Source organism: Streptomyces sp. NPDC008139 (genome assembly GCF_042957025.1).
In the GTDB taxonomy this organism is placed as follows: domain Bacteria; phylum Actinomycetota; class Actinomycetes; order Streptomycetales; family Streptomycetaceae; genus Actinacidiphila.
The window spans coordinates 131131-240847 of the sequence record NZ_JBIBHM010000008.1; the positions used below are offsets into that span (position 1 = coordinate 131131).

Annotated in this window: 108 protein-coding genes, 1 tRNA gene and 2 pseudogenes; 25 read left to right on the forward strand and 86 right to left on the reverse strand. The window is 71.0% G+C overall.

The annotated features are described in order from the left end of the window. Positions 1-167 precede the first annotated feature (167 nt). Both ACFZBB_RS18440 and ACFZBB_RS18445 read right to left on the reverse strand, forming a co-directional pair. The gene (locus ACFZBB_RS18440; protein ID WP_391123505.1) at positions 168-968 is read right to left on the reverse strand and encodes a hypothetical protein; all 801 of its coding nucleotides are present in this window, start codon (positions 966-968) and stop codon (positions 168-170) included. After that, the gene (locus tag ACFZBB_RS18445; protein WP_391123508.1) at positions 965-1639 is read right to left on the reverse strand and encodes a hypothetical protein; all 675 of its coding nucleotides are present in this window, start codon (positions 1637-1639) and stop codon (positions 965-967) included. The genes ACFZBB_RS18440 and ACFZBB_RS18445 overlap by 4 nt, the downstream gene beginning before the upstream one ends. A gap of 367 nt (positions 1640-2006) precedes the next feature. Here ACFZBB_RS18445 and ACFZBB_RS18450 point away from each other — a divergent pair, with 367 nt between their 5' ends. Further along, complete coding sequence (locus ACFZBB_RS18450; protein ID WP_391123511.1) at positions 2007-2735, forward strand: methyltransferase domain-containing protein; 729 nt, start codon at positions 2007-2009, stop codon at positions 2733-2735. 10 nt (positions 2736-2745) lie between these two features. Here the strand turns inward: ACFZBB_RS18450 and ACFZBB_RS18455 are convergent, their stop codons facing one another. The 4 genes from ACFZBB_RS18455 to ACFZBB_RS18470 all read right to left on the reverse strand — a co-directional run bounded on the left by ACFZBB_RS18455 (position 2746) and on the right by ACFZBB_RS18470 (position 5983). Continuing rightward, on the reverse strand, positions 2746-3387 hold the full coding sequence (locus ACFZBB_RS18455; RefSeq protein ID WP_391123514.1) for a methyltransferase domain-containing protein: 642 nt from the start codon (positions 3385-3387) through the stop codon (positions 2746-2748). 33 nt (positions 3388-3420) lie between these two features. Continuing rightward, positions 3421-3693, reverse strand: a complete 273-nt coding sequence (locus ACFZBB_RS18460; protein WP_355336820.1) for a hypothetical protein — start codon at positions 3691-3693, stop codon at positions 3421-3423. 161 nt (positions 3694-3854) lie between these two features. Further along, positions 3855-4547, reverse strand: coding sequence for a response regulator transcription factor (locus tag ACFZBB_RS18465; protein ID WP_188281968.1), 693 nt, complete (start codon positions 4545-4547; stop codon positions 3855-3857). Next, positions 4544-5983, reverse strand: coding sequence for a PspC domain-containing protein (locus tag ACFZBB_RS18470; RefSeq protein ID WP_391123518.1), 1440 nt, complete (start codon positions 5981-5983; stop codon positions 4544-4546). The genes ACFZBB_RS18465 and ACFZBB_RS18470 overlap by 4 nt, the downstream gene beginning before the upstream one ends. A gap of 134 nt (positions 5984-6117) precedes the next feature. Here ACFZBB_RS18470 and ACFZBB_RS18475 point away from each other — a divergent pair, with 134 nt between their 5' ends. Together ACFZBB_RS18475 and ACFZBB_RS18480 are read left to right on the forward strand one after the other, a co-directional pair. Continuing rightward, a complete protein-coding gene (locus ACFZBB_RS18475) occupies positions 6118-7572 on the forward strand; it encodes a PspC domain-containing protein (protein WP_391123521.1) in 1455 nt (484 codons plus the stop codon). Continuing rightward, complete coding sequence (locus ACFZBB_RS18480; RefSeq protein ID WP_391123524.1) at positions 7569-7787, forward strand: hypothetical protein; 219 nt, start codon at positions 7569-7571, stop codon at positions 7785-7787. The genes ACFZBB_RS18475 and ACFZBB_RS18480 overlap by 4 nt, the downstream gene beginning before the upstream one ends. 49 nt (positions 7788-7836) lie before the next feature. Here ACFZBB_RS18480 and ACFZBB_RS18485 read toward each other — a convergent pair. Then, a pseudogene (locus ACFZBB_RS18485) lies at positions 7837-8319 on the reverse strand (DoxX family protein); the annotation flags it as partial. 202 nt (positions 8320-8521) lie between these two features. Here ACFZBB_RS18485 and ACFZBB_RS18490 point away from each other — a divergent pair. Then, the gene (locus tag ACFZBB_RS18490) at positions 8522-8881 is read left to right on the forward strand and encodes a hypothetical protein (RefSeq protein ID WP_391123527.1); all 360 of its coding nucleotides are present in this window, start codon (positions 8522-8524) and stop codon (positions 8879-8881) included. A gap of 7 nt (positions 8882-8888) precedes the next feature. Here ACFZBB_RS18490 and guaA read toward each other — a convergent pair whose 3' ends face one another. Continuing rightward, positions 8889-10493: a glutamine-hydrolyzing GMP synthase gene (gene guaA / locus ACFZBB_RS18495; protein WP_391123530.1), complete on the reverse strand. Its 1605-nt coding sequence runs from the start codon at positions 10491-10493 to the stop codon at positions 8889-8891. Between the two features lie 293 nt (positions 10494-10786). Here guaA and ACFZBB_RS18500 point away from each other — a divergent pair, with 293 nt between their 5' ends. Then, a complete protein-coding gene (locus ACFZBB_RS18500; protein ID WP_391123533.1) occupies positions 10787-11146 on the forward strand; it encodes a chorismate mutase in 360 nt (119 codons plus the stop codon). A 478-nt stretch (positions 11147-11624) separates the two neighbouring features. Here ACFZBB_RS18500 and ACFZBB_RS18505 read toward each other — a convergent pair whose 3' ends face one another. From ACFZBB_RS18505 to ACFZBB_RS18535, 7 genes are all read right to left on the reverse strand, one after another. Next, positions 11625-13415 (reverse strand): GMC family oxidoreductase N-terminal domain-containing protein, encoded by a 1791-nt coding sequence (locus ACFZBB_RS18505; protein ID WP_391123536.1) that lies wholly within the window; start codon positions 13413-13415, stop codon positions 11625-11627. A gap of 139 nt (positions 13416-13554) precedes the next feature. After that, the gene (locus tag ACFZBB_RS18510) at positions 13555-15195 is read right to left on the reverse strand and encodes a succinic semialdehyde dehydrogenase (RefSeq protein WP_391123539.1); all 1641 of its coding nucleotides are present in this window, start codon (positions 15193-15195) and stop codon (positions 13555-13557) included. 186 nt (positions 15196-15381) lie between these two features. After that, complete coding sequence (locus tag ACFZBB_RS18515) at positions 15382-16968, reverse strand: protein kinase (RefSeq protein WP_391123542.1); 1587 nt, start codon at positions 16966-16968, stop codon at positions 15382-15384. A 531-nt stretch (positions 16969-17499) separates the two neighbouring features. Beyond that, complete coding sequence (locus ACFZBB_RS18520) at positions 17500-19503, reverse strand: protein tyrosine kinase (RefSeq protein ID WP_391123545.1); 2004 nt, start codon at positions 19501-19503, stop codon at positions 17500-17502. Between the two features lie 147 nt (positions 19504-19650). Then, on the reverse strand, positions 19651-21534 hold the full coding sequence (locus tag ACFZBB_RS18525) for a protein kinase (protein ID WP_391123547.1): 1884 nt from the start codon (positions 21532-21534) through the stop codon (positions 19651-19653). A gap of 72 nt (positions 21535-21606) precedes the next feature. After that, positions 21607-23385, reverse strand: a complete 1779-nt coding sequence (locus ACFZBB_RS18530) for a protein kinase (protein ID WP_391123549.1) — start codon at positions 23383-23385, stop codon at positions 21607-21609. Between the two features lie 60 nt (positions 23386-23445). Next, complete coding sequence (locus ACFZBB_RS18535; RefSeq protein WP_188281981.1) at positions 23446-25152, reverse strand: glycerol-3-phosphate dehydrogenase/oxidase; 1707 nt, start codon at positions 25150-25152, stop codon at positions 23446-23448. Between the two features lie 345 nt (positions 25153-25497). Between ACFZBB_RS18535 and ACFZBB_RS18540 the strand changes: the two genes are divergently transcribed. Together ACFZBB_RS18540 and ACFZBB_RS18545 are read left to right on the forward strand one after the other, a co-directional pair. Beyond that, positions 25498-26778, forward strand: coding sequence for a nucleotide sugar dehydrogenase (locus ACFZBB_RS18540; RefSeq protein WP_355336803.1), 1281 nt, complete (start codon positions 25498-25500; stop codon positions 26776-26778). Positions 26779-26911: 133 nt separating this feature from the next. Further along, on the forward strand, positions 26912-27577 hold the full coding sequence (locus ACFZBB_RS18545) for a hypothetical protein (protein ID WP_391123551.1): 666 nt from the start codon (positions 26912-26914) through the stop codon (positions 27575-27577). A gap of 113 nt (positions 27578-27690) precedes the next feature. Here the strand turns inward: ACFZBB_RS18545 and ACFZBB_RS18550 are convergent, their stop codons facing one another. From ACFZBB_RS18550 to ACFZBB_RS18565, 4 genes are all read right to left on the reverse strand, one after another. Further along, positions 27691-28812: a GuaB3 family IMP dehydrogenase-related protein gene (locus tag ACFZBB_RS18550; protein WP_355336800.1), complete on the reverse strand. Its 1122-nt coding sequence runs from the start codon at positions 28810-28812 to the stop codon at positions 27691-27693. A gap of 371 nt (positions 28813-29183) precedes the next feature. Beyond that, positions 29184-30686, reverse strand: a complete 1503-nt coding sequence (gene guaB / locus ACFZBB_RS18555) for an IMP dehydrogenase (protein WP_391123553.1) — start codon at positions 30684-30686, stop codon at positions 29184-29186. 177 nt (positions 30687-30863) lie between these two features. Beyond that, positions 30864-31484, reverse strand: a complete 621-nt coding sequence (locus tag ACFZBB_RS18560) for an RNA polymerase sigma factor ShbA (RefSeq protein ID WP_391123555.1) — start codon at positions 31482-31484, stop codon at positions 30864-30866. Positions 31485-31709: 225 nt separating this feature from the next. Continuing rightward, positions 31710-32321 carry a response regulator transcription factor gene (locus ACFZBB_RS18565; protein WP_003948568.1) on the reverse strand — a complete coding sequence of 204 codons (612 nt, stop codon included), beginning with the start codon at positions 32319-32321 and terminating at the stop codon, positions 31710-31712. 469 nt (positions 32322-32790) lie between these two features. On the opposite strand from ACFZBB_RS18565, the pseudogene ACFZBB_RS18570 reads away from it, so the two are divergent. After that, positions 32791-33099 (forward strand): annotated as a pseudogene (locus ACFZBB_RS18570) (WhiB family transcriptional regulator); the annotation flags it as partial. Next, positions 33073-33258, forward strand: a complete 186-nt coding sequence (locus tag ACFZBB_RS18575) for a pentapeptide repeat-containing protein (protein WP_391123955.1) — start codon at positions 33073-33075, stop codon at positions 33256-33258. The pseudogene ACFZBB_RS18570 and the gene ACFZBB_RS18575, both read left to right, overlap by 27 nt. 151 nt (positions 33259-33409) lie before the next feature. Here ACFZBB_RS18575 and ACFZBB_RS18580 read toward each other — a convergent pair whose 3' ends face one another. Continuing rightward, positions 33410-34315: a LysR substrate-binding domain-containing protein gene (locus tag ACFZBB_RS18580; RefSeq protein ID WP_391050441.1), complete on the reverse strand. Its 906-nt coding sequence runs from the start codon at positions 34313-34315 to the stop codon at positions 33410-33412. A gap of 84 nt (positions 34316-34399) precedes the next feature. Between ACFZBB_RS18580 and ACFZBB_RS18585 the strand changes: the two genes are divergently transcribed. From ACFZBB_RS18585 to ACFZBB_RS18605, 5 genes are all read left to right on the forward strand, one after another. Next, complete coding sequence (locus ACFZBB_RS18585; protein ID WP_391123557.1) at positions 34400-35560, forward strand: aminotransferase class V-fold PLP-dependent enzyme; 1161 nt, start codon at positions 34400-34402, stop codon at positions 35558-35560. A 74-nt stretch (positions 35561-35634) separates the two neighbouring features. After that, positions 35635-36423 (forward strand): GNAT family N-acetyltransferase, encoded by a 789-nt coding sequence (locus ACFZBB_RS18590; protein WP_391123559.1) that lies wholly within the window; start codon positions 35635-35637, stop codon positions 36421-36423. A 19-nt stretch (positions 36424-36442) separates the two neighbouring features. Beyond that, positions 36443-37108, forward strand: coding sequence for an MOSC domain-containing protein (locus ACFZBB_RS18595; RefSeq protein ID WP_391123561.1), 666 nt, complete (start codon positions 36443-36445; stop codon positions 37106-37108). A 10-nt stretch (positions 37109-37118) separates the two neighbouring features. Continuing rightward, complete coding sequence (locus ACFZBB_RS18600; RefSeq protein ID WP_391123563.1) at positions 37119-37790, forward strand: MOSC domain-containing protein; 672 nt, start codon at positions 37119-37121, stop codon at positions 37788-37790. A 34-nt stretch (positions 37791-37824) separates the two neighbouring features. Further along, positions 37825-38601, forward strand: a complete 777-nt coding sequence (locus ACFZBB_RS18605) for an SDR family NAD(P)-dependent oxidoreductase (protein ID WP_391123565.1) — start codon at positions 37825-37827, stop codon at positions 38599-38601. 670 nt (positions 38602-39271) lie between these two features. On the opposite strand, the gene groL is transcribed toward ACFZBB_RS18605, so the two are convergent. Together groL and groES are read right to left on the reverse strand one after the other, a co-directional pair. Beyond that, positions 39272-40897, reverse strand: coding sequence for a chaperonin GroEL (groL, locus tag ACFZBB_RS18610; RefSeq protein WP_391123567.1), 1626 nt, complete (start codon positions 40895-40897; stop codon positions 39272-39274). A 136-nt stretch (positions 40898-41033) separates the two neighbouring features. After that, positions 41034-41342, reverse strand: a complete 309-nt coding sequence (groES, locus tag ACFZBB_RS18615; RefSeq protein WP_093740451.1) for a co-chaperone GroES — start codon at positions 41340-41342, stop codon at positions 41034-41036. A gap of 383 nt (positions 41343-41725) precedes the next feature. Between groES and ACFZBB_RS18620 the strand changes: the two genes are divergently transcribed. Continuing rightward, the gene (locus tag ACFZBB_RS18620) at positions 41726-42967 is read left to right on the forward strand and encodes a methyltransferase domain-containing protein (protein ID WP_391123569.1); all 1242 of its coding nucleotides are present in this window, start codon (positions 41726-41728) and stop codon (positions 42965-42967) included. Here ACFZBB_RS18620 and ACFZBB_RS18625 read toward each other — a convergent pair. Genes ACFZBB_RS18625 through tsaB form a run of 5 tightly spaced genes read right to left on the reverse strand, consistent with a single transcriptional unit; the run spans position 42958 to position 46555 of the window. Beyond that, positions 42958-43890: a polysaccharide deacetylase family protein gene (locus ACFZBB_RS18625; protein ID WP_391123571.1), complete on the reverse strand. Its 933-nt coding sequence runs from the start codon at positions 43888-43890 to the stop codon at positions 42958-42960. The two genes, ACFZBB_RS18620 and ACFZBB_RS18625, sit on opposite strands and share 10 nt — an antisense overlap. A gap of 19 nt (positions 43891-43909) precedes the next feature. Further along, positions 43910-44182: a hypothetical protein gene (locus tag ACFZBB_RS18630; RefSeq protein ID WP_391123573.1), complete on the reverse strand. Its 273-nt coding sequence runs from the start codon at positions 44180-44182 to the stop codon at positions 43910-43912. Beyond that, complete coding sequence (gene tsaD, locus ACFZBB_RS18635) at positions 44179-45312, reverse strand: tRNA (adenosine(37)-N6)-threonylcarbamoyltransferase complex transferase subunit TsaD (protein ID WP_391123575.1); 1134 nt, start codon at positions 45310-45312, stop codon at positions 44179-44181. The genes ACFZBB_RS18630 and tsaD overlap by 4 nt, the downstream gene beginning before the upstream one ends. Positions 45313-45317: 5 nt before the next feature. Beyond that, positions 45318-45845, reverse strand: a complete 528-nt coding sequence (gene rimI / locus ACFZBB_RS18640) for a ribosomal protein S18-alanine N-acetyltransferase (protein WP_391123957.1) — start codon at positions 45843-45845, stop codon at positions 45318-45320. A gap of 44 nt (positions 45846-45889) precedes the next feature. Next, positions 45890-46555 (reverse strand): tRNA (adenosine(37)-N6)-threonylcarbamoyltransferase complex dimerization subunit type 1 TsaB, encoded by a 666-nt coding sequence (gene tsaB, locus ACFZBB_RS18645; protein WP_391123578.1) that lies wholly within the window; start codon positions 46553-46555, stop codon positions 45890-45892. A gap of 101 nt (positions 46556-46656) precedes the next feature. Here tsaB and ACFZBB_RS18650 point away from each other — a divergent pair, with 101 nt between their 5' ends. Next, the gene (locus ACFZBB_RS18650; RefSeq protein ID WP_391123580.1) at positions 46657-47208 is read left to right on the forward strand and encodes a hypothetical protein; all 552 of its coding nucleotides are present in this window, start codon (positions 46657-46659) and stop codon (positions 47206-47208) included. Positions 47209-47233: 25 nt separating this feature from the next. Here ACFZBB_RS18650 and ACFZBB_RS18655 read toward each other — a convergent pair whose 3' ends face one another. The 4 genes from ACFZBB_RS18655 to alr form a co-directional block, all read right to left on the reverse strand. Further along, on the reverse strand, positions 47234-47416 hold the full coding sequence (locus ACFZBB_RS18655; RefSeq protein ID WP_391123582.1) for a hypothetical protein: 183 nt from the start codon (positions 47414-47416) through the stop codon (positions 47234-47236). A gap of 150 nt (positions 47417-47566) precedes the next feature. Next, complete coding sequence (gene tsaE, locus ACFZBB_RS18660; protein WP_391123584.1) at positions 47567-48163, reverse strand: tRNA (adenosine(37)-N6)-threonylcarbamoyltransferase complex ATPase subunit type 1 TsaE; 597 nt, start codon at positions 48161-48163, stop codon at positions 47567-47569. Between the two features lie 11 nt (positions 48164-48174). Then, the gene (locus ACFZBB_RS18665) at positions 48175-49398 is read right to left on the reverse strand and encodes an alpha/beta fold hydrolase (RefSeq protein ID WP_391123587.1); all 1224 of its coding nucleotides are present in this window, start codon (positions 49396-49398) and stop codon (positions 48175-48177) included. A 342-nt stretch (positions 49399-49740) separates the two neighbouring features. Beyond that, entirely contained in the window at positions 49741-50898 is a 1158-nt protein-coding gene (gene alr / locus ACFZBB_RS18670; RefSeq protein ID WP_391123589.1) for an alanine racemase, read from the reverse strand. A 424-nt stretch (positions 50899-51322) separates the two neighbouring features. On the opposite strand from alr, the gene ACFZBB_RS18675 reads away from it, so the two are divergent. After that, on the forward strand, positions 51323-51625 hold the full coding sequence (locus tag ACFZBB_RS18675) for a VOC family protein (protein WP_391123591.1): 303 nt from the start codon (positions 51323-51325) through the stop codon (positions 51623-51625). Between the two features lie 12 nt (positions 51626-51637). On the opposite strand, the gene ACFZBB_RS18680 is transcribed toward ACFZBB_RS18675, so the two are convergent. From ACFZBB_RS18680 to ACFZBB_RS18690, 3 genes are all read right to left on the reverse strand, one after another. Continuing rightward, positions 51638-53251 carry a M48 family metalloprotease gene (locus ACFZBB_RS18680; RefSeq protein ID WP_391123593.1) on the reverse strand — a complete coding sequence of 538 codons (1614 nt, stop codon included), beginning with the start codon at positions 53249-53251 and terminating at the stop codon, positions 51638-51640. Positions 53252-53735: 484 nt separating this feature from the next. Continuing rightward, a complete protein-coding gene (locus ACFZBB_RS18685) occupies positions 53736-55175 on the reverse strand; it encodes an NAD(P)H-hydrate dehydratase (protein WP_391123595.1) in 1440 nt (479 codons plus the stop codon). Positions 55176-55313: 138 nt separating this feature from the next. Next, a complete protein-coding gene (locus ACFZBB_RS18690) occupies positions 55314-55682 on the reverse strand; it encodes a holo-ACP synthase (RefSeq protein ID WP_391123597.1) in 369 nt (122 codons plus the stop codon). Between the two features lie 153 nt (positions 55683-55835). Here ACFZBB_RS18690 and coaA point away from each other — a divergent pair, with 153 nt between their 5' ends. Beyond that, positions 55836-56813, forward strand: coding sequence for a type I pantothenate kinase (gene coaA / locus ACFZBB_RS18695; RefSeq protein ID WP_391123959.1), 978 nt, complete (start codon positions 55836-55838; stop codon positions 56811-56813). A gap of 80 nt (positions 56814-56893) precedes the next feature. Continuing rightward, positions 56894-57826 carry a DUF389 domain-containing protein gene (locus ACFZBB_RS18700; protein WP_391123599.1) on the forward strand — a complete coding sequence of 311 codons (933 nt, stop codon included), beginning with the start codon at positions 56894-56896 and terminating at the stop codon, positions 57824-57826. A gap of 32 nt (positions 57827-57858) precedes the next feature. On the opposite strand, the gene glmM is transcribed toward ACFZBB_RS18700, so the two are convergent. The 4 genes from glmM to ACFZBB_RS18720 all read right to left on the reverse strand — a co-directional run bounded on the left by glmM (position 57859) and on the right by ACFZBB_RS18720 (position 62400). Next, positions 57859-59217: a phosphoglucosamine mutase gene (glmM, locus tag ACFZBB_RS18705; protein ID WP_391123601.1), complete on the reverse strand. Its 1359-nt coding sequence runs from the start codon at positions 59215-59217 to the stop codon at positions 57859-57861. A 250-nt stretch (positions 59218-59467) separates the two neighbouring features. Beyond that, complete coding sequence (gene rpsI / locus ACFZBB_RS18710) at positions 59468-59983, reverse strand: 30S ribosomal protein S9 (protein ID WP_188283331.1); 516 nt, start codon at positions 59981-59983, stop codon at positions 59468-59470. Between the two features lie 39 nt (positions 59984-60022). Next, complete coding sequence (gene rplM, locus ACFZBB_RS18715) at positions 60023-60466, reverse strand: 50S ribosomal protein L13 (protein ID WP_355340175.1); 444 nt, start codon at positions 60464-60466, stop codon at positions 60023-60025. Positions 60467-60777: 311 nt separating this feature from the next. Beyond that, entirely contained in the window at positions 60778-62400 is a 1623-nt protein-coding gene (locus ACFZBB_RS18720) for an ATP-binding cassette domain-containing protein (protein WP_391123603.1), read from the reverse strand. Positions 62401-62548: 148 nt separating this feature from the next. On the opposite strand from ACFZBB_RS18720, the gene ACFZBB_RS18725 reads away from it, so the two are divergent. Beyond that, positions 62549-64096, forward strand: a complete 1548-nt coding sequence (locus ACFZBB_RS18725) for a hypothetical protein (RefSeq protein ID WP_391123605.1) — start codon at positions 62549-62551, stop codon at positions 64094-64096. On the opposite strand, the gene truA is transcribed toward ACFZBB_RS18725, so the two are convergent. The 34 genes from truA to ACFZBB_RS18895 form a co-directional block, all read right to left on the reverse strand. Further along, positions 64086-64958: a tRNA pseudouridine(38-40) synthase TruA gene (truA, locus tag ACFZBB_RS18730; protein ID WP_391123607.1), complete on the reverse strand. Its 873-nt coding sequence runs from the start codon at positions 64956-64958 to the stop codon at positions 64086-64088. The genes ACFZBB_RS18725 and truA overlap by 11 nt on opposite strands. A gap of 139 nt (positions 64959-65097) precedes the next feature. After that, the gene (gene rplQ / locus ACFZBB_RS18735) at positions 65098-65649 is read right to left on the reverse strand and encodes a 50S ribosomal protein L17 (protein WP_391123609.1); all 552 of its coding nucleotides are present in this window, start codon (positions 65647-65649) and stop codon (positions 65098-65100) included. 176 nt (positions 65650-65825) lie between these two features. Further along, the gene (locus ACFZBB_RS18740; protein ID WP_033177813.1) at positions 65826-66848 is read right to left on the reverse strand and encodes a DNA-directed RNA polymerase subunit alpha; all 1023 of its coding nucleotides are present in this window, start codon (positions 66846-66848) and stop codon (positions 65826-65828) included. Between the two features lie 127 nt (positions 66849-66975). After that, positions 66976-67602 (reverse strand): 30S ribosomal protein S4, encoded by a 627-nt coding sequence (gene rpsD / locus ACFZBB_RS18745; protein WP_355340190.1) that lies wholly within the window; start codon positions 67600-67602, stop codon positions 66976-66978. Between the two features lie 26 nt (positions 67603-67628). Then, the gene (gene rpsK, locus ACFZBB_RS18750) at positions 67629-68033 is read right to left on the reverse strand and encodes a 30S ribosomal protein S11 (RefSeq protein WP_006376016.1); all 405 of its coding nucleotides are present in this window, start codon (positions 68031-68033) and stop codon (positions 67629-67631) included. Between the two features lie 68 nt (positions 68034-68101). Beyond that, complete coding sequence (gene rpsM, locus ACFZBB_RS18755) at positions 68102-68482, reverse strand: 30S ribosomal protein S13 (protein ID WP_188284659.1); 381 nt, start codon at positions 68480-68482, stop codon at positions 68102-68104. 198 nt (positions 68483-68680) lie between these two features. Beyond that, entirely contained in the window at positions 68681-68794 is a 114-nt protein-coding gene (gene rpmJ, locus ACFZBB_RS18760; protein WP_003956441.1) for a 50S ribosomal protein L36, read from the reverse strand. 37 nt (positions 68795-68831) lie between these two features. Continuing rightward, a complete protein-coding gene (gene infA / locus ACFZBB_RS18765) occupies positions 68832-69053 on the reverse strand; it encodes a translation initiation factor IF-1 (protein ID WP_003956442.1) in 222 nt (73 codons plus the stop codon). Positions 69054-69349: 296 nt separating this feature from the next. Then, complete coding sequence (gene map / locus ACFZBB_RS18770; RefSeq protein WP_355340194.1) at positions 69350-70186, reverse strand: type I methionyl aminopeptidase; 837 nt, start codon at positions 70184-70186, stop codon at positions 69350-69352. Positions 70187-70319: 133 nt separating this feature from the next. Next, entirely contained in the window at positions 70320-70979 is a 660-nt protein-coding gene (locus ACFZBB_RS18775; protein WP_355340197.1) for an adenylate kinase, read from the reverse strand. Continuing rightward, positions 70979-72295, reverse strand: a complete 1317-nt coding sequence (gene secY / locus ACFZBB_RS18780) for a preprotein translocase subunit SecY (RefSeq protein WP_093713225.1) — start codon at positions 72293-72295, stop codon at positions 70979-70981. The genes ACFZBB_RS18775 and secY overlap by 1 nt, the downstream gene beginning before the upstream one ends. A gap of 257 nt (positions 72296-72552) precedes the next feature. Continuing rightward, positions 72553-73008, reverse strand: coding sequence for a 50S ribosomal protein L15 (gene rplO, locus ACFZBB_RS18785; RefSeq protein WP_355340200.1), 456 nt, complete (start codon positions 73006-73008; stop codon positions 72553-72555). A 2-nt stretch (positions 73009-73010) separates the two neighbouring features. After that, positions 73011-73193 (reverse strand): 50S ribosomal protein L30, encoded by a 183-nt coding sequence (rpmD, locus tag ACFZBB_RS18790; RefSeq protein ID WP_030890715.1) that lies wholly within the window; start codon positions 73191-73193, stop codon positions 73011-73013. After that, a complete protein-coding gene (rpsE, locus tag ACFZBB_RS18795) occupies positions 73193-73798 on the reverse strand; it encodes a 30S ribosomal protein S5 (RefSeq protein WP_093713222.1) in 606 nt (201 codons plus the stop codon). Before rpsE ends, rpmD begins: the two co-directional genes overlap by 1 nt. A 42-nt stretch (positions 73799-73840) precedes the next feature. Continuing rightward, positions 73841-74224 (reverse strand): 50S ribosomal protein L18, encoded by a 384-nt coding sequence (gene rplR / locus ACFZBB_RS18800; protein ID WP_188284655.1) that lies wholly within the window; start codon positions 74222-74224, stop codon positions 73841-73843. Between the two features lie 2 nt (positions 74225-74226). Further along, positions 74227-74766 (reverse strand): 50S ribosomal protein L6, encoded by a 540-nt coding sequence (gene rplF / locus ACFZBB_RS18805; RefSeq protein ID WP_188284654.1) that lies wholly within the window; start codon positions 74764-74766, stop codon positions 74227-74229. A gap of 21 nt (positions 74767-74787) precedes the next feature. Further along, on the reverse strand, positions 74788-75186 hold the full coding sequence (rpsH, locus tag ACFZBB_RS18810) for a 30S ribosomal protein S8 (RefSeq protein ID WP_355340206.1): 399 nt from the start codon (positions 75184-75186) through the stop codon (positions 74788-74790). A gap of 230 nt (positions 75187-75416) precedes the next feature. Further along, complete coding sequence (locus ACFZBB_RS18815; RefSeq protein ID WP_030890724.1) at positions 75417-75602, reverse strand: type Z 30S ribosomal protein S14; 186 nt, start codon at positions 75600-75602, stop codon at positions 75417-75419. A 3-nt stretch (positions 75603-75605) separates the two neighbouring features. Next, positions 75606-76175 carry a 50S ribosomal protein L5 gene (gene rplE, locus ACFZBB_RS18820; protein ID WP_188284652.1) on the reverse strand — a complete coding sequence of 190 codons (570 nt, stop codon included), beginning with the start codon at positions 76173-76175 and terminating at the stop codon, positions 75606-75608. Beyond that, a complete protein-coding gene (gene rplX / locus ACFZBB_RS18825; RefSeq protein WP_188284651.1) occupies positions 76175-76498 on the reverse strand; it encodes a 50S ribosomal protein L24 in 324 nt (107 codons plus the stop codon). Before rplX ends, rplE begins: the two co-directional genes overlap by 1 nt. A gap of 3 nt (positions 76499-76501) precedes the next feature. Next, positions 76502-76870, reverse strand: a complete 369-nt coding sequence (gene rplN, locus ACFZBB_RS18830; protein WP_031524788.1) for a 50S ribosomal protein L14 — start codon at positions 76868-76870, stop codon at positions 76502-76504. 103 nt (positions 76871-76973) lie between these two features. After that, complete coding sequence (gene rpsQ / locus ACFZBB_RS18835; protein WP_188284650.1) at positions 76974-77261, reverse strand: 30S ribosomal protein S17; 288 nt, start codon at positions 77259-77261, stop codon at positions 76974-76976. Then, positions 77261-77494: a 50S ribosomal protein L29 gene (gene rpmC / locus ACFZBB_RS18840; RefSeq protein ID WP_093713214.1), complete on the reverse strand. Its 234-nt coding sequence runs from the start codon at positions 77492-77494 to the stop codon at positions 77261-77263. Before rpmC ends, rpsQ begins: the two co-directional genes overlap by 1 nt. Beyond that, positions 77494-77913 (reverse strand): 50S ribosomal protein L16, encoded by a 420-nt coding sequence (rplP, locus tag ACFZBB_RS18845; protein ID WP_188284648.1) that lies wholly within the window; start codon positions 77911-77913, stop codon positions 77494-77496. Before rplP ends, rpmC begins: the two co-directional genes overlap by 1 nt. A 5-nt stretch (positions 77914-77918) precedes the next feature. Continuing rightward, positions 77919-78773: a 30S ribosomal protein S3 gene (gene rpsC, locus ACFZBB_RS18850; protein ID WP_355340213.1), complete on the reverse strand. Its 855-nt coding sequence runs from the start codon at positions 78771-78773 to the stop codon at positions 77919-77921. Next, complete coding sequence (gene rplV, locus ACFZBB_RS18855; RefSeq protein ID WP_188284646.1) at positions 78773-79120, reverse strand: 50S ribosomal protein L22; 348 nt, start codon at positions 79118-79120, stop codon at positions 78773-78775. The genes rpsC and rplV overlap by 1 nt, the downstream gene beginning before the upstream one ends. Before the next feature lie 45 nt (positions 79121-79165). Further along, the gene (rpsS, locus tag ACFZBB_RS18860; RefSeq protein WP_033177798.1) at positions 79166-79447 is read right to left on the reverse strand and encodes a 30S ribosomal protein S19; all 282 of its coding nucleotides are present in this window, start codon (positions 79445-79447) and stop codon (positions 79166-79168) included. 12 nt (positions 79448-79459) lie between these two features. Next, positions 79460-80296, reverse strand: a complete 837-nt coding sequence (rplB, locus tag ACFZBB_RS18865; RefSeq protein ID WP_073492405.1) for a 50S ribosomal protein L2 — start codon at positions 80294-80296, stop codon at positions 79460-79462. A gap of 48 nt (positions 80297-80344) precedes the next feature. After that, positions 80345-80686, reverse strand: coding sequence for a 50S ribosomal protein L23 (gene rplW, locus ACFZBB_RS18870; protein WP_188284643.1), 342 nt, complete (start codon positions 80684-80686; stop codon positions 80345-80347). After that, positions 80686-81363 (reverse strand): 50S ribosomal protein L4, encoded by a 678-nt coding sequence (gene rplD / locus ACFZBB_RS18875; RefSeq protein WP_391123612.1) that lies wholly within the window; start codon positions 81361-81363, stop codon positions 80686-80688. The genes rplW and rplD overlap by 1 nt, the downstream gene beginning before the upstream one ends. 5 nt (positions 81364-81368) lie before the next feature. Next, the gene (rplC, locus tag ACFZBB_RS18880; protein WP_188284641.1) at positions 81369-82013 is read right to left on the reverse strand and encodes a 50S ribosomal protein L3; all 645 of its coding nucleotides are present in this window, start codon (positions 82011-82013) and stop codon (positions 81369-81371) included. Between the two features lie 14 nt (positions 82014-82027). Further along, positions 82028-82336: a 30S ribosomal protein S10 gene (gene rpsJ, locus ACFZBB_RS18885; protein ID WP_014144312.1), complete on the reverse strand. Its 309-nt coding sequence runs from the start codon at positions 82334-82336 to the stop codon at positions 82028-82030. Between the two features lie 407 nt (positions 82337-82743). Continuing rightward, positions 82744-83868: a hypothetical protein gene (locus tag ACFZBB_RS18890; protein ID WP_391123614.1), complete on the reverse strand. Its 1125-nt coding sequence runs from the start codon at positions 83866-83868 to the stop codon at positions 82744-82746. A gap of 146 nt (positions 83869-84014) precedes the next feature. Next, positions 84015-84233 (reverse strand): hypothetical protein, encoded by a 219-nt coding sequence (locus ACFZBB_RS18895; RefSeq protein ID WP_391123616.1) that lies wholly within the window; start codon positions 84231-84233, stop codon positions 84015-84017. 203 nt (positions 84234-84436) lie between these two features. Here ACFZBB_RS18895 and ACFZBB_RS18900 point away from each other — a divergent pair, with 203 nt between their 5' ends. From ACFZBB_RS18900 to ACFZBB_RS18910, 3 genes are all read left to right on the forward strand, one after another. Continuing rightward, positions 84437-85141 carry an ATP-binding cassette domain-containing protein gene (locus tag ACFZBB_RS18900; protein ID WP_391123618.1) on the forward strand — a complete coding sequence of 235 codons (705 nt, stop codon included), beginning with the start codon at positions 84437-84439 and terminating at the stop codon, positions 85139-85141. Continuing rightward, on the forward strand, positions 85138-86916 hold the full coding sequence (locus ACFZBB_RS18905; RefSeq protein WP_391123620.1) for a hypothetical protein: 1779 nt from the start codon (positions 85138-85140) through the stop codon (positions 86914-86916). Before ACFZBB_RS18900 ends, ACFZBB_RS18905 begins: the two co-directional genes overlap by 4 nt. Before the next feature lie 409 nt (positions 86917-87325). Continuing rightward, entirely contained in the window at positions 87326-89200 is a 1875-nt protein-coding gene (locus ACFZBB_RS18910) for a PIG-L family deacetylase (protein ID WP_391123623.1), read from the forward strand. Between the two features lie 92 nt (positions 89201-89292). Here ACFZBB_RS18910 and tuf read toward each other — a convergent pair whose 3' ends face one another. The 14 genes from tuf to ACFZBB_RS18980 all read right to left on the reverse strand — a co-directional run bounded on the left by tuf (position 89293) and on the right by ACFZBB_RS18980 (position 106835). Beyond that, positions 89293-90486 carry an elongation factor Tu gene (gene tuf, locus ACFZBB_RS18915; protein ID WP_355340236.1) on the reverse strand — a complete coding sequence of 398 codons (1194 nt, stop codon included), beginning with the start codon at positions 90484-90486 and terminating at the stop codon, positions 89293-89295. A 185-nt stretch (positions 90487-90671) separates the two neighbouring features. Then, positions 90672-92801 (reverse strand): elongation factor G, encoded by a 2130-nt coding sequence (gene fusA, locus ACFZBB_RS18920; protein ID WP_355340239.1) that lies wholly within the window; start codon positions 92799-92801, stop codon positions 90672-90674. A 38-nt stretch (positions 92802-92839) separates the two neighbouring features. Next, positions 92840-93310: a 30S ribosomal protein S7 gene (gene rpsG / locus ACFZBB_RS18925; RefSeq protein WP_093713199.1), complete on the reverse strand. Its 471-nt coding sequence runs from the start codon at positions 93308-93310 to the stop codon at positions 92840-92842. A gap of 2 nt (positions 93311-93312) precedes the next feature. Further along, positions 93313-93684, reverse strand: a complete 372-nt coding sequence (gene rpsL / locus ACFZBB_RS18930; protein ID WP_014144289.1) for a 30S ribosomal protein S12 — start codon at positions 93682-93684, stop codon at positions 93313-93315. Between the two features lie 250 nt (positions 93685-93934). After that, positions 93935-94429, reverse strand: coding sequence for a DUF1707 domain-containing protein (locus ACFZBB_RS18935; RefSeq protein WP_391123625.1), 495 nt, complete (start codon positions 94427-94429; stop codon positions 93935-93937). Between the two features lie 45 nt (positions 94430-94474). Further along, a complete protein-coding gene (locus ACFZBB_RS18940) occupies positions 94475-98374 on the reverse strand; it encodes a DNA-directed RNA polymerase subunit beta' (RefSeq protein WP_391123627.1) in 3900 nt (1299 codons plus the stop codon). A 125-nt stretch (positions 98375-98499) separates the two neighbouring features. Beyond that, the gene (gene rpoB / locus ACFZBB_RS18945) at positions 98500-101985 is read right to left on the reverse strand and encodes a DNA-directed RNA polymerase subunit beta (RefSeq protein ID WP_355340250.1); all 3486 of its coding nucleotides are present in this window, start codon (positions 101983-101985) and stop codon (positions 98500-98502) included. Positions 101986-102569: 584 nt separating this feature from the next. Continuing rightward, on the reverse strand, positions 102570-102953 hold the full coding sequence (rplL, locus tag ACFZBB_RS18950) for a 50S ribosomal protein L7/L12 (protein WP_391123630.1): 384 nt from the start codon (positions 102951-102953) through the stop codon (positions 102570-102572). A gap of 84 nt (positions 102954-103037) precedes the next feature. Continuing rightward, positions 103038-103604, reverse strand: a complete 567-nt coding sequence (rplJ, locus tag ACFZBB_RS18955) for a 50S ribosomal protein L10 (protein ID WP_355340256.1) — start codon at positions 103602-103604, stop codon at positions 103038-103040. Positions 103605-103957: 353 nt separating this feature from the next. After that, complete coding sequence (gene rplA, locus ACFZBB_RS18960) at positions 103958-104683, reverse strand: 50S ribosomal protein L1 (RefSeq protein WP_355340259.1); 726 nt, start codon at positions 104681-104683, stop codon at positions 103958-103960. Positions 104684-104784: 101 nt separating this feature from the next. Next, on the reverse strand, positions 104785-105219 hold the full coding sequence (rplK, locus tag ACFZBB_RS18965) for a 50S ribosomal protein L11 (protein ID WP_355340262.1): 435 nt from the start codon (positions 105217-105219) through the stop codon (positions 104785-104787). A 160-nt stretch (positions 105220-105379) separates the two neighbouring features. Beyond that, entirely contained in the window at positions 105380-106303 is a 924-nt protein-coding gene (gene nusG / locus ACFZBB_RS18970; RefSeq protein ID WP_391123632.1) for a transcription termination/antitermination protein NusG, read from the reverse strand. Between the two features lie 74 nt (positions 106304-106377). Next, positions 106378-106656, reverse strand: a complete 279-nt coding sequence (gene secE / locus ACFZBB_RS18975) for a preprotein translocase subunit SecE (RefSeq protein WP_355340710.1) — start codon at positions 106654-106656, stop codon at positions 106378-106380. Positions 106657-106762: 106 nt separating this feature from the next. Beyond that, positions 106763-106835 (reverse strand) — tRNA-Trp (locus tag ACFZBB_RS18980). Between the two features lie 322 nt (positions 106836-107157). Between ACFZBB_RS18980 and ACFZBB_RS18985 the strand changes: the two genes are divergently transcribed. After that, positions 107158-108396, forward strand: coding sequence for a pyridoxal phosphate-dependent aminotransferase (locus tag ACFZBB_RS18985; protein ID WP_355340268.1), 1239 nt, complete (start codon positions 107158-107160; stop codon positions 108394-108396). Between the two features lie 100 nt (positions 108397-108496). After that, positions 108497-109600: an adenosine deaminase gene (locus ACFZBB_RS18990; RefSeq protein ID WP_391123634.1), complete on the forward strand. Its 1104-nt coding sequence runs from the start codon at positions 108497-108499 to the stop codon at positions 109598-109600. The last annotated feature ends 117 nt before the right edge of the window (positions 109601-109717 follow it).

Genomic DNA, 109717 nt, shown 5'->3' on the forward strand with positions numbered 1-109717 from the left:
GCACCGCGACAGCCGCGGACATCCTGCGCCGAGCACCGCGACAGCCGCGGACATCCTGCGCCGAGCACCGCGACAGCCGCGGACATCCTGCGCCGAGCACCGCGACAGCCGCGGACATCCTGCGCCGAGCGCGCGCCCGCGGCCGTACGCCTCCACCGGTCGCCGGGTCAGTACCGCCCGGCGACGAGCAGCAGCAGCGCGCCGAGGACGGCCAGCCCGGCCGCCGAGGCGAGCGACGCCAGCCAGGCCCGCGTCCACCGCGGCGCCCGTACGGACCCGTCTCCCGAGGTGCCGGTGCCGGGGCCGCCTCCCGGCTCCGCCCACAGGTAGCCGAAGAAACCGGCCCCCGTCACCCCGCACGCCAGCAGCCACGCGGGGCCGCTCGCGCGCCGGTGCCGGGTCACCGCCAGCGTCCGTACGACCACCAGGAGACCGGCGAGCAGCGCCGCCACCCGCAGCCACGCCCACGGGGTGAGCAGGACGTACGCGGTCGGCACCAGCAGCGTCAGGCCCCCGGCGCCGTAGGAACTGTCGAAGCTCCGTACGGCGAGGCCGTCCGCCGCGGGTCCCGCCTGCCGCCTGATGTCCGCGGTGAACTCGCCGACGACACCGTTCCGGCCGCCGGGGAAGGGGTTGGCGGGCCGGTAGGTGTACTGCCGTTCGGTCAGCGGCCCGGCACTCCAGCGGACGGTGATCCCGTCGGAGCCCTGGTCGTCGACCCGTACCGAGTGGGTCCGCCCGGCCTCGATGTCCCGCGCCAGGGCGCCGGTCGACCCGCCGCCCGGCACGATCCGCAGCAGCACGGTGGCGAACGACAGCACCAGCACGGCGAGCAGCACCCAGCGGGCGGACCCCCAGAGCCGGTCGAGCCGGGCGGCGGGCCCGGAGCCGTGGCCGCCGGAGCCCGGCCCCCCGGGCTCCCCTCCCTCCGGTGCGGCGGGGAGCGTGGCCTGCGGACCGGTGGTCACTCGACGCTCACCGTGACGGACCAGTAGTACTCCTGGTACACGAGGTCGTAGCCGCCGGTGAAGGCTTCGGGGACCTTGGTGCCCACGCGCCCCCTGGTGGCCATGCCGCTGAGGTCCTTGGGCAGATTCTTCATCTTCTCCCCGAGGTTCTTCCCGTCGACATAGCCGTCCTGGCCTCCGAGCGCGTCAACGTCGGCCCCGAAGTCGGCGTCCGAGACCGCCCTGGCCAGATTCTTGATGATCTGGAGACTGCGGCCGTTGAACGCCAACTGCTTGGTGAGCAGGCTGTTCGCGTCGAAGGGCGCATTGGCGCCCTTGCCGCCGAGCCACAGTTGCAGCAGGTCGGTCCAGGTCAGTTGCGGCGAGTTGCCGCCCATCTGGTTGCAGGCGGCCATGGTGCCGGAGGTCACGGACGCGCCGACCTTGCAGGGGTTGGTGTTCCCGGCGAGGGCGAAAACGTAGTCGCGCAGTTCCTTGGCCAGCGCCGCGTGGACGTTCTTCTCGTTCTTGTCGTCCTTCCAGGTGTTCTGCTGGAGCGCGGCGAGCGCGTTCTGGCAGGCCCGGTCGCAGCCGCCGCTTCCACTGCTGTTGCTGTTGCCGTTGCCGCCGCTGTGGGACGGCCGGTTCCCCGGGTCGCGGTCCGGGTGGTAGACCGAGCCCTTGCCGGGCACGCCGTTCCGTATGGGCCGTCGTCAAGGGCGGCACTCCGGGAATGGGTCCCGCCGTCGGCGGTACGGCGGCGCTCTCGCGCACCGCACCCGCCGCGTGCGGCCTCAACCGCCCCTCGCGCACGCCGAACAGCCCCGCTCCACCCCGAGCCATTTCCCCCACCCCACGCTCATCGATACCTACAGCCGCGTATCGAATCACCGGTCGCCGGGTGGTGACTACGAACCCCCGTGTTCGTAAGGATCGGCGCGGAACGGTGAGGCCGGCCGAATAGCGGAGCGCGCCGGAAAGGCATACGTGCCGGGGGCACGTTCCCGGCGGCCGGAATAACCGGTTGGCGACGGACGGCCGGGCCCCAATACTGTGCCGGTGTTCACCGACGACGACGATGCCGTGCTCTACGACCTGCTCAATCGGTGGGACCCCGAGCGGTCACCCGGCGACCGGTTCTACACCGACCTGGTCATGGCCGCCGACTCCGTTCTCGACGTGGGCTGCGGCACCGGCATGACGCTGCATCACGCGCGAGCGCTGGGCCACCGCGGCCGTCTGGTCGGCCTGGACCCGCACGCCCCGTCCCTGCGCCGGGCCCGGCGCCGTACCGACATCGAGTGGCTCGACGGCCGCGCCGCCGACGCCCCGCCCGGCGCCGGTTTCGACCTGGCGATCATGACCGGGCACGCCTTCCAGTGCCTGCTCACCGACGACGACATCCGCGACTCGCTCGCCGCCGTCCGCGCCGCCCTGCGCCCCGGCGGCCGTTTCGTCTTCGAGACCCGCCACCCCCAGGCCCGCGCCTGGCAGTCCTGGACCCCCGGTCACCCCGTCACGACCACCCACCCCGCCGCCGGTCCGCTCCGTATCTGGCACACCGTCGACTCCGTCACCCCCGACCTCGTCACCTTCACCACCACCACCGCCGCCCCGGACGGCACCCCCCTCCACACCGACCGCTCCACCCTCCGCTTCCTCTCCGAACCCGTCCTCGACACCTTCCTCACCGCCGCGGGCTTCCGCACCGAGTCCCGCTACGGCGACTGGCCCCGCACCCCGATCACCCCGGCCAGCCGCGAGATCATCACCATCGCCCTGGCCTGACCTCCGCCCGTCAGACGGGCCTGGCCGCCAACAGGTAGCCCTGGGGCTGGCGTTCGTCCGGGGCCGGGGCTCGGGTCGTGGTGGCGGTGACGGTGAGGCCGGCGGATTCGGCGAGGGCGGTGATGCGGGCCGGAGGATGCCAGTAGACGTCGAGGGAGATGGGGTGGCCGTAGCCGTGGGAGAGGTGGTGGCGGGTGTCGCCGATCTTGTAGGCCAGGGCGAGCGGGGCGCCGGGGGCCAGGACGCGGTGGAATTCGGCGAAGACGCGCGGCAGCAGGCGCGGGGGCAGGTGGATGATCGAGTACCAGGCGACGATGCCGCCGAGGGAGCCGTCCGGGAGGTCCAGGTCGGTCATCGAGCCGACGTCGAAGCGCAGTCGGGGCAGATCGCGGCGGGCCACGGCGACCATCTCGGGCGAGAGGTCGACGCCGAAGACGTCGAGCCCCAGCTCCGCCAGATACCCGGTGATCCGTCCGGGGCCGCACCCGATGTCCGCCACCGGCCGTCCCCGCCGGGCCAGTTCGGCGAACGCCCCCAGCGTCGCGCGGTCCAGGACGCCGGCCGCCAGCGCGTCCCGCAACAGGTCGGCGTAGCTGTCGGCGACGGTGTCGTAGGCCGCGCGGATGTCCGTCAGGTCGGTGGATTCCGTCATGCGGGCGACCGTATCGCCGCCCTCTGACACCGCTCATCCGACGCTGCCGTCCGTCAGCGACCTGCGATCACCGCCCGGCGGACCGCCGCGGCGACGGCGGGCGCGGCGTTCCAGGGAGGTCAGGACGGCGGCCAGGAAGGCCAGCGGGATCACCAGGCCGAAGAGCGTCCACCAGGCGGCGGTACGGTCGTCGGCCCGGCCCTGGTAAGGGGTGTCGGACGCGCTGGCGACGAAGGCGACGACGTCCAGCACCCCGGCCAGGAGCAGCAGCGCCCACACGAGGACCAGGCACGCCAGCCACAGCACACGTCCAGGCGTGACACGTCGCTCGCGTGCGGGCTCGCGGCCAGGCTCGGGTGCGGGCTCGCGGCCAGTCTCTCGTGCGGGCTCGCGGCCAGTCTCTCGTGCGGGCTCGCGGCCAGGCTCGGGTACGGGCTCTCGTGCGGGCTCCGGCATGCGCGCCCGGCTCAGACCAGGCGCCGTGCCGTCGCCCACCGCGTGAGCTCATGGCGGTTGGAGAGCTGGAGCTTGCGCAGGACGGCCGAGACATGGGACTCGACGGTCTTGACCGAGATGAAGAGCTGCTTGGCGATCTCCTTGTACGCGTAGCCGCGCGCGATCAGGCGCAGGACCTCGCGCTCGCGCTGGGTGAGCCGGTCCAGGTCCTCGTCGACCGGCGGGGCGTCGGTGGACGCGAAGGCGTCCAGGACGAAACCGGCCAGCCGCGGGGAGAAGACGGCGTCTCCGTCGCGCACCCGGAAGATCGAGTTGATCAGGTCGGGCCCGGTGATGGTCTTGGTGACATAGCCGCGCGCGCCGCCCCGGATGACACCGATGACGTCGTCGGCCGCGTCGGAGACCGAAAGGGCCAGGAAACGCACCGGGTTGTCGGGGTCGGCGGCCAACGGGGCGCAGCGGCGCAGGACTTCGACACCGCCGCCGCCGGGCAGATGCACGTCGAGGAGGACGACCTCGGGCCGGGTCGCGGTGACGACACTGACCGCCTGGTCGACGTCGGCGGCCTCGCCGACGACCTCGACACCGGTCTCCTCGGTGGCGCCGATCTCCGCCTGGACCCCGGTACGGAACATCCGGTGGTCGTCGACGAGCACCACCCGTACCCGCCGCTCCCCTGCCAAAGGCGCACTCGGTGTGCTCATGCCGCCACCCTCTCCATCTCCAGTTCGACTTCCGTACCGCCGCCGGGTGCGGCCCGCAGCCGGGCCTCGCCGCCGTTGCGCTGCATCCGGCCGATGATCGACTCGCGGACGCCCATGCGGTCGTCCGGCACCTGGTCGAGGTCGAATCCGGGGCCGTGGTCGCGCACGGAGACGAACACCTTGACGCCCTCCACCTCCGCGTAGACCTGAACGGGTCCGCTGCCACCGTACTTGGCCGCGTTCACCATCGCCTCCCGCGCGGCCTGCATCTGCGCCGCCAGCTTCTCGTCCAGCGGGCAGTCGCCGACGCAGACGACCTCGACCGGGACGCCGTGCGCGTCCTCGACCTCGGCGGCGGCGGCGCGTACGCCCTCGGCGACCGTCGTCGGCTCGTCGTCGCGCCCGGTGCCCTCGGGGCGGTAGAGCCAGGCGCGCAGCTCGCGTTCCTGGGCGCGGGCCAGCCGGTTGACCTCGCGGGGTTCGTCGGCGTGCCGCTGGATGAGGGTCAGGGTGTGCAGGACCGAGTCGTGGACGTGGGCGGCGACCTCGGCGCGCTCCTGGGCGCGGATACGCATCAGGCGCTCCGCCGACAGGTCCTGTGTCATACGGACCAGGTACGGGCCCGCGATCAGCGCGACGCCGACGAGGACGGCGAGCGCGGCCTGGAGGATACCGCCGAGGTGGCTGCCGGAGCCGCGCACCACGATGAAGCCGGTGACGCCCGCGACGACCAGGGCGACACCGGCCGCCGCGCGGGCCAGCGGCCAGAACCGCTTGCCGTGGCTCATCTCGACCCAGCGGGCCTTGCGGGCGTTGTCGGCCTGCCGCCAGACCAGCGCGACACCGAGGCCGATGACCAGCAGCGGCCACACGGCGCGGTTGGCGGCGCCGAGGTTGAGGTTGTCGATGAGGATGCCCGCGCCGACGGCCAGCGCGATCAGGGCCATGATCTGGCCCTTGTCGGGCCGCTTGCCCGCCAGCCACGAGCGGGCGTCGCGCGGCTCCTTGGCCATGGCGACACCGCCGACGCCGAGCGGTACGAAGAACCAGAAGACGGCGTAGAGGAGCACGCCGATGCCGTTGAAGCAGGCGAGCAGCACGAACAGGCCGCGTACCCACAGCACGGGCAGGCCGAAATGCCCGGCCAGGCCGCGCGCGACGCCGCCGACCATCCGCCCCTCGGAGCTGCGGTAGAGCTTGCGCACCCCGGAGTCCCCCGGCTCGTGCGAGGACAGGGGCGAGGAGAGGAAGGACGCCCCGCTGGGACCGCCGGGACCGCGCGGAGCACCGGGACCGCCGAGGCCGGGACCACCGGGACCGCCCAGGCCGGGACCGCCGAAGCCGGGACCGCCCGGCACGCCGGGTCCGCCGGACCCGCCCGGCATACGGGACGCTCCGGGCATGCCGGACGCTCCGGCCGGGCTGCTCGCTGACATACCCCGATCGTCACACGTCCGGGCCGCCCGGGGCATCAGGGTTGTCCCCCCAGGGGTAGGGCAGGGTACGGATCAGGGACGTACCAGGGTCGGGGCCGATGCCGGCCGCCCCCGCGAACCGTCACCATGGTCGTATGACGGACCAGCCACCCGAAGAGCCGAGCGACGAGCCGCGCGACCGGCCGAGTGCACCGCGCACCAGCGACGCCGGCGGTAGCGGCGGCGATGGCGGCCCGGAGGGCGGCAGCGCCGCTCCCAAGCGGCGGCTGACCCGTGGCCGCGACCACAAAGTCCTCGCGGGCGTGTGCGACGGGGCGGGTCGCTACTTCGACGTCGACCCGGTGATCTTCCGCGTGGTGCTGGCCGTCCTCTCCCTCACCGGCGGTATAGGTCTGATCATCTACGGCATGGGCTGGCTGGTCATCCCGCTGGAGGGCGAGCGGCAGAGCGAGGCGCAGCGGCTGCTGTCCGGCCGGATCGAGGGCGCGCCGCTGACCGCCGTGCTGATGGCGCTGGTCGGCTGCGGGCTGTACGCCTCGATGCTGGACAACGGCGACGACCAGGCGTTCTCGCTGATCCTGCTGGCCGCGACGACCGGCGCCGTCTACTACTGGGCCCAGGTGCGGCGCCGACAGACCGCGGGCGAGGCCGCCTCCCCGTCGGGCGCGGCGAGCGCGGTGGTGGACGCGCCGCCCGCCGTACAGGCGCCACCGGAGCCCGGCGGCTCCGCGTCCTGGTGGCGCGGCCCGCTGACCAAGGAGCCGTCGTATCTGTGGGGCCCGGACGACGGCCCCTACGGCGACGAGGACAAGGTCGCCTGGCGGGAGCGCAAGCGCGCGACCCGCAAGAAGGAGAGCTCGTGGGTCTTCGGCCTGACCGTCTTCGTGCTGGTGGTGGCGGCGGGCGCGATCGGCACCGGGGTCTCGGCGCCGTACCAGTCCCCCGCCGCGAGCGTCGAGATCGGCCTGATCGCGGTGCTCGGCGTCTTCGGGCTGGCCTTCGTCGTCGCGTCGTTCGCCGGGCGGGCGCGCGGCGGCACCGTCTTCTTCACCCTGCTGACCCTCGCCGGGCTGATCGGCACCGCGTCGCTGCCGCACGACAACGCCGGGTGGCGCGACACCTGGAGGCCGATGACCGCCGCCGCCGTCCAGCCGACGTACGAACGCGGCAGCGGACAGGGCGTCCTCGACCTGACCGACCTGACGCTCGACGGCCGGACGGTCAACACACGGGTCGACCTGCGCGTCGGCGAAGTGCTGATCAGACTGCCCAAGGACGCCACCGTGAACCTGACTTACCACGTCGCCGTCGGCGCCATCCGCCTGCCGGAGAAGGACCACGGCGGGCTGAACGTCAACAGCGAAGGGGCCGTGCCGGTCGTCTTCGCCCCGCCCGCGGGCACCATGAACACCGGCACGGTCAACGTCCATGTGCGGATCGGCGCCGGCGACCTGCGGATCGAGCCCGCCACGGCCGTGACGGGTACGGGGACGGCGCCGCTCGCGCCGACCACGCCCGCCCTACCCGGCGCGCGCCACCTGCCCGTACCCGGCGTGCCCGGCCCGTCAGCAGGACAGGTGAACCGATGAGAAGGCACCGCTTCGAACCCGCCGTCCTGGTCATGGGCCTGGTGCTGCTCTGGCTGACGGCGTGCTTCATCCTCGACGCCTGCCAGGTCTGGGACCTGCGGCCCGAGTACTCCGTCCCGCTCGTCGTCAGCGGTCTGGCCCTGACGGTGGCCACCGCGGTCGTCACACAGGTCGTGAGGGCGGTACGGGGGCGCCGGAAGCGCCGCCGCGCGTAGCGGAGCCCGAGCCGTCGGCGGCGTAGGCACCGGGACCTGACACCGCGTCGCCGCCGCCCTTGCCGCGCCGCCGCGCGAGCAGCGCGTCCAGGGACAGACAGGGCGTGCCCGCGAGCACCAGCGGCAGCCAGGCCATCAGGTACGCGAGGTCGTTGCCGTAGTAGTACGGCGTCGAGGACCAGCTCACCGTCAGCCACAGGCTGAGCGAGACCAGCGCGCCGCCGAGGGCGGCGACCCGGCCGAGGAGCCCGAACAGCGTGCCGAGCCCGGCCGCTGTCTCACCGAGCGCGATGGCGTACCCGAAGCCGTGCGGCGCCTTCAGCGCGAGGTCGATCATCGCCGGGATCGCCGCGGTGTCGTGGGCGCCGTGCAGGATCTGCACCAGCGAGCCGTTCGCGGAGTCGGTGAAGAAGGTGTCGCTGGTCAGCTTGTCGAGCCCGGCGTAGATGAACGTGACGCCGAGGAAGATCCGCAGCGGCAGCAGTGCGTAGCGACGGGCGGTGTCCCGCCAGACGTCGAGCCGTTCGAGCATCGTGTTCCGCCAATCCCGCCGCCCGTGCGTTCCCTGATGAGAACGATTCTGCCGGTACGGCGCCCTCGGGGGGACATACGTACGCCCGGCGGCTGTCACTCAAGGCGGCGGGCGGAAAGCGCGGGAGCCGCAGAAAGACCCGCACGTCTCTGGCAGTACGCGGCCCCGCCCCCGATACTCAGGCATCGCACGGACCCGACGGGTGGAGGTATCCGAGTTGCCGTACGACCTCACGATCTACCTGGCCCACCGCGACGACTACGCGGACTTCCTCACCGCGACCGACGAGGAGGCGTCCGTCGTCTGGCACCGCAGGCAGGGCGACTACACCGACAAGGCCGACCTCCTGGAGCGTACGGAGGCCGCGTACGGCAGGACCCAGGCCGCCCTCAATGTGCTGGACATCGAGGGCGGCGGCCCGCTCACCGAGGCGAAGGCCCTGGTCGGCCGCATCCGGTCCTTCTACGACATGGACGAGATCCCGGACAGCGCGTGGGAGGAGTACAAGGCGGCCAGGAGCCGCTACGTCACCGCGGCCCGCGAGAGCCTGGCGGCGCACTGAACGCGCGTCACTCCCACTCGATGGTGCCCGGCGGCTTGCTCGTCACGTCGAGCACCACGCGGTTGACGTCGGCCACCTCGTTGGTGATCCGGGTGGAGATCTTCGCCAGCACCTCGTACGGCAGCCGCGACCAGTCCGCGGTCATGGCGTCCTCGGAGGAGACCGGGCGCAGCACGATCGGGTGGCCGTAGGTGCGGCCGTCGCCCTGGACGCCGACGGAGCGTACGTCGGCGAGCAGCACCACCGGGCACTGCCAGATGTCGCGGTCGAGCCCGGCCGCGGTCAGCTCCTCGCGGGCGATGGCGTCGGCCTCGCGCAGCAGGTCGAGCCGGTCGCGGGTGACCTCGCCGACGATCCGGATGCCGAGCCCGGGGCCGGGGAACGGCTGCCGCTGCACGATCTCCTCGGGCAGGCCCAGCTCCTGGCCGACCATCCGCACCTCGTCCTTGAACAGCTTGCGCAGCGGCTCGACGAGCGTGAACTGGAGGTCTTCCGGCAGGCCGCCGACATTGTGGTGCGACTTGATGTTCGCGGTGCCGGTGCCGCCGCCGGACTCGACCACGTCCGGGTAGAGGGTGCCCTGGACCAGGAACTCCACCGGCTCGTCGCCGGGCGCCTCGGCGACGATCTCCGCCTGCGCCTGCTCGAAGACCCGGATGAACTCCCGGCCGATGATCTTCCGCTTCTGCTCCGGGTCGCTGACCCCGGCGAGCGCGTCCAGGAAGCGGTCGGTGGCGTCCACGACCTTGAGCTGTACGCCGGTCGCGGCCACGAAGTCCTTCTCGACCTGCTCGGTCTCGCCCTTGCGCATCAGACCGTGGTCGACGTACACGCAGGTGAGCCGGTCACCGATGGCCTTCTGGACCAGGGCGGCGGCGACCGCGGAGTCCACGCCGCCGGACAGCCCGCAGATGGCCCGGCTCCTGCCGACCTGCTCGCGGATCAGCGCGATCTGCTCGTCCACGACGTTGACGGTCGTCCACGTCGGCGCGAGGCCCGCGCCGCGGTAGAGGAAGTGCTCCAGGATCTGCTGGCCGTGCGTGGAGTGCAGCACCTCGGGGTGGTACTGGACGCCGTACAGCCGCTTCTCGTCGTTCTCGAACGCGGCGACCGGCACCACGTCGGTGGACGCCGTCACCGCGAAGCCCTCGGGCGCGGCCGAGCAGGCGTCGCCGTGCGACATCCACACCGACTGCTCGGCGGGGGTGCCCTCGAAGAGGGTGGAGCCGGGCTTGGAGACGGCCAGCGCGGTGCGGCCGTACTCCCGCGCCCCGGTGTTGTCGACGGTCCCGCCGAGCGCCGTCGCCATGAGCTGGAATCCGTAGCACATGCCGAAGACGGGGACGCCCGCCGCGAAGATCGCCGGGTCCAGGGTGGGGGCGCCCGGCTCGTAGACCGAGGACGGGCCGCCGGACAGGATGATCGCGCTCGGCCGCTTCGCCAGCATCTCGCTCACCGGCGTCGTGGAGGGCACGATCTCGCTGTACACCCGGGCCTCACGGACCCGGCGCGCGATCAGTTGCGCGTACTGCGCACCGAAGTCCACGACCAGGACCAGGTCCGGTGTATCCGGTGTGCCCGACGAGGGGGCGGGGGCGACTGGCGTTACCACGGTGTGCCTTCCGGCGGTTCCAACGGGGATAGGACCCGATTCTACCGGGACGGCGGACTCCCTCCTTCCCCCGCTTGCCACCCGGGAGGCGAGGGGGGCACACTGACGCCATGCACACGCGCAGCGTCACGTTTACCTATGGCACCGGCTGGTCCGGCTGCCATGGTCGCGTCGCGTGAGCTGACAAGCGACTTCCCAGGCGCCCCGGGCCAGACGGCCCGGGGCGCCTGTCGTTTCGCTCCCCCGGGACCCGAGGTCCGCGGCGCCGCCCGCCCCTCCCGAGGAGAGCAGACATGACGACCCCGACCCCGACACCTACCTCCGTCCCGGCCCCCATTCCGGCCCCGGCCGCGACCGCGGGCACCGAGAGCGTCCCGGACGCCCCGGACACCCACGGCGTCCCGGAGTCCGCGGACGCGGTCATCGCGCGCAAGCGGCAGCGGATCGACGATCTCGACACCCGGATCATCGGCCTGGTCAGGGAACGGATGACCGAGTCGGCCGACATCCAGCGCGCCCGCATGACGTCCGGCGGTCGCCGGGTGAGCCTGAACCGCGAGATGGAGGTGCTGACGCACTACAGCGCGGAGTTGGGGAGGCCGGGCACGTCACTGGCGATGACGCTGCTGGAACTGTGCCGCGGCAAGGTGTGAGCGGCGCGGCCGGAACGGCCCCGAGGCGTGACGTTTCGCCCTTTCGAGCGGCATCACCCGTACGGCACGTGACCGGCCCGCGATGGCTTCGTTGGAGGTGGTGTCCGTGCCATCCAGGGGCGGTAACCCAACACCACGCGTGGAACTGGACACCGCCTAGACGCAGCTAGGCGGGGTGTAACCGATGCGATGAGGCGACCGCAGGTGTGCGGTCGCCGTGGGACCTCGTGTCGGTGCTATGTGACCGGACGGCAGGGGACAGCAGCCCGGTCACGACTCAAAGAGGCGGTCGGCTCCGGGGACGCTTGGATCCGGCCGCTCTGCGAGAACCCACATTACTCATGTACGGCTCCCGGCACGGACTTGCCGTCCACGATCGGGTGACACAGCGCGTGCCCGTGCGCACGGGTACGCGTCGGCGCGCGCGGACGCGTCAGTGAGCTCACCCAGCTCAGCCAGCTCTGTCAGTTCAGCCGCGTCACTCCGCCGCGGACCTGGGCGGCACCGCGGGGACCGGCAGCATCGGAAGCCGCAGCGCGCCGAAGGCCCCCTCCGGCACCACCGGGGCGGCGGGCCGTACCGCGGCGATCCTGCGGTAGCCCTCGCCCTGGGCCGGACGCGGGTCCGCCTCGCCCTTGTTGGGCCACAACGACATCGCGCGCTCCGCCTGCGCGGTGATCGTCAGCGACGGATTGACACCGAGATTCGCCGAGACGGCCGAACCGTCGACCACATGGATGCCCGGGTGCCCGTAGAGCCGGTGGTACGGGTCGATGACGCCGTGGTCCGCGTCCTCGCCGATCGGGCAGCCGCCCAGGAAGTGCGCGGTCATGGGGCGCTCGGTGGCCTCGCCGACATTGCTGCCCGCGAAGCCGTTGATCTCCTCCGCTATCAACTGCGCGGCCCGCGCGCCCTCCGGGATGTGCGTCGGGTTGGGAGCGCCGTGACCCTGACGGGCCGTCAGCAGCCCTTTGCCCAGGCCCTTGGTCTTGCGGTAAGTCGTCAGCGAATTGTCGCTGGTCTGCATGACCAGGCCGATGATCGTCCGCTCCGACCAGTGGAAGTTGGACAGCGAGCGGAGGCCGACCGCCGGGTGGCGCAGGTAGTTGACGGCGAATTCGGCCCAGCGCGGCAGCTTCCCGCCGTACGGCGCCGCCATGATCGACAGATTCCCCATCGCGTTGGAGCCCTTGCCGTAGCGGACCGGCTCGATGTGGGTGTGGTCGTTGGGGTGCACGGACGAGGTGATCGCGACGCCCTTGGTGAAGTCCAGCGCGCGGTCCGGGTGCCGCTTGCGGTAGCGGCGGGTGGAGGTCTGCGCGCCCACCAGCGCCTCGGAGTTGGTACGGGTCAGCTCGCCGAGCTTCGCCGAGATGCCGGGCAGCCGGCCGCCGTCCCGCATCGCGTGCAGCAGCGTCTGCGTCCCGTACGTGCCCGCCGCGACCACGACCTGACGGGCCCTCAGCACCGCCCGCTCGCCCTTCTTGCGCTGGTCGGTGGGGACGGCGGTGACGCGGTAGCCGCCCTCGGGGTCCTCGGTGAGGTCGGTGACGGTGGTCATCGGGTGGATGACGGCGCCCGCGCGCTCGGCGAGGTGCAGATAGTTCTCCGTGAGGGTGTTCTTCGCGCCGTGCCGGCAGCCGGTCATGCACTCGCCGCACTCGGTGCAGGCCCGCCGCGCGGGGCCGGTTCCGCCGAAGTACGGGTCGGGCACCTCGCCGCCGGGCGCCGCCTTCGACGCGCCGCCCGCGTCCTGTCCGTCGCCGAAGAACACCCCGACCGGCGCGAGGTGGAAGCTGTCGCCGACGCCCATCCGCTCGGCCGCCGCCTTCAGGTGCTCGTCCGAGGGGGTGAGCGTGGGGTTGGTCCGCACCCCGAGCATCCGCTGGGCCTGGTCGTAGTACGGCGCCAACTCCTGCTGCCAGTCGGTGATCGCGCCCCACTGCCGGTCCTCGAAGAACGCCTTCGGGGGCACGTACAGGGTGTTGGCGTAGTTCAGCGAGCCGCCGCCGACGCCCGCGCCCGCCAGCACCAGGACGTTGCCGAGGACGTGGATGCGCTGGATGCCGTAGAGGCCGAGCGCGGGTGCCCACAGGTAGTTGCGGACGTCCCAGGAGTTCTTCGGCAGTTCGTCGCGGGCGAAGCGGCGGCCGGCCTCCAGCACGCCGACCCGGTAGCCCTTCTCGGTCAGCCGCAGCGCGGAGACGGAGCCGCCGAAGCCGGAGCCGATGACGACGACGTCGTAGTCGTAGCCGTCTTCCTGTGACACGTGATCCTCCGTGCGTCGGTGCGGGACTCGTCTGGTCTGGTCTGGTCTGGCCGGGTCAGTGGGCGTGGGCGTGGGCGGGGTGCGGGCAGCGGGCGAGGTGCGGGCAGCGGGCGAGGTGCGGGCAGCGGGCGGGCGGGGGTCAGCGCATCCGCAGGGCCTTCATCGCCTTCAGCGAGACGGTGAGGAACTTCGCGTACGTCTCGTCGGTCATGCCGAGCGAGGGCGCCATCGGCAGGAGGCGCTGGGTGGCGACGGTCTGGGCCTCGGTGTGCTTGAGGATGCCCTCGGAGCCGTGCCTGCGGCCGAGCCCGGAGTCCTTCATGCCGCCCATCGGCGCCCGGACACTGCCGTACGCGGCGGCGTACGCCTCGTTGATGTTGACCGTGCCGGAGCGCAGCCGGGCCGCGATCCGGGCGCCGCGCCGGGTGTCCTTGGTCCACACACTGGCGTTGAGGCCGTAGTCGGTGTCGTTGGCGCGCTCGATCGCCTCCTCCTCGTCGCGGAAGCGGTAGACGGACACGACGGGGCCGAAGGTCTCCTGCGCGCAGACGGCCATCGGGGCCTCGACGCCGTCCAGGATCGTCGGCTCGTAGACGTACGGGCCGATGTCGGGGCGGGCCCGGCCGCCGGCCACCACCGTGGCGCCCTTCTCGCGGGCCTCCTCGACGTGCCGGACGACGGTCTCCAACTGCCGTTCCCCGGCCAGCGATCCCATGCCCGCGCCGTACGCGAGGACCGTGCCGAGCTTGATCGCCTTCGTGCGCGCGGCGAACTTCTCCAGGAACGCGTCGGCGACCGACTCGTCCACCAGCAACCGCTCGACGGAGACGCAGAGTTGACCGGCGGAGGCGAAGCAGGCGCGGACGGCGCCGTCGGCGGCCTTGTCGAGGTCGGCGTCGCGCAGCACCAACAGGGGGTTCTTGCCGCCGAGTTCGAGGGAGGCGCCGATCAGCCGGGCGGCGGCGCGCTGGGCGACGTCGCGGCCGGTGCGCGTCGATCCGGTGAAGGACACGTAGTCGGCGTGCTCGACCAGGGTCGGGCCGACGACCGGGCCCTCGCCGATCACGATCTGCCACACGTCGGCGGGCAGCCCCGCCTCGACCAACTGCTCGCGCGCCCACAGCGCGGTCAGCGCGGTCTCGGTGTCCGGCTTCATCACCAGAGCGTTGCCCGCCACGAGTCCGGGCAGCGCGTCGCCGACGGACAGCTCCAGCGGGTAGTTCCAGGGGGCGATCTGGCCGACGACACCGCGCGGCTGCCTCACCTCCACGGCCTTGGTCAGCGTCGGGATGGCGCCGGTGTGCCGCCTGGGCTTCAGATACGAGGGGGCCTTGCGGCCGTAGTGCCGGGCCGCCATCGCGACCACCTGCACCTCTTCGTGCGCGTGCATGCGCGCCTTGCCGGTCTCCACCTGGATCAGGTCGAGCACCTCGGCCTGCCGGGCGAGCACCAGGTCGTGGAAGCGGAGCAGGACCGCGGCGCGCTGCCGTACGGGGGTGGCGGCCCACGCCTTCTGCGCCGCGCGGGCGCGCGCGAACGCCTCCGCGACCTCCTCGGGCGTGGTCTCCGGCAGGTCGGCGAGCTTGTCGCCGGTCAGTGGGGTGTGGCTGGCGGTACGGCCGCTGCCGATGACGTCGCGGGTGAGGCGGGCGACCAGATCGGGGGTGACGACGTCCTTCGGGCCGCGCGCCGTGGTGGGCGCGACGGGGTTTCCGTCGGTGGGGCCGTCGGTGGGGCGGCCGTCTGCGGGGGGCGTGCTGCGCTCCAGCGAATCCGTCATGCCGGTGAGATTACGACCGTCCGGCACCGATTGGATACCCGTGAGTAAGTATTTTCCTCGTGATCCGTGCAACTAAGCCAGCAATCGGTGGCGTCGTACGGATCTTCGCAGGTCACGAGGGTTGCCCGGAGGGGCAGTGGCGACGGGTGCCGGGTGCCTGCGGGGTGCGTACGTGTCGGTGGAACATCAGTGCGGACGGAAGGCGGCGCGCGCCGCGTCGAAGGTGTCCCGCGCCCGCTCGACCTGCTCGATCGGCGCCGACAGCCACATGTCGTACATCCGGCCGCCCTCCGTCCAGCACAGGTCGAACGTCCGGCGCGCGCCGTTGCCGTCGGCGAAACCGTCGTACGTGAACTGCCACAGCGCGGCGGGCCGCCCGCGCTGCGTGGTCTCGGTGATCACGCCGTCCCGGTACCCCGGATAGACGCTGCCCGCCTTGGGACCAGCCAGATCCTGGTCCCGCAGCACCGCGTACGCGCCGCGCGGGTCGGGCGACTGCTCGCGCTCGCCGAAGCGGAAGGCGCGGTCGGGCGACCAGTAGTACACCCGCAGGACGCCGCTGCTGTCGCGCTGCGCGTCGCGTACGTATCCGGCGGGCAGCGCCAGCGAGAAGCCGGTCGGATCGGTGACGCGCTCGTACCCGGCCGGGAGGGCCGGGGTCGTCGGCGGGGGTGTCGTCGGGCTCGGCGTCGTGGGCGGCGGGGTCGTGCCCGTCACCGGCGCCGTGCTCGGCGGGGGCGACGCGGCGCGGGCGCCGCCGTCGTGCCGGACGACCAGCACCGCGGCCAGCGCGCCGCCCCCGACCGCGAGGGCCGCCACGCTCACGGCGGCGGCGAGGACACGGCGCCTGCGGCCCTTCGGGCGGGGGGTCGCCCGGCGCTCGGGCTCCGCGTCACGCGGGGGTTCGGCCGCCGGGACCACCGGTGCGTGCTGGGCGGGCGGCGGCTCACCGGTCTCCGCGTACGCCGTCAGCAGCGTCTGCGCCTGCGCCGCGCCCATCCGGCGGCCCGGGTCCCGGTCGAGCAGCGCCGTGACCACCGGCAGCAGCGGCTCCGCCGCCTCGGGCGTCCTGATCGTGTCGATCGCGACCGCGTGCACGATCTCGCCTATCGACTCGCGATGGAACGGGGACTCGCCGTCCACCGCCGCGCACAGCAGCGCGCCGAGCGACCACAGGTCGGACTCCGGGCCCGCAGAACGGCCCGACATCCGCTCGGGCGAGGTGTACTCCGGCGACCCCACGAAGGACCCGGTCTCGCTGATCGTCGCGCTGCCCGCGACCCGGGCGATTCCGAAGTCCGTCAGCACGACGCGTCCGGTGCCGCGCTCGATCAGTACGTTCGCCGGTTTCACGTCACGGTGCTGGACCTCGCTCGCGTGCGCCGCCCGCAGCGCGCCCGCCACGGCCGCGCCGATGCGCGCCGCCTCCCGCGGCCCCAGGGGGCCGTCCTGCGCCAGCACGTCCGCCAGCGAACGGCCGACCACCAGCTCCATCACGATCCACGGACGGCCGTCCTGCTCCAGCACGTCGTACACGACGATCACATGCGGGTGCCTGATCCTGGCCACGCTGCGCGCTTCGCGCAGTGCGCGGTCCTGGCCGCCCTCGGGCAGGTGCAGCTCCTTGACGGCCACCGGTCGGTGCAGCAGCTCGTCCTCCGCCCGCCACACCGTCCCCATCCCCCCGCGGCCGAGCCGCCCCGTGATGCGGTACCTCCCCGCCACCACATCCCGAGGCTCCGCCTCCGCCGTCCACCCCCCGTCGCTCCCCATACCCCCCAGGCTATCCACCCTCCCCACCCCGGCCCACCCTCCAGGGCTCCCGCCCCGAACGGCTCCTCCACGCAGGGCGTGTGCTTTCAGGGGCTCCTCCCCAGTGCGCCCCCCTTTGCGCAGGGCCTGTTCTTCAGGGGCGCGGGGAGCTGCGCGGCCCGCCCCCACCGGGCCTGTGGCCCGAAAACAACCGAACTGCCCTACCGGGACCGGCGACGACCCGCGGGAGCGTCGTGGCTTGTCGCGCCCACGCGGCGGCAGCCGCACATCGAATGCAGCCCCGCTCCCCTCACGGGGCCCACCTCTTCCGCCCGAGGACGGTGAGCCGATCCTTTCAGGGGCGCGGGGAACTGCGCGACCAGCCAACTGGCAGTGGCGCGGGCGAAGAACCGGCCCCAGCGGGGCAGACGCTGCTGTTTCGCGGCCACCGGCCGATGGGGGCGGACCCAGCTGCGCAAGGTGAACAGGCAGGGGCGCAGGCCCTTGGTGAAGGGGGCGCAGGGGCGGCGAGCCCCTGGCGTGGGGCGGGCGTCAGCTCGCCGCGTAGGTTTCGACGGCTTTGTCGAAGGCGCGCTGGACGTCGGCGCGGCGAGCGTCGGGCCCGCTGACGACGACGACGTGGTAGGAGCCGTCGATGACGACGGCGAGATTGAGGGCGTAGATCTGCGTGTCGTTGGCGTCGCGATAGCTGTACTCGCCCTCGGCGGCACTGTGCCCGCGCAGGTCGAGCGTGTGGAGACCGGACGCGGCGGACCAGGAGGAGCCGCGGAAGGCGGCCAGTTCGGGCTCTTCGAGCTGGTAGGCGAGCGGATCGCTGCCGTGGTCGGAGACCTTGTCACGGCCGGGCACGACGGTGAGCTGGAGGTCGCTGCCGGAGTAACGGACCTGCCCCTGACCGTTCTTGCCGGAGCGCTGCCACCCGGTGTGGACGGCGACGGTGAACCCGGCGGAGTCGGTCCGCATGACGAAGTCGCTGCCGAGGTCGGGCGGCGGCACCGCCGTACTCGGCGGCGGGGCCGGCTTCGTGGTGGCCGGCTTCGTCGTCGGCGCCGCGGTCGTGCGAGTGGGCGTGGGCGTCGGCTTCTTGCCGCCGCTGTGCCCGCCCGGCACCTCGGCCGGGACCGTACGGTCGCCGCCCTTGGCCCCGTTGTCCGAGGTGTCGCCGTTGCCGGGCATGACGAGCACCGCGTACGCGACGACGGCCGCGAGCACCACCAGGACCGCGATCAGCAGCCGCACGCCCAGCTTGCGCGGCGCCTCGTCGCCGCCGCGCGGGGGCCTGCGGTAGACGACCTCCTGCTCCTGGTGGATCTGCTCCTGCCGCATCTCGCTGCGCCGCGCCTGCTCGCGCTTGGTCTTGGTGACCCGAGCCTGCTTGCCGCGGGCGTGCCTGCGGTGCTGGATCCCGGCGATGTCGGCCTCGGCGGCGGCCTTGCGGCGGCGCCGCCGTACCAACTCGCCCTTGCGGCGCACGATCGGCAATTTGGCCGGATCCGTCGGCACCTGGACCATGTCGAGGCCGAGATCGGGCTCGGGCGCGGAGCGGATCAGCGACCGCAGCCAGCCGCCCAACTCCTCGGCCTCCGGCCGCTCCTCGGGGTCGGGGCGGAGCAGCGACTCGACGATCGGCCGCAGCGCCCCGCACTCCTCGGCGAAGGCGGGCGGCTCGGCGCACACCATCTGCACCAGTTCGGCGGCGCTCTCCTCGGGGAACGGCGGATGGCCCTGCACGGTACGGAAGAGCAGCGAGCCGAGCGCCCACAGGTCGGCGGCCGGGCCGACCGGCGGCGACAGCCGCCAGTTCTCGTGCACCTCGTGCGCCTGCTCCGGCGCCCAGCGCTCGGTGACGGCGCCGATGACGGTGATCCGGTTCTGCCGGGCCCGCTCCTGTTCGAGGGCGGACTCGGGGCCGTGCCACGACTGGTCCTCACCCGCGCCCGACAGGCCGCCGCCCGCGAGGACCTGGATGTGCTGCGGCACGGGGTCGTAGCCGCACAGCGCCTCCTGGGCGGCGCCCGCGGCGAGCCCGGCGAGCATCGCCCGGCCGTCGTCGCAGACCAGCACGGTGCTCGCGGTCACATTGCGGTGCGTCCAGCCGTACGCGTGCACGGCGCGCAGCGCGGTGAGCACGTCGGAGGCGACCTCGGCGGCGCGGTAGGCGTCCAGCGGCCGGTCGGCGAGTAACGCGGCGAGCGGCCGGGCGGACACCAGTTCGCTCGCGATCCAGAGACTGCCGCCCTCGATGAAGATGTCGAAGACCTGGACCAGGCGGGGGTGGTCGGGTATCGCCGCCGCCGCGCGGGCGGCCTCAAGGGCGCGCCGGGCGCTGTCGCTCAGCGCGTCCTGGTCGCCGTATCCCCGGTCGTCGCCCGGGTCCTCGGCCGTGACGACCTCGGGCAGCAACACCTGCCGGACCAGGACCTCCTGGCCGCTGTAGGTGTCAAAGGCGCGCGTCTCGACCAGTTCGAACTCGTCGGCGGGCGGCCGGGGCAGCCGGTACCGGTCGGCGAGCACGCGGCCCGCGTATTCGTCCACGACGCCCCCTCTCCGGCCCTTCCCGACCCGCTGCCATCCGTGCGGGAACCCTCGCCCGCACCCCACCTTGTACCCGAAGCGGTCCGATCCGAACGGAATCCGGCTGCGGACAGTCCACGCCTACTCACAATACGTGCTGCGCAAGGCTCATTTGGCCGGTTTGAAGGTAGCGAAGAAGGTCGTGAGGGCCTTGGTGCTGGCATCGCTGGTCCACGCGTCGGCCGGAGTCGTGAACATGATGGCGTACCCGTGCTTCGGGTCCGTCACCATGCCGCGATTCAGGACGTGTACCTGCTTACCCTTCACGTCCCGCTTGTACTCCCAGTCGGCCGCGTCGTACGAGCGGTACTGCGTCTGGGCCACCTTGAGTTCCTGGTAGCCGGGCATGGCGTTCCGGCCCGACTTGGCGCTCTTCGCCGCGTTCTGCCAGTCCTTGAGCGCGCTCGGCCCCGGCGAATGCGTCCAGTCCACGAGCAACTCGCTGCCGTCCGAGCCCCGGAACTTCGAGCCGCTGCCGTACCCGTTGTCCCCCACGCGCTTCCAGCCGTTGGGCAGGGCTATCGAGAATCCCTCGGAGTCGTCGTAGCGGTGGAAGCCCGCCGGTACGGCGTCCGAGCCGCCGCCGGCCGGCGGGGACGAGGCGGGGGTGGTCGGCGCGGAGGCCGAACTGTCCGGCGACGACGGCGACTTGCTGTCGTCCGTGCCGCCCTTGCTGTCGTCGTCGTTCTTCGCGCCGGTCGACGCGGACGCGGAGGCCCCGCCCTTCGGCTTCGACGCCGATCCGTTCCCGCCGTCGCCGCCACCGGAGTTGGCGAGTGCTATGCCGATCACCGTGCCCAGCAGGACGATCACGATCGCCGCGGCCACGATGACCATCGTGCGGCGCGGTACGACGTCCGTGAGCGACGCGCGCGGCGGGACGGGCGGCGGGACGGGGGCGCCCGGCTCAGGGGCGGCGGCCGATGTCGCGGGCTTCGCGGGCATCTTGGCGGCGGCGGCCTTGCGGACCGAGCGCAGCGCGTCGCGCACCCGGGCCTGGTCGGCGGCGGATTCGCGGGCGGCGATGGGGGTCCCCCCGCCGGAAACAGCGGGAGCGTCGGTCGGGGTGGGCTGGGGGTCCACGTTCAGCACGACGGTACGGGCGTCGGAGGTGGGCGGCGCGACCGGGCGTTCGGGGGCGTGCGCGACGGTGGACAGCAGGGCGTACGCGGCGTCGTGGTCCAGGCGTTGGGCCGGGTCCTTGACCAGCAGGCCCTTGATCGCCTCGGCGAGCGGCCCGGCGTTGGTCATCGGCCCGACCGGCTCGGTCATCACGGCGGTCAGGGTGGCGATGGCCGACCCCTTGTCGTAGGGCGGGCGACCCTCGACCGAGGCGTAGAGCAGCGCGCCGAGCGACCACAGGTCGGCGGGCGGGCCCGGCTTCTGGCCGCGCGCGCGTTCCGGCGAGATGTACGAGGGGGCGCCGACGAGCATGCCGGTGGAGGTGACGGAGGGGTCGCCGTCGATCTGGGCGATGCCGAAGTCGCTGAGGACCACGCGCCCGGCGCCGCGGCCCGCGGGATCCGAACCGCGGTCGGCGAGCAGGACGTTGGAGGGTTTCACGTCGCGGTGCAGGATGCCGGCGTTGTGGGCGGCCTTGAGGACGTCGAGTATGACGAGGCCGACCTCGGCGGCACGCTTGGGCGTGAGCGGGCCGTCCTCACGGATCGCGTCGGACAGCGAGCGGCCCTCGACCAGCTCCATGACGATCCACGGCCGGTCGTCCTCCTTGACCACGTCGAAGACGGTGATCGCGCCGGTGTTGCGGATCCGCGCGGTGGCCTTGGCCTCGCGCAGGGTCCTGGTGACCAGGCGCTGTTTCTCGTCCTCGTCGACGTTGCCGGGGAAACGCAGCTCTTTGACCGCGACGGTACGGCCCAGCGTCTCGTCGACGGCGCGCCACACCGTGCCCATGCCGCCTTTGCCGAGGACTTCGCCGAGGCGGTACCGGTCGGCGAGCACGCGTCCGTCGGTACTTTCGACCTCGCTCATGGCATCCCTCTGGAGTGCTGGACGTGTAAACACCCATCATCCCCGAACGGGGGACGCGGAAGCGAACCCGGCTTATGGGTTCGATAGCCGGAAACCGGCCACAGCGTTCGTGAACACCGGTCGGTAGGTGTCCCATTCGGCGTCCGGAGCCGACAGGTAGACCGCGTACTCACGACCACCCGGCTTGCCGAATCCGAGGTCGATCGCGTGGAACTTGCGGACCGAGCCCTGGAAGGTGAACTCCCACAGCGCGGCGGGCATCCCCAACTGCATGGTGCGGATCATCCGTTCACGGTGGTACTCGTCGACCTGCTCCTGGGTCTGCGGCTCCAGAGTCAGCCAGTGCTCGTACGGGTCGTCGCTGCCGAAGTCCAGCGAGCTGATCTTCAGGCCGATCTTGCCGGTCGGGTCTATGAAGTCGACCTCGTCGCCGTCGTTCTTGACCTGCCGCGTCCAGCCGTCGGGCACCGGCACCGCGTAACCGTGGTCGGCCTCGGTGACCAGGTGGTAGCCGTCGGGGACCGGCGGGGGCGGCGCCGTGGTGCTCGGCGTCGGACCGGCCGAGGACGCGGTGCTGGTGGGCGGTGTGCTGACCGGAGTGGTGGGGCCGGGGCCCGCGTCCGTACCTGAGCCGCCGTGGTGGATGACGGCGAAGGCGGCGCCCGCGGCCACGAGGGCGAGGACGGCGACGCCCGCGATCCACGCTCCGGTACGGCGGCGCGGCCGTTCGGGGCGGTGCGCGCCGGAGTGCGGGCCGGTGTCGGGGCCCGAACCGCCCGCGCCCGTACCGAAACCGGCGGCCGTTCCCGTACCGGTTCCCGTGGAGTAGGGCGGCGGGGGCCCGAAGGAGTCGGCGTAGGGAGGGGGGTGCGCCCCGCCGGGGGGCGGGGCGCCGGGTACCTGGGTCACGGTGGCGGTCCGGCCGTCGCCCGTGGGGTAGGTGAACCGGTCGGTGTCGACCTGCCCGGTGTCGGGTTCGGCCAGCGGAATCCGCAGCAGCCGCTCGGTCTCGGCCGCGGACAGCCGCTCGGCCGGTTCCTTGGCGAGCAGCCCGGAGATCACCTGGGTCAGCGCGCCCGCGTTGGCGGCCGGCAGCACCGGCTCCTCGGCGATGGCGTACGCGGTCTCGATCGCGGTCGGCCGCCGGAAGGGCGACTCGCCCTGGACGGCCTGGTAGAGGGTGGCGCCCAGCGCCCACAGGTCGGCCTCGGGTCCCGGCAGTGCGCCCCTGATCCGCTCGGGCGACAGGAAGTCGATGGAGCCGATGAGTTCGCCGGTCCGGGTGAGGGTGGAGGTGCCGGACGCCTGGGCGATGCCGAAGTCGGTGAGGACCACGCGCCCGCTGCCGTAGCCCTGTTCGGCGGAACCGCCCTCGACGGGCGCGCCGCCCTCGACGCCGAGCAGGACGTTGCCCGGCTTGACGTCGCGGTGCAGCACTCCTGCGCGGTGCGCGGCCCGCAGCGCGGCGACCATGCCGCGGCCGATCCTGGCGACTTCGGCGACCGGCAGCGGTCCGTGCTTCTTGAGCTGTTCGCCGAGCGTGACCGACGGGACGTACTCCATGACGATGGACGGCAGTCCCTCGTCGTCCACGACGTCGTGCACGACCACCACGTTGGGGTGGCTGATCCGGGCGGCGGCGCGCGCCTCGCGGCGGGTGCGTTCGAAGAGGGTGGCCAACTCGTCGTCGTGCATGTGCGGCTGGGGCGGGTGCAGCTTCTTCACCGCGACCTGCCGGCCGAGGAGTTCGTCCTCGGCCCGCCACACGGTGCCCATGCCGCCCCGGCCGATGCGTTCGAGCAGCCGGTACCGGCCCGCGACCAACCGCCCCTCGTCGGCCTGTCCCGTCATCTCGCGCCCTTCCGCCCGCTCCCCCGACGCGCGCCGCGTCTCCCCCGAGACGCACCGTGCCTAGAGGGGAACGATATCGGGCGCGCCGAGCCTGGCCGCATCCGCGGTCAGATCATCGGGCTGGAGCTGCGATTCGCGCTCGGCCTCCACGCGCTTCTCGTAGTACGCCACTTCCTTGTCGATCTGGTCCTTGTCCCAGCCCAGGACGGGTGCCATCAACTCGGCGGCCTCGCGGGCGCTGCGGGTGCCGCGGTCGAAGGTCTCGATCGAGATCCGGGTCCTGCGGGCCAGCACGTCGTCCAGGTGGCGGGCGCTCTCGTACATCGCCGCGTAGACGATCTCGGCCCGCAGATAGTCATCGGCCGAGGTCAGCGGGGCGCCCAGCGACGGGTCCTCGGCGATCAGCGCGAGCACCTCCTCGGCGAGCGAGCCGTACCGGTTGAGCAGGTGCTCCACCCGGGCGACGTGCAGTCCGGTGCGGGCGGCGGTGCGGGCGCGGGCGTTCCACAGCGCGTGGTAGCCCTCGGCGCCGACCAGCGGCACATCCTCCGTGCAGCACTCGGCCACCCGGTGGTCCAGGCCGTGCACGGCCTCGTCGACCGCGTCCTTGGCCATCACGCGGTACGTCGTGTACTTGCCGCCCGCGACCACCACGAGTCCCGGCACCGGGTGCGCCACGGTGTGCTCGCGCGAGAGCTTGCTGGTGGCGTCCGACTCCCCGGCCAGCAGCGGGCGCAGGCCCGCGTAGACGCCCTGGACGTCGTCCCTGGTCAGCGGGGTGGACAGCACCGAGTTGACGTGTTCGAGCAGGTAGTCGATGTCGGCGCTGGACGCCGCCGGGTGGGCCTTGTCCAGGTCCCAGTCGGTGTCGGTGGTGCCGATGATCCAGTGCCTGCCCCAGGGGATGACGAAGAGCACGCTCTTCTCGGTCCGCAGGATGAGCCCGGTGGTGGAGTGGATCCGGTCCTTGGGGACCACCAGGTGGATGCCCTTGGACGCGCGGACGTGGAACTGTCCGCGCTCGCCGATCAGCGCCTGCGTGTCGTCGGTCCACACCCCGGTGGCGTTGACGATCTGCTTGGCGCGGATCTCGTACTCGCCGCCCTGCTCGCCGTCCTGGACCCGCGCGCCGACGACGCGCTCGCCCTCGCGGAGGAAGCCGATCACCCGCGCCTGGTTGGCGACCTGCGCACCGTAGGAGGCGGCGGTACGCACCAGGGTGGTGACGAAGCGCGCGTCGTCGACCTGCGCGTCGTAGTACTGGAGCGCCCCGACCAGCGCGTCCTTGCGCAGCGCGGGCGCGACCTGGAGGGCGTGCTTACGGGTGAGGTGGCGGTGCACCGGCAGGCCGCGGCCGTGCGCGGAGGAGACCGACATGGTGTCGTACAGCGCGACGCCGGAGCCCGCGTAGAGCCGCTCCCACGCCTTGTGCTGCAAGGGGTAGAGGAACGGGACCGGCCGCACCAGGTGCGGGGCGAGGCGTTCCAGCAGCAGGCCGCGCTCCTTGAGGGCCTCGCGGACCAGCGCGAAGTCCAGCATCTCCAGGTAGCGCAGGCCGCCGTGGATCAGCTTGCTCGACCGGCTCGACGTGCCGGACGCCCAGTCGCGGGCCTCGACCAGACCGGTGGACAGGCCACGGGTGACGGCGTCCAGCGCTGTTCCCGCGCCGACCACCCCGCCGCCCACGACCAGCAGGTCCAGCTCGTGCTCGGCCATCCGGGCCAGTGCCCCGGCCCGCTCGGCGGGGCCCAGTGTTGACGTACGCATCCGTGTGCCTCCCATGGTGGCGGCGCTCTCGCGTGCCGCCGCGGTGGATAGCCCTCCACTCGATAGTGACCGCCACCGCCGCGAGCGGCCACCCTTGACCCGCCGTCGAGGGGGTGCCGGGGCGCGCCCGCGGTGCGGCGAGGCGGTGAACGCCCTGCGGGCAGGGCGTCCGGGCCGTCCCTCTCCTACCCAGCGATCCCGTGCCTCTTCTGCCCGTAACCCGGATGACTGCACGGCGCGCCGTGCAGTCATATCAGTCATTTGTCTGGTTAGCCTGATTTAAAGCCATCCGTGGAGCCATCCGTGGAGTCCCCGTGGTGGTCGCAAGGGAGAGGACTGAACCGCATGCCCGCAGACCTCGCAGTGCTCGGACTCGGCCGCACCGGACTTCCCCTCGCCCAGGCGGCGACCGCCGCGGGCGTCGGCGTCATCGGCTACGAACCCGACCCGGCCGCCGCGGCCGACATCAACGCGGGCCGCGTACCGCCGGGCACGCTCGCCGCCGCCGACCTGCGCCGGATGCTCGCGGGCGGCTTCCGCGCGACCGCGGACCCGGCGGTGCTCGGCCGGGTCAGGACCGCCGTGATCTGCGCGCCCACCCCGCTCGGCGAGGACCGCGCCCTGGACCTGACGGCGGTGTCCGCCGCCGCCCGCGCCCTCGCCGGGCACCTGCGCCCGCACACCACCGTCGTCCTGGAGTCGGCGGTCTACCCCGGCACCACCGAGGGGTTCCTGCGCCCGCTGCTGGAGGCCGACGGGCTGCGCGCGGGCCGGGACTTCCACCTCGCCTACTCCCCCAGCCGGCTCGACCCCGGCAACCGCGACTTCCACCTCGCCAACACCCCCAAGGTGATCGGCGGTTGCACCCCGGCCTGCACCGAGGCCGCCGCCGCCTTCTACGGCCGCTTCACCGAACGCATCGTGCGCGCCCGCGGCCCCCGCGAGGCCGAGGCGGTCAATCTGCTGGAGACCAACTACCGGCACGTCAACATCGCCTTCGCCAACGAGATGGCGGTCTTCTGCCACGACCTCGGCGTCGACCTGTGGGACGTGATCCGCTGCGCCGAGACCAAGCCGTTCGGCTTCCAGGCGTTCCGACCGGGACCCGGCGTCGGCGGCCCGGCCGCCGCCCTCGACCCCAACGCCGTCCCGCTCTTCGCCGCCATGCCCGCCCAGGGCCAGGTCCGCATGCTCGGCCACCCGCTGCGGATGGTCGAACTCGCCCAGGAGGTCAACTCCCGCATGCCGCGCTACGTCGTCCAGCGCGCCGCCGCGCTGCTCAACGAGCACGGCAAGTCCCTGCGCGGCGCCCGCGTCCTGCTGCTCGGCGTCACCTACAAGGCCGACCTGGCCTCCCAAGAGGGCGCCCCCGCCCGCGAGATCGGCACCCGGCTCATCGAACTCGGCGCGCAGCTCTGCTACCACGACCCCTACGTACCGCAGTGGCGCGTTCTCGACCGTCCGGTGCCGCGCGCCGACTCCCTGTGGGAGGCCGCCTCCGAGGCCGATCTGACAGTGCTGCTCCAGCACCACCGCACGTACGACCTCCAGGGTCTGGCGGTCAAGGCGCAACTCCTGCTGGACACACGGGGGGCGACGCCCGCGGGCGCGGCGGCGCGGCTGTAGCGGCCCGGCCCGGCGGGGTTCCCGATCCGCGTGTAGTGGTCATGTAACGACCGGAAGAACAACTTGTCCGATTGTCACCCCCTGCTGCTAGATTTCGGCGTCCATCGTCGAACGCCGTATCCCGGGGGACCCCATGAGCGCCAACTACCCGCCGCCGCAGCAGCCGCAGCAGCCCGGTGGCCAGAATCCGTACGGACCGCCGCCGGGCGCCGGATACGGCTACCCGCAGCAACCGCAGGCCCCGTACGGCCAGCAGCCCCAGGCGCCCTACGGTCAGCCGCCCCAGCAGCAGTGGGGCGCGCCGCCCGCGCCCGGCGCCTTCAACCCGGCCGCCTACCCGCCGCCGGCGCCGGTCGCCCGCCGCGACAACCCCGGACTCGGCTTCCTGGTCGGCCTGCTGGCCGCGATCGTCGCCGCGCTCGCGTACGGCGGCATCCTGCGCGCGCTGTCCAGCGACGACGGCAGCACCCACGAATTCCGGCTGATGGCGATCGGCGTCGGCGCGCTCGTCGGCCTCGCCGTGGGCAAGGCCGGCGGACGCAACCCGGCCCTGCCGTTCGTGGCCGTCCTGCTCGCGCTGTTCGCGGTCGTCTTCGGCGAGCTCTTCGGCGGCGCCCTGGTGATCAGCCACTACGTGTCGGGCCAGGGCGGCTCGATGCCGGTCACCGACATCTTCTTCCACCACTTCGGCGACCTGCTCGACTCGTGGAAGCATGACTTCAGCTTCATGCGCTTCCTCTTCCTCGCCTTCGCCGCGTTCATCTCCTTCGGCGTCGCGAAGCACGCGGGCGACAACTGACGACAACCGACCCGGCGCGGTGACGCGTACCGCGCCGTGACGCGATGAGGGGCCGTACCGCCTGCGCGGTACGGCCCCTCATGCGTTCTACGGCGTGTGCCGCCGGACAGGCCCTAGCGGTGGTGGGTCGGGGAGACCGTCACCTCGACGCGCTGGAACTCCTTCAGGTCCGAGTAGCCGGTGGTGGCCATCGAGCGGCGCAGGGCGCCGAAGAAGTTCATCGAGCCGTCGGGCGCGTGGGACGGGCCGAGCAGGATCTGCTCGGTGGTGCCCGCGGTGCCGAGGTTCATCCGCTTGCCGCGCGGCAGTTCGGTGTTGACCGCCTCCATGCCCCAGTGGAAACCGCGGCCCGGCGCGTCGGTGGCGCGGGCCAGCGGGGAGCCCATCATCACCGCGTCCGCGCCGCACGCGACCGCCTTGGGCAGGTCACCGCTGGCGCCGAAGCCGCCGTCCGCGATCACGTGCACGTACCGGCCGCCGGACTCGTCCATGTAGTCCCTGCGAGCGGCGGCGACATCGGCCACCGCGGTCGCCATCGGCACCTGGATGCCCAGCACATTGCGCGTGGTGTGCGCGGCGCCGCCGCCGAAGCCGACGAGGACGCCCGCCGCGCCGGTCCGCATCAGGTGCAGCGCCGCCGTGTACGTGGCGCAGCCGCCGACGATCACCGGCACGTCGAGTTCGTAGATGAACTGCTTGAGGTTCAGCGGCTCGTGCGAGCCGGAGACGTGCTCGGCGGAGACCGTGGTGCCGCGGATCACGAACAGGTCGACGCCCGCGTCCACGACCGCCTTCGAGAACTGCGCGGTGCGCTGCGGCGACAGCGCGGCGGCCGTCACGACGCCCGCGTCCCGGACCTCCTTGATCCGCTGCCCGATCAACTCCTCGCGGATCGGCGCCGCGTAGATCTCCTGGAGGCGGGCCGTCGCCCGGGTGTCGTCCAGCTCCGAGATCTCCGCGAGCAGCGGCTCCGGGTCGTCGTACCGGGTCCACAGCCCTTCGAGGTTCAGCACCCCGAGGCCGCCGAGGTTCCCGATCCTGATCGCCGTCTCCGGCGACACCACCGAGTCCATGGGCGCCGCGAGGAACGGCAGCTCGAAGCGGTACGCGTCGATCTGCCACGCGATCGAGACCTCCTTCGGGTCCCGGGTGCGCCGGCTCGGCACAACGGCGATGTCGTCGAACGAGTACGCCCTGCGGCCTCGCTTGCCCCGACCGATCTCGATCTCTGTCACGTCCTGCGCCTTTCTTTTGACCTGCGGCCCCTCAGTATCCCCGCTCGGCCCGCGGGCGGCCCGTGCCCCGTCGGGGATGCGCCCCGGCGCGCTGCCTCGGCACAGGACCTGTGCCCCGTAGGGGCGCGAGGACTGCGCGGCCCGCCCCCACCGGCCGGTGGTCGGGACACCACCGAACTGCCCCTCCGGGGCCGGTGGTGACCTGCGGGAGCGTCGTGGCCGAGCGCGCAGTTCCCCGCGCCCCTGAAAGGACCGGCGTACCGCACGGGGAGAAGAACCGCCCGGGGCCGCCGCCCCTAGGAACAACGTCCTGCGCGGGGCGGACGCACAGGGGCCGCGGCCCGGAAGAACGGTCCTGCGCAAGTGCGGTGTCAGCCGTGGTAGTTGGGGGCCTCTACGGTCATCTGGATGTCGTGGGGGTGGGACTCCTTGAGCCCGGCGGCGGTGATGCGGACGAACCGCCCCTTGGACTCCATCTCGGAGACGGCGGCGGCGCCGACGTAGCCCATGGTCTGCCGGAGACCGCCGATGAGCTGGTGGAGGACGGCGGACAGCGGTCCGCGGTACGGCACCTGGCCCTCGATCCCCTCGGGCACGAGCTTGTCGTCGGAGGAGACCTCGGCCTGGAAGTAGCGGTCCTTGGAGTAGGAGCGGCCCTGGCCGCGGGACTGCATGGCGCCGAGCGACCCCATGCCCCGGTAGGACTTGAACTGCTTGCCGTTGATGAAGAGCAGCTCCCCGGGGGACTCCTCGCACCCGGCGAGCAGGCTGCCGAGCATGACGCTGCTGGCGCCCGCGGCGAGCGCCTTGCCGATGTCGCCGCTGTACTGGAGGCCGCCGTCGCCGATGACCGGCACCCCGGCCTCGATGCACGCCTGCGCGGCCTCGTAGATCGCGGTGACCTGCGGGACGCCGATGCCCGCGACGACGCGGGTGGTGCAGATGGAGCCGGGTCCGACACCGACCTTGACGCCGTCGACACCGGCGTCGATGAGGGCGCGGGCGCCGTCACGGGTGGCGATGTTGCCGCCGACCACGTCGACCCCGCCGACGCTGGACTTGATCTTCGCCATCCAGTTCAGCGCGTTGCTGTTGTGGCCGTGCGAGGTGTCCACGACGAGGAAGTCGACGCCCGCCCCGACCAGCGCCTGGGCGCGGTCCAGCGCCTCGGGGCTGGCGCCGACGGCGGCGCCGACCAGCAGCCGACCCTCGGAATCCTTCGCCGCGTTCGGGTACTGCTCGGCCTTGACGAAGTCCTTGACGGTGATGAGCCCGCTCAGCTTGCCGTCGGCGTCGACCAGCGGCAGCTTCTCGATCTTGTGGCGGCGCAGCAGCGCCATCGCGTCGACCCCGGAGATCCCGACCTGGCCGGTGACCAGCGGCATCGGGGTCATGACCTCGCGGACCTGGCGGGAGCGGTCGCTCTCGAAGGCCATGTCGCGGTTGGTGACGATGCCGAGCAGCCGCCCGGACGCGTCGGTGACGGGCACGCCGCTGATCCGGAACTTCGCGCAGAGCGTGTCCGCGTCGGCGAGCGTCGCGTCGGGCCTGACCGTGATCGGGTCGGTGACCATGCCGGACTCGGACCGCTTCACCAGGTCCACCTGGTTGACCTGGTCCTCGATCGACAGATTGCGGTGCAGCACGCCGACGCCGCCCTGGCGGGCCATCGCGATGGCCATCCGGGCCTCGGTGACCTTGTCCATGGCGGCGGACAGCAGCGGGATGTTCACCCGGACGTTGCGGGAGATGAGGGAGGAGGTGTCCACCTGGTTGGGCAGCACCTCTGACGCCCCCGGAAGCAGCAGCACATCGTCATAGGTCAGCCCGAGTGTGGCGAACTTCTCAGCTACTCCGTCGGCGTTCAGCGTCATGACACCTTCCCGAATGGTCTTGCCCGGCGAGTTGTTCAATGGTAGTGGCTTCGCCGCTATTCCCATGACGCCCTCGGCCGGGCCCGTACGCCCGTACGGTTACCAGCGGTCAGATCACGCGCGGTCGGGCTCGGTGCCGGGCCCGGTGCGGGACCCGACATCCGTTTCCCGCGCGTCCTACGCCGAGAGACCCGGCGCGTCCCCGGCTGCGGGCGCTCCCGCCGTCTGTTCCGCGATGGCGCGCAGCCGGCTGAGCGCGCGGTGCTGCGCCACCCGTACGGCCCCCGGCGACATGCCGAGCACCTGGCCGGTCTCCTCGGCGCTCAGCCCGACGGCGACCCGCAGCAGTACCAACTCGCGCAGGTGGTCAGGGAGGTTGTCGAGCAGCTTCTTGGCCCAGGCGGCGTCGCTGTTGAGCAGCGCGCGCTCCTCGGGGCCGAGCGAATCGTCCGGTTTCTCCGGCATCTCGTCGGACGGTACGGCGGTGCTGCCGGGCCCGCGCATGGCAGCCCGTTGCAGATCGGCGACCTTGTGGGCGGCGATGGAGACCACGAAGGCCTCGAACGGCCGCCCCAGGTCGCGGTAGCGGGGCAGGGCGCACAGCACCGCGAGACAGACCTCTTGGGCGAGGTCGTCGACGAAGTGCCGGGCGTCGCCCGGAAGACGGGACAATTTGGTGCGGCAGTACCGCTCGGCGAGCGGGTGGACATGCGCGAGCAGGTCGTGTGTCGCCCGCTCGTCGCCGTCGACTGCGCGCCGGACAAGGGCACCGATGGCCGGAGTGTCGTCGTCGCGCATCCACCCATGGTGCCTCGCCGCGGCACGATCCGCGTCATCGCGGCCGTACTTCTGCACCGAAGCGTTATGAGCGGCCGAACCCGACGCTGTCATCTCCGCCATGTGAGGCCCTCGCCGATCCCCGAGGAAGTCCATACGTCAAGCATGCGTCCTCCCCCGGGAAACCGAGGACTTGTGGGCGACTTCGCCGGAACGGCCGCCCTCTCGGGCGTACGACACGACGGCTCAGCGAACCAGGCCCCAGCGGAAGCCGAGCGCCACGGCGTGGGCCCGGTCGGACGCGCCGAGCTTCTTGAACAGCCGCCTGGCGTGCGTCTTCACGGTGTCCTCGGAGAGGAACAGCTCGCGGCCGATCTCGGCGTTGGAGCGTCCGTGGCTCATGCCTTCGAGCACCTGGATCTCGCGGGCGGTGAGGGTGGGCGCGGCGCCCATCTCGGCCGAGCGCAGCCGCCGCGGTGCGAGCCGCCAGGTGGGGTCGGCGAGCGCCTGCGTCACGGTCGCCCGCAGTTCGGCGCGCGAGGCGTCCTTGTGCAGGTAGCCGCGGGCACCGGCGGCGACGGCCAGCGCCACGCCGTCCAGGTCCTCGGCGACCGTGAGCATGATGATCCGGGCGCCGGGGTCGGCCGACAGCAGCCGCCGTACGGTCTCGACGCCGCCGAGGCCGGGCATGCGGACGTCCATCAGGATCAGGTCCGACCGGTCGGCACCCCAGCGGCGGAGGACTTCCTCGCCGTTGGCCGCGGTGGTTACGCGCTCGACACCGGGCACGGTGGCCACCGCGCGGCGCAGGGCCTCTCGGGCGAGCGGGGAGTCGTCGCAGACGAGGACAGAAGTCATGACCGCCCTCCGCAGCTGAACCGCGTCACGTTGTGCCTCCAGGCTGTACGAATGTTCACCGTTGAGGCTGACGGCCTCGGGCACCTGCCCGATTCACTTGTCCGCCAACCGCTTCCGCCAGACTCAACGACCCTCACCCGAAAGAGTTACGGAGTTTGCCGACGGTCATCAGCACTCTACGTGATCATGCGCACACGGATCGCCCAGGCCGCAGGTCAGACGGGTGAGAGAGCCGGTATTTCAGAGGCGGAACGATTCCTCTACGGCCGAGCGGCCCTGCCCGGATGCTGCCGAACGGGTGTTATGCCAGATTTTTCACTGTTTGGACGCTCTTTCGCGCCTTGTGGGCTATTCGCCACTAGATTGGCGATGAGTCATATTTACATCTACTACGACAGTAGATGTACGGTCGAGACGCTGACTCTTCACGGCCTCCCAGACCGACACACACCCTCCGAGGGGATAAGCAATGGCAGACTTCTCCCGCCTTCCCGGCCCCAACGCCGACCTCTGGGACTGGCAGCTCGTGGCCGCCTGCCGAGGCGTCGACAGCTCGCTCTTCTTCCACCCAGAGGGCGAGCGCGGCGCCGCCCGGAGCGCGCGCGAGGCCTCCGCCAAGGAGGTGTGCATGCGCTGTCCCGTACGGGCCGAATGCGCCACCCACGCCCTCGCCGTCCGCGAGCCCTACGGGGTCTGGGGCGGACTCACGGAGGACGAGCGCGAGGCGATGATGGGGCGCTCGCGCTCGCGGATGCCCTCGACGGACGCCGAAGCGGCCCGCTCCGAGCGCGAGCCGTCGGACGTGCGCGACGCGACCGAGCTGCACGACGCCGACCTGCACGACTCTGACCTGCACGACGCCGACCTGCACGACTCTGACCTGCACGACGCCGACCTGCACGACGCGTCCGACATCCGCGACGCGTCCCACGTGTGAGCGCGCTTCCGCGAGACGCCAGCAGAATCGTTCCTGCACTTCCGGCGCCGTCGGCACTCCCGGTTCCGTCGGCCCCGTCCGCACTGACGCGTACGGCACGCGCGGCGCGCCGCCCGCCGGGCCCGGCTGACGGGCGACAGATGCCCTGAGATCAGCGGGCCGCCGCCTGCGCAAGGCGGCCGAGCATCATGTCCACCGCCGGGACGTTCGCCAGATCGGGCAGCGTGAGGGCCACCACCTCGCGCTGCACGGCAGGACGCACCTCCACCACGGCGACGCCCTTGGGGCGTACGGACTCCAGCGCCAGCTCCGGCAGCACCGCGACCCCGAGGCCGGCCGCCACCAGGCCGACCACCGCCGGGTAGTCGTCGGTCGCGAAGTCGATCCGCGGGGTGAACCCGGCCCGCTCGCACACCTCCACGAGGTGGCGGCGGCAGCGCGCGCACCCCGCGATCCACTGCTCCTGCTCCAGCTCCGCGATGTCCACCGGGCGCCCGCCGACGGCGAGCGCGTGCCCCTCCGGCACGACGCCGACCAGCCGGTCGGTGAGCAGCGGGCGCACGACGAGGTCGTCCCACGACTCCTCGGCCGGGGTCGGCAGATCCACGTAACGGAACGCCAGGGTGATGTCGCAGTCGCCCGCGCGCAGCATCTCCACCGAGCGCGGCGGCTCGGCCTCCTCCAGCGACACCTTCGTGCCCGGGTACTGCGCGCGCATCGCCGCGACCGCGCCCGGCACCAGCGTGGAGCTGCCCGAGGGGAACGAGGTGAGGCGTACGCGTCCGGCCCGCAGCCCCGCGATCGCCGCGACCTCCTCCTCGGCCGCCGTCAGCCCGGCCAGGATGCCGACGGCGTGCCTGACCAGCACGTCACCCGCCTCCGTCAGCCGGGTCTCGCGGGCGCCGCGGACCAGCAGCGGGGTGCCCGCGGAGTGCTCCAGCGCCTTCATCTGCTGGCTGACGGCGGGCTGGGTGCAGCCCAGTTCGCGGGCCGCCGCGGAGAACGAACCGGTGCGGGCGACGGCCCGCAGCACCCGGAGATGACGTGCCTCGATCATCCACCCACCATAAGCGGAACTTAGGGATACCCGACAGATATCGGTAATGGACTTTGGGGCGGGGCCGCGCCACGCTGAGGAGCCATGGACGCCATCGCATTCGGCAGCACAGGCAGCGGTACGGGCAGCGGTACGAGCACGGGCAGCGGTACGGGCGCGGGTGCCGGCGGCGCCTCGGGTGACGGCCTCGCCGCGGACCGCCTCATCCGTACCGAGTATCCGGACCTCGACCCCGCCGCGCCCTACCTCAACACCGCCACCGTCGGGCTGCTCCCGGCCCGCACCGCGGCGGCGCTGCGCGGGGCCGTCGACGAGTGGGCGGCGGGCCGCCCCGACACCGACGCCTTCGAGGCGGCCGTCGTCTCGGCGCGCGCCGCCTACGCCCGGATCGTCGGGGTGGCGGTGGAGCGGGTGGCGCTGGCCAGCACGGTCGCCGAGAGCGTCGGGCTGATCGCGACGCGGCTGCCGCCCGGCGCCGAAGTGGTCGTCGCCGACCGGGACTTCAGCTCCCTCGTGCAGCCCTTCGCCGCCCGCGAGGACCTGGACCTGCGGATCGTGCCGCTGGACGCGCTCGCCGACGCGGTGCGGCCGGGCACCGCGCTGGTCGCCGTCAGCGCCGTGCAGTCCGCCGACGGCCGGGTCGCCGACCTGCCCGCGATCCGCGCCGCCGCAGCGGCCCACGGCGCCCGTACGCTCCTGGACGGCACCCAGTCGGTCGGCTGGCTCCCGCTGTGCGCCGACGACTACGACTACGTGGTCTGCCACGCCTACAAGTGGCTGCTCAGCCCGCACGGCGCCTGCTTCCTGACCGTGCGCGCGGGCGCCGAGCCGACCCTCTCCCCCGGCTTCGCGGGCTGGTACGCCGCCGACGACCCCTGGGAGTGGTGCTACGGCCCCGTCACCCGGCTGGCCCCCGGCGCCCGCCGCTTCGACGCCCGCCCCGCCTACCTCCCCTTCGTCGGCGCCGCCGCCTCCCTCTCCCTGATCGAGGAGATCGGCGTCCCCGCGATCCACGCCCACGACACCGCCCTCGCCGCCCGCTTCCGCGACGGCCTCACCGCCCTCGGCCACACCCCCGTCCCCGGCCCCTCCGCCACCGTCACCGTCGCCCTCCCCCCGACCGCCCCCGCCCGCCTCACCACCGCCGCCGTCCGCTTCTCCACCCCCACCACCTCCCTCCGCTTCGCCTTCCACCTCTACAACACCCCCTCCGACATCGACCGCACCCTCGAATCCCTCGCCTGACGCCTCTCCCGGCGGGGCGCATCGCGGGGGGAAATCGGTTGGGGGCCGGGGCGTGGGCGTGTTGGGATGGGGGGATGGATCGCGCTTATGTACTCGGGTTGTTCGATGCTCAGATGCGGCGGGACGCTCCGCCGGAGGGGGCGGGGACGCGGGTGGAGCGGGGCGGCGGGGTGGTGCGGCAGGTGGGGGCCGCCGTGCACGACTGGAGCGGGGTGCTCTGGTCGGAGCTGGACGAGGACAGCGCGGGCCCCGCGGTCCAGGCGCAGCTCGCGTGGCTGAAGTCGCCCGAGGGGGCGGGCCGGGAGTTCGAGTGGAAGCTGTACGCGCACGACCGGCCGGCCGATCTGGGCGAGCGGCTGCGCGCGGCGGGGTTCGTGCCGGAGGAGCCGGAGACGCTGATGGTCGCGGAGGTCGCGGCGCTGCCCGGCGAGCCCGTCCTGCCGGACGGCGTACGGCTGGTGGAGGTGACCGACGCCGCCGGGGTGGACCTGCTGGCCGCCGTGCACGAGGAGGCGTTCGGTACGGGCGCGCAGCGGCTGCGCGAGCGGCTGCTGGACGCGCTCGCGCAGGCGCCGGACGAGATCGCGCTGGTGCTGGCGATGGCGGGCGACCGGCCGGTCTGCGGGGCCCGCATGGAGATGCCGCCGGGCAAGGACTTCGCGAGCCTGTGGGGCGGCGGCACCGTCGCCGAGTGGCGCGGGCGCGGCGTCTACCGCGCGCTGATCGCCCACCGGGCCCGTATCGCCGCCGCCCGCGGCTACCGCTACCTCCAGGTCGACGCGATGGACGCCAGCCGCCCCATCCTCCAGCGCCTCGGCTTCAGCGCCCTGAGCGTCACCACCCCGTACCTCTACCAGGCCTGAGAGCGGAGGCGCGCCCCGCATGGCACTGCTGCTGAGCGTCAACATCGGCCGCCCGCGCCCCAACCCGTGGAAGCGGCTGCCGGCGACCGGCATCGACAAACGGCCGGTCACCGGCCCGGTACGGGTCACCGCGCCGGGTCCGAAGGGGGACGGCGCGGTCGGTCTGGCCGGTGACCGCGCGCACGACGTCAAGCACCACGGTGGCGCCGACCAGGCCGTCTACGCGTACGCCCGCGAGGACCTCGACCACTGGGGCCGCGAGCTGGGCCGTACCTTCGCCAACGGCTTCTTCGGCGAGAATCTGACCACCTCCGGCATCGACGTCAACGCCTCGCTGATCGGCGAGCGCTGGCGGATCGGCGCGCGCGGACCCCTCCTGGAGGTGTCCTGCCCGCGCATCCCGTGCGCGACCTTCGCGGGCTGGCTCGGCGAGAACCGGTGGCTGCGGCGCTTCACCGACGCGGCGCTGCCTGGCCCGTATCTGCGGGTGATCGCGCCGGGCGAGGTCCGCGCAGGGGACCCGGTCGAGGTCGTGCACCGCCCGGACCACGAGGTCACCGTCGCGCTGTCCTTCCGGGCCTTCACCACCGAGCCCGAGCTGCTGCCGCTGCTGACCGGCCTCGACGCCCTCCCCCGCGAGGACCGCGACGCGATCCGGCGCCGCCTCGCCCGCGAAGCGAAATAGGCTGCGTCCCATGTCCCGAGTGCGCTCCGTGAACGTCGCCCGCCCCCTCGTCGTGCCCTACACCGACAGCGAAGGCGGCCTCACCGGCATCGGGAAGCTCCCGGTGACCGGACCCGTCGCCGTCACGGCGCCCGGACCGCGCGGCGTCGCGGGCGGCGGCCTCGCCGGGGACACCGTCTGCGACCTGCGCTTCCACGGCGGCGACGAACAGGCGGTGTACGCGTACGCCCGCGAGGATCTCGACCGCTGGGAGCGGCGGCTGGGGCGCGAGCTGCCCGACGGCCGCTTCGGCGAGAATCTGACCACCACCGGCATCGACGTCAACGCCGCGCTGATCGGCGAGCGCTGGCGGATCGGCGCCGCGGGGCTCGTCCTCGAAGTGACCTCGCCCCGCATCCCGTGCCGCACCTTCGCCGGGTGGCTGGACGAACGCGGATGGGTCAAGCGGTTCACTCAAGAGGGGCTGCCTGGCCCGTATTTGCGGGTGATCGCGCCGGGCGAGGTCCGCGCAGGGGACCCGGTCGAGGTCGTGCACCGGCCGGACCACGAGGTCACCGTCGCCTTCCTCTTCCGGGCGATGACCCTGGAGTCCGAGCTGCTTCCGCGGGTCATGGCCGCGGCCGACACCATGAACCGTACGTATCTGGAGGCGGTCAACAGCCGCTTGAGTCCGGCGCGTTGACGAAGGGCCCGGCGGCGGCCCGTACGCTGCCGGGATGACGACTTCACTGGTCACCGGCGCGACCTCCGGCATCGGAGCGGCCTTCGTACGACGGCTCGCCGCCGACGGACACGCCCTCGTCCTCGTCGCCCGCGACGAACAGCGGCTCGCCGACAGCGCGGCCGGGCTGCGCGAGCGGTACGGGGCCGACGTCGAGGTGCTGCCCGCCGACCTCACCACCGACGACGGGATCGCCGCCGTCGAAGCGCGGCTGCGCGACCGGGAACGGCCCGTCGACGTCCTCGTCAACAACGCCGGCTTCGGCAACCACGGCACCTTCCTCGACGCCCCCATGTCCGACGAGCTGCGCATGCTCAAGCTGCACTGCGAGGCCGTGCTGCGCCTCACCGGCGCGGCCGTCGAGACCATGCGGCCGCGGGGGCGCGGGTACGTGATCAACGTCTCGTCCGTCGCGGCCTACATGCCGCGCGGCACGTACGGGGCCAGCAAGGCGTGGATCGTCCACTTCACCGAGGGCGTGGCCGCCGAGACGGCCGGGTCCGGCGTGCGGCTCCTCGCCCTGTGCCCCGGCTTCGTCCGCACCGAATTCCACGCCCGGGCCGGGATGGACGCCTCCCGGCTGCCCTCCTTCGCCTGGCTCGACGCCGATGCCGTCGTCGCGGCGGCCCTGCGTGACCTCGCCCGCCGACGCACCCTCAGCGTGCCCTCCGCCCGCTACAAACTCGCCGTCTCCCTTGCCCGGCACCTTCCTCCCGGCCTCTACGCAGCCGCCTCCACCCGCGCCGGCCGCCGCTTCGACCCTCGCCGGTAGGCCATCCGGCCACGGTTCGCCCTCCAAGGGCCCGCCCCCTACGCGCCCGCCCTCCGCCCGAGGGCGCCCCCAGGGGCCCGGGTACGCGCGCCGCGCCGACGCAGGACCTGCTTTTAGGGGCCCGGGTACGCGCGCCGCGCCGACGCAGGGCCTGCTTTGAGGGGCGCGGGGAACTGCGCGACCAGCCCCCACCGGGCTTTCAGCCCGAAAACAACAGCGACTGCCCCGCTGGGGCCGGTTTTCACGGCGCACCAGCGCCGTGGCTGAGCGCGCAGTTCCCCGCGCCCCTAAAAGATCGGCCAGCCGCCCCGGCAGAAGAACCGCCCCGGGGCCGCGCCCCTAAAAGCCGTGCCTGCCGCCCAGCGCAAGGAAACCGTCCGGGGCCGCGCCCGTAAAAACCCGTGCCTGACCCCCAGCGCAAGAGAACCGTCCGGGGACGCGCCCCGAAAAACACGGCCAGCCGCCCCGGCAGAAGAACCGCCCCGGGGCCGCGCCCCTAAAAACCCGTGCCTGACCCCCAGCGCAAGAGAACCGCCCCGGGGCCGCGCCCCGAAAAACACGGCGTGCCGCCTCTCGCAGAGGGGACGTGGCGCGGGGGTGGGGAAAGGGGGCGGCCCCGGCACCCTCGTGAGGGTGCCGGGGCCGCCCCGGTGGAACCGACGGACGTCACTCAGTGGGAGTGACCGTGCCCACCGTGCCCCGCGTCAGCGGGCTCCTCTTCCTTCTTCTCCACAACCAGCGTCTCCGTCGTCAGCAGCAGCGACGCGATCGAGGCCGCGTTCTCCAGCGCGGAGCGCGTGACCTTGACGGGGTCGATGACGCCGGCCTTGACGAGGTCGCCGTACTCGCCGGAGGCGGCGTTGAAGCCGTGGTTCTTCTCCAGCTCGGCCACCTTGGCGGTGATGACGTAGCCCTCGAGACCGGCGTTCTCGGCGATCCAGCGCAGCGGCTCGACGGCGGCGCGGCGGACGACGGCGACACCGGTCGCCTCGTCACCGGTCTTGCCGAGGTTGCCCTCCAGGACCTTGACGGCGTGGACGAGCGCGGAGCCGCCGCCGGAGACGATGCCTTCCTCGACCGCGGCGCGGGTCGCGGAGATGGCGTCCTCCAGACGGTGCTTCTTCTCCTTGAGCTCGACCTCGGTGGCCGCGCCGACCTTGATGACGCAGACGCCGCCGGCGAGCTTGGCCAGGCGCTCCTGGAGCTTCTCGCGGTCCCAGTCCGAGTCGGTGGTGCCGATCTCGGCCTTGATCTGGTTGACGCGGCCCTCGATCTCGGCCTTGTCACCGGCGCCGTCGACGATCGTGGTGTCGTCCTTGGTGACGGTGATGCGGCGGGCGGTGCCGAGCAGGTCGAGACCGGCCTGGTCGAGCTTGAGGCCGACCTCCTCGGCGATGACCGTGGCGCCGGTCAGCGTCGCGATGTCGCCGAGCATCGCCTTGCGGCGGTCACCGAAGCCGGGCGCCTTGACGGCCACGGCGTTGAACGTGCCGCGGATCTTGTTGACCACCAGGGTCGACAGGGCCTCGCCCTCGACGTCCTCGGCGATGATCAGCAGCGGCTTGGACGCGCCGGACTGGATGACCTTCTCCAGCAGCGGCAGCAGGTCCTGGATCGAGGAGATCTTGCCCTGGTGGATGAGGACGTAGGGGTCGTCGAGGACCGCTTCCATCCGCTCCTGGTCGGTGACGAAGTACGGCGACAGGTAGCCCTTGTCGAACGCCATGCCCTCGGTGAAGTCCAGCTCCAGGCCGAAGGTGTTGGACTCCTCGACGGTGATGACACCGTCCTTGCCGACCTTGTCCATCGCCTCGGCGATCAGGTCGCCGACCTGCTTGTCCTGGGCGGACAGCGCGGCGACGGCGGCGATGTCCTCCTTGCCCTCGATCGCGCGGGCGGTGGCGAGCAGCTCCTCGGACACGGCCTTGACGGCGGCGTCGATGCCCTTCTTCAGGGCGGCCGGGGAGGCGCCGGCGGCCACGTTGCGCAGGCCCTCGCGGACCAGGGCCTGGGCCAGCACGGTCGCGGTGGTGGTGCCGTCACCCGCGATGTCGTTGGTCTTGGTCGCCACCTCCTTGACGAGCTGGGCGCCCAGGTTCTCGTAGGGGTCCTCCAGCTCCACCTCACGGGCGATGGTCACGCCGTCGTTGGTGATGGTGGGGGCACCGAACTTCTTGTCGATGACGACGTTGCGGCCCTTGGGACCGATCGTCACCTTCACGGTGTCGGCGAGCTTGTTGACGCCGCGCTCGAGGGCGCGACGGGCGTCCTCGTCGAACTTCAGGGTCTTGGCCATGCCTGTGAACTACCTCGTCTACTCGTCAAATCACGTCGTCAAGGACGGCAGGAGCAGGCAACGAAACCACCCCGGGCGCCCGGTCCGTAGGACGCGGAAACCCGGGGCGGGATCACTGCTGCGGTAAAAGCGGTGCTTACTTCTCGACGATCGCGAGGACGTCGCGAGCCGAGAGGACGAGGTACTCCTCGCCGTTGTACTTCACCTCGGTGCCGCCGTACTTGCTGTAGAGCACGACGTCGCCCACGGAGACGTCGAGCGGCAGGCGGTTGCCGTCCTCGAAGCGGCCCGGACCGACGGCCAGGACGACGCCCTCCTGGGGCTTCTCCTTGGCGGTGTCCGGGATGACCAGGCCGGAGGCCGTGGTCTGCTCGGCATCCAGCGGCTGGACCACGATGCGGTCCTCGAGCGGCTTGATGGCAACCTTGGTGCTGGCGGTCGTCACGATCCGACCTCCCCCTTCAAAGGGCTCACGGAAGAGTGTCTGTCTGGGTCGGCGACCTGGTAGGCCCGTCGTCGCGGGTGCCGGACCTGCCCGTCGCTGAGTGCTGGCACTCAGCGGTGCCGAGTGCCAGAACCGAGACTAGGACGCGCTTAGCACTCGGTCAAGCGGAGTGCCAGGCGGCGCCTCCCAAAGGGGTACCCGGCGCCCCTTGGGGCGCGGGGAACTGCGCGACCAGCCCCCACCGGGCCGGTGATCGGGAGATAACCGAATTGCCCCTCCGGGGCCGGTGGTGACGTGCAGCCGTCGTCGTGGCCGGTCGCAGTTCCCCGCGCCCCAGAAGATCGGCGTGCCGTCCGGCGCAGGGTGGCGGGGACAATGGCCGGGTGGACCTCCAAGGATTTGCCGGGCTGCTGTCCGGCGACGGACAGGCGCTGCTGGCGGAGTTGCGGGAGCACAGCCCCGCCGACGAACTGGCGGCGGCCACCCGGCTGCGGCGCACGTACGACGCCGGGCTGGTGTCGGCGGCGCTGGGGCAGGCGCGGCTGCGGCAGCGGGCCGTGGCGAAATTCGGCGAGGAGGACGCGTACCGGATGTACTTCACGCCGAACGGCGTGGAGCAGTCCACTCGGAAGAGTGTCGCGACGCACCGCGCGGAGCGCTTCAAGGCGCTCGGCGTGCGGCGGCTGGCGGACCTGTGCGGGGGCATCGGCGGGGACGCCCTCGCGCTGGCGCGGGCCGGGATCGAGGTGCTGGCCGTGGACCGGGACCCGCTGGCGTGCGCGGCGGCGCGGGCGAACGCGGCGGCGCTGGGCCTGGCCGACCTGATCGAGGTGCGCTGCGCGGACGTGACGGAGGTGGACACCGCCGGGTTCGACGCGGTGTTCGTGGACCCGGCGCGCCGGACCGGCGGACCGGGCGGGGCCGCGCGCGGCACGTCGATGAGGGGTGGCGGCCGGGCGGCGGGCGGGCGGACCTTCGACCCCGAGGCGTACGCGCCGCCGCTGTCCTGGGCGTTGGCGGCGGCCCGTACGGTGCCGTTCGCCGCGGTGAAGGTCGCGCCCGGCATTCCGCACGAGGCGGTGCCGCCGGAGGCCGAGGCGGAGTGGGTCTCGGACCGCGGTGACGTGAAGGAGGCGGCGCTGTGGTTCGGCACCGAGCCCGGCGCCGTACGCGCCACGCTGCTGCCCGGCGGTGCCAGCCTGCGCACGGCGGCGCCGCTGCCCGACCCGGAGGTCCGCCCGGTCGGCCGGTATCTGTACGAGCCGGACGGCGCGGTGATCCGCGCGCACCTGGTGGCGGAGGCGGCGGCCCCGCTGGACGGCGGCCTGATCGACGAGACCATCGCGTACGTGACGGCGGACGAGCTGCGGCCGACGCCGTACGCGACGGCGTACGAGATCGGCGATGTGCTGCCGTTCGGGCTGAAGCGGCTCAAGGCGCTGCTGCGAGAGCGCGAGGTCGGCGTGCTGACGGTGAAGAAGCGCGGGTCGGCGGTGGAGCCGGAGGAGGTGCGGCGCCGGGTCAAGCCGCAGGGGCCGCACGCGGCGACCGTGTTCCTGACCCGGGTGGCGGGCGCGCCCTCGATGCTGATCGGGCGGCCGGTGACCGGGACCTCTCAGACGTAGTCCTCCAACCGGGCCACGGTGAAGCCCTGTTGGGCGATCTGCCGGAGCATGTTCGCGGTCATCTTCGTCATCGACTCGCCCTTGAGCTCACTGGGCCCGCGGAAGTGCGCCAGGATGATGTCGCCGGGGTGGAATGTGTGGTCGGGCCGCTGGAACTGCACCTTCTTGATCTGCATCGACTCGCGCCACAGGATGATCGCGCGCAGGCCCCCGCAGGACCGCACGGCCTCCTTGGTAGCGGCGTTGTGGTTGCCGTAGGGCGGGCGGAAGAGGCCGGGCGCGGTGCCGTACTCGTGGGTGAGCTTCGTCTGCTGGCCGCAGATCTCGTGCTTCTGCGCGGCGAGCGACTCGGTGTTCAGGTTGGGGTGGGTCAGGGTGTGGTTCTCGATCGAATTGCCCAGCGCCTGGAGCGGTTTGAAGAAGCCGTAGTCGTTCTGGATGATCGCGTTCGTCAGGAACATGGTGAAGGGGATCTTCAGGTCCTGCATCATCCGCACGAACTTCGGGTCCTTCTCCGCGCCGTCGTCGAAGGTGACGAAGACGATCTTCCGCGTCGTCGGGACGTCGCTGACCACCGGCAGCAGCCCCTTGCCGGTCTTGACCGGCTTCACCGCGGGCGGCGGGGGCGGGTCCGCGAGCACGGGTATGCCCCACTTGCGGAAGGCGGCGGCGCGCTCGGCCCGCGCGGAGCCGCCCGGCGTGGTGGGCTTCCCGGTGCCGCCCGCGCTCGTGGCCGTGCCCGTCGGCGCGGACGGGCCGGGCGTCGAGGCGGACGTCGAAGTGCTGCCCGAGCAGCCCGCGACGAGCAGCAGGCAGGCCGCCGCCAGCAGCGGGAGAGCGGCCCTGCTGCCGGTACGGCCCGGACGACCGCCGGGGCGGCGACGGGCGCGGGTGGGGACGGGGGTCAGGGGATCGTGGTGCACACCCTGGCTGATGCGACTTTCAGGCGCCGGGTTCCACCGACACCGAGGTGAAGCGCCAGCGGTGCACCTGGCGGCGCACCAACGTCCCGTCCGGGTCGGGCAGTTCCGGCAGTACGGCGTCGTAGGGCGCGTCCCACCAGGTGAGGACGAGCACCCGGTCGTCGGGCGCGGTGAGGAATTCGCGGCGGGTCGGCGTGCCGGGGAGCGTACGGGCCTGTTTCCTGGCCCAGTCGAGGAGGTCGGGGCCGCGGCCTTCTGCGGCGGCGGCCTCCCACATCAGCGTGACGGTCATCCGTACAGGTTGTCCTTGCTCAGCTCGTGCACATGGTCGTGGTCGTGCGCGTGGCCCGGCCCGTGCTCGTGCGGGCCGGGGTGGGTGTGGCCGGGCACCGACACCTCCGTGACCGGCAGCGAGGAGTCGGCGGGCAGGTCGAGCGTGGAGGAGGCCCGGCCGCGCGCGACCATCTCGGCGCCGAGGGCCGCGACCATCGCGCCGTTGTCGGTGCACAGGCCGGGGCGCGGCACCCGCAGCCGGATGCCCGCGTCCTCGCAGCGCTCCAACGCCAGTGACCGCAGGCGGGAGTTGGCGGCGACACCGCCGCCGATCATCAGGTGGTCGACGCCGTTGTCCCGGCAGGCGCGGATCGCCTTGCGGGTCAGCACGTCCACCACGGCCTCCTGGAAGGACGCGGCCACATCGGCGATCGGCACGTCCTGGCCGTCCCTGCGCCGGGCCTCGACCCAGCGCGCCACGGCGGTCTTCAGGCCGGAGAAGGAGAAGTCGTAGACCGGGTCGCGCCCGCCGGTCAGACCGCGCGGGAAGGCGATGGCCCTGGGGTCGCCCTCGCGGGCGTGCCGGTCGATCGCCGGGCCGCCGGGGAAGCCGAGCCCCAGCACCCTGGCGACCTTGTCGAACGCCTCGCCCGCCGCGTCGTCGATGGTCGCGCCCAACGGCCGTACGTCGCTGGTGATGTCGGGCGCGAGCAGCAGCGACGAGTGCCCGCCGGACACCAGCAGCGCCATCGTCGGCTCGGGCAGCGCGCCGTGTTCGAGCTGGTCGACGCAGATGTGCGAGGCCAGGTGGTTGACGCCGTACAGCGGCTTGCCGAGCGCGTACGCGTACGCCTTCGCCGCCGACACCCCGACCAGCAGCGCGCCCGCGAGTCCGGGGCCCGCCGTGACCGCGATGCCGTCCAGGTCGCTCGCGGCGACCCCGGCGTCCTTCAGCGCGCGCTGGATGGTGGGGACCATCGCCTCCAGGTGCGCGCGGCTGGCCACTTCGGGGACCACACCGCCGTACCGGGCGTGCTCGTCGACGCTGGAGGCGACCGCGTCGGCCAGCAGCGTGTGGCCGCGCACGATGCCGACGCCGGTCTCGTCGCACGAGGTCTCGATGCCGAGGACAAGGGGTTCGTCAGCCATGGATCTCAGTTTCCTGTACGGGTGGGAGGCGGGGCGGCCGGGTCGGTTTCGTCGGTCTGCGCGAAGGCGGCGGGGGCGACGGGGGTGGCGGCCGGGTCGGCGAGCCGCATGACGAGGGCGTCCACGTTGCCCGGCTGGTAGTAGCCCTTGCGGAAGCCGATCGGCTCGAAGCCGAAGCGCTGGTAGAGCCGCTGGGCGCGGGTGTTGTCGACGCGTACCTCCAGCAGCACCTCGTGGCACTCGGCGTCGGTGGCGGCGCGCAGCAGCGTGCTGAGCAGCCGGGCGCCGAGCCCGGTGCCCCAGTGGTCGCGGGCGGCGGCGATGGTCTGCACATCACCCGTTCCGGCGACGGCGGCGAGCCCCGCGTAGCCGACGAGCCGTCCCGCGGCGTCCTGCGCGACCACGTAGAAGCGGGTCGCGGCCGGGTGCCGGGCGTCGGCCAGCTCCGACCAGAACATCGCGCGCGACCAGGCGTCCTCGGGGAACAGGTCGTGTTCCAGGGCCAGTACGGCGTCCAGGTCCCACCAGCGCATCTCGCGCAGCGTCACGGCGGTGGCGCTCCCGTGAGGGGCCCCGGTCACTTCGGCAGTACCGCCTTGTACCCGGCGGGCACCTGCGCGTCCGGCCGCCGCAGGTACAGCGGCAGCGGCGGGTCGAAGGGCTCGTCGGCGGCCAGCCGGTACGCGGCCAGCGCCGCGAGCGCGCCCGCCGACTGGTCCTCGGTGCCCTCACGGCGGTCGGTGAAGACCTCCGGGTACAGCGCGGCGCCCGCGCCGACCGACGGCAGGCCGCGTACCGCGTCCGCGATGTCGGCCGGGCGGTCCACGGCGGGCTCGGTGGCGCGGTGCCGCGGGTCGTCGTAGCGCGCCCAGTACACCTCTTTGCGGCGGGCGTCGGTGGCCACGGTGAACGGCCCGTCGAGCCCGGCCGCGCCCGCGGCCCAGGCCAGCCCGTCCAGGGTGCACACGCCGTGCACGGGGACGCCCAGCACGTCCCCGAAGGACGCGGCCGTCACCAGGCCGACGCGCAGCCCGGTGTACGGTCCCGGCCCGACGCCGACCACGACGCCGGTGACGTGGGCGAGCGTACGGTCGGCGGCGATCAGGACCCGGTCGATCGCGGGCATCAGCAATTCGCCGTGCCGTCGCGCGTCGACGACGGTCGACTCGGCGAGGACCCGCTCCCCGTCGTGCAGGGCGGCGGTGACGGCGGGTGTGGCGGTATCGAAGGCAAGCAGCAGCACGTCCCCAAGGGTACGGCGCGCGCCCGTACGGTCGTGGCCGCGGGCGGCGCGGCTGCTACCGTCAACCGGGAGCATGTGCGAACCCCATCCGGAGGACAACCGTGGCGCGGATCAAGTCGAGCACCCTGGTCTCGGGGCTCACTGCGGCTGCCCTGGTCGTCATCGCCGTGCTCGCCGCGCAGGCGGCGGGCTCCGCGCCCGACCAGCCGCCGCAGGCCAGGCCCTCCACCTCGGCCGTGAAGTCGCCCAGCACGAAGCCGACGCCGAAGACGTATCCGCTGCCCGCCGCCTCGGGCACCGGCAGGCGCGTGGTCTACAGCCTCTCCGCCAAGCGGGTGTGGCTGGTCGGTGACGCGGAGAAGGTCGACCGCACCTACGCGGTGGTCGCGGGCAATGTGGCGCCGAGCGTGGGGATACACCGCGTCTTCTCGCGGCGCGCCTCCGGCATAGGAGGCGACGGCGCCCAGGTCGAGCACGTGGTGCTCTTCGCGACGACCGACGGGATAAACGTCGGCTTCAGTGCGGCCGCGGACGGGTCGCTGGCGAAGCCTGATCCTGCGAAGCAGACGGCGGCGATCCGCGAGACGCGGCTCGACGGCACGGCGCTGTGGCAGATCGCGACGATCGGCAGCACCGTCTTCGTCGTGAAGTAGCCGCGCTGTGGAGTAGCCGCGCTTGTCACGCGCCGGACGGGCTCGTTCCCGCTTCCGGCGCGTCCGCCTGCGCGGGCTCCTCGCCGTCCTCCGGCGGGGTCGACAGTGTGCGGGCCGCGGCTCCGGCGGCCAGCAGGGCGCCGACATTGGGCGGCGGGGTGTCCCGTCGCGGGTCCCGCGTGTCCTCGGTCCGGATCTGGGCCGACATGTGCGCCTCCCCGAAGAGACGTAGTTAGGGCGCCCTAACCAGGTACCCGCAACCAGCAGACCACGCCCGGCCGCCCTCGCGCAACATCTTGCCGACAGCCTGTCGGAACGGAGGGCGGAGCGGGGGCCGAACGGGGGATCGGAGCGAGGGTCAGGCGCGCAGCGCGGTGAGGTCCTGGCCGGTCCAGCGCGGTCCGACGCCGGTGACGGTCACCTCGCGTACGTCGTCGCCCTCGCCGTCCCCGTCCGCCGGGCCGCCGACCGTACGGGCGATGACGACCTGGAGCCGCGCCTCCGACAGCTCCTCGACCTTGCCGTCGCCCCACTCCACGACGACCACGGACTCGGGGAGCGACACGTCGAGGTCCAGATCCTCCATCTCGTCCAGGCCGCCGCCCAGGCGGTACGCGTCCACGTGCACCAGCGCGGGACCCGCGGTCAGGGAGGGGTGGACGCGGGCGATCACGAAGGTCGGGGAGGTGACGGCGCCGCGTACGCCCAGACCCTCGCCGAGGCCGCGGGCCAGCGTGGTCTTGCCCGCGCCCAGCTCGCCGCTGAGCAGCACCAGGTCGCCGGGGGCGAGCAGCGCGGCAAGGCGGCGGCCCAGGTCGCGCATCAGGTCGGGGGTGGGGACGGTGACCCCCACGGAGCCCGGTTCGTGCGGTGTCGCGCCGCGCCCCGCCGCCTCGCGCTCGGCGGCGTGCGCGGCGGTCTCGTGCGGCGTCGTGGCATCGTGCGGTGTGGCCATGAACGCGAATGTTACGCGTCGGCGGCCGTCGTACGGGTCGACGCCCGCGCCGCCGCCAGGTCGCGCAGCACCTGCGGGACCGGTGCGCGCACCGAGTCCGCGGCCTGCGCGATCAGCAGCGCGAGCGCCGCGTTCACCACCTCGGGGCGCTCCATGATGACCAGGTGCCCCGCGCCCTCCACGATCACCAGTCCGGCGTCCGGCAGCTTCTCGGCGATCTCCGTACTGTGCGCGCTCGGCGTCAACAGGTCCTTGTCCCCCGCCAGTACGAGACCCGGCAGCCCGTCGAGCACCGACAGCGCGTCGCCCTTGTCGTGGTCGGTGAACGCCGGATAGAACTCGGCGACCACGTCGATCGGCGTCGACTCGATCAGCCGCTCGGCGAACCGGCCGACCGCCGGGTCCACGTCGGAGCCGAACGAGTACCGCTTGATGATCCCCGCGAACAGGTCGGCGGTGGCCTGCCGCCCCCGCTCCACCAGATCCGCCTGGCTGCCCAGCGCCCGCAGCACCGCGGGCGCCAGCGCCCGGAACGCCCGCGCGCCCGCGGCGGGCAGCCCCAGCGTCACCGCGGCCAGCTTCCCCGCCGACGTCGAGACGAACGCGACGCCGACGACCCGCTCCTCGACGTACTCGGGGAACTGGTCGGCGAACGCCATCACCGTCATCCCGCCCATCGAGTGCCCGACCAGCACCACCGGGCCCTCGGGCACCGCCGCGTCCAGCACCGCCTTCAGGTCGCGGCCCAACTGGTCGATGGTGGCGGGCCCGCCCGCCACCTGGTCCCGGCCACGCTCGCTGCGGCCGTGACTGCGCTGGTCCCAGTACACCGCCCGTACGGTGCCGCGCAGCGCCGCCCGCTGGAAGTGCCAGGAGTCCTGGTTCAGGCAGTACCCGTGCGAGAACACCACCGTCACCGGCAGCGGCGCCTCGGCGCGGCGGCGCAGCCAGCCGCGGCTGCGGCGCGAGGGCGGTGTCTGCGGCTCGGGCTCGGGCGGCGCGACGTCCTCGGTCTCGTAGTACAGCTCCGTGCCGTCCTCCGCCGCGACCGTGCCGGGCTGTCCGCGCAGCGTCCCGTACGGGCCCGCCGAGTCCAGCGCCAGCCGGGCGCGGCGGCGCATCCCGCGGCCGACGGTCACCCGCTCGATCGCCACGCCCGCGGCGGCGCCCGCCGCGACCACCCCGATCGCCGCGCCGACCAGCCCTGCCTTCTCCCACTTCACGCCTTCTGGCACGGTGCTCCATCGCTGTCGCCTGCGCCGGGACCGGCGCCTTCCCCCACGTATACCCGCGCGACCCGCGCGCTGATCACGCCGTGGGACACGGGGCGTCGTCGCTGCCGCCTGTGGTCTCGCCCACCGAGACCAGGGGGCCGGTCACGCCTACGGGCACGGCGCCGCTCGGGCCCGCGCCCGCTTGCATCCGCGCTCCGATGACGTCGGGCACGGCGCGCCTGACGCTTGTGCTCTCGTCCGCCGAGACCCACGGCCCGGTCACCACTACGGGCACGGCGCGCCGTCGCTGGCGCCCACGCCGGGACCAGTGCCCTGCGCCGCGTACGCACGGCCCGGTCACCACTAGGGGCACGGCGCGCCGTCGCTGGCGCCCACGTATACCCGCGGGACCCGCGCTCCGATGCGGGTGACGATCTCGTACGCGATCGTGCCGCACGCCCGTGCCCAGTCCTCGGCGGTCGGCTCGCCCTGGTCGCCGGGGCCGAACAGCACCGCCTCGTCGCCGGGCTCGGCCGCGTCACCGCCGAGGTCCACCACGAACTGGTCCATCGCGACCCGGCCCGCGACCGTCCGCCACTTGCCCGCGACCAGCACCGGGCCCGTGCCCGAGGCGTGCCGCGGTACGCCGTCCGCGTAGCCCAGCGGCACCAGCGCCAACGTCGTCCCGCCCGGCGTCACGTACTTGTGCCCGTAGCTCACCCCGTGCCCGCCCGGCACCCGCTTCACCGACGCCAGGCGGCCGACGACCGTCATCACCGGCCGCAGCCCGAAGTCCGCGGAACCGCCGATCTCGGGCACCGGCGAGATGCCGTACATCGCCACGCCCGGCCGCACCAGGTCGAAGTGCGCCTCGGGAAGCGTCAGGGTGCCCGGCGAATTCGCGAGGTGCCGCACCTCGGGGGTGAGGCCCGCCGCCTCAGCCTGCGCCAGGGCCTCCTTGAAGACGTTCAGCTCCCGCTCGATGGAGGGGTGGCCCGGTTCGTCGGCGCAGCTGAAGTGCGCCCACACTCCTGTCACCCGGATGAGGCCGTCGCGCTCGGCCGCGCGGGCCCGTGCGACCAGTTCGGGCCACTGGGCGGGCTGGGCGCCGTTGCGGCCCAGGCCCGCGTCGATCTTGAGCTGCACCCTGGCCGGGCGCCCGGCCGCCTCGGCCGCCGCCGTGGCTTCGCGGAGCGCCCACATCGCGCTCACCGTCACGTCGATGTCGGCTTCGACGCACTCCCGCCAGGGCCCTCCGGGGGTCCACAGCCAGCACAGGGTGCGGGCCTTCAGGCCCGCTGCCCGCAGGGTCAGGGCTTCCTCGGGGGTGGCCACGCCGAGCCAGGTCGCTCCGGCCTCGACGGCCGCCTTGGCGCACGGGACCATTCCGTGGCCGTAGGCGTCGGCCTTCACGACGGCCATGAACGCGGCCGTGGGTGCCTTTGCGCGCAGCGCTCTCACGTTTGCTCGCAGCGCGGTCAGGTCCACTTGTGCCCAGCCGCGCATCCGCTTCTCGTCCATTACGGTCAGTGTCTCAGGTCGGGTCCTGGGCGCTGTCTTTCCCGCCCGCCCACCCGTGCGGGTGCTTTTCCGTCTGCGGGTGCCGCCTGTGCCCGGTCGGTCCCGGCCCGGGGCACCTCCTCGGGCGACGAACGTGCCCGCACTCCGATGACGTCCAGGCCCTTTCCGTTCGTCCCCCTGCGGGGGCACCCCGGCCCGTCCCCTCCTCGCCCGTCGGCGTCCGCCTGTCCGCTGTGGCTGAGGGGGGAGGGGGGAGGGCTCGGGTACGTCGGCGTCCGACGGTCCGCTGTTGTGGCGGAGGCGGTACGTCGGCGCCCGAGGGTCCGTGGGGGTGGCGGAGGCGGTACGTCGGCGTCCGACGGTCCGTGGGGGTGGCGGAGGCGGTACGTCGGCGCCCGACGGTCCGTGGGGGTGGCGGAAGGGGGTGGGACCTGCGCTGTCGTCGGCTGTCCAGCCGGGTGGACGAAAGGGGGTGCGCGGCGACGGCTTCCCCGTGCTCGTGGTTCAGCGGATTCCGGGGCATGTCATGCCGCGGTGGCCTGACGGGACCTCCCAGCAGATGCACTTCGACCTCGCGACGGACGACATGGAGAGCGCCGACACGCGGGTGCTCGCGGCCGGCGGCCGACGACTGCGGCCGACCGGCGACGTCGGCTCCGCCGACCGCAAGGGCACCCGGGTCTACGCCAGTCCGGCCGGGCACCCCTTCTGCGTTCGCCCGGCCTGACCCCCGTGACGGCTACGGGACGACCTCCCGGTCGGCGGCGGTGAGGAGCGTGCGGAGGGGGGCCGTGTCGGGGGTGTCGGCGATGGCCGCGTCGATGGCGTCGTCCATGCCGTTCTCCCAGGCCGGGGGGAGGACGAGGCCGGGGCGGCCCGTCCAGGCGATGTCGGGGGCGGCGAGGCCGGACTCGATGAGACGGAGCTGGATGAGACCGGCCAGCCCGTCGAAGACCACGGGCCGGATGAAGTTGCGCGCCGACGCGCCGGTCAGGCGGGCCGCCTGCGGCGGCTTGGGGACACGGTCGGCGACCGCCATCCACAGCAGGCCGTGGTCGAAGGCGTCGAGCACGTCCTCCAGGGTGGGCAGATCGGTGTCCGTCACCGTCTCGGAGGACGCGCGGCGGGACGTACGGGCCGCGCCGTCCTGGTCCGGCGACTCCGCGCGCAGCGCCCTGGCGACCGCGAGCAGCAGCGGTCGGGACCAGCCCTCGGCATCCGCCGCGGCGCGGGCCATGACCAGGTCGTCCCAGGCCAGACGCGGGCGCTCGGCCGCCTCCGGGGGCAGGGTGCGCGCCTCCAGAGCGGCGAACACCTGGTCCTGGTCCCGCAGCAGGGACAGCGCGTTCGCCTCCCCCTCAGCCCCGTCCGTGGCGTCGTCGGCGGGCAGCCGCTCGATCCGGGCTATCCGATCCTGGAGCGGCGGGTGGGAGTCGTACGGGTGCGGCTTCGGCGGACGCCGACCGTCCGCGAGCGCGGCGAGCTTCTCCCCCGGCCGGGCGGCGAGCAGCCGCGAGAAACCGCCGAGGACCTCGCCGACCGGAGGCAGCGCCCCCACGGGACCGCCCATCCCGGCGTACGTGTCCACGTAGTGGTCGTAAGCGGCGTCGATGACCGGCAGGGCGCGCAGTGCGGCGACCGTCGCGTCACGGCCCGCGTACCGGGCGGCCGACTCATCGGCGGCGAACTCCTGCTGGCGGGCGACGGACTGCGAGGTCCGCAGGAACATCCGGGCGTAGCCGACGTAGACGGCGCCGACCACGTAATGCATCCGCGTGGTGCCCACACTGAACACCTCCACCGTGTGCAGTACGGCCGCCCGGCCGCGCAGGGTGAGGCCGCCGAGCCGGGTGTCGCGGTTGCCGTAGTGGCCGAACTCATGCGCCAGAACGGCCCGCAGCCGCGGCACGGTCAGCCCCGCGAGCAGCGGCAGGCCCAGCAGCATACGGCGCCGCCCCGGCAACAGGCCCAGCAGACGGCTCTGTTCCGCCACCCCCGCGTTGGCCTCGGAAACCAGGTACAGCTCGTCCGGCGCCCGCTCCCCCGACACCTCCGCCGCCGCCCGCACCTGCTCCCACAGCTCGGGCTGCTCCTGCGCCGTGACCGCCACCCCATCCGGCACCGACCCCAGCCGCCCGGCCCGCAGAAACGCCAGCATCCCCCGCACGATCGCCACCGCCACCAACGCCGTGACCATCAAAATCGTGCCCTCGAACCACGCCGCCCCCGCCGCGAACCACCGCGTCACCAGCAGCCAGTCCAGCGCCGCCATCGCCGCCAACAGCACAAACCCCAACAACACGAACCCGACCAGCAACACCAACGCGCGCACAGCACGCAGCCGGAACGTCATCGACAATCCCCCCACAGGACCGACCCACCCCAAAGCCACCACCCCCGCCGGCACACCCCGACAAGGCCCGCAGATCCTACCCCCCACCCCAAGCCCCCCAGATCCCCCGCCTCACCTACCTCCCCGCCCCCGGACGAGCACCCCGCCCCGGCAACCCCCACGGACAGGCGGACGTCGGCGCACCGGAAGCGGCCGAGCCCCCACCCACCCCCTCCCCCACCACAGCGCACCGTCGGACACCGACGCACCCGAGCCCACCCACCCCCCTCCCCGGCAACCCCCACGGACCGCCGGACGCCGACGTTCCGGGAGGGGACGGGCCGGGGTGCCCCCGCAGGGGGACGAACGGAAAGGGCCTGGACGTTTTCGAAGTGGGTGCACGTTCGTCGCCCGAGGAGGTGCCCCGGACCGGCACCGACCCAGGCACAAGCGGCACCCGCAGACGAACAACCACCCGCACAGGTGGGAGCGCGGGAAAGAAAAGCTAAAGGCTGCGCCACGCAGTGGGAACGGCGGCGGCCACATCCAGCGCCGCAAGCGGCGCCCCCCCCGACCCCAGCCGCGCAGCGAGCCCGTGCAAGTACGCCCCACAAGAGGCCGCGTCCAGCGGCGCAAGCCCCGCCGCGAGCAACGACCCCGCAAGCCCGGACAGCACGTCCCCACTCCCCGCCGTCGCCAGCCACGCGACCCCGGTCGGATTGACGCGAACGGCCGCCCGGGGCGAAGGCGAAGCCACCAACGTGGTGACCCCCTTGAGCAGAACGGTGGCACCGAACCGCCCGGCCAGACCCCGCACGGCGTCGAGGCGCCGCGCCTCGACCTCCTCCCGCGCCCAGCCGAGCAGCGCGGCGGCCTCCCCGGCGTGCGGGGTGAGGACGGTGGGGGCGCTCCGCTCCCGTACGGCGGCGGGCGAGAGGAAGCGCAAGGCGTCGGCGTCGACGAGGACCGGCACCGAGGTGGCGAGCACGTCGGTGACGGCCTGCCGCGCCTCCGGGGAGTCGCCGATGCCGGGCCCGACCACCCAGGACTGAACGCGCCCGGCGCTGTGCGGGGACCCGGTGGACACCAGCACCTCGGGGTGCCGGGCGAGCACGGCGTCGCCGCCGGGCCCGACGTAGCGCACCGCCCCGGCGCCGCCCCGCAGCGCTCCGGAGACGGCGAGGACGGCGGCCCCCGGATACCGCCCGGACCCGGCGACGACGCCGACGACCCCGCGCCGGTACTTGTCGCTGGACTCCCCCGGCCGCGGCAGCGCGGCGGCGACGTCCGCGTGCTGGAGCGCCTCCAGTTCGGGTGCGCCGAGGTACGGCCCGAGGCCGATGTCGACGAGCCGGGGCGCCCCGGCGAAGGTCGCGGCCGGGTCGATGAGCAGCCCCGGCTTGTACGTACCGAAGGTGACGGTCGCGTCGGCGTGCACGGCGTCCCCGAGGACTTCTCCGGTGTCGGCGTCGACGCCGCTGGGCAGGTCGACGGCGACGACGAGGGCGCGGGAGGCCCCGGCGGCCTCGGCGAGCGGTACGGCGCCGGGCCGCAGCCCGCCCTTGCCGCCGATGCCGACAATCCCGTCGAGCACGAGGTCGGCCCGCCCGATCAGCGCCTCGGCGTCCTCCGTGGCGGCGGCGCGGCCCCCGGCGGCCAGCAGGGCGGCGAGGCCGCCGCGGTGGGCGCGTTCGGGGGCCAGCAGCACCGCGTGCACCGCGGCGCCGCGCCGGGCCAGCCGGGCACCGGCGTACAGCGCGTCACCGCCGTTGTCGCCGCTCCCGGCGAGGACGACGACGCGCGCGCCGTACGTACGCCCGAGCAGGTCCCGGCACGCCGCCGCGAGCCCGGCCGCCGCGCGCTGCATGAGCGCGCCCTCGGGCAGCCGGGCCATCAACTCGCCCTCGGCGGCCCGTACGGTCTCCACCGCGTGCGCGTACCTCATGGAAAGTCCTCCGGCAGGGCTCGACGGAAACAGCCTCAACGGACATTACGCGCCCGGCGCGCACCCAGCCCCCCGACCAGGCGCACCGGACGCGCCCGGCGCACCCGCCCGCCCCGCCCCCGCGAGCCGACCGCGGGGTCAGCCCTCCGCGATGACCACCGCGGACGCGATCCCGGCGTCATGGCTGAGGGAGACGTGCCAGCCGCGTACCCCCAGCTCCGCGGCCCGCGCGGCCACGGTCCCGGTCACGGTCAGCCGGGGCCGACCGGACGGCTCCGTGGTGATCTCGGCGTCGAGCCAGTGCAGCCCGGCGGGGGCGCCCAGGGCCTTGGCGAGCGCTTCCTTGGCCGCGAACCGGGCGGCCAGCGAGGCGATACCGCGCCGCTCACCGGTCGGCAGCAGCAGTTCGCCGGGGAGGAAGAGCCGGTCGGCCATGCCGGGCGTGCGCTCCAGCGCGGCGGCGAAGCGGCCGATCTCGGCGACGTCGATCCCGACCCCGACGATCACTGGCCATCCCCTTCACCCGACGTGCCGTTCATGCCGGCCAGCTTAGGCCGTGCCCCCACCAGCCGTGCCCCCACCCGGCCGTACCCCCACCCGGCCGTACCCCCGGCCGCGCGCCGCACCCCCGGCCGCGCCCCGTACGCGTACGTCTGGACAATGGGGCCCGTGCCGACGACCCCAGCCGCGACCAGCCCCTATGTCGACCTGACCCGCGAGGAGTGGAGTGCGCTGCGCGAGCGCACGCCGCTGCCGCTGACCGCCGAGGAGGTGGAGCGGCTGCGCGGCCTGGGCGACGTGATCGACCTGGACGAGGTGGTGGACGTCTATCTGCCGCTGTCCCGGCTGCTGAATCTGTACGTGGGCGCGCACAGCGGGCTGCGCGGCGCGCTGAACACGTTCCTGGGGGACGCGGGCGGCGGGCACGGCGCGCAGCCGGGGACGCCGTTCGTGATCGGGGTGGCGGGCAGTGTGGCGGTGGGCAAGTCGACCACGGCCCGGCTGCTCCAGGCGCTGCTGGCCCGCTGGCCCGAGCACCCGCGGGTCGAACTGGTCACCACCGACGGCTTCCTGCTGCCCAACGCGGAGCTGCACCGGCGCGGCCTGATGTCCCGCAAGGGCTTCCCCGAGTCGTACGACCGCCGCGCGCTGACCCGCTTCGTGGCGGACGTGAAGGCGGGCCGCGACGAGGTCACGGCGCCGGTCTACTCGCACCTGATCTACGACATCGTGCCCGGCGAGACGCTGACGGTGCGCCGCCCGGACATCCTCATCGTGGAGGGCCTGAACGTCCTCCAGCCGGCGCTGCCCGGCAAGGACGGCAGGACGAGGATCGGTCTGGCCGACCACTTCGACTTCAGCGTGTACGTGGACGCGCGCACCGAGGACATCGAGCAGTGGTACCTGGGGCGGTTCAGGAAACTGCGCGAGACGGCCTTCCAGGACCCGCACTCGTACTTCCGCAAGTACACCCAGGTCTCGGAGGACGAGGCACTGGAGTACGCCCGGCTGATGTGGCGCACCGTCAATCAGCCCAACTTGCAGCAGAATGTGCTGCCCACCCGCAGCCGGGCGACGCTGGTGCTCCGCAAGGGACCGGGGCACAAGGTGCAGCGCCTGTCGCTGCGCAAGCTCTGACGCCGGCCGGCCCGGCGCCGGTCACCTGACGCGGCTCGCCCGACGCGGTCGCCTGATGTCGAAGAAACGGGAGCCCCGCCGTGCTGCACCTGCGGATGATCGTGCCCGCCGACCGCACCGAGGAGGTCGCGCGACTGGTCGGCGCGACCCTCGGCGCCACCCATCTGACGGTGATGCGCGGCGCCGCCTACGACCCGCTCGGTGACGTGCTGACCTGCGACGTGGCGCGGGAGGCGGCCGACGGCCTGCTGGTCGGGCTGCGCGAGCTGGGCGTGGCGGAGACCGGCTCGATCGCGGTCGACAACATCGACCTGACGCTGTCGACGAGCGCGGAGAAGGCCGAGCAGGACGCGCCGGGCGAGGGCGCGGACGCGGTGCTGTGGGAGTCGCTGGTCGAGGAGACGCACGAGGAGTCGACGCTGACCGTCACGTACATCGCGTTCCTGACGGTGGCGACGATGCTGGCCGCGTACGGCGTGATGCTGGACAGCTCGATCCTGATCGTCGGCGCGATGGTGGTCGGGCCGGAGTTCGGGCCGCTGGCCGGGATCTGTACGGGGGTGGTGCGGCGTCAGCGACGCCTGGTGGGGCGCTCGGTGGCGGCGCTGCTGATCGGCTTCCCGGTGGCGATGCTGATCACCGGCGGGTTCAGCGACCTGATGAGCCTGTTCGGGCTGTTCACGCAGGCGCGGTTCGACGCGCCGCACCCGGCGACGGAGTTCATCTGGCAGCCGACGTGGGACTCGTTCGTCGTCGCGTTCCTCGCCGGGATCGCCGGAATCCTCTCCCTGACCTCGTCCAAGTCGGGAGCGCTGGTGGGCGTGGCGATCTCGGTGACGACCGTGCCGGCCGCCGCGAACGCCGCCCTGGGGATCAGCTACGCGGCCTGGAGCGAGGCGTGGGGCTCCACCTTGCAGCTCGTGATCAACCTGGCGGGCATCGCGGTGGCGGGCACGTTGACGCTGCTCGCCCAGAAGTGGCTCTGGGCGAAGCGGCACGTACCCGCCGCCTGACCACGTACGGTCGGCCCCCCCTGCGGGGCGGCTCAGCCCAGGGTGGACTTGACGACGTCGGCCAGCCGCCCGGCGACGGACTGGGCGTGGTCGATGTCGGCGGCCTCGACCATCACGCGCACCAGCGGCTCGGTGCCGGAGGGCCGCAGCAGGACCCGGCCGGTGGTGCCCAGCTCGGCCTCGGCCTCGGCGACGGCGGTCAGCAGCTCGGGCGTGGAGTCGACCCGGCTCTTGTCGACGTCCGGCACATTGACCAGCACCTGCGGCAGCCGCACCATGACCCCGGCCAGGTCGGCCAGGGTGCGCTTGGTGGCGGCGACGCGGGCGGCCAGCAGCAGACCGGTCAGGGTGCCGTCGCCGGTGGTGGCGTGGTCGAGCACGATGACGTGCCCGGACTGCTCGCCGCCGAGCGCGTACCCGTGCTCCTTCATCGATTCCAGGACGTAGCGGTCGCCGACGGCGGTCTGCACCATCTCGATGCCTTCGCGTTCCATCGCCAGCTTGAAGCCGAGGTTGGACATCACGGTGCCGACGACGGTGTTCTCGCGCAGGGCGCCGCGCTCGCGCAGCGACAGGGCGAGGATCGCGAGGATCTGGTCGCCGTCGACCTCGGCACCGGTGGCGTCGACGGCCAGGCAGCGGTCGGCGTCGCCGTCGTGCGCGATGCCGAAGTCGGCGCCGTGCTCGACCACGGCGGCCTTCAGCAGCTCCAGGTGGGTGGAGCCGCAGCCGTCGTTGATGTTGAGCCCGTCGGGCTGGGCGCCGATGGTGATGATCTCGGCACCGGCCCGCGAGAACGCCTCGGGCGAGACGCGGGAGGCCGCGCCGTGCGCCTCGTCCAGGACGACCTTCAGGCCGTCGAGGCGGTTGGGCAGCACCGCGATGAGGTGGGCCACGTACTGGTCGAAGCCCTCGTCGTAGTCGCGGACCCGGCCGACGCCGCCGCCGGTCGGGCGGTTCCAGGGGGCGCCGGTGCGGTGCTCCTCGTAGATCGCCTCGATCCGCTCCTCCAGCTCGTCGTCGAGCTTGTGCCCGCCGCGGGCCAGGAACTTCACGCCGTTGTCCGGCATCGCGTTGTGGCTCGCGGAGAGCATCACGCCGAGGTCGGCGCCCAGCGCGCCGGTGAGATACGCCACCGCCGGGGTGGGCAGCACACCGACCCGCAGGACGTCCACGCCCGCGCTCGCGAGGCCCGCCACGACGGCCGCCTCCAGGAATTCGCCCGAGGCGCGCGGGTCGCGCCCCACGACCGCCACCGGCCGGTGGCCCGCGAAGCTGCCCGCTTCGCCGAGCACGTGTGCCGCCGCGACCGACAGGCCGAGAGCGAGCTCGGCGGTGAGGTCGGCGTTGGCCATGCCCCGCACGCCGTCGGTGCCGAAGAGTCGTCCCACAGTGTTTCCTCCGATGATCCGTGCGGTCGTGCGGCCGTCCCGAGACGCGGCGATCCCTGTGCCGCCGGGCCTCCCGTGCCCCGCGGTCCGCGCCCCCGGTGCGGGGACGTGGCTCCACCATCCAGGGCTCAGAGCCATATCAACAGACAAATGTGCCGATTCCCAGGAATGCGAACGCCTCGGAGGCACAAAGTGTCTCCGAGGCGTTCGATGCGCCCGGCGCGGGTTTGGTTCCCGCGCCGAAGGCGACTTAGCGCTTGCTGAACTGCGGGGCCTTGCGGGCCTTCTTCAGACCGGCCTTCTTCCGCTCGACCGCGCGGTCGTCACGGGTCAGGAAGCCGGCCTTCTTCAGCGGGCCGCGGTTGTTGTCCACGTCCGCCTCGTTGAGCGCGCGGGCGACGCCCAGGCGCAGGGCACCGGCCTGGCCGGAGATGCCGCCGCCGCTGATGCGGGCCACGACGTCGTACCGGTTGTCCAGCTCGAGCACCTTGAAGGGCTCGTTGACTTCCTGCTGGTGCACCTTGTTGGGGAAGTAGCCCTCAAGGGTGCGGCCGTTGATCTTCCACTTGCCGCTGCCCGGAACGATCCGGACACGGGCGATGGACTGCTTGCGGCGGCCGGTGCCGGCGGCCGGCTGCGGGTCGCCGAAGCGCGAGGCGAGCGACTCGGAGGTGTACTCCGACTCGGGGGTCTCGGACTCGAAGGTCGTGATCTCCTCGAAGGTCTCTTCACCCTCGACGACGGTCTCGGCAGTGGTCTCAGCCACGATTCTCCTCAGATTCTTTCTGGTAGCTGGTGGCCGGTACTACTGCGCGACCTGGGTGATCTCGAACGGCACCGGCTGCTGGGCAGCGTGCGGGTGCTGGTCGCCCGAGTAGACCTTCAGCTTCGAGAGCATCTGACGGCCCAGGGTGTTCTTCGGGAGCATGCCCTTGATGGCCTTCTCTACGGCCTTCTCCGGGTTCTTGTCGAGCAGCTCGTCGTAGCGCACGGAGCGCAGGCCGCCCGGGTACCCGGAGTGGCGGTACGCCATCTTCTGGGTCTTCTTGTTGCCCGACAGGTGCACCTTGTCGGCGTTGATGATGATGACGAAGTCACCGGTGTCGACGTGCGGGGCGTAGATGGGCTTGTGCTTGCCCCGCAGGAGGGTCGCGGCCTGGGTGGCCAGACGGCCCAGGACAACGTCCTGCGCGTCGATTACGTGCCACTGGCGGGTGACATCGCCGGGCTTGGGGCTGAACGTACGCACGGTCGCCTTCGCTTCTTCAGTGATGGTGTCTCCACGAGCCCGTGAGGAGGGCCGGGGAAACGGGTCCTTGTACAAGGCCACCCGGACGATCAGGCCAGCCCTGGCGGCATTCGGGGACGCAACCCGTCTGCCTGCCGCTGGTCATCGGCCCGGTGGACCGGCGTAAGGGCCCCTCACGTGAGATAGAGCAAGCCAATACGCATAACGACATCGAAGAATACCCGCGCGCCCCCGTACGGGTCAAAACGCGTCGGATTCCCGGGCCGGGAGGGGCCGTTCGGGACCCGTGGGGACCGGGCGTCCGCCGGGCCCTACCGCTTGCGCTCGACCCGTCGCTCGTCCCAGACCGGCTCGGTGGACTCCCTGACCAGACCGTCGGACCCGAAGACCAGATAGCGGTCGAAACTGCGCGCGAACCACCGGTCGTGCGTCACCGCCAGCACCGTGCCGTCGTACGACTCCAGGCCCTCCTGAAGGGCCTCGGCGCTCTCCAGGTCGAGGTTGTCCGTGGGTTCGTCCAGCAGCAGCGCGGTGGTCCCGGCCAGCTCCATGAGCAGGATCTGGAAGCGGGCCTGCTGCCCGCCGGAGAGCTTGTCGAAGGGCTGGTCGCCCTGCCGTTCCAGCTCGTACCGCCGCAGGACGCCCATGGCGCGGCCCCGGTCGTGCGCGTGGTCGCCCCACAGGATGTCGACCAGGGTGCGGCCGAGCAGTTCCGGGTGGGCGTGGGTCTGCGCGAAGTGGCCGGGCACCACCCGCGCGCCGAGCTTGAACGTCCCGGTGTGCGCGATGCTCCCGTCCCCGGCGAGCAGCCGCAGGAAGTGCGACTTGCCCGAGCCGTTGGAGCCGAGCACCGCGACCCGCTCGCCGTAGTAGACCTCCAGGTCGAACGGCTTCATCAGACCGGTCAGCTCCAGCTTCTCGCAGGTCACCGCCCGTACGCCGGTACGTCCGCCGCGCAGCCGCATCCTGATGTCCTGCTCGCGCGGCGGCTCCTGCGGGGCGCCCGCGTCCTCGAAGCGCTTCAGCCGGGTCTGCGCCGCGTGGTACCGGGACGCCATGTCGGGGCTGTTCGCCGCCTGCTGGCGCAGCCGCAGCACCATCGCCTTGAGCTTGGCGTGCTCCTCCTCCCAGCGCCGCCGCAGTTCCTCGAAGCGCGCGAAGCGCTCCTTGCGGGCCTCGTGGAAGGTGTCGAAACCGCCGCCGTGCACCCACACCGTGGACCCGGCGGGGCCGGTCTCGACGGCGACGATCTTCTCCGCGCTGCGGGCCAGCAGCTCCCGGTCGTGGCTGACGAACAGCACGGTCTTCTTGGTGAGGGCGAGCTGCTCCTCCAGCCAGCGCTTGCCCGGTACGTCCAGGTAGTTGTCCGGCTCGTCGAGCAGCAGCGTCTCGTCGGGGCCGCGCAGCAGGGCCTCCAGAACCAGCCGTTTCTGCTCACCGCCCGAGAGCGTCTTCACCTCGCGCCATTGCGCCCGCTCGTACGGCACGCCGAGCGCGGCCATCGTGCACATGTCCCACAGGGTCTCGGCCTCGTAGCCGCGCGCCTCGGCCCATTCGGCCAGGGCGTGCGCGTACGCCATCTGCGCCGGTTCGTCGTCCTGCGCCATGATCGCCAGCTCGGCCGCGTCGACCGCCTTGGCAGCGGTCCGGATCCGCGGGTGCGCGACGGAGACCAGCAGGTCACGTACGGTGCGGTCGTCGCGGACGCTGCCGACGAACTGCCGCATCACGCCGAGGCCGCCGCTGACCGTGACCGTGCCGCCGTGCGGCTTGATCTCGCCGGAGATCAGCCGCAGCAGCGTGGTCTTGCCCGCGCCGTTGGCGCCGACCAGCGCGACCACGGCGCCGTCGCCCACACGGAACGAGACGTCGCCGAGCAGCGCCCGCCCATCCGGCAGGTAGTACTCCAAGTGCGCTGCTTCCACATGTCCCATGTCCTGGATTCTCCCTGTGGGGCGCGATCCGCCCCAACTCGTTTTCGTCACGTCTCCACCGGCGCGTTCACCGGCGTGTCCACCTGTGCGTTCTCCGGTGTGTTCTCCGGAATATGTGCGCGGCCTGGCCGGCAATATGATGCGCGGCATGACTGATGGGCCCGGACAGCAGCCGCAGCCTCCGCAGGAACCCCCCACGAGCGCCCCCGAGGGCGAGCGCGAGGTCCTTGAGGGACGCGTCATCCCCTCTCGGCCTCAGCCGCGCCACGCCGCCGCCCAGGCACCCCCGCAGCAGGCGTCGCCGTACGACGCGCAGGCGCCGCAGGGCCCGCAGCCGCCGTCAGGACCCGCCGCCGACCAGCAGGCGGGTCCGCCGGGAGGCTACGCGGACGACCCGCGGCGCGGGTTCCGCCACGAGCCCGGACAGTCGCAGCCGCAGGCGCCGTCGTCCGGTCCCGCGTGGTCGCCGCAGGCCGAGCAGCCGGGCGCGTACCAGGTACGTCCCGGCGTCCCCGGCCAGGGCGCGGCCCGGCCGCACGCGTCGCTCCCGCCCGCCGCCGCGCCGCCGCAAGCCGCCGGGACCCCTGCGACCCCTGCGGCTCCCGCGCCGACGCCCGCCCCCGCGCGCCCCACCGGCCCGACAGGCCCGCAGGCGCCCGGCCCCGCCCCCGCGCGCCCCACCGGCCCGACAGGCCCGCAGGCGCCCGCCCAGGCCGCGCCCCGGAGCACGCCCCGGGCCCCGGCCCAGAGCGCGCCCCGAAGCCCGTCCCCAAGCCCCCAGGGCGCCCCGCAGGGCGCGCCCGGCATGGGCACCCACCGTCAGCCCTTCCCGCGCCAGCAGCACGGCGCGGGACAGCGTCGGCAAGGGGCGCACACGCCCGCCTCAGGGCCGGGCGGCCCGCCCTCGGGCGGGACACCCGACTGGGGCGCGCTCGCCGAGCAGCAGGCCGCCAGCGCCGCCAAGCGGCGCAAGCTGATGATGCTCGGCGGCGGGATCGTCGCCGTCGCGGTGATAGCGGGCGGCGTCGCCACCGCCGTCGTCATGTCGGGCGGCTCGGACAACGAGCCGGTGGCCGGGCCGTCCTCGGCCACCAGCGGCGCCACGTCGCAGTCGCCGCTGCCGCCCGCGCCCTCGTTCTCCTCGGTCGCTCCCCCGCCGCCGCCCAACCCGCTGGACTTCATCTCCAGCGCCGCCAAGGACACCGCCCCGATCACCGTGGGCGGCCTCTTCCCCGGCAAGCAGTTCCGGATCGGCGGCAACGTCTACTCCCAGACCGCCGCCACCACCACCGCCAAGTGCGCCGACGGCGCCCGCAGCGAGCTGGCGGCCGCCCTCACCGCCAACGGCTGCCGCAAGCTGATCCGCGCCACCTACGTACGCGGCGGCGTGGCCGTCACCGTCGGCGTCGCCGTCTTCGACGACACCGCCCACGCGGCGAAGGTGCAGAAGACCGCCCACTACCTCGGCCCGCTCAACGGCGGCGGCATCAAGGACTTCTGCCACGCCGTCGCCTGCCAGATGACGTCCAACGCCGTCGGCCGCTACGCCTACTTCACCATCTCCGGCTTCAAGACCGGCAAGACCCTCACCAAGGCCGACACCACCGCCAAGCAGGCCGCCAACGACGCCTCCGACTTCGCCTTCCAGCGCGTCATCCAGCGCGGCCGCGACGCCGCGAGCGCCGCTACCCCGTAGCGGCGGCAGCGGGCGCGGCGGGGGCGCACGGCAGGGTCCGTCGGTTGCGGGCCTCCACCGAGCGGGCGGCCAGCTGGTCGTCCGCGGGGTAGCCGACCTCTTCCAGGGTGAGGCCGTGCGGGCGCAGGACCTTGACGGCGGAGTGGCGCTCGCGCCCGGCCAGGACCTCGCCGGGGAAGCCGACCGGGCGGTGGCCGTCGCCGACCAGGATCATCGCGCCGATCAGCGCGCGCACCATGTTGTGGCAGAAGGCGTCGGCGCGGACCGTGGCGACCGCGAGACCGTCGGCCGTACGCTCCCAGCGCAGGTCGAGCAGGGTGCGGATGGTCGTGGCGCCCTCGCGTTTCTTGCAGTACGCGGCGAAGTCGTGCTCGCCGAGCAGGAGTTCGGCCGCCGCGTTCATCCGGTCGACGTCCACCGGACGGTCGTGCCACAGCACATGGCCGCGCAGCAGCGGGTCCACACCGCCGGGGTGGTCGCCGACGCGGTAGGCGTACCGCCGCCAGACCGCCGAGAACCGCGCGTTGAACCCGGCGGGTGCCGCCGAGACGTCCCAGACGCGTACGTCCCACGGCAGCCGTCCGGCCAGCCGCCGGCGCAGATTGCCGCCCTCGGCCGCCCACACGTCCGCGGGCAGGTCCACGTGCGCCACCTGCCCGCGCGCGTGCACCCCGGCGTCGGTGCGCCCCGCGACGGTCAGCTCCACCGGCTCCGCCATCCGCAGCACCGTCGGGATCGCCGCCTCCAGCTCCCCCTGCACGGTCCGCCGGGTGCGCTGCTTGGCCCACCCGGAGAAGTCCGTACCGTCGTAGGCCAGATCCAGCCGCACCCGTACGGCGCCGGGCGCCACCTCGTCGCTCACGCGCGCATTCCTCTCAGCGGGATCAGGGGACTCAGGGGGACTCAGGAAGTCGGGAATTGCGGGGACCAGCGGAACGGGCCCGTACCCCTCCGGCAGAGGGGTACGGGCCCGCGGGGTCGCTCCCGGGGTCTCAGAACGCTCAGGCGTCCTTGGACTCCTTGGGCTCCTCGTCGGCCGGAACGGCGTCCTCGACCGCGTCGTCCGCGGTCTCGGGCGTGGCGTCCGCCGGCTCGGAGTCCTTCTTGAGGTCGGCCAGAGCCTCGTCACCGGCGCGGTCCTTGGCGGAACGCTTGGTGGCGGCCTCGGCCTCGCCCGTGGCGGCCTGCGCCACGGTCAGCGCCTCGACCAGCTCGATGACGGCCATCGGCGCATTGTCGCCGCGGCGGTTACCGACCTTGGTGATCCGGGTGTAGCCACCCGGGCGGTTCTCGTACCGCGGCGCGATCTCGGTGAAGAGCGTGTGGACGACGCTCTTGTCCGTGATCGTCTGCAGCACCTGGCGACGGTTGTGCATGTCGCCCTTCTTCGCCTTGGTGATCAGCCGCTCCGCGACCGGACGCAGACGGCGCGCCTTGGCCTCGGTGGTCTTGATCCTGCCGTGCTCGAACAGCGACTTCGCGAGGTTCGCGAGCAGCAGCTTCTCGTGCGCGGCGCCGCCGCCGAGGCGGGCACCCTTCGCGGGCTGAGGCATGGTCTTTCTCCTTCTCCGCTGCACCGGCCGTACCAGGTACCGATGTCAGTGCGAACTGGCGGCTGCCAGCTCGATGGGGGTCCGGGGCCGGGCCCCGGTACCTTCCCCGTTCGGTGCGAACCGGGAAGGCGCCCGGCGACGGCCGGGACCAGGGGTCCCGGCCGCACCGGAGGCGATCAGTACTGCTCGGTCTCCACGAAACCGGCGTCCACGTCGTCGTCGGCGCCGAAGGCGTCGGCGGCGGCGGTGGGGTCGAATCCGGGCGGGCTGTCCTTGAGGGCCAGGCCCATGCCGGCCAGCTTCGCCTTGACCTCGTCGATCGACTTCGCGCCGAAGTTGCGGATGTCGAGCAGGTCGGCCTCGGAGCGTGCCACGAGCTCACCCACGGAGTGGATGCCCTCGCGCTTGAGGCAGTTGTAGGAGCGGACGGTGAGTTCCAGCTCCTCGATCGGCAGCGCCAGGTCAGCGGCCAGGGCGGCGTCCGTGGGGGACGGGCCCATGTCGATGCCCTCGGCGTCGACGTTCAGCTCGCGGGCCAGGCCGAACAGCTCGACCAGGGTCTTGCCCGCGGACGCCATGGCGTCACGGGGGCGCATGGCCTGCTTGGTCTCGACGTCGACGATCAGCTTGTCGAAGTCGGTGCGCTGCTCGACACGGGTCGCCTCGACCTTGTAGGTGACCTTGAGCACCGGGCTGTAGATGGAGTCGACCGGGATGCGGCCGATCTCCTGGCCCTGCTGCTTGTTCTGCACCGCGGAGACGTAGCCGCGACCGCGCTCGACGGTCAGCTCCATCTCCAGCTTGCCCTTGGCGTTCAGCGTCGCCAGGACCAGGTCGGGGTTGTGCACCTCGACACCGGCCGGGGGCGCGATGTCGGCGGCGGTGACGACACCCGGGCCCTGCTTGCGCAGGTACATCACGACCGGCTCGTCGTGCTCCGAGGAGACGACGAGTTGCTTGATGTTGAGGATGACGTCGGTCACGTCCTCCTTGACGCCCGGCACGGTGGTGAACTCGTGCAGGACACCGTCGACCCGGATGCTGGTGACAGCGGCACCGGGGATCGAGGAGAGGAGCGTACGGCGGAGCGAGTTGCCGAGGGTGTAGCCGAAGCCCGGCTCCAGCGGCTCGATCACGAACCGGGAGCGGAATTCGTCGACGACCTCTTCGGTCAACGAGGGACGCTGAGCGATCAGCATGAGTGTCGGTCCTTCATTCGTGGGCGCCCGCTATTTGACGCCCCCTGTACTACGAGGATACGGGCGGTACGACGGTTGCCCGTCGTACCGCCCGGCATCGCCTCGGTCCGTACGCCGAAGTAATTGCTTACTTCGAGTACAGCTCGACGATGAGCTGCTCCTGCACCTGGGTGTCGATCACCTGGCGCTCGGGCAGGCTGTGCACGAGGATCCGCAGCTTGCCGGCGTTGGCTTCGAGCCACGCGGGCACGGTCTTGTCGCCGGCCTCGCCCTGGGCCACCGCGAACGGGGTCAGGTTGCGGGACGACTCGCGGACCTCGACGATGTCGCTCACGGACACACGGGCCGACGGGATGTCGGTCTTGCGGCCGTTGACGGTGATGTGTCCGTGACGGACGAGCTGCCGCGCGTGGTCGCGGGACTTGGCGAAGCCGGCCCGGTACACCACGTTGTCGAGGCGGGTCTCAAGGATGCGCAGAAGGTTCTCACCGGTCTTGCCGGACTTCTGGTTCGCTTCCTTGTAGTAGTTCACGAACTGCTTCTCGAGGACACCGTAGATGCGCGCGCACTTCTGCTTCTCACGAAGCTGGAGAAGGTACTCGCTGTCCTTGGTGCGCCCGCGTCCGTGCTCACCCGGGGGGTAAGGACGGATCTCGATCGGGCACTTCGCGCTCTCGCACTTGCTCCCCTTGAGGAAGAGCTTCTGCTTCTCCCGACGGCAACGCTTGCAGTCGGCCCCGGTGTAACGCGCCATTGTCTCGTGTCTCCTGTATCAGCTTGTCAGACGCGGCGGCGCTTGGGCGGGCGGCAGCCGTTGTGCGGGGTCGGGGTGACGTCCTGGATCGAACCGACCTCAAGGCCCGTGGCCTGGAGGGAGCGGATCGCGGTCTCGCGGCCGGAGCCGGGACCCTTCACGAAGACGTCGACCTTGCGCATGCCGTGCTCCTGCGCCCGGCGGGCGGCCGACTCGGCGGCCATCTGCGCGGCGAAGGGGGTGGACTTGCGCGAGCCCTTGAAGCCGACGTGGCCGGCGGAGGCCCAGGAGATCACGTTGCCCGCGGGGTCGGTGATCGAGACGATCGTGTTGTTGAACGTGCTCTTGATGTGGGCGTGCCCATGAGCGACGTTCTTCTTTTCCTTGCGGCGCACCTTCTTGGCTGCGCCCTGACGGCCCTTAGGAGGCATGTGTCAACTTCTCCCGGTGGAGGTGGTCGGTCCTACAGCGAAGACCGCTGATGAGCGTCCGCTGAGGACTACTTCTTGCCCGGCTTCTTCTTACCGGCGATGGCGCGACGCGGACCCTTGCGGGTACGGGCGTTGGTGTGAGTGCGCTGACCGTGGACCGGCAGGCCACGACGGTGGCGCAGACCCTGGTAGCAGCCGATTTCCACCTTGCGGCGGATGTCGGCCTGCACCTCGCGACGGAGGTCACCCTCGGTCTTGAAGTTGGCATCGACGTACTCGCGCAGCTTGACGAGGTCTTCCTCGGCCAGGTCGCGGACGCGGATGTCGGGGTTCACACCGGTCTCCTTCAGCACCTGCTGGGAGCGGGAGCGCCCGATGCCGAAGACGTAGGTGAGGGCGATCTCCACGCGCTTCTCACGCGGGAGGTCAACGCCTGAAAGGCGTGCCATTTTCTTGGCTCCTGATGGTTTCGGAGGTCTTCCGCAGTACCGGCTCCTGACCGCCGACCGCTCGTGTGCTGAGCGGTGGTACGACCAGGTCCCCGGCCTCCGCCGGAGGTGTCATCCCCTTGTGGCAGGAGATGGGCACTGCGTATGTACGTGTGTGCGTCGCGCGAAGTTCTGCGGATGCAGGTAGGTCGGCGTGCGTCAGCCCTGGCGCTGCTTGTGGCGCAGGTTGTCGCAGATGACCATGACCCGGCCGTGACGGCGGATCACCTTGCACTTGTCGCAGATCTTCTTGACGCTCGGCTTGACCTTCATGAGGTGAGGTTCTCCGGGTCTTGAGATCTACTCGTTGCTACTTGTATCGGTAGACGATCCGTCCGCGCGTCAGATCGTACGGAGAGAGCTCCACAACGACCCGGTCATCCGGGAGGATACGGATGTAGTGCATCCGCATCTTGCCGCTGATGTGCGCGAGGACCTTGTGACCGTTCTGCAGCTCCACCTTGAACATCGCGTTCGGCAGAGACTCGATCACGGTGCCCTCGATTTCGATGGCGCCTTGCTTTTTGGCCATGTCCTGCTTTCGGGATCGGCTACCTTGGTCGGCCCCAGACATGCCAAAAGACACGCGAGAGCCGACGTGTCAGTCTACGTCACGCCACCCGGAAAGACGAATCAGGGATGTATGCCCTGTCTCGAAGATCCTTAAGCCAGCGGGTCCGGGGCGGTCGTGATGCCGTACTCGGCCAGTTTGGCCTTACCGCAGGCGAATCCTCTTCACGCCGCTCTCGCGGGCTCGGCGCCTGGGGCGCCTCACAAGCTTCGAGCGGCTGCACCGGACTCCGTCCGCCGACGGCTCCCCGTCCGACGTCACGCCAGCGGGTCCGGGGCGGTCGTGATGCCGTACTCGGCCAGTTTGGCCTTACCGCAGTCCTCGGCGGTCAGGACGAGGGGGCCGTCCTCGGTGAGGGCGATGGAGTGCTCCCAGTGGGAGGACCAGGAGCCGTCGTCGGACTTGACCGTCCACTCGTCGGCGAGGACGTGGGTGCGGGGGGTTCCGAGGGTGACCATCGGCTCGATGGCGAGGCAGACACCGGGGATCAGCTTGATGCCGCGCCCGCGCTTCTTGGTGACGTAGTTCAGCAGGTGCGGGTCCATGTGCATCTGGGTGCCGATGCCGTGGCCCCCGTAGTCCTCGACGATGCCGTACTTGCCGGAGGCGGGCCGCGGCTGGCGGCGGATGTAGCCCTCGATCGCCTTGGAGATGTCCTCAAGGCGGTTGCCCTTGCGGAAGGCGGCGATGCCCGCCCACATGGACTCCTCGGTGACCCGGCTCAGCTCGATCAGCTCCGGCGCGTGCCCGCTGCCCACGAAGCACGTGAAGGCCGCGTCGCCGTGCCAGCCGTCCACGATGGCACCGGCGTCGATGGCGATCATGTCGCCGTCCTTGAGCACCGTCTCGCGGTCCGGGATGCCGTGCACCACCACGTCGTTGACCGACGTGCAGATGTTGCCGGGGAAGCCGCCGTACCCCAGGAAGTTCGGCTTGGCGCCGTGGTCGGCGATCACCTTGGCGGCGACCTCGTCCAGGTCCTTGGTGGTGGCGCCGGGCACCGCCGCGGCGCGCGTCGCCCGGTGGATCGCCGCCACGACCAACCCGGCCTCGCGCATCTTGGCGATCTGCTCGGGGGTCTTGATCTCCACCATGACGGCTGGCGCCTTCCTTGTGTACGTCAGTGCTCGGGCACCGCCCGCCCCCTCGGGGACGGCAGGTGCCCACTCAACGATACGGCCGTGGCGCCCGTCAGGGCACCACGGCCGATGCCGTGCTCGGTGGCGGCTACCGCCGCTCGCCCGCGCGCAGCGCGTCCATCGCGCGCTGCGTGACCTCGGCCACCGGGCCGAGCGCCGAGATCGTCACCACAAGGTCCTGCTGCTTGTAGTAGTCGATGATCGGCTCGGTCTCGCGGTGGTAGACCTCGATCCGGTTGCGGACCTTGTCCTCCGCGTCGTCGCTGCGCTGGTACAGCTCGCCGCCGCAGACGTCGCAGACGCCCTCGGTGGCGGGCTTGCTGTACTCGACGTGGAAGACGTGCGCGCTGTTGTTGCGGCACACCCGACGGCCGGCGATCCGCTTGACGACCTCGTCCTCGGGGACCTCCAGGTCGAGCACACCGTCGAGCGCGATCCCGTGCCCGGCCATGTACGCGTCCAGCGCGCGGGCCTGGAACTCGTTGCGCGGAAAGCCGTCGAGCAGGAAGCCCTCCGCCGCGTCCGCCTGCTCCAGGCGGTCCTCAGCCATGCCGATGGTGATCTCGTCAGGTACCAGGTCACCGGCGTCCATGAACGCCTTCGCCTGCTTGCCCAGGTCGGTCCCTTGACTGATGTTGGCGCGGAACAGGTCTCCCGTGGAGATGTGCGGGATCGACAGGTTCTTGGCGAGGAACGCGGCCTGCGTCCCCTTGCCCGCGCCGGGGGGACCGACCAGGACGATTCGCATCAGCGGAGGAACCCTTCGTAGTTACGCTGCTGGAGCTGGCTCTCGATCTGCTTCACCGTCTCCAGGCCGACACCCACGATGATCAGGATGCTGGTGCCGCCCAGCGGGAAGCTGCCGTTGCTCCCGTTGAAGACCGCGATGGCGACCGTTGGCACGAGAGCGATGAGACCCAGATACAGCGATCCCGGCCACGTGATGCGATTCAGCACGTAACTCAGGTACTCCGCGGTGGGGCGGCCGGCCCGGATGCCAGGGATGAAGCCACCGTACTTCTTCATATTATCCGCCACTTCCTCGGGGTTAAACGAGATAGCGACGTAGAAGAAGGCGAAGAACACGATCAGCAGGAAGTAGGCGGCCATGTAGATCGGGTGGTCGCCCTTGGTCATGTTGCGGCTGATCCACTGCGCCCAGCCCGCGGTCGACCCGGAGAACTGCACGATCAGCGCCGGGATGTAGAGCAGCGACGACGCGAAGATGACGGGGATCACACCCGCCTGATTGACCTTCAGGGGGATGTACGTGGAGGTGCCGCCGTACGAGCGGCGGCCGATCATGCGCTTCGCGTACTGCACCGGAATTCGGCGCTGGGCCTGTTCGACGAAGACCACCAGGCCGACCATCGCGAGGCCGACGGCGATCACCGCGAGGAACTCGACCCAGCCGCCGGCGATCTTGCCGGAGACCTTGATCGCCCACAGCGAGCCGGGGAATCCGGCGGCGATGGCGACGAACATCAGGATCGACATGCCGTTGCCGATGCCCTTGTCGGTGATCAGCTCGCCGAGCCACATGATCATCACGGTGCCCGCGGTCATGGTGGTCACCATGGTCACGGTGGTGAAGATCGACTGGTTCGGCACGATGTCGAACTTGTTCTGGCAACTGGAGAACAGGCTGCCGGAGCGGGCGGTGGCGACGAGGCCGGTGCCCTGGAGGACCGCGAGCGCGACGGTCAGGTACCGGGTGTACTGCGTGATCTTGGTGGTGCCCGCCTGGCCCTCCTTCTTGAGGGCCTCCAGGCGTGGGATCACCACCGTGAGGAGCTGCAGGATGATGCTCGCCGTGATGTACGGCATGATCCCGAGCGCGAAGATCGTGAGCTGGAGAAGAGCGCCGCCGCTGAACATGTTCACCAGGCCGAAGAGGCTGTTGCTGCTCTTCGTGTCCTTAATGCACTGGTTGACCACCGAGTAGTCGATCCCCGGCACCGGAACATGCGCACCGAGGCGATAGATCACCACGATGCCCAACGTGAACAGCAGCTTCTTCCGCAGGTCGGGCGTCCTGAACGCCCGTGCGAACGCGGTGAGCACGGTGCCTCCTGCACCCCCCGCGCACGGCGGAAGGACGGTCTGATGAGGTACTGACTGATACGGGCAGATACGGCGCTGGCCATACGGCTGTACCACCCGCGAAAGCACACAGGCTCTGCGAACAGTAACAACCGACGTCACCCTACCCGCGAGGCGGGCTCCCTAGGAATGACCAATCGGCCAAGGAAATACAAGGAAACAACGACCGGGGATGCCCCTAGGTGCTGGGCATCCCCGGTCGTCGTGTGACATCTGACTCAGATGAGTTCGGTCACGGTACCGCCGGCGGCGGTGATCTTCTGCTGGGCGGACCCGGAAACCGCGTCCACGGTCACCTGGAGCGCCACGGTCACCTCGCCGGTGCCGAGCACCTTGACGAGCTGGTTCTTGCGTACCGCGCCCTTGGCGACCAGATCGGCCACCGTGACCTCGCCACCCTCGGGGTAGAGGGTCGCGAGCTTGTCCAGGTTGACGACCTGGTACTCGGTGCGGAACGGGTTCTTGAAGCCCTTGAGCTTCGGGAGACGCATGTGGAGGGGCATCTGCCCGCCCTCGAAGCGCTCCGGAACCTGGTAGCGGGCCTTGGTGCCCTTGGTGCCACGACCGGCCGTCTTGCCCTTGGACGCCTCGCCACGACCCACACGGGTCTTGGCGGTCTTGGCGCCGGGGGCCGGACGGAGGTTGTGGATCTTGATCGGGCTTTCGTTACCCATGATCAGTCGACCTCCTCGACCGTGACGAGGTGGCGGACGGTCTGGACCATGCCGCGGATCTCCGGCCGGTCCTCCTTGACCACCACGTCGTTCAGCCGCTTCAGGCCGAGCGACCGCAGGGTGTCACGGTGGTTCTGCTTGCTGCCGATGTAGGACTTGGTCTGGGTGACCTTGAGGCGAGCCATTACGCACCCACCCCGGCACGCGCACGCAGCAGGGCGGCGGGCGCGACGTCCTCGATCGGCAGACCGCGGCGGGCGGCGATCTCCTCGGGGCGCTGAAGCCCCTGGAGCGCGGCCACCGTGGCGTGCACGATGTTGATCGCGTTGTCCGAGCCGAGGCTCTTGGACAGCACGTCGTGGATACCGGCGCACTCCAGGACGGCGCGCACCGGGCCACCGGCGATCACACCGGTACCGGGGGAAGCGGGCTTGAGCAGGACGACGCCCGCGGCCTTCTCGCCCTGGATCGGGTGCGGGATGGTGCCCTGGATACGGGGGACCTTGAAGAAGTGCTTCTTGGCCTCCTCAACACCCTTGGCGATGGCGGCCGGCACCTCCTTGGCCTTGCCGTAACCGACACCCACGGTGCCGTCACCGTCGCCCACCACGACCAGCGCGGTGAAGCTGAAGCGACGACCACCCTTCACAACCTTGGCGACGCGATTGATCGCGACGACACGCTCGACATAGGCGGTCTTCTCGGCCTGCTGGCCGCCGTCCCGCCGGTCCTTACGGTCCCGTCGCTCGCCGCCACCGGCACCGCTTCCGCGGCGCTGGGGTCCAGCCATTGGAATTACCTCTCTTCGTTTTCCGCTAGCTACGGAACCGGATCAGAACTTCAGTCCGGCTTCGCGGGCGGCGTCCGCCAGGGCGGCGATGCGCCCCGCGTACTGGTTGCCGCCACGGTCGAACACGACAGCCTCGACGCCCTTGGCCTTCGCACGCTCGGCCACGAGCTGGCCGACCTGCTTGGCCTTGGCGCTCTTGTCGCCTTCGCCGCCGCGGATGGACGCGTCGAGGGTCGACGCGGACGCGAGCGTGTGGCCCGCGAGATCGTCGATGACCTGCGCCACGATGCCACGGTTGGAACGGGTCACGACCAGACGCGGACGCGCCTCCGTGCCCGAGACCCGCTTGCGGACGCGGATGTGGCGACGCTTGAGTGCCGCACCCTTGTACGCCTTGCCCTTGGCGATCTTCACACCGTATGCCATGGCTACTTACCAGCCTTTCCGACCTTGCGGCGGATGACCTCGCCGGCGTACTTGACGCCCTTGGCCTTGTACGGGTCGGGCTTCCGCAGCTTGCGGATGTTGGCGGCCACCTCGCCGACCTTCTGCTTGTCGATGCCCTCGACGGAGAACTTCGTCGGGTTCTCGACCTTGAAGGAGATCCCCTCGGGGGCCTCGACGAGAATCGGGTGGCTGTAGCCCAGGGCGAACTCCAGGTTGGAGCCCTTCGCCTGGACGCGGTAGCCGACACCGCTGATTTCGAGCTGCTTGCTGTAGCCCGCGGTCACGCCGGTGATCATGTTCGCCACCAGCGTGCGGGACAGGCCGTGCAGGGCCTTCGAGACACGCTCGTCGTTGGGGCGGGTGACCAGCAGAGTGCCGTCCTCGCCCTTGGCGATCTCGATCGGCGCGGCAACGGTGTGCGAGAGGGAACCCTTGGGGCCCTTCACAGCGACCGTGCGGCCGTCGATGGTGACGTCCACTCCGGCGGGAACCGAGATGGGCAGCTTGCCGATGCGCGACATTGCTATACCTCGCTTTCCCGGTTACCAGACGTAGGCGAGGACTTCCCCACCCACGCCCTTCTTCTGCGCCTGCTGGCCGGTGAGCAGCCCGTGGGACGTGGAGATGATCGCCACGCCCAGGCCGCCGAGCACCTTCGGCAGGTTGGTGGACTTCGCGTAGACCCGCAGACCAGGCTTGCTGATCCGCTTGATCCCGGCGATGGAGCGCTGCCGCTCCGGACCGAACTTCAGCTCGAGGATGAGGTTCTTGCCGACCTCGGCGTCCTCGACCTTCCAGCCGGTGATGTAACCCTCCTGCTGGAGGATCTCCGCGATGTGCGACTTGATCTTGCTGAACGGCATCTCGACGTCGTCGTGGTACGCCGAGTTGGCGTTACGCAGACGGGTCAGCATGTCCGCGATGGGGTCGGTCATGGTCATGAGTTGGCCCTGGGCCTCTCTCGCCGGGGTTTCCTATCTGTGCCATCCCTCTCCCCGAGAGGTGCGCCGCGCGGTGGCGGACACGTCGGGACGGGTGCGGTACGGGGACCTACGGCGTAGTAAGTCGAATCGGGCGGCGGACGCCCAACCCTTCTACCTTACGGGAAAAAGGTTGGGCCCCCGACCGTCCAGATGCTTACCGAGAGTTCCTGGAGTTCGGATTACCCGAACTACCAGGAGCTCTTGGTCACGCCCGGCAGCTCGCCACGGTGGGCCATCTCACGAAGGCACACGCGGCACAGGCCGAACTTGCGGTAGACGGAGTGCGGCCGGCCGCAGCGCTGGCAGCGGTTGTACGCGCGCACAGCGAACTTCGGCTTACGAGCGGCCTTGGCAATGAGAGCCTTCTTCGCCACGGCTCACGCCTCCTTGAACGGGAAGCCGAGGTGACGAAGGAGGGCGCGGCCCTCATCGTCGTTGGTCGCCGTGGTGACCACGGTGATGTCCATACCCCGGACGCGGTCGATCTTGTCCTGGTCGATCTCGTGGAACATGACCTGCTCCGTGAGACCGAAGGTGTAGTTGCCCCGGCCGTCGAACTGCTTCGGCGACAGACCGCGGAAGTCGCGGATACGCGGGAGCGCGAGCGACAGCAGGCGGTCCAGGAACTCCCACATGCGGTCACCGCGGAGGGTGACGTGGGCGCCGATCGGCTGACCCTCACGCAGCTTGAACTGCGCGATGGACTTCCGGGCCTTGGTGACCTGCGGCTTCTGGCCGGTGATCGTGGCGAGGTCGCGGATGGCGCCCTCGATCAGCTTGGAGTCGCGGGCGGCGTCGCCCACACCCATGTTGACCACGATCTTGGTGAGACCGGGAATCTGCATGACGTTCTCGTACGAGAACTCGTCGCGCAGCTTGCCCGCGATCTCCTCGCGGTAGCGCGTCTTGAGACGCGGCTGTGCGTGCGTCGTAGCGGTGTCAGTCATCAGATGTCCTCACCGGTCCGCTTGGCAACGCGGATCTTGTTGCCCTCGTCGTCGAACCGGTAGCCGACGCGGGTCACGACCTTGTTGCCGTCCTTCTCAACAACGAGCTGCACGTTGCTGACGTGGATGGGCGCCTCGGTGGTGATGATGCCGCCGGTCTTCGAACCGCGGTCGGTCTGGCCGGCCTTGGTGTGCTTCTTGACCCGGTTGACACCCTCGACGAGGACACGGTCGAGCGCGGGGTAGGCAACGATGACCTTGCCCTGCTTGCCCTTGTCCTTACCGGTGATGACCTGGACCAGGTCGCCCTTCTTGATCTTCATCGGTTACAGCACCTCCGGCGCGAGCGAGACGATCTTCATGAACTTCTTCTCGCGCAGCTCACGGCCCACCGGGCCGAAGATACGGGTGCCGCGGGGGTCGCCGTCGTTCTTGAGGATGACGGCGGCGTTCTCGTCGAACCGGATGTACGAGCCGTCGGCGCGACGGCGCTCCTTGACGGTCCGGACGATGACCGCCTTGACGACCTCGCCCTTCTTCACGTTGCCACCGGGGATCGCGTCCTTGACGGTGGCGACGATGACGTCACCGATTCCCGCGTAGCGGCGACCCGAGCCACCGAGAACACGGATGCAAAGGATCTCCTTGGCACCAGTGTTGTCGGCGACACGAAGTCGCGACTCCTGCTGGATCACGTCTATCTCCTGTTTGTCGCGTCGGTTCCCGGCGGGGCCCACTCACGGGGAGCGGGCCACCGCCGAGCCTGACGGAACGGTCCTGAGGGAGTGCCCTCAGGGATTACTTGGCCTTCTCGAGGATCTCGACGACGCGCCACCGCTTGGTCGCGGAGGTCGGCCGGGTCTCCATGAGGAGGACCCGGTCGCCGATGCCCGCGGCGTTCTGCTCGTCGTGCGCCTTGAGCTTGTTGGTGCGGCGGATGACCTTGCCGTACAGGGCGTGCTTCACACGGTCCTCGACGGCGACCACTACGGTCTTGTCCATCTTGTCGCTGACCACAAGGCCCTCGCGGGTCTTGCGGAAGCCGCGCTGCTCGTCGGTCGTCTCAGTCACATTCTTCTCGCTCATCAGGCGCTCTCCACCGTCTCCACAGTCTCGATGCCCAGCTCACGCTCGTGCATCAACGTGTAGATCCGGGCGATGTCCTTGCGGACCACCTTGAGCCGACTGTTGTTCTCGAGCTGCCCGGTGGCCCCTTGGAAGCGGAGGTTGAACAGCTCCTCCTTCGCCTCGCGCAGCTTGTTGACGAGTTCCTCGTCACCAAGCTGGCGCAGCTCGGAAGCCTTGGTACCGGCCGCCATCACGACTCACCTGCCTCGCGCCGCACGATGCGGCACTTCATCGGAAGCTTGTGCGCGGCGCGGGTCAGCGCCTCACGAGCAACCTTCTCGTTCGGGAATGACAGCTCGAACATCACCCGACCGGGCTTGACGTTCGCGATCCACCACTCGGGAGAACCCTTACCGGAACCCATGCGGGTCTCGGCGGGCTTCTTGGTCAGCGGGCGGTCCGGGTAGATGTTGATCCAGACCTTGCCGCCGCGCTTGATGTGACGGGTGATGGAGATACGAGCGGACTCGATCTGCCGGTTGGTCACGTAGGCGGGCGTGACGGCCTGCAGGCCGTACTCGCCGAACGCCAGCTCCGTGCCGCCCTTGGCCATTCCGTCGCGCCCGGGGTGGTGCTGCTTGCGGTGCTTGACCCTACGGGGGATCAGCATGGTACTTAGCCTTCCGTTCCGGGGGTCTCCGCGGCTGCTGCCGGGGCCTCGACGGCAGGAACATCCGTCTTGGAGGCCGGGGAGCCGGACGCGCCATCGGTCTGAGGACGACGGCCGCCACCGCCACCGCGGCCACCGCGCTCGCCACCGCGGCGCTGCGGACGCTCGTTGCCGCCACCACGCGCCGGGCGGTTGCCCGCACGGGCCGCGGCGTTGTCGGCGCGGACCTCGGCGATGTTCTTGACGTCGCCCTTGTAGATCCACACCTTGACACCGATACGGCCGAAGGTGGTCTTGGCCTCGAAGAAGCCGTAGTCCACGTTGGCGCGCAGGGTGTGCAGCGGGACACGGCCCTCGCGGTAGAACTCGGAGCGGGACATCTCGGCGCCGCCGAGGCGGCCACCGCACTGGATCTTGATGCCCTTGGCGCCGGCCTTCATGGTGCCCTGCATGCTCTTGCGCATGGCACGGCGGAAGGAGACGCGCGAGGAGAGCTGCTCGGCGACGGCCTGGGCCACCAGCTGAGCGTCCATCTCCGGGTTCTTGACCTCAAGGATGTTGAGCTGGACCTGCTTGCCGGTCAGCTTCTCCAGGTCACCGCGGATGCGGTCGGCCTCCGCGCCGCGACGGCCGATGACGATGCCCGGCCGGGCGGTGTGGATGTCGACGCGGACGCGGTCACGGGTGCGCTCGATCTCCACCTTGGAGATACCGGCGCGCTCCATGCCCTGCGTCATCATCTTGCGGATGGCCACGTCTTCCTTGACGTAGTCCTTGTACAGCTTGTCGGCGTACCAGCGGGACTTGAAGTCCGTGGTGATGCCGAGGCGGAACCCGTACGGGTTTACCTTCTGGCCCATTACCGGGTCTCTCCCTTGCTGGCGACGACCACGGTGATGTGGCTGGTCCGCTTGCGGATGCGGTAGGCGCGGCCCTGGGCGCGCGGCCGGAACCGCTTGAGGGTCGGACCCTCGTCCACATACGCCTCGCTGATGAACAGCGACTCGGCGTCGGTGTGGTCGTAGTTGTGCGCGGCGTTGGCAATGGCGCTGTCCAGCACCTTGCCGACCGGCACGCTCGCGGCCTGCGGGGTGAAACGCAGGACCGCCTGAGCCTCCGTGGCGTCCATGCCACGGATGAGGTCCACCACGCGGCGGGCCTTCATGGGCGTGACGCGGATGTACCGCGCCTGGGCCCTGGCTTCCATGGTTGTCCCTTCAGTGTCTGTCTTCGTCGTCACGGTTCAGCCCGCTCAGCGACGCCGCGACTTGCGGTCGTCCTTCTCGTGCCCGCGGAAGGTGCGGGTCGGTGCGAACTCGCCGAGCTTGTGGCCGACCATCGACTCAGTGACGAACACCGGGACGTGCTTACGGCCGTCGTGCACCGCGATCGTGTGACCCAGCATCGCCGGGATGATCATCGAGCGGCGGGACCAGGTCTTGATGACGTTCTTGGTGCCTGCTTCGTTCTGTACGTCCACCTTCTTGATCAGGTGGTCGTCGACGAAGGGCCCCTTCTTGAGACTGCGCGGCATCTAAACCCGCTCCTAGCGCTTCTTGTTCGTCTTGCGGCGGCGGACGATGTACTTGCTCGATGCCTTCTTCGGCGAGCGAGTACGACCTTCCTTCTGACCCCACGGGGAGACCGGGTGGCGACCACCGGAGGTCTTGCCCTCACCACCACCGTGCGGGTGGTCCACCGGGTTCATGGCGACACCGCGGACGGTCGGGCGGACGCCCTTCCAGCGCATGCGGCCGGCCTTGCCCCAGTTGATGTTCGACTGCTCGGCGTTGCCGACCTCGCCGATCGTGGCGCGGCAGCGGACGTCGACCATGCGGACTTCACCGGACGGCATGCGAAGGGTGGCCATGGTGCCTTCCTTCGCCAGTAGCTGGACGGAAGCGCCCGCGGAGCGGGAGATCTTCGCGCCGCCACCGGGCCGCAGCTCGATCGCGTGGATCGTCGTACCCACCGGGATGTTGCGCAGCGGCAGGTTGTTGCCCGGCTTGATGTCGGCGTTGGGGCCGTTCTCGATCCGGTCACCCTGCTGGAGCTTCGCGGGGGCGAGGATGTAGCGCTTCTCGCCGTCCGCGTAGTGCAGCAGCGCGATGCGCGCGGTGCGGTTGGGGTCGTACTCGATGTGCGCGACCTTGGCGGGCACGCCGTCCTTGTCATGGCGACGGAAGTCGATGACACGGTAGGCGCGCTTGTGGCCACCGCCTTGGTGGCGGACGGTCACACGACCGGCGTTGTTACGGCCGCCCTTGCTGTGCAGCGGGCGGACCAGCGACTTCTCCGGCGTGGACCGCGTGATCTCGACAAAGTCGGCGACGCTGGAGCCACGACGGCCCGGAGTCGTCGGCTTGTACTTGCGGATACCCATTTCTCAGTCCTCGGATGAATTCAGGACTTCGACACGATCCGGCCTCCGTTAGGAGACCGGGCCGCCGAAGATGTCGATTCGGTCGCCCTCGGCAAGGGTCACGATGGCGCGCTTGGTGTTGGCGCGCTTGCCGAAACCGGTGCGGGTGCGCTTGCGCTTGCCCTGCCGGTTGATCGTGTTGACCCCGGTGACCTTGACCGAGAAGACCGCCTCGACGGCCTGCTTGATCTGGGTCTTGTTCGCGCGCGGGTCGACGACGAACGTGTACTTGTTCTCGTCCAGCAGCGCGTAGCTCTTCTCCGAGACCACCGGCTTGATCAAGAGGTCACGGGGGTCCGTGTACGTCTTGCTGGTGATCACGGGTCCGGTGGTGGTCGTGTCGTCGCTCATCAGGCTTCGCTCCCTTCGAGCTCATCCTCGGAGGCAACGGCCTTGCCGGAAGCAACGGGTCCGGCCACGAAACGCTCGAAGGCGTCCTTGGTGAAGACCACGTCGTCGGAGACGAGCACGTCGTACGTGTTGAGCTGGCCTGCGTCCAGGATGTGCACCTGGGGCAGGTTGCGGGCGGAAAGCCACGCGGCCTCGTCGGCGCGCTCGATGACCAGGAGCACGTTCTTGCGCTCGCTGATCTTGCCGAGCAGGCTCTTGGCGGCCTTCGTCGACGGGGCGGAGCCCTCGACGACGCCGGAGACGACGTGGATGCGGTTGTGCCGCGCACGGTCGGTCAGGGCGCCGCGGAGGGCGGCCTTGACCATCTTCTTGGGGGTGCGCTGCGAGTAGTCACGCGGTACGGGACCGTGGACGACGCCACCGCCGGCGAACTGCGGGGCGCGGGTCGAGCCCTGACGGGCGCGGCCGGTGCCCTTCTGGCGGTACGGCTTGCGGCCACCACCGCGGACCTCGCCACGCGTCTTCACCTTGTGCGTGCCCTGGCGGGCGGCGGCGAGCTGCGCGACGACGACCTGGTGGATCAGCGGGATGCTGACCTTGGCGTCGAAGATCTCGGCCGGGAGTTCTACGGTCCCGGCGGTGTCGCCCGACGGCGACAGGACGTTGATGGTGCTCATAGCCTTCAGGCCCCCTTGGCCGCGGTGCGGACCAGGACGAGGCCGCCGTTCGGACCGGGGATAGCGCCCTTGATGAGCAGCAGTCCCTTCTCCGCGTCAACGGCGTGGACGGTCAGGTTCTGGGTGGTGACCCGCTCGTTGCCCATGCGGCCCGCCATGCGCATGCCCTTGAAGACACGGCCGGGGGTGGCGCAGCCACCGATGGAGCCCGGCGAGCGGTGCTTGCGCTGCACGCCGTGCCCGGCGCCGAGGCCCTTGAAGTTGTGACGCTTCATGACACCGGCGAAGCCCTTGCCCTTGCTCTTGCCGGTCACGTCGACCTTGACGCCTGCCTCGAACACCTCGGCGGTGATCTCCTGGCCGAGCGTGTACTCCGCGGCGTCCGCGGTGCGCAGCTCCACCAGGTGGCGGCGGGGGGTGACGTCGGCCTTCGCGAAGTGGCCCTTGAGGGGCTTGTTCACCTTGCGCGGGTCGATCTCGCCGAAGGCGAGCTGAACCGACTCGTAACCGTCGGCGTCGTTCGTACGGACCTGGGTCACAACGTTCGGACCGGCCTTGACGACAGTCACTGGGACGACACGGTTGTTCTCGTCCCAGACCTGGGTCATGCCGAGCTTCTCGCCCAGGATGCCCTTGATCTGCTTGGTCATCTTCTCCGCGCCTCTCAGAGCTTGATCTCGATGTCGACGCCGGCCGGAAGGTCCAGGCGCATCAACGAGTCAACGGTCTTGGGCGTCGGGTCGAGGATGTCGATCAGGCGCTTGTGCGTGCGCATCTCGAAGTGCTCGCGCGAGTCCTTGTACTTGTGCGGCGACTTGATGACGCAGTACACGTTCTTCTCAGTGGGCAGCGGCACCGGGCCCGCGACCTGCGCACCAGTACGCGTCACCGTCTCGACGATCTTCTTCGCCGAGGAGTCGATGACCTCGTGGTCGTAGGCCTTGAGCCGGATGCGGATCTTCTGTCCCGCCATGGCTACTCCGTAGTCCTTGTCTCTGTTTACGCTCTGACATCCGCTTCGCCGACCCACGCGGTCGGGCGTGTCGCGCCCCTTCCGCGAATTTCCGCATGCGGAAATCCCTCTTCAGGGGGTTGCGTGGGAGATAACACCCACCGGATGCCTGGTCGGAACCGCGCTCACACTTCCCGGAAGATTCCCGTACGTCCGCCCCAGCGCTGCCCCGAGGGGCAGTTAAGGCGACGAGTACTGTGGGACTCGCTTCCGGTCCTCCCGACGGGAGGCGCGCAGCATCGGCGCTCGACCGAGCAACTTGGACAGTGTGCCATATGGGGCATGGCCGTGGCCAATCGGGCCGGAAAGCTTACCCCTCCGCGTTCGGCCGCCAAACCTGGGCTCGTTGAGGCGTGCGGCGGCGGCCCTCAGCGCGGGTGGGTCGCGGTGATACGTCCCGTTCCGTCCGCTTGCAAGTCGGCCTTGCCGTTGCCACCGGTGACGGTCACCCGGATCACCACGGCCCTGGTCTTCGCGTCGCGGGCGATGTCGATCCGCCAGGAGCCGGCGCCCGCGCCCGTGACCCCGAGGTTGGTCCTGGCCTCCCTGACGAGCTCCGGCATCCGCTCGTACGGCAGGTCGGTCAGCACCACGGGCAGTTGACCCGGGGCCCACTCGTCCGGCTTCGTACCGCGGGCCGTCATACGGCGGTCGGTGACGCTGACGCTGACGGCGGTGGACACACCGGCCTTGAGCAGCGCGTCGGACGTGGCGCGCAACTGCCCTCCGATGAGGATCGAGGTGCTGACGTCGGCCGTGGTCACGCTCTGCGAGACGGTCGTGCTCGTGGCGTTGGAACCGCCGGAACCGCCGGAGGCACCGGGGCCCGTCGCGGACGAGGAGGGCTTCGCCGGGTCGTCCGTGAAGAGGTCGCCGCGGAAGACCAGGACGACGACCGCGGCGCCGGCCAGCATGCCGAGGACGGCGATCGCGCACCAGGGGCCGGCCTTCTCCGGATTGCGGACCCGCGTGGACTCGGGCGCCGAGTCCAGCGACGCCCGCGCCGCCCGGCTCGCCCACTCCGCGTCCGGCTCGCTGACGATCTTGACGTCCCACGGCTCGTCGGGCCGGTACTCGACCACCACGATGCCGCGCACCGGGAAGTCGGGGAGGTCGACCAGATTCACCGACCGGTAGACGTTGGCCCGGAACGCGGGCCGGTCGTCCGGCGCCACGGTCAGGTCGAAGGCCACCAGCACGTCCGCGTACTCCCCGCTGGTGGCGCGCCTGCTCTCGATCATGGCGACGGCCTTGACCCGCTCCACGACCGGCCGCCGCAGCCGGCGCCGCGCGCTGAACGCGGCCGTGGTCAGGAACAGCAGCGCCAGGGCGCCGATGCCGCCGCCCCACACCGCGACCTTCCCGATGGTGCCGCCGACCACGATCGCCGCCACCCCGGCGCCGAACGCCCCGCCGACCAGCAGCCCGCGCAGCAGCGCCAGAGGGCCGTTCCCGCTGCGGTGGGCGGTCTCCGTGGCATCCGTCATCGTCACGAGGGGTGATTCTGTCCTGAACGAACCACCACAGGAAGACGTTCGGGTGTCGTCACGGTGACGACCGGGGGCGGGCCCGCGCCGCGCCCCCGGTCCCGTGCCGCCGGTGATCCCGGTGGGATCAGCGGGTCCGCGGGGTCACGGGGTCAGTGCGTGTAGAGGTACACGAAGCCGTTGGCCGGGGAGCAGAAGTAGTTGGGACCCCAGAGCGCGACGCCCGCGGCGCCCGCCGCCTGGCACTGTTCCTGCGTGTAGTAGACGCCCGAGACGTGGAATTCGCCCGCGGCACTGGCGGACGTGGCGGCGCCGAGCGGGGCCAGGATCGCCACCGCGGCGGCGGCGAGCAGTCCGATGCGTTGTCTCACGTTCCAACTCCTTGAACAGGGTGATTCCCTGACAGACAGTCAGGGACCGTGCGGAGGTGGTGCGATTGCGCTCGCATGCTATCCGGACGACCCGCTATAGGTCTATACCAATGCGGCGGCGCTGTGCCGACCGGCGGCCGGGCCGCCGTACCCGTCGTACTAAGGTCACGACGTATCCACCCACCTCGGCACGGAGGCCCCGCATGAAGGCGACCAAGGGTGCGGGCGCGCTCCTGCGACTGCGGAAGGTGAGCAGGACCTACGGGGAACGCAAGGCGCTGCTGCCGCTCGACCTGAGCCTGGCGCCCGGCCGCTGCACGGCCCTGTTCGGCCACAACGGCTCCGGCAAGTCCACCCTGCTGCGGATCGCCAGCGGCCGGGACGCGCCCACCTCGGGAGAGGCGCTGTTCGCGGGCCGCGCCATGAGCGAGGACGACCCCGAGGTACGCGCCAGGGTCGCGGTCGTCGGCGACACCGTCGCCTGCTACCCGGACCTGACCGTCCGCGAGCACCTGGAGCTGGTCACCGTCGCGCACGCCGTGGACGACGCCGCCGCCTGGATCGACCAGGTGCTGGCCGACCGGCGGCTGTCCGACCACGCCAACGCCCTGCCGGGCTCGCTCTCCTCCGGCCAGATGCAGTCCCTGCTCTTGGCCGCCGCCCTCGTCCGCCCCCGCGACCTGCTCGTCCTCGACGAGCCCGAGCAGCGCCTCGACCCCGACGCCCGGCGCCGCCTGGCCGAACTCCTCGTCGCGGAGAAGGCCGACGGCGTCGCCGTACTGCTCGCCACCCACCAGCCCGACCTCGCCGAGGCCGTCGCCGACCGCATGATCGCCCTGGAGGACGGCCGCGTGATCGCCTCCGGCGCGCCCGCCACGGTCCTGCGCGAGCTGGGGCTGCGCCCGTGACGGCCGCGTCGATCCCGCCGCAGGCGGACGGCCGGGACCCGGCGGACGACGGCGAGGACTCCGGTTTCGCGACCGCCGTCGCATCCGACGTCGCATCCGACGTCGGGGACCCGGACGCCGACGAGGTCTGGAGCGAGGAGGACGATGACCGGACGGCCGAGACGCTGGCCTGGCTGAAGCGCAAGCGCCGGGCACACCGCAGGGAACAGGGCCGGGACCTGGCCGTCCTGCTGTACTCCGTGCTGCTCGGCGGCATCGGGTACGGCAGCGGGGTGGCCGTGCACTTCCTGCGGGAGCTGGAGAACGGCGCGGACTACAGCGGGGTCGGCCGGGACCTCCAGCGCGGGCTGCCCGCGCTGTTCACGACCCTGACCGTCGCCCTCGCGCTCTTCGCGGCGCGCGACGCGCTGTGGCGCGGCCCGGTCGTCGTGCCGGGCCCGACCGTGGGCTGGCTGCTGGCCCAGCCGGTACGGCGGGCGGCGGTGCTGCGCCCGTGGTTCCGGCTCTCCGCCGGGATCGCGCTGATCCCCGGCCTGCTGGTGGGGGTCGCGGGCGGCGTCGTGCTGCGCGTCACCGGGCGCGCGGCGATCGGACCCGCCCTGCTCGGCGTGCTCCCGGCCGCGCTGTGCCTGCCGCTGCTCGCGGTCGCGCTCGGCATGGCCGTCGAGCGGCGGCCCCGGCTGATCCGGGCCGTCCAGCGGTGGACCGCGCCCGCCGTCCTGCTGCTGGGCGCGCTGACCGCCCAGACCGTCCTGGCCGCCACCGGCCACCGCTCGTCGGTCCTGGAGTGGATCGAGCTGTGGTCGGGGCCGTGGGGCTGGGCCGCGCAGCCGGTCGTACGGGCCACCGGCGGCTCCGTGCCCGGCTGGCCCGCCGCGGTCGTCCTGCTGGTGGCGCTCACCTCCGTCGCCACCGTCCGCGCGCACGGGGACGCGGCCCGCGTGCCGACCACGCAGCTCAGGGAGCGGGCGGCGACGGCCACCACCGTGTCCTCCGTGATGTGGTCGATGGAGCTGCGCGCCGCCAAGCTGGCGATCATGGAGGCGGGCGGCGCGTCCACCGCCCGCGGGCTGCGGCTGCGTCCGCCGCGCGGGCGGCTCGGCCGGCACTTCGTCGTCGAGTGGCGCGACCTGCTGGCGCTGCTGCGGGCCCCCGGGCGGCTCGGCAAGGCCGCCGTCTGGACCGCGTGCGGCGCCGCCACCGCGGGGCTCGGCGTGGACCTCGGCGGGGAGCGGCGGGTCGTCGGCCTCGTCCTCGGCCTGCTCTTCGGCTACATGGCGGTCGGCGCGCTCGCCGAGGCCGCGCGGCTGGAGACCGACGACGTACGGCGGGCCGCCTGGGCGCCGTTCCGCTTCCGCACGCTGATGCTGCACCACGCCGTCGTGCCCGCCGTCCTCGGCGCGCTCCTCGGCCTGCTCGCCGCGGTCCCCTTCGCCGTGACCGGCACCCCCTCGGCGCTGCTGCTCATGCCCCTGTGTGCCCCGCCCTTCACCGCCGCCGCCCTCTTCTCCGCCTGCCGCGGCCCCGCCCGCACCCAGCTCCTCTTCCTCGGCGGCGGCTCCCCCGTCGGCGGCCCCGGCCCGCTGATCTTCCTCGCCTGGTACGCCGCCGGGCCCCTCGTCTCCGTCACCGCCCTCTCCCTCCTCCTCGACCCGCCCCTCGTCCACGGCCTCCACGGGGGCGCCGCCGCTCAGCTCCTCCTCCCCACCGCCCTCCTCACCGCCCTCCTTCTCCTCCTCACCACCCGCGCCGCCGACCGCCTGATCCGCCACTGACCCTTACGGCGCCTATGCGAAGGCGGGTTCGCCCCAAAGGGGCGCGGGGAACTGCGCCACCAGCCACGACGCACCCGCACGTCACCACCCGCCCGGGCGGGGCAGATCGGCTGTCCCCGGACCACCGCCCCGGTGGGGCCGGGCCGCGCAGGTCCTCCCCCAGCCTTCGGCCGGGAGGTGCCCCCCGCGCCCCTGACGGGGCGCACCGTCTTTCGTCCGGACAGCAAGCCGATCATTTAAGGGGCGCGGGGAACTGCGCGCTCAGCCACGACGCCCCCGCACGTCACCACCCGCCCCAGCGGGGCATTCCGGTTGTCCCCGGACCACCGGCCCGGTGGGGCCGGGCCGCGCAGGTCCTCCCCCAGCCTTCGGCCGGGAGGTGCCCCCGCGCCCCTGACGGGGCAGCGTCGTGCGCCAAGGTGTCGGCGGCGGCGGACGAGGCAACCTGATCGCCGCGAAGCGGCTCTTAGCGGGCGTGAAGGACCACGACAGCCCAGACCACCCCTCCCGCCGCTCCCTGCTGACGGCAGCGGTGGCAACGGCGGGAGCGACGGCCGCGGCAGCGGCCCTGAGCGGCTGCACGTCCCAGGCCCAGGACACCGCCCCGCGCCGACTCCCGGCCCCGGCGGACCCGCTGGCGACGCAGCCGTACCGCCCGCAGGGCGACCCGCTGGTGCTCCAGGTGATGGCACACCCGGACGACGACCTGTTCTTCATGAACCCCGACACGCTGCACTCGCTCCAGGCGGGCACGCCCGTGGTGTCGGTGTACGTGACGGCGGGCGAGTCGACAGGCGTCAACCACGAACCGTTCGGCCCGCGCAAGCGCCACCGCAGGGACCAGGCCGCGTACTCCTCCTCCCGCCACCAGGGCCTGCGGCAGGCGTACGCGACGATGCTGGGGCTGCCGCACTTCACCCCGTGGACCACCGACGTGATCGACGTCGGCGGCGGTCTGCACGCGGAGGTGGACGAGCTGCGGCACGGCGCGATGCACGCGCGCCTGGTGTTCCTCCAGGTGTCGATGCACGAGCTGAGTTCCAGCGCGAGCCTGCCGATGATGTGGGAGGTGCCGGGCACCGTACTGCCGTACGTGGTGGCCCAGAACGCGCCCGCGCCGGCCGACGGCCGCGGCACGTACACCCACCAGAAGCTGGTGGACGTCCTGGCCGGGCTGATGGAACGTTTCCGCCCGACGGAGATCAGGACGCTCGACCCGGACCCCGACATCCAGGTGCACGACAAGCGGCATCCGGCGGCCAGTGAGCAGCCCGGCTTCTCCGACCACCGGGACCACACCGCGACGGCGCTGTTCACCTGGAAGGCGATGGCCCAGTGGGTGTCGGAGTCGGCGAACGGCCCCGGCCGGTCGGTGCCCGCCTTCAGCACCACCGCGTACCGCGGCTACTACAACCACCACTGGCCGTACAACCTGGCGCCCGCGACCGTGGCGCTCAAGGCGCGCTTCCTCTTCCAGTACGGCGGCAACCAGGCGTGGCGCTGCGGGAATCCGGCCGGCTGCGGTGACTACGGCCAGGGCGAGAACGAGCCGCTGGCCAACCCCAAGGGCTGGATCCGCTCGACGCACCGCCGCTATCCGGGGGCGCACCGGATCGTGGTCGGCGGGGCCGCGTACGAAGTGCTCGGTACGCGGGCGGTGCGGCGCGAGGAGACCCGGCCGGGCAGCGGGGTCTGGGGGCCGCCCCAGGATCTCGGCGGCGGGACGCTGGCGCCGGCGCTGTCCTGCGTACGGACCCGCGACGGCGGCACCCTCCTGTTCGCGCTGCGCTTCGCCGTCCTGGAGGGGCACGGCGGGCCGAACACCCGCGACATCGTGATGTGGCGCGACGGGGGCTGGTCCTCGCTCGGCAGTCCCGAGACGCACCCGGACCGTACGCGCAGGACCGGTGCGCCGGCCGCCGTGGCGGCCCCTGACGGCAGCGTGCACCTCTTCGCGCGCAACGCGGCCAAGGGGGTCAGCACCCGGGTGCTGACCGCCGGCGTCTGGAGCCCCTGGCGCGATCTCGGCGGCGCCGAGGTCCAGGACGGGCTGGCCGTCGTCACCGACCGCCGTGGCCGTATCCACGTCTTCGCCTCCGGCCACACCACCGTCCACCACTGGGCCCAGCCCAAGCCGGGCGGCGCCGTCGCCTACGCCCCCCTCCCGGCCCTCCCCGCCCCCGGCGGCCTCCCCTCCGCCACCCTCACTCCCTCCGGCCCCCTGTCACTCCACTACACCCTCCCCGCCACCCCCCGCGTCTTCCACCAATCCCTCGCCCTCTAGCCCCGCGCCTGACGGGGCGCAACGCAAAGGTGCCCCGGATCGCGGGAAGCGATTCGGGGCACCTTCGTTGGCTCAGAGCGAGCCGCAGGCCACTACTTGTTGATCTTCGTGACCTGACCGGCACCCACCGTGCGCCCACCCTCACGGATGGCGAACTTCAGGCCCTCTTCCATGGCGATCGGCTGGATGAGCTGGACGCTCATGGCCGTGTTGTCGCCCGGCATGACCATCTCGGTGCCCTCGGGGAGGGTCACGACGCCGGTCACGTCCGTGGTGCGGAAGTAGAACTGCGGACGGTAGTTGTTGAAGAAGGGGGTGTGACGGCCACCCTCGTCCTTCGACAGGATGTAGGCCTGGGCCTCGAACTCGGTGTGCGGGGTGACCGAACCGGGCTTGATGATGACCTGGCCGCGCTCGACATCCTCGCGCTTGATGCCACGGAGGAGCAGACCGACGTTCTCACCGGCCTGGCCCTCGTCGAGCAGCTTGCGGAACATCTCGATGCCGGTGACCGTGGTGGTGGTCTTGTCCTGCTTGATGCCGATGATGTCAACGGTCTCGTTGACCTTCAGCACACCACGCTCGATGCGGCCGGTGACGACGGTGCCACGACCGGTGATCGTGAAGACGTCCTCGATCGGCATCAGGAACGGCTTGTCGACGTCACGCTCGGGGGTCGGGATCGCGGTGTCCACGGCCTCCATGAGGCCGAGGAGCTTCTCGCCCCACTCCTTGTCGCCCTCAAGCGCCTTGAGCGCGGAGACGCGCACGACCGGCAGGTCGTCGCCCGGGAACTCGTACTCGGAGAGCAGCTCACGGACCTCGAGCTCGACGAGCTCCAGGATCTCCTCGTCGTCCACCATGTCGGCCTTGTTCAGGGCGACGACGATGTACGGCACGCCGACCTGGCGGGCCAGGAGCACGTGCTCCTTGGTCTGCGGCATCGGGCCGTCGGTCGCGGCGACCACCAGGATGGCGCCGTCCATCTGCGCCGCACCGGTGATCATGTTCTTGATGTAGTCCGCGTGACCGGGGCAGTCGACGTGCGCGTAGTGACGCGACTCGGTCTGGTACTCGACGTGCGCGATCGAGATGGTGATACCGCGCTGGCGCTCCTCAGGAGCCTTGTCGATCTGGTCGAAGGCCGAGGCCTCGTTCAGGTTCGGGTACGCGTCGTGCAGCACCTTGGTGATCGCCGCGGTAAGGGTCGTCTTACCGTGGTCGATGTGACCGATGGTGCCGATGTTGACGTGCGGCTTAGTCCGCTCGAACTTCGCCTTCGCCACTGGGGTCCTCCTGGGGAGTGGATCTGTACGCCTTGCTTCATCGGCGCCAGGTGATCTTTGCTGGAATGCGGACTGCCGGGGCACCCGCCGCGCACCGTCCGGTACACACCTTCCGGTTTGCGGCGGATTGCCCCCGAAGCCTGCTGTCAAGCCTAAAGGGTGAAACGCGCTGAGGATTTCAGGCGTTACTCGCCCTTGGCCTTCGCGATGATCTCCTCGGCGACGTTCCGCGGAACCTCGGCGTAGGAGTCGAACTGCATGGAGTAGCTGGCCCGGCCCGAGGTCTTGGACCGCAGGTCACCGACGTAGCCGAACATCTCCGACAGCGGAACCAGGCCCTTGACGACCCGGGCACCGCTGCGCTCCTCCATGGCCTGGATCTGGCCACGGCGGGAGTTGAGGTCGCCGATGACATCGCCCATGTAGTCCTCGGGCGTGGTGACCTCGACGGCCATCATCGGTTCGAGGAGCACGGGGCTCGCCTTGCGGGCACCCTCCTTGAACGCCTGCGAACCGGCGATCTTGAATGCCAGTTCGGAGGAGTCGACCTCGTGGTAGCCACCGTCGATCAGGGTGACGCGGACGCCCACCATCTCGTAGCCGGCGAGGATGCCGAACTTCATGGCCTCCTGCGCACCGGCGTCCACCGACGGGATGTACTCGCGGGGGATGCGGCCACCGGTGACCTTGTTGACGAACTCGTAGGTCGCGTCGCCGCCTTCCAGCGGCTCCAGCATGATCTGCACCTTCGCGAACTGACCGGTACCACCGGTCTGCTTCTTGTGGGTGTAGTCAATGCGCTCGACCGTCTTGCGGATGGTCTCGCGGTACGCGACCTGCGGCTTGCCGACGTTGGCCTCGACCTTGAACTCGCGCCGCATACGGTCGACCAGCACCTCGAGGTGCAGTTCGCCCATACCGCCGATGATGGTCTGGCCGGTCTCCTCGTCCGAGTGGACCTGGAAGGAGGGGTCCTCCTCCGAGAGCCGCTGGATGGCGACACCCAGCTTCTCCTGGTCACCCTTGGACTTGGGCTCGATCGCGACCTGGATCACCGGCGCCGGGAAGTCCATGGACTCCAGGATCACCGGGCTCTTGTCGTCGCACAGCGTCTCACCGGTGGTGGTCTGCTTCAGGCCCATGACGGCGATGATGTCGCCCGCGCCCACCGACTCGATCTCCTCACGCTTGTTCGCGTGCATGCGGTAGATCTTGCCGATGCGCTCCTTCTTGCCCTTGACGGAGTTCAGCACAGCCGAACCCGCGTTCAGGCGGCCCGAGTAGACCCGGACGAAGGTGAGCTTGCCCAGGTGCGGGTCGCTCATGATCTTGAACGCGAGGCCGGAGAACGGCTCCTCGTCCGACGGCCTGCGCTTGATGATCTCGTCGGCGTTGCCGACGGCGTGGCCCTCGATGGCCTCGACGTCCAGCGGCGACGGGAGGTAGCGCACGACCGCGTCGAGCAGGGGCTGGACGCCCTTGTTCTTGAACGCGGTGCCGCAGAACACGGGGGTGACGGTGACGGAGTCCTTGGTCCCCTTGGAGGCCAGGGTGATCCGGCGGATGGCCGCGATCAACTGGTCCTGGTCGGGCTCCTGGCCCTCCAGGTACAGCTCCATCATGGCGTCGTCGTGCTCGGCGACGGCCTCGAGCAACTTGCCGCGCCACTCGTCGGCCGCTTCGACGTGGGTGTCCGGGATGTCGACGGTGTCGTACATCTCGCCCTTGGTCGCTTCCGCGGACCAGACCAGCGCCTTCATCTGGACGAGGTCGACCACGCCCTTGAAGTCGGCTTCCGCGCCGATCGGGAGCTGCATGACCAGCGGCACCGCACCGAGGCGGTCCACGATCATGTCGACGCAGCGGTGGAACTCCGCGCCGGTGCGGTCGAGCTTGTTGACGAAGCAGATGCGGGGCACGCCGTAACGGTCGGCCTGACGCCACACCGTCTCGGACTGCGGCTCCACACCGGCGACACCGTCGAACACCGTGACGGCGCCGTCGAGGACGCGGAGCGAACGCTCCACCTCGACGGTGAAGTCGACGTGACCGGGGGTGTCGATGATGTTGATGGTGTGGTCGACATCATCGAGCGGCCAGTGACAGGTCGTCGCGGCCGACGTGATCGTGATGCCGCGCTCCTGCTCCTGCTCCATCCAGTCCATGGTGGCTGCGCCGTCGTGGACTTCACCGATCTTGTAGGAAACACCGGTGTAGAACAGGATCCGCTCGGTGGTCGTCGTCTTGCCCGCGTCGATGTGGGCCATGATCCCGATGTTGCGGACCCTGGCCAGGTCAAGCGAAGTGGTGGCCATGTGGCTCAGTCTTCTCTCGGTTTCGATGTGGGTGGTGACTACCAGCGGTAGTGCGCGAAGGCCTTGTTCGACTCGGCCATCTTGTGCGTGTCCTCACGGCGCTTCACGGAAGCACCCAGGCCATTGCTGGCGTCGAGGATCTCGTTCATCAGACGCTCGGTCATCGTCTTCTCGCGACGGGCGCGGGAGTAACCGACGAGCCAGCGGAGCGCCAGCGTGTTCTGACGGCCCGGACGGACCTCGACCGGCACCTGGTAGGTCGCACCGCCGACGCGGCGGGACTTGACCTCAAGGGTCGGCTTGATGTTCTCCAGCGCGCGCTTCAGCGTGATGACCGGGTCGTTGCCCGACTTCTCACGAAGGCCCTCAAGGGCGCCGTACACGATGCGCTCAGCGGTGGAGCGCTTGCCGTGCAGGAGGATCTTGTTGACGAGCGACGTCACCAGCGGGGAGCCGTAAACCGGGTCGATGATGACCGGGCGCTTCGGGGCGGGGCCCTTACGAGGCATGCTTACTTCTCCTTCTTGGCGCCGTAGCGGCTACGAGCCTGCTTACGGTTCTTGACGCCCTGCGTGTCGAGGGAACCGCGGATGATCTTGTAACGAACACCCGGAAGGTCCTTCACACGACCGCCACGCACGAGCACGATCGAGTGCTCCTGGAGGTTGTGGCCCTCACCCGGGATGTAAGCCGTGACCTCGATGCCGCTGGTCAGCCGCACGCGCGCGACCTTGCGCAGCGCCGAGTTCGGCTTCTTCGGGGTGGTCGTGTACACACGCGTGCAAACGCCACGGCGCTGCGGGGAACCCTTCAGCGCGGGCGTCTTGTTCTTCTCGACCTTGTCCTGCCGGCCCTTTCGGACCAACTGCTGGATCGTAGGCACCGTTTCTCCGGTTTCTGTGTGCCGATCTCGATAAATCTAACCTGGGGACCGACCCACGCGGTCGGGTGTGTCGCGGACCCCACACGAATCCGAACCAACGGAGAAGTGCGTATGTCGGGTGACGCGGCCTCGGTGCCCTCTCGCGGTCGCATGGCACGCGCGAGGACCCGGGCACACCCCAGGCACAAGGTCAGAGCGTACCTACCGCATCGGCTGCGGTCAAAACAAATGCAAACGCGCAGGCCGGTGACTACTCGAAGATTGCCACCACCCAGATCAGCGCCCAGAAAGCCAGCCCAAGATAACCGATCACCAACCCGGCCGTCGCCATCCCGTCACCCTGCTCACCGCGCTCGCGGATCTGCCGCTTCGCGGTGTGCCCGAGCACGACCGCGCCGATCGACGCCATCCCGAAGATCGGCGAACCGACCAATGAGCACACCAGTGCCCCGATCGCCGCCCCGTTCGTCTTCGGCACGGGCGCCAAGACCGGCGGCGCGTACCGGAACGGCTGCGGCCCCGCGAACGTCGGAGGCACCGGATACGGCGAGGACGGCCGCGGAATGTCCGCTGTCAGCCGGTCCAAGTCCCCGTACGTACGCGCCGCGTAGGCACGCCCCAACCGGTCCTCGTACTCTTCCTGCTTCAACCGCCCCTCGGTGAACGCCTCGTTCAGCACGTTCACCGCGCGCTCTCTGTCCGCATCCCCGGCAAGCATGTATCCATAATGCCGCAGAGCGGCCATCCCCGAGAGGGATGGCCGCCCTGTGTGACAGCAACGGGACGAAACTCAGCCGTTGTACGGGCCGTAGTCGTAGTCCTCCAGCGGAACGGCCTGGCCGGAGCCGGTGCCGAACGGGCTGTAGTCGATGTCGTCGTAGCCGACGGCCGAGTACATCGCGGCCTTGGCCTCCTCGGTCGGCTCCACCCGGATGTTGCGGTAGCGGGCGAGGCCCGTACCGGCCGGGATCAGCTTGCCGATGATGACGTTCTCCTTCAGGCCCAGCAGCGAGTCCGACTTGGCGTGGATCGCCGCGTCGGTCAGCACCCGGGTCGTCTCCTGGAAGGAGGCGGCCGACAGCCAGGACTCCGTGGCCAGCGAGGCCTTGGTGATACCCATGAGCTGCGGACGACCCGAGGCCGGGTGACCGCCCTCGGAGACCACACGCCGGTTCTCGGTCTCGAACCGGCCGCGCTCGACCAGCTCGCCGGGCAGCAGCTCCGCGTCGCCGGACTCGATGATCGTCACCCGGCGCAGCATCTGCCGGATGATGATCTCGATGTGCTTGTCGTGGATCGACACGCCCTGCGAGTTGTAGACCTTCTGGACTTCCTGCACCAGGTGGATCTGCACCTGGCGCTGGCCCAGAATGCGCAGCACGTCGTGCGGGTTGGTGGCACCGAAGGTCAGCTTCTGGCCGACCTCGACGTGGTCGCCCTCGCCCACCAGGAGCTTGGCGCGCTTGGAGATCGGGTAGGCGATCTCCTCGGCACCGTCGTCCGGGGTGACGACGAGCTTCTTCGTCTTCTCGGTCTCCTCGATCCGCACCCGGCCGGACGCCTCGGAGATCGGGGCGACACCCTTCGGGACACGGGCCTCGAACAGCTCGACGACACGCGGCAGACCCTGCGTGATGTCGTCACCGGCCACACCACCGGTGTGGAAGGTACGCATCGTGAGCTGGGTGCCGGGCTCACCGATCGACTGGGCCGCGATGATACCGACGGCCTCGCCGATGTCGACGAGCTTGCCGGTGGCCAGCGAACGGCCGTAGCAGTAGGCGCAGGTGCCGACGGTCGACTCGCAGGTGAGGATCGAGCGGGTCTTGACCTCCTCGACACCGTGCCGCACGAGCTGGTCGATCAGCACGTCCCCGAGGTCGACGTTGGCGGGCGCGATGACCTTGCCGTCCACCACGACGTCCTCGGCGAGCATGCGGGCGTACACGCTGGTCTCGACGTCGTCCGTCTTGCGCAGCGAACCGTCCGCGCCGCGCTCGGCGATCCGCAGCTTCAGACCGCGCTCGGTGCCGCAGTCCTCCTCGCGGATGATCACGTCCTGCGAGACGTCCACCAGACGGCGGGTCAGGTAACCCGAGTCGGCGGTACGCAGCGCGGTGTCGGCCAGACCCTTACGGGCACCGTGGGTGGAGATGAAGTACTCCAGCACGGACAGGCCCTCACGGAAGGACGCCTTGATCGGACGGGCGATCGTCTCGTTCTTGGCGTTCGACACCAGGCCACGCATACCCGCGATCTGACGCATCTGCATCATGTTTCCGCGGGCCCCGGAGTCCACCATCATGAAGATGGGGTTGGTCTTCGGGAAGTTCGCGTTCATCGCCACGGCAACCTCGTTGGTCGCCTTGGTCCAGATCGCGATGAGCTCCTGGGTGCGCTCGTCCTTGGTGATCAGACCGCGCTCGTACTGCTTCTGGACCTTCTCGTCCTGGGCCTCGTAGGAGGCGATGATCGCCTTCTTGGCCTCGGGCACCACGATGTCCGTGACGGACACGGTGACACCGGAACGGGTCGCCCAGTGGAAGCCCGCCGCCTTCAGGTTGTCGAGCGTCGCCGCCACGATGACCTTCGGGTAGCGCTCGGCGAGGTCGTTGACGATCTCGGAGAGCTGCTTCTTGCCGACCGCGTAGTCCACGAACGGGTAGTCCTCGGGCAGCAGCTCGTTGAAGAGCGCGCGGCCCAGGGTCGTCCGCAGCCGGAACGTGTCGCCGAGCTGGTACGGCTCCTCGCCCTCGGTGGGCTCCGGCGGCACCCAGCCACGCGGCGGGACGGTGCCCACCGGGAAGCGGATGTCGACCGGCGCCTGCATCGACAGCGCACGGCCGTCGAACGCCATGATCGCCTCGGCGGTCGAACCGAACGCCCGGTTCTCCCCGATGACCTCGCGCTCCTCGGAGTCCGTGGTCAGGAAGAACAGACCGAGCACCATGTCCTGGGTCGGCATGGTGACCGGACGGCCGTCGGCCGGCTTGAGGATGTTGTTCGAGGACAGCATCAGGATGCGGGCCTCGGCCTGCGCCTCCGCGGACAACGGGAGGTGCACGGCCATCTGGTCGCCGTCGAAGTCCGCGTTGAACGCGGTGCAGACCAGCGGGTGGATCTGGATGGCCTTGCCCTCGACGAGCTGCGGCTCGAAGGCCTGGATGCCCAGGCGGTGCAGGGTCGGTGCGCGGTTGAGCAGCACCGGGTGCTCGGCGATGACCTCTTCGAGCACGTCGTACACGACCGTACGGCCGCGCTCGACCATGCGCTTGGCCGACTTGATGTTCTGCGCGTGGTTCAGGTCCACCAGGCGCTTCATCACGAACGGCTTGAAGAGCTCCAGCGCCATGGCCTTGGGCAGGCCGCACTGGTGCAGCTTGAGCTGCGGGCCGACGACGATCACCGAACGGGCGGAGTAGTCGACGCGCTTGCCGAGCAGGTTCTGCCGGAAGCGGCCCTGCTTGCCCTTGAGCATGTCGGACAGCGACTTCAGCGGACGGTTGCCGGGGCCCGTGACCGGGCGGCCGCGACGGCCGTTGTCGAAGAGCGCGTCGACGGCCTCCTGGAGCATGCGCTTCTCGTTGTTCACGATGATCTCGGGGGCGCCGAGGTCGAGAAGCCGCTTCAGGCGGTTGTTGCGGTTGATGACGCGGCGGTACAGGTCGTTGAGGTCGGAGGTCGCGAAGCGGCCACCGTCGAGCTGCACCATCGGACGCAGGTCCGGCGGGATCACCGGGACGCAGTCCAGCACCATGCCGTTGGGCTTGTTGGTGGTCTGGAGGAAGGCGGAGACGACCTTGAGGCGCTTGAGCGCCCGGGTCTTCTTCTGGCCCTTGCCGGTCCGGATGATCTCGCGGAGGCGCTCGGCCTCCTCCTCCAGGTCGAAGGACTCCAGGCGCTTTTGCAGCGCCGCGGCACCCATCGAACCCTGGAAGTACGTACCGAAGCGGTCGCGCAGCTCGCGGTAGAGCAGCTCGTCGCCCTCCAGGTCCTGGACCTTGAGGTTCTTGAAGCGGGCCCACACCTCGTCGAGCCGGTCGATCTCGCGCTGCGCACGGTCGCGGAGCTGCTTCATCTCGCGCTCGGCGCCTTCGCGGACCTTGCGGCGGACGTCGGCCTTGGCGCCTTCGTTCTCCAGCTCGGCCAGGTCGGCTTCCAGCTTCTTCTGCCGGCCCTCGACGTCGGAGTCACGGCGCTGCTCGACCTGCTGGCGCTCGACGGAGACCTGGGCCTCCAGCGACGGCAGGTCGCGCGTGCGGCGCTCGTCGTCCACCCACGTGATCATGTACGCCGCGAAGTAGATGACCTTCTCCAGGTCCTTCGGGGCGAGGTCGAGCAGGTAGCCGAGGCGCGACGGAACGCCCTTGAAGTACCAGATGTGCGTGACGGGCGCGGCCAGCTCGATGTGGCCCATCCGCTCACGACGCACCTTGGCGCGAGTGACCTCGACGCCGCAGCGCTCACAGATGATGCCCTTGAAGCGGACCCGCTTGTACTTCCCGCAGTAGCACTCCCAGTCCCGGGTCGGGCCGAAGATCTTCTCGCAGAAGAGCCCGTCCTTTTCCGGCTTGAGCGTGCGGTAGTTGATGGTCTCCGGCTTCTTCACTTCGCCGTGCGACCAGGTACGAATGTCGTCCGCGGTGGCAAGGCCGATCCGCAGCTCGTCGAAGAAGTTGACGTCGAGCACTTGTCGTCAATCCCGCCTTCGGGTTCCACCCGACCAAAAAACGCGGTCGGGGTCGATTGTCAAACATGGTCTGAACGGTCCTGGGAGAGGCCGCCCGGTCCTGGAGGGACCGGGCGACCGGCCCGTCAGACCTCTTCGACGCTGCTCGGCTCCCGCCGGGACAGGTCGATACCGAGTTCTTCCGCGGCGCGGAAGACGTCCTCGTCGGTGTCACGCATCTCGATGGACATGCCGTCCGAGGACAGCACCTCCACGTTGAGGCAGAGCGACTGCATTTCCTTGATGAGCACCTTGAAGGACTCGGGGATGCCCGGCTCGGGGATGTTCTCGCCCTTGACGATGGCCTCGTAGACCTTCACGCGGCCGAGCACGTCGTCGGACTTGATGGTCAGCAGCTCCTGGAGGGCGTAAGCGGCGCCGTACGCCTCCAGCGCCCACACCTCCATCTCACCGAATCGCTGGCCACCGAACTGCGCCTTACCACCCAGCGGCTGCTGGGTGATCATCGAGTACGGACCGGTGGAGCGGGCGTGCAGCTTGTCGTCCACCAGGTGGTGCAGCTTGAGGATGTACATGTAGCCGATCGAGATCGGCTCAGGGAACGGCTCGCCGGAGCGGCCGTCGAACATCCGCGCCTTGCCGGACGGCAGGACCATGCGGTCGCCGTCGCGGTTCGGGATGGTGGACTCGAACAGACCGCGGATCTCGTCCTCGCGGGCACCGTCGAAGACCGGGGTCGCGACGTTGGTGCCGGCGGCGACGACGTCCGCGTCGATCGCCTGGAGGCGGCGCGCCCACTCCTCGCCGATACCGGAGACGTCCCAGCCCTGCTTGGCGAGCCAGCCGAGGTGGATCTCCAGGACCTGTCCCGGGTTCATGCGGGACGGGACGCCGAGCGGGTTGAGGATGATGTCGACCGGGGTGCCGTCCTCGGTGAACGGCATGTCCTCGACCGGCAGGATCTTCGAGATGACGCCCTTGTTGCCGTGACGGCCGGCGAGCTTGTCGCCGTCGGTGATCTTCCGCTTCTGCGCCACGTACACGCGCACGAGCTGGTTGACACCGGGCGGCAGTTCGTCGCCCTCCTCGCGGTCGAAGACCCGGACGCCGATGACCTTGCCGGTCTCGCCGTGCGGCACCTTCAGCGAGGTGTCACGGACCTCACGGGCCTTCTCGCCGAAGATCGCGCGCAGCAGGCGCTCCTCCGGGGTCAGCTCGGTCTCACCCTTGGGCGTGACCTTGCCGACCAGGATGTCGCCGGCGACGACGTCGGCGCCGATCCGGATGATCCCGCGCTCGTCGAGGTCCGCGAGGACCTCCTCGGAGACGTTGGGGATGTCCCGGGTGATCTCCTCCGGGCCGAGCTTGGTGTCACGGGCGTCGACCTCGTGCTCCTCGATGTGGATCGAGGAGAGGACGTCGTCCTGGACCAGCCGCTGGCTGAGGATGATCGCGTCTTCGTAGTTGTGGCCCTCCCAGGGCATGAACGCCACCAGGAGGTTCTTGCCGAGGGCCATCTCGCCCTCGTCGGTCGAGGGACCGTCGGCGAGCACCTGGCCGACGACGACCCGGTCGCCCTCGTTGACGACGACCTTCTGGTTGAAGGACGTGCCCTGGTTGGAGCGGGAGAACTTCGCGACGCGGTACGTGGTGTACGTGCCGTCGTCGTTGGTGATGGTGACGTAGTCGGCGGAGACCTCCTGGACCACACCGTCCTTGTCCGCCTTGATGACGTCACCGGCGTCGACCGCGCAGCGGTACTCCATGCCGGTGCCGACCAGCGGCGCCTCCGCCTTGATCAGCGGCACGGCCTGGCGCATCATGTTCGATCCCATGAGCGCGCGGTTGGCGTCGTCGTGCTCCAGGAACGGGATCATCGCGGTCGCGACCGACACCATCTGGCGCGGCGAGACGTCCATGTAGTCGACGTCGTCGCCGGGGATGTAGTCGATCTCGCCGCCGCGGCGGCGGACCAGCACGCGGGACTCGGCGAACCGCAGGTCCTCGGTGAGCGGCGCGTTGGCCTGCGCGATGACGAAGCGGTCTTCCTCGTCCGCGGTCAGGTAGTCGACGTCGTCGGTGACGACGCCCTCGACGACCTTGCGGTACGGGGTCTCGACGAAGCCGAACGCGTTGACCCGGCCGTAGGAGGCGAGCGAGCCGATCAGGCCGATGTTCGGGCCTTCGGGGGTCTCGATCGGGCACATGCGGCCGTAGTGCGACGGGTGCACGTCGCGGACCTCGAAGCCGGCCCGCTCACGGGACAGACCGCCGGGGCCCAGCGCCGACAGGCGGCGCTTGTGGGTCAGGCCGGACAGCGGGTTCGTCTGGTCCATGAACTGGGAGAGCTGGCTGGTGCCGAAGAACTCCTTGATGGAGGCGACGACCGGCCGGATGTTGATCAGGGTCTGCGGCGTGATCGCCTCGACGTCCTGGGTCGTCATCCGCTCGCGGACCACGCGCTCCATACGGGCCAGGCCGGTACGGACCTGGTTCTGGATCAGCTCGCCCACGTTGCGCAGGCGGCGGTTGCCGAAGTGGTCGATGTCGTCGACCTCGACCACCATCGAGGAGCCGTTCTCCCCGGTGGTCTCGGTCTCACCGGCGTGCAGCTTCACCAGGTACTTGATGGTGGCGATGATGTCGTCGGTGGTGAGCACACCGGCGTCCAGGGGCGCGTCGCTGCCGAGCTTCTTGTTCACCTTGTAGCGGCCGACCTTCGCGAGGTCGTAGCGCTTGGGGTTGAAGTAGAGGTTCTCCAGCAGGGTCTGCGCGGCCTCCTTGGTCGGCGGCTCGCCCGGACGCAGCTTGCGGTAGATGTCGAGCAGCGCGTCGTCCTGGCCCTGGGTGTGGTCCTTCTCCAGGGTGGCGCGCATCGACTCGTAGTCGCCGAACTCGTCCAGGATCTGCTCGGTGCTCCAGCCGAGCGCCTTGAGCAGGACGGTGACCGACTGCTTGCGCTTGCGGTCGATGCGGACACCGACCATGTCGCGCTTGTCGATCTCCATCTCCAGCCAGGCACCCCGGGACGGGATGATCTTGGCGGAGAAGATGTCCTTGTCGGACGTCTTGTCGATCTGGCTGTCGAAGTAGACACCCGGCGAGCGCACGAGCTGCGAGACGACGACACGCTCGGTGCCGTTGATGCAGAAGGTGCCCTTGTTGGTCATCAGTGGGAAGTCACCCATGAAGACCGTCTGGGACTTGATCTCGCCGGTCTCGTTGTTGGTGAACTCGGCGGTGACGAAGAGCGGGGCGCCGTACGTGAAGTCGCGCTCCTTGCACTCGTCCAGCGAGTTCTTCGGAGGCTCGAATCGGTGGTCACGGAAAGTGAGCGACATCGACCCGGAGAAGTCCTCGATCGGCGAGATCTCCTCGAAGATCTCCTCCAGACCGGACTTCCTGGGGACGTCCTGCCCACTGTCCAGGGCCGCCTCGACACGGGCCTTCCACGCGGCGTTGCCGAGCAGCCAGTCAAAGCTCTCGGTCTGGAGCGCGAGGAGGTTCGGAACTTCGAGCGGTTCACGGATCTTCGCGAAAGAGATGCGCAGCGGGGCGGTGCTTGCGCCGTTGTTCGAATTGGTGGTCGAGGCGTTGCGCGAGGCGGCCAAGAGGGGGTCCTTCCGAGGGCTCGGACTCACTACGCGCATACCGGTCCGCCCCTGAGCGTAAGAAGAAAGCCCTGATGGAGGACTTCTTCAGCAGTGCTCAGACGTGGGCATGCTCCTGGTGACGGGCCAGGCAGCAGCTAACAGGCAGCGCAAAGGGTCAGTGTAGCCACTCGGCACACTGATGTCCAGAGCAGAGATTCGGAGTACCGAATCATCGCCCCCTCGTCCGTCCTGCGGATCCCGCCTCGGAACCGGATCCGCGCCTGCGCCATGCATTCCCGCATCTCCCCCGATCCATGCATCCAACCCGGATCGAAGTGTCGACGCGTCCTGAGAATTGCGCGCCGCGTGCGGTTCGTCAAGGCCCTGGCCTGGCAGAGATGCTCACAGCCCCGCGCCCAGCCCCCCTGCCGGATGGCTCCCGGAGCAGGTCCCGTGCGGGAACGATCACCTTATCCGGACGGTGGCACCGCCCCGCCACAAGGACGCGGGAACGCCGCAGGGCGGCCACCCGAATGGGTGACCGCCCTACGGCTGTCCGGCCCTGTGCGGGCCGTACGGGGACTGCTGGGTGCCGCTCGGTGTTACTTGACCTCGACCGAGGCGCCGGCGGCCTTGAGGGACTCGGCGGCCTTGTCGGCGGCAGCCTTGTCGACCTTCTCCAGGACGGGCTTCGGGGCGCCGTCCACGAGGTCCTTGGCCTCCTTCAGGCCGAGCGAGGTCAGCTCACGCACGACCTTGATGACCTGGATCTTCTTGTCACCGGCGGCGGTGAGGACGACGTCGAACTCGTCCTGCTCCGGGGCGGCGTCCGCGACAGCGGCCGGACCGGCGACACCGGCGGCGGCGACGGGGGCGGCGGCCGTGACGTCGAACTTCTCCTCGAAGGCCTTCACGAACTCGGAGAGCTCGATGAGGGTGAGGGTCTCGAACTGCTCGAGCAGCTCGGTCTGGCTGAGCTTCGCCATGATGGCGGTCCTTCCACTAAATCGGCTGGTGCCGGTTGTCGATGTCGGCGGGCGTACTCGGAGCCCGCTGGACTGCGGGAGTGGTTACTCCGCAGCCTCGGCGGGAGCCGGCGTACCGGCACCGCCCTGCTCTGCCTGCTCGGCCTGCTTGGCACGAAGCGCCTCCGCGGTGCGGACGAACTTCGAGGGCAGCGCCTGGAAGAGCGCGGCAGTCTGCGACTGCTTGGCCTTCATGGCGCCCGCCAGCTTGGCGAGCAGAACCTCGCGGGACTCGAGGTCCGCGAGCTTCTTGATCTCGTCGGCGGACAGCGCCTTGCCGTCAAGGACACCGCCCTTGATGACGAGAGCGGGGTTGTCCTTGGCGAAGTCGCGCAGACCCTTCGCCGCCTCGACCGGGTCACCGGCGACGAAGGCGACGGCCGACGGACCCGCGAACAGGTCGTCGAGCGTGCTGATCCCGGCCTCGTTGGCCGCGATCTTGGTCAGCGTGTTCTTCACCACGGCGTACGTGACGTTCTCACCGAGCGAACGGCGCAGCGTCTTGAGCTGCGCCACGGTGAGACCGCGGTACTCGGTCAGCACAGCGGCGTTCGAGGAGCGGAACTGATCCGTCAACTCGGCAACCGCGGCAGCCTTATCGGGCCTCGCCATGAGTCTCGGCCTCCTTCCGGGTGATTGCGGACCGCACGGAATTGAAGGAGGGGACTTGGCAAAAACGAACGCCCCGGCGCAGGCGCACGGGGCGTGACTCGACGGAATCGACTTCCGCTCTGCGGAAATCTCTTCCGGAGTTCATCCACGATCACCTACGCGGGCCATCCGCAGCTAGCGGATCCTTCGGCCGCCACGCCCTTTTCGGGGCACGGCAACGACCAGCGGTCTTTGGCTTCTCGGGAAGCGTACGGGACGGGTCCTTACAACACCAAATCCGGCCCCCGTGCGGTGTGCACGGAGGCCGGACTTCGGATGGTGCTTCACGCCTTACGCGTGGCCCCGCGTCGTCATCAGACGGACGCCGGGTCCTCCTCGACGAGGAGGTTGCGGGTGCGGTTGGGGTCGACCTGGATGCCGGGGCCCATGGTGGTGCTCACGGCGGCCTTCTTGATGTAACGACCCTTGGCGGCGGACGGCTTGAGACGCAGGATCTCGTCCAGGGCCGCCGCGTAGTTCTCCACCAGTTTGGTCTCGTCGAAGGAGACCTTGCCGATGATGAAGTGCAGGTTCGAGTGCTTGTCGACGCGGAACTCGATCTTGCCGCCCTTGATGTCCGTGACAGCCTTCGCCACGTCCGGGGTGACCGTACCGGTCTTCGGGTTCGGCATCAGGCCACGGGGACCGAGCACGCGGCCCAGACGGCCGACCTTGCCCATGAGGTCCGGGGTGGCGACGACGGCGTCGAAGTCCAGACGGCCCTTCGACACCTCGTCGATCAGTTCGTCGGAGCCGACGATGTCGGCTCCCGCGGCTTCCGCGGCCGCAGCACGGTCACCGGTCGCGAAGACCAGGACCCGGGCGGTCTTGCCGGTGCCGTGCGGAAGGTTCACGGTGCCACGGACCATCTGGTCGGCCTTGCGCGGGTCGACACCCAGGCGGAAGGCGACCTCGACGGTCGAGTCGAACTTGGTGGTCGCGGTGTCCTTGGCGATCCGGACGGCCTCGAGCGGGGCGTACAGGCGCTCCGCGTCGATCTTGCCGTCGGCAGCGCGAAGGGACTTGCTGCGCTTGCTCACTTACTGCTCCTGTTGGTGAAGGGGAGTCGTGGTACGGGCCGAGCAGGCCCTGCCACAGGTGAACCGGCGGGGCGTCAGCCCCAGCCGCTGTCGCTCGGGCGTCAGCCCTCGACCGTGATGCCCATGGAGCGGGCGGTGCCGGCGATGATCTTCTCGGCGGCGTCCAGGTCGTTCGCGTTCAGGTCGGGGAGCTTCGTCGTGGCGATGTCCCGAACCTGGTCGCGGGTGAGCTTGGCGACCTTCTTGACGTGCGGCTCGCCGGAGCCCTTCTCGACACCCGCGGCCTTGAGGATCAGCTTGGCCGCCGGCGGCGTCTTGGTGATGAAGGTGAAGGAACGGTCGTCGTAGACCGTGATCTCCACCGGGATCACCATGCCGCGCTGCGACTCGGTCGCCGCGTTGTAGGCCTTGCAGAACTCCATGATGTTCACGCCGTGCTGGCCCAGCGCGGGGCCGACCGGCGGCGCCGGGTTGGCCGCGCCGGCGTTGATCTGGAGCTTGATCAGCCCCGTGATCTTCTTCTTCTTGGGAGGCATTGCTCTCTCCGGGTCCTGTTGAGAGTGTTCGTGCCTGCGTACAGGCATACCGCACCACTTTAGCGGGTATTGGCCCGCATCCTGAAACCGGCCGGTGGCCGGGGGACACAGCAGCCCCCGGCCGACGGAGAACCGTCGGACGGGGGCTGCTGGAAAAGTCTCAGTTCTTCTGGATCTGGTCGAAGCTCAGCTCGACCGGGGTCTCGCGGCCGAAGATCTCGACCAGGCCCTTGACCTTCTTCGAGTCGGCGTTGATCTCGTTGATCGTCGCCTGGAGAGTCGCGAAGGGGCCGTCGGTGACGGTGACCGAGTCGCCGACCTCGAAGTCCAGCACCTGGACCTCGACCTTGCGCGGCTGGGCGGTGCCCTCGGCGATGGCGGCGGCCTCGGCCGCGGCCTCCACCTCCGGGGCGAGCATCTTCACGATCTCGTCGAGGGTCAGCGGGTACGGGTCGTACGCGTTGCCGACGAAGCCGGTGACACCGGGGGTGTTGCGGACGACGCCCCACGACTCGTTCGTCAGGTCCATGCGCACCAGCACGTAGCCGGGGAGCTTGTTCTGCCGAATGGTCTTGCGGTCGCCGTTCTTGATCTGGACGACTTCTTCCTGGGGCACTTCGGCCTGGTAGATGTAGTCCTCGACGTTGAGCGAGACGGCGCGCTGCTCCAGGTTGGACTTCACGCGGTTCTCGTAACCGGCGTAGGTGTGGATCACGTACCACTCGCCGGGCAGGGTGCGAAGCTCCTCGCGGAAGGCGGCGACCGCGTCCACGACCGGCTCGGACACGGCGGCCTCGCCGTCGTCCTCAGCCGCTTCGTCCTCAGCCGCTTCGTCCTCGTCGGCGACCGCCACGTCCTCGTCGGACTCGTCGTCCGCCTCGTCGTCGTCCGCGCCGTCCGTGGCGGCCTCGGCGGCTTCCTCGTCCTCGTCCTCGTGGACGGCGGCCTGCTCGGCGGCTTCGCCGGCGTTCAGGTCGGCAGCCTCGGCCTGGTCGATCTCGCCGTCGGCGGCCTCGACGATGTCGAGCGCGGTGTCGTCGCCCTCAACGGTTTCGTCGGCGTCGTACACGTTCGGGTCAGACACGGTGACTGCTTCTTCCTGACTTCAAGGGGTGGAACATGCGGACAGGCGCCCGTGGACCGGCGCCCACCGCGGGATCAGCCGAAGACGTACGAGACGAGCTTCGAGAATCCCCAGTCAACCACGCTGACGAGACCGATGACGACGACAACGAAGACAATCACCACTGTGGTGTAGGTGATCAGGTCGTTGCGGCTCGGCCAGACGACCTTGCGGAGTTCCGCGACGATCTGGCGGTAGAAGAGCGCCAGCCGACCGAGGGGGCCCTTCTTGCCGCGCTTGCCGCCGCGGCGGGGCTTCCGAGTCTCGTCGTCCTCGGACGTGTCAGGCTCAGGGGCCTCGATGGAGTCCGTGATCTCAGTCACTACGTCCTCACCTGACTCCGGGTCGTGGCCGTGTCGCGCCCGTCGCGCGGTACGGCGAGTGCTTTACCTGCCCACGTCCGTCGGGTGACGTGTGGAGCAGGGTCGGAGGGACTCGAACCCACAACCGCTGGTTTTGGAGACCAGTGCTCTACCAATTGAGCTACGACCCTTTGCGACTCCCCCAACGTACCGCAGCATTGCGAAACCGCGGTGCCGGTGGGAAGGCCATCGACGGATGAGTGTACGTGTTTCGCGGCCCTCCGTCGAACGCCTTGCGTCCGATCAGGTTCCGGCCGCGTTCCGTTGACGTTTTGTCGAGGTGCCGAGGAGGTGCCGGTGGGGTGCCGAGGAGGTTCCGGTGGGGTGCCGGCGAGGCGCTGGTCAGGTGCCGACGGGGCCGCGCGCCCCCGGCGCGCACCGGGTGTGTTCACAGTCCGGACAGGTCCGCAAACCTGGGTGCCGGGCCTCCCCCGCGTCTGGGACCATGCAGTCATGAGCGCAGCTACTCCCCCCGTACAGTCTCCCACCGACCGTCGGGTGTCGGCCCGCGTCGGGTCGATCTCCGAGTCCGCGACGCTGGCCGTCGACGCCAAGGCCAAGGCCCTCAAGGCCGCCGGGCGCCCGGTCATCGGATTCGGCGCGGGAGAGCCCGATTTCCCGACACCCGGCTACATCGTCGAAGCCGCGGTGGAGGCGTGCCGCAACCCGAAGTACCACCGCTACACCCCGGCCGGCGGTCTGCCCGAGCTGAAGACGGCCATCGCCGCCAAGACGCTCCGCGACTCCGGCTACGAGGTCGAGCCGTCGCAGGTGCTGGTCACCAACGGCGGCAAGCAGGCCATCTACGAGGCGTTCGCCGCGATCCTCGACCCGGGTGACGAGGTCATCGTGCCCGCCCCGTACTGGACCACCTACCCCGAGTCGATCCGGCTCGCGGGCGGCGTGCCGGTCGAGGTCGTCGCGGACGAGACCACCGGTTACCGGGTCTCGGTCGAGCAGCTCGAAGCGGCCCGCACCGAGCGCACCAAGGTCGTGCTGTTCGTCTCGCCCTCCAACCCCACCGGCGCCGTGTACAGCGCCGCCGACACCGAGGCGATCGGCCGCTGGGCCGTCGAGCACGGCCTGTGGGTGCTGACCGACGAGATCTACGAGCACCTGGTGTACGGCGACGCGACGTTCACCTCGCTGCCGACGGCCGTGCCCGAGCTGCGCGACAAGTGCATCGTGGTCAACGGCGTGGCGAAGACGTACGCCATGACCGGCTGGCGGGTCGGGTGGATCATCGGCCCGAAGGACGTGGTCAAGGCCGCGACGAACCTCCAGTCGCACGCCACCTCGAACGTCTCCAACGTCGCGCAGGTCGCCGCGCTGGCCGCCGTCTCGGGCAACCTGGACGCGGTCGCCGAGATGCGGACCGCCTTCGACCGCCGCCGCCGCACCATCGTGCGGATGCTCAACGAGATCGACGGCGTCGTCTGCCCGACGCCCGAGGGCGCGTTCTACGTCTACCCGTCGGTGAAGGCGCTGCTCGGCAAGGAGATCCGCGGCAAGCGCCCGGCCGACTCCGTCGAGCTGGCCGCGCTGATCCTGGACGAGGCCGAGGTCGCGGTCGTGCCTGGTGAGGCCTTCGGCACCCCCGGCTACCTGCGGCTTTCGTACGCGCTCGGCGACGAGGACCTGGAAGAGGGCGTCTCGCGGCTCCAGAAGCTGCTGGGCGAGGCGAAGGACTGAGCCCCTTCGGGCGCTACGGCGATCCGTTTTTGCATTCGGGCAAGCCCCCGTTCGGAGAAAGTGGTACCGGACGGGGGCTGTCGTATAGCAGGATCTTGGAATGGCACGCGAGGTCCGTCAGCTCCCCAAGGCACATCTGCATCTGCACTTCACCGGCTCCATGCGCCCCGGCACGCTCCTGGAACTGGCCGACCGGCACGGCGTGCACCTCCCCGAGGCGCTGACCTCGGGCGAACCCCCCAAACTCCGGGCCACCGACGAGCGCGGCTGGTTCCGCTTCCAGCGGCTGTACGACATCGCCCGCTCCTGCCTGCGCACTCCGGAGGACATCCAGCGGCTGGTCCGCGAGGCCGCCGAGGAGGACGCGGCGGACGGCTCCGGCTGGCTGGAGATCCAGGTCGACCCGACCTCGTACGCGCCGCGGCTCGGCGGGCTGATCCCCACGATGGAGATCGTCCTGGACGCCGTGCACACCGCCTCGCGGGACACCGGGGTCGGCATGGCCGTGGTCGTCGCCGCCAACCGCATGAAGCACCCGCTGGACGCCCGTACGCTGGCCCGGCTCGCCGTCCGGTACGCCGACCGCGGCGTGGTCGGCTTCGGGCTCTCCAACGACGAACGGCGCGGTCTGGCACGGGACTTCGACCGCGCCTTCGCCATCGCCCGGGACGGCGGCCTGCTCGCGGCCCCGCACGGCGGGGAGCTGGCGGGGCCCTCCAGCGTCCGCGACTGCGTCGACGACCTGTACGCGGGCCGTATCGGGCACGGGGTCCGCGCCGCCGAGGACCCGCGGCTGCTGCGCCGCCTCGCCGAGAAGGGCATCACCTGCGAGGTCTGCCCGGCCTCCAACGTCGCGCTCGGCGTGTACGAGAAGGCCGAGGACGTACCGCTGCGCACCCTGTACGAGGCGGGCGTGCCGATGGCGCTCGGCGCCGACGACCCGCTGCTCTTCGGCTCCCGGCTCGCCGCCCAGTACGAGATCGCCCGCGCCTCGCACGACTTCACCGACGCCGAACTGGCCGAGCTGGCCCGGCAGTCCGTACGGGGCTCCCGCGCGCCGGAGGACGTACGCCGACGGCTGCTGGCGGGGATCGCGGAGTGGGAGGCGACGCCCGAGGGGGCCAAGAGCTCTCGTGAGGGTGCGGTGGGCTCTCCCGAGAGGGCTGACGGCTCCGCCGAGAGGGTCGCGGGCGCTACAGGCTGACGCCGGGCTCTGCCGGGAAGGTCATCTGATCTACAGACTGACGCCGGGCTCCGCCGAGAGAGCCGTCGGATCTACAGACTGACGCCGGGCTCCGCCGAGAGAGCCGTCGGATCTACA

Coding starts and splice junctions, on each gene's coding strand:
- ACFZBB_RS18455 (WP_391123514.1), bottom strand. CDS start 3,387: ATGACGGAATCCACCGACCTGACGGACATCCGCGCGGCCTACGACACC.
- ACFZBB_RS18465 (WP_188281968.1), bottom strand. CDS start 4,547: ATGAGCACACCGAGTGCGCCTTTGGCAGGGGAGCGGCGGGTACGGGTG.
- ACFZBB_RS18470 (WP_391123518.1), bottom strand. CDS start 5,983: ATGTCAGCGAGCAGCCCGGCCGGAGCGTCCGGCATGCCCGGAGCGTCC.
- ACFZBB_RS18475 (WP_391123521.1), top strand. CDS start 6,118: ATGACGGACCAGCCACCCGAAGAGCCGAGCGACGAGCCGCGCGACCGG.
- ACFZBB_RS18480 (WP_391123524.1), top strand. CDS start 7,569: ATGAGAAGGCACCGCTTCGAACCCGCCGTCCTGGTCATGGGCCTGGTG.
- ACFZBB_RS18500 (WP_391123533.1), top strand. CDS start 10,787: ATGACGACCCCGACCCCGACACCTACCTCCGTCCCGGCCCCCATTCCG.
- ACFZBB_RS18510 (WP_391123539.1), bottom strand. CDS start 15,195: ATGACGGATTCGCTGGAGCGCAGCACGCCCCCCGCAGACGGCCGCCCC.
- ACFZBB_RS18515 (WP_391123542.1), bottom strand. CDS start 16,968: ATGGGGAGCGACGGGGGGTGGACGGCGGAGGCGGAGCCTCGGGATGTG.
- ACFZBB_RS18525 (WP_391123547.1), bottom strand. CDS start 21,534: ATGAGCGAGGTCGAAAGTACCGACGGACGCGTGCTCGCCGACCGGTAC.
- ACFZBB_RS18530 (WP_391123549.1), bottom strand. CDS start 23,385: ATGACGGGACAGGCCGACGAGGGGCGGTTGGTCGCGGGCCGGTACCGG.
- ACFZBB_RS18535 (WP_188281981.1), bottom strand. CDS start 25,152: ATGCGTACGTCAACACTGGGCCCCGCCGAGCGGGCCGGGGCACTGGCC.
- ACFZBB_RS18540 (WP_355336803.1), top strand. CDS start 25,498: ATGCCCGCAGACCTCGCAGTGCTCGGACTCGGCCGCACCGGACTTCCC.
- ACFZBB_RS18545 (WP_391123551.1), top strand. CDS start 26,912: ATGAGCGCCAACTACCCGCCGCCGCAGCAGCCGCAGCAGCCCGGTGGC.
- guaB (WP_391123553.1), bottom strand. CDS start 30,686: ATGACGCTGAACGCCGACGGAGTAGCTGAGAAGTTCGCCACACTCGGG.
- ACFZBB_RS18560 (WP_391123555.1), bottom strand. CDS start 31,484: ATGCGCGACGACGACACTCCGGCCATCGGTGCCCTTGTCCGGCGCGCA.
- ACFZBB_RS18565 (WP_003948568.1), bottom strand. CDS start 32,321: ATGACTTCTGTCCTCGTCTGCGACGACTCCCCGCTCGCCCGAGAGGCC.
- ACFZBB_RS18575 (WP_391123955.1), top strand. CDS start 33,073: ATGCCCTCGACGGACGCCGAAGCGGCCCGCTCCGAGCGCGAGCCGTCG.
- ACFZBB_RS18580 (WP_391050441.1), bottom strand. CDS start 34,315: ATGATCGAGGCACGTCATCTCCGGGTGCTGCGGGCCGTCGCCCGCACC.
- ACFZBB_RS18585 (WP_391123557.1), top strand. CDS start 34,400: ATGGACGCCATCGCATTCGGCAGCACAGGCAGCGGTACGGGCAGCGGT.
- ACFZBB_RS18590 (WP_391123559.1), top strand. CDS start 35,635: ATGGATCGCGCTTATGTACTCGGGTTGTTCGATGCTCAGATGCGGCGG.
- ACFZBB_RS18595 (WP_391123561.1), top strand. CDS start 36,443: ATGGCACTGCTGCTGAGCGTCAACATCGGCCGCCCGCGCCCCAACCCG.
- ACFZBB_RS18600 (WP_391123563.1), top strand. CDS start 37,119: ATGTCCCGAGTGCGCTCCGTGAACGTCGCCCGCCCCCTCGTCGTGCCC.
- ACFZBB_RS18605 (WP_391123565.1), top strand. CDS start 37,825: ATGACGACTTCACTGGTCACCGGCGCGACCTCCGGCATCGGAGCGGCC.
- groL (WP_391123567.1), bottom strand. CDS start 40,897: ATGGCCAAGACCCTGAAGTTCGACGAGGACGCCCGTCGCGCCCTCGAG.
- ACFZBB_RS18630 (WP_391123573.1), bottom strand. CDS start 44,182: ATGACCGTCACGCTGATGTGGGAGGCCGCCGCCGCAGAAGGCCGCGGC.
- tsaD (WP_391123575.1), bottom strand. CDS start 45,312: ATGGCTGACGAACCCCTTGTCCTCGGCATCGAGACCTCGTGCGACGAG.
- rimI (WP_391123957.1), bottom strand. CDS start 45,845: ATGCGCTGGTGGGACCTGGACGCCGTACTGGCCCTGGAACACGACCTG.
- ACFZBB_RS18655 (WP_391123582.1), bottom strand. CDS start 47,416: ATGTCGGCCCAGATCCGGACCGAGGACACGCGGGACCCGCGACGGGAC.
- tsaE (WP_391123584.1), bottom strand. CDS start 48,163: ATGGCCACACCGCACGATGCCACGACGCCGCACGAGACCGCCGCGCAC.
- alr (WP_391123589.1), bottom strand. CDS start 50,898: ATGGACGAGAAGCGGATGCGCGGCTGGGCACAAGTGGACCTGACCGCG.
- ACFZBB_RS18680 (WP_391123593.1), bottom strand. CDS start 53,251: ATGACGTTCCGGCTGCGTGCTGTGCGCGCGTTGGTGTTGCTGGTCGGG.
- ACFZBB_RS18685 (WP_391123595.1), bottom strand. CDS start 55,175: ATGAGGTACGCGCACGCGGTGGAGACCGTACGGGCCGCCGAGGGCGAG.
- coaA (WP_391123959.1), top strand. CDS start 55,836: ATGGGGCCCGTGCCGACGACCCCAGCCGCGACCAGCCCCTATGTCGAC.
- ACFZBB_RS18720 (WP_391123603.1), bottom strand. CDS start 62,400: ATGGGACATGTGGAAGCAGCGCACTTGGAGTACTACCTGCCGGATGGG.
- ACFZBB_RS18725 (WP_391123605.1), top strand. CDS start 62,549: ATGACTGATGGGCCCGGACAGCAGCCGCAGCCTCCGCAGGAACCCCCC.
- rplQ (WP_391123609.1), bottom strand. CDS start 65,649: ATGCCTCAGCCCGCGAAGGGTGCCCGCCTCGGCGGCGGCGCCGCGCAC.
- ACFZBB_RS18740 (WP_033177813.1), bottom strand. CDS start 66,848: ATGCTGATCGCTCAGCGTCCCTCGTTGACCGAAGAGGTCGTCGACGAA.
- rpsD (WP_355340190.1), bottom strand. CDS start 67,602: ATGGCGCGTTACACCGGGGCCGACTGCAAGCGTTGCCGTCGGGAGAAG.
- rpsK (WP_006376016.1), bottom strand. CDS start 68,033: ATGCCTCCTAAGGGCCGTCAGGGCGCAGCCAAGAAGGTGCGCCGCAAG.
- rpsM (WP_188284659.1), bottom strand. CDS start 68,482: ATGGCACGCCTTTCAGGCGTTGACCTCCCGCGTGAGAAGCGCGTGGAG.
- rpmJ (WP_003956441.1), bottom strand. CDS start 68,794: ATGAAGGTCAAGCCGAGCGTCAAGAAGATCTGCGACAAGTGCAAGGTG.
- infA (WP_003956442.1), bottom strand. CDS start 69,053: ATGGCCAAAAAGCAAGGCGCCATCGAAATCGAGGGCACCGTGATCGAG.
- map (WP_355340194.1), bottom strand. CDS start 70,186: ATGGTGGAGATCAAGACCCCCGAGCAGATCGCCAAGATGCGCGAGGCC.
- ACFZBB_RS18775 (WP_355340197.1), bottom strand. CDS start 70,979: ATGCGAATCGTCCTGGTCGGTCCCCCCGGCGCGGGCAAGGGGACGCAG.
- rplO (WP_355340200.1), bottom strand. CDS start 73,008: ATGGGTAACGAAAGCCCGATCAAGATCCACAACCTCCGTCCGGCCCCC.
- rpmD (WP_030890715.1), bottom strand. CDS start 73,193: ATGGCTCGCCTCAAGGTCACCCAGACCAAGTCCTACATCGGCAGCAAG.
- rpsE (WP_093713222.1), bottom strand. CDS start 73,798: ATGGCTGGACCCCAGCGCCGCGGAAGCGGTGCCGGTGGCGGCGAGCGA.
- rplR (WP_188284655.1), bottom strand. CDS start 74,224: ATGGCATACGGTGTGAAGATCGCCAAGGGCAAGGCGTACAAGGGTGCG.
- rplF (WP_188284654.1), bottom strand. CDS start 74,766: ATGTCGCGCATCGGCAAGCTGCCCATCTCGGTTCCCGCCGGAGTGGAC.
- rpsH (WP_355340206.1), bottom strand. CDS start 75,186: ATGACCATGACCGACCCCATCGCGGACATGCTGACCCGTCTGCGTAAC.
- rplE (WP_188284652.1), bottom strand. CDS start 76,175: ATGACTGACACCGCTACGACGCACGCACAGCCGCGTCTCAAGACGCGC.
- rplX (WP_188284651.1), bottom strand. CDS start 76,498: ATGAAGATCAAGAAGGGCGACCTGGTCCAGGTCATCACCGGTAAGGAC.
- rpsQ (WP_188284650.1), bottom strand. CDS start 77,261: ATGAGCGAGAAGAATGTGACTGAGACGACCGACGAGCAGCGCGGCTTC.
- rpmC (WP_093713214.1), bottom strand. CDS start 77,494: ATGGCGGCCGGTACCAAGGCTTCCGAGCTGCGCCAGCTTGGTGACGAG.
- rplP (WP_188284648.1), bottom strand. CDS start 77,913: ATGCTGATCCCCCGTAGGGTCAAGCACCGCAAGCAGCACCACCCCGGG.
- rpsC (WP_355340213.1), bottom strand. CDS start 78,773: ATGGGCCAGAAGGTAAACCCGTACGGGTTCCGCCTCGGCATCACCACG.
- rplV (WP_188284646.1), bottom strand. CDS start 79,120: ATGGAAGCCAGGGCCCAGGCGCGGTACATCCGCGTCACGCCCATGAAG.
- rpsS (WP_033177798.1), bottom strand. CDS start 79,447: ATGCCGCGCAGTCTCAAGAAGGGGCCCTTCGTCGACGACCACCTGATC.
- rplB (WP_073492405.1), bottom strand. CDS start 80,296: ATGGGTATCCGCAAGTACAAGCCGACGACTCCGGGCCGTCGTGGCTCC.
- rplW (WP_188284643.1), bottom strand. CDS start 80,686: ATGAGCGACGACACGACCACCACCGGACCCGTGATCACCAGCAAGACG.
- rplD (WP_391123612.1), bottom strand. CDS start 81,363: ATGAGCACCATCAACGTCCTGTCGCCGTCGGGCGACACCGCCGGGACC.
- rplC (WP_188284641.1), bottom strand. CDS start 82,013: ATGACCAAGCAGATCAAGGGCATCCTGGGCGAGAAGCTCGGCATGACC.
- rpsJ (WP_014144312.1), bottom strand. CDS start 82,336: ATGGCGGGACAGAAGATCCGCATCCGGCTCAAGGCCTACGACCACGAG.
- ACFZBB_RS18900 (WP_391123618.1), top strand. CDS start 84,437: ATGAAGGCGACCAAGGGTGCGGGCGCGCTCCTGCGACTGCGGAAGGTG.
- fusA (WP_355340239.1), bottom strand. CDS start 92,801: ATGGCCACCACTTCGCTTGACCTGGCCAGGGTCCGCAACATCGGGATC.
- rpsG (WP_093713199.1), bottom strand. CDS start 93,310: ATGCCTCGTAAGGGCCCCGCCCCGAAGCGCCCGGTCATCATCGACCCG.
- ACFZBB_RS18935 (WP_391123625.1), bottom strand. CDS start 94,429: ATGGCCGCTCTGCGGCATTATGGATACATGCTTGCCGGGGATGCGGAC.
- rplL (WP_391123630.1), bottom strand. CDS start 102,953: ATGGCGAAGCTCAGCCAGACCGAGCTGCTCGAGCAGTTCGAGACCCTC.
- rplJ (WP_355340256.1), bottom strand. CDS start 103,604: ATGGCGAGGCCCGATAAGGCTGCCGCGGTTGCCGAGTTGACGGATCAG.
- rplK (WP_355340262.1), bottom strand. CDS start 105,219: ATGCCTCCCAAGAAGAAGAAGATCACGGGGCTGATCAAGCTCCAGATC.
- ACFZBB_RS18985 (WP_355340268.1), top strand. CDS start 107,158: ATGAGCGCAGCTACTCCCCCCGTACAGTCTCCCACCGACCGTCGGGTG.
- ACFZBB_RS18990 (WP_391123634.1), top strand. CDS start 108,497: ATGGCACGCGAGGTCCGTCAGCTCCCCAAGGCACATCTGCATCTGCAC.